The organism is Bacillus sp. CCNWLW194 (genome assembly GCF_037120585.1).
In the GTDB taxonomy this organism is placed as follows: Bacteria; Bacillota; Bacilli; order Bacillales; family Bacillaceae_G; genus Bacillus_A; species Bacillus_A basilensis.
In genome coordinates this window covers 201262-297145 of record NZ_JBBBBL010000008.1, presented here as the reverse complement: position 1 = coordinate 297145, position 95884 = coordinate 201262, and the positions used below count along the sequence as shown (strand labels likewise).

The 95884-nt window shown below is 34.4% G+C and carries 101 protein-coding genes and 9 pseudogenes (1 of these 110 cut by a window edge); 79 read left to right on the top strand and 31 right to left on the bottom strand.

Annotated elements, in window-relative coordinates:
* Window positions 1-1356 precede the first annotated feature (1356 nt).
* The 4 genes from V7S50_RS19985 to V7S50_RS19970 all read left to right on the top strand — a co-directional run bounded on the left by V7S50_RS19985 (window position 1357) and on the right by V7S50_RS19970 (window position 9335).
* Window positions 1357-3189: a GAF domain-containing sensor histidine kinase gene (locus V7S50_RS19985; protein WP_336376436.1), complete on the top strand. Its 1833-nt coding sequence runs from the start codon at window positions 1357-1359 to the stop codon at window positions 3187-3189.
* A 1-nt stretch (window position 3190) separates the two neighbouring features.
* Window positions 3191-3832 carry a response regulator gene (locus V7S50_RS19980; RefSeq protein ID WP_242251621.1) on the top strand — a complete coding sequence of 214 codons (642 nt, stop codon included), beginning with the start codon at window positions 3191-3193 and terminating at the stop codon, window positions 3830-3832.
* A 403-nt stretch (window positions 3833-4235) separates the two neighbouring features.
* Window positions 4236-8477 carry a S8 family serine peptidase gene (locus V7S50_RS19975; RefSeq protein WP_242251623.1) on the top strand — a complete coding sequence of 1414 codons (4242 nt, stop codon included), beginning with the start codon at window positions 4236-4238 and terminating at the stop codon, window positions 8475-8477.
* Between the two features lie 258 nt (window positions 8478-8735).
* Window positions 8736-9335, top strand: a complete 600-nt coding sequence (locus tag V7S50_RS19970; protein WP_242251626.1) for a TasA family protein — start codon at window positions 8736-8738, stop codon at window positions 9333-9335.
* A 146-nt stretch (window positions 9336-9481) separates the two neighbouring features.
* On the opposite strand, the gene V7S50_RS19965 is transcribed toward V7S50_RS19970, so the two are convergent.
* Window positions 9482-9928, bottom strand: coding sequence for a hypothetical protein (locus tag V7S50_RS19965; RefSeq protein WP_242251628.1), 447 nt, complete (start codon window positions 9926-9928; stop codon window positions 9482-9484).
* Between the two features lie 333 nt (window positions 9929-10261).
* Between V7S50_RS19965 and V7S50_RS19960 the strand changes: the two genes are divergently transcribed.
* Complete coding sequence (locus tag V7S50_RS19960) at window positions 10262-10441, top strand: DUF4083 family protein (RefSeq protein WP_242251630.1); 180 nt, start codon at window positions 10262-10264, stop codon at window positions 10439-10441.
* Between the two features lie 247 nt (window positions 10442-10688).
* On the opposite strand, the pseudogene V7S50_RS19955 reads toward V7S50_RS19960, so the two are convergent.
* Window positions 10689-10895 (bottom strand): annotated as a pseudogene (locus V7S50_RS19955) (IS4 family transposase); the annotation flags it as partial.
* Window positions 10896-11100: 205 nt separating this feature from the next.
* Here V7S50_RS19955 and V7S50_RS19950 point away from each other — a divergent pair.
* The 3 genes and pseudogenes from V7S50_RS19950 to V7S50_RS19940 form a co-directional block, all read left to right on the top strand.
* Window positions 11101-11318, top strand: a pseudogene (locus V7S50_RS19950) (helix-turn-helix transcriptional regulator).
* Between the two features lies 1 nt (window position 11319).
* Window positions 11320-11790: a DUF6773 family protein gene (locus tag V7S50_RS19945; protein WP_242251632.1), complete on the top strand. Its 471-nt coding sequence runs from the start codon at window positions 11320-11322 to the stop codon at window positions 11788-11790.
* Window positions 11791-12071, top strand: a pseudogene (locus V7S50_RS19940) (transposase); the annotation flags it as partial.
* A gap of 129 nt (window positions 12072-12200) precedes the next feature.
* Here the strand turns inward: V7S50_RS19940 and V7S50_RS19935 are convergent.
* On the bottom strand, window positions 12201-13151 hold the full coding sequence (locus V7S50_RS19935) for a metal ABC transporter substrate-binding protein (RefSeq protein WP_063222780.1): 951 nt from the start codon (window positions 13149-13151) through the stop codon (window positions 12201-12203).
* A gap of 266 nt (window positions 13152-13417) precedes the next feature.
* Between V7S50_RS19935 and V7S50_RS19930 the strand changes: the two genes are divergently transcribed.
* Window positions 13418-13567 (top strand): hypothetical protein, encoded by a 150-nt coding sequence (locus V7S50_RS19930; RefSeq protein ID WP_000540925.1) that lies wholly within the window; start codon window positions 13418-13420, stop codon window positions 13565-13567.
* A 115-nt stretch (window positions 13568-13682) separates the two neighbouring features.
* The gene (locus V7S50_RS19925) at window positions 13683-14342 is read left to right on the top strand and encodes an oxidoreductase (protein WP_242251634.1); all 660 of its coding nucleotides are present in this window, start codon (window positions 13683-13685) and stop codon (window positions 14340-14342) included.
* A gap of 29 nt (window positions 14343-14371) precedes the next feature.
* Here the strand turns inward: V7S50_RS19925 and namA are convergent, their stop codons facing one another.
* Window positions 14372-15409: an NADPH dehydrogenase NamA gene (gene namA, locus V7S50_RS19920; protein ID WP_242251636.1), complete on the bottom strand. Its 1038-nt coding sequence runs from the start codon at window positions 15407-15409 to the stop codon at window positions 14372-14374.
* Window positions 15410-15542: 133 nt separating this feature from the next.
* Between namA and V7S50_RS19915 the strand changes: the two genes are divergently transcribed.
* The 6 genes from V7S50_RS19915 to V7S50_RS19890 all read left to right on the top strand — a co-directional run bounded on the left by V7S50_RS19915 (window position 15543) and on the right by V7S50_RS19890 (window position 20412).
* Window positions 15543-15995, top strand: a complete 453-nt coding sequence (locus V7S50_RS19915) for a methylated-DNA--[protein]-cysteine S-methyltransferase (RefSeq protein WP_098556281.1) — start codon at window positions 15543-15545, stop codon at window positions 15993-15995.
* A gap of 25 nt (window positions 15996-16020) precedes the next feature.
* Window positions 16021-17004: a DUF2628 domain-containing protein gene (locus tag V7S50_RS19910; RefSeq protein WP_242251639.1), complete on the top strand. Its 984-nt coding sequence runs from the start codon at window positions 16021-16023 to the stop codon at window positions 17002-17004.
* Window positions 17005-17093: 89 nt separating this feature from the next.
* Window positions 17094-18755 (top strand): peptide ABC transporter substrate-binding protein, encoded by a 1662-nt coding sequence (locus V7S50_RS19905; protein WP_242251641.1) that lies wholly within the window; start codon window positions 17094-17096, stop codon window positions 18753-18755.
* A 58-nt stretch (window positions 18756-18813) separates the two neighbouring features.
* Window positions 18814-19230, top strand: coding sequence for a FosBx1 family fosfomycin resistance bacillithiol transferase (gene fosB, locus V7S50_RS19900; RefSeq protein WP_063222774.1), 417 nt, complete (start codon window positions 18814-18816; stop codon window positions 19228-19230).
* A 12-nt stretch (window positions 19231-19242) separates the two neighbouring features.
* A complete protein-coding gene (locus tag V7S50_RS19895; RefSeq protein ID WP_242251643.1) occupies window positions 19243-19788 on the top strand; it encodes a short-chain dehydrogenase in 546 nt (181 codons plus the stop codon).
* A gap of 12 nt (window positions 19789-19800) precedes the next feature.
* A complete protein-coding gene (locus V7S50_RS19890) occupies window positions 19801-20412 on the top strand; it encodes a phosphoserine phosphatase 1 (RefSeq protein WP_063222772.1) in 612 nt (203 codons plus the stop codon).
* A gap of 45 nt (window positions 20413-20457) precedes the next feature.
* On the opposite strand, the gene exsB is transcribed toward V7S50_RS19890, so the two are convergent.
* Window positions 20458-21036 carry an exosporium protein ExsB gene (exsB, locus tag V7S50_RS19885; RefSeq protein ID WP_063222771.1) on the bottom strand — a complete coding sequence of 193 codons (579 nt, stop codon included), beginning with the start codon at window positions 21034-21036 and terminating at the stop codon, window positions 20458-20460.
* A gap of 181 nt (window positions 21037-21217) precedes the next feature.
* Between exsB and cotH the strand changes: the two genes are divergently transcribed.
* From cotH to V7S50_RS19845, 8 genes are all read left to right on the top strand, one after another.
* Entirely contained in the window at window positions 21218-22294 is a 1077-nt protein-coding gene (cotH, locus tag V7S50_RS19880; protein ID WP_242251644.1) for a spore coat protein CotH, read from the top strand.
* Window positions 22295-22400: 106 nt separating this feature from the next.
* Window positions 22401-23018 (top strand): NUDIX hydrolase N-terminal domain-containing protein, encoded by a 618-nt coding sequence (locus tag V7S50_RS19875; RefSeq protein ID WP_242251645.1) that lies wholly within the window; start codon window positions 22401-22403, stop codon window positions 23016-23018.
* A 104-nt stretch (window positions 23019-23122) separates the two neighbouring features.
* Window positions 23123-23725 carry a DedA family protein gene (locus V7S50_RS19870; RefSeq protein ID WP_000881206.1) on the top strand — a complete coding sequence of 201 codons (603 nt, stop codon included), beginning with the start codon at window positions 23123-23125 and terminating at the stop codon, window positions 23723-23725.
* A gap of 96 nt (window positions 23726-23821) precedes the next feature.
* Window positions 23822-25201: a putative polysaccharide biosynthesis protein gene (locus V7S50_RS19865; RefSeq protein WP_242251646.1), complete on the top strand. Its 1380-nt coding sequence runs from the start codon at window positions 23822-23824 to the stop codon at window positions 25199-25201.
* 333 nt (window positions 25202-25534) lie between these two features.
* On the top strand, window positions 25535-26476 hold the full coding sequence (locus tag V7S50_RS19860; RefSeq protein WP_000932392.1) for a magnesium transporter CorA family protein: 942 nt from the start codon (window positions 25535-25537) through the stop codon (window positions 26474-26476).
* A 198-nt stretch (window positions 26477-26674) separates the two neighbouring features.
* Window positions 26675-27571 (top strand): permease, encoded by an 897-nt coding sequence (locus V7S50_RS19855; protein WP_000418728.1) that lies wholly within the window; start codon window positions 26675-26677, stop codon window positions 27569-27571.
* A gap of 3 nt (window positions 27572-27574) precedes the next feature.
* Window positions 27575-28444, top strand: a complete 870-nt coding sequence (locus tag V7S50_RS19850; protein ID WP_242251647.1) for a TIGR03943 family putative permease subunit — start codon at window positions 27575-27577, stop codon at window positions 28442-28444.
* Between the two features lie 195 nt (window positions 28445-28639).
* Window positions 28640-29146: an acyl-CoA thioesterase gene (locus V7S50_RS19845; RefSeq protein WP_000141167.1), complete on the top strand. Its 507-nt coding sequence runs from the start codon at window positions 28640-28642 to the stop codon at window positions 29144-29146.
* A 126-nt stretch (window positions 29147-29272) separates the two neighbouring features.
* On the opposite strand, the gene V7S50_RS19840 is transcribed toward V7S50_RS19845, so the two are convergent.
* Window positions 29273-29359, bottom strand: coding sequence for a YjcZ family sporulation protein (locus tag V7S50_RS19840; protein ID WP_000505094.1), 87 nt, complete (start codon window positions 29357-29359; stop codon window positions 29273-29275).
* A gap of 160 nt (window positions 29360-29519) precedes the next feature.
* Between V7S50_RS19840 and cls the strand changes: the two genes are divergently transcribed.
* The 4 genes from cls to V7S50_RS19820 all read left to right on the top strand — a co-directional run bounded on the left by cls (window position 29520) and on the right by V7S50_RS19820 (window position 32282).
* On the top strand, window positions 29520-30704 hold the full coding sequence (cls, locus tag V7S50_RS19835) for a cardiolipin synthase (RefSeq protein WP_242251648.1): 1185 nt from the start codon (window positions 29520-29522) through the stop codon (window positions 30702-30704).
* Between the two features lie 31 nt (window positions 30705-30735).
* The gene (locus V7S50_RS19830; protein ID WP_242251649.1) at window positions 30736-31194 is read left to right on the top strand and encodes a spore coat protein; all 459 of its coding nucleotides are present in this window, start codon (window positions 30736-30738) and stop codon (window positions 31192-31194) included.
* A gap of 186 nt (window positions 31195-31380) precedes the next feature.
* Window positions 31381-31560 (top strand): hypothetical protein, encoded by a 180-nt coding sequence (locus V7S50_RS19825; RefSeq protein WP_001045957.1) that lies wholly within the window; start codon window positions 31381-31383, stop codon window positions 31558-31560.
* Between the two features lie 101 nt (window positions 31561-31661).
* Window positions 31662-32282: an NAD(P)-dependent oxidoreductase gene (locus tag V7S50_RS19820; protein WP_242251651.1), complete on the top strand. Its 621-nt coding sequence runs from the start codon at window positions 31662-31664 to the stop codon at window positions 32280-32282.
* 24 nt (window positions 32283-32306) lie between these two features.
* On the opposite strand, the gene V7S50_RS19815 is transcribed toward V7S50_RS19820, so the two are convergent.
* The 3 genes from V7S50_RS19815 to V7S50_RS19805 all read right to left on the bottom strand — a co-directional run bounded on the left by V7S50_RS19815 (window position 32307) and on the right by V7S50_RS19805 (window position 35176).
* Window positions 32307-32789, bottom strand: a complete 483-nt coding sequence (locus tag V7S50_RS19815) for a DUF456 domain-containing protein (RefSeq protein ID WP_242251652.1) — start codon at window positions 32787-32789, stop codon at window positions 32307-32309.
* A gap of 1 nt (window position 32790) precedes the next feature.
* Window positions 32791-34098, bottom strand: a complete 1308-nt coding sequence (locus tag V7S50_RS19810) for a hemolysin family protein (RefSeq protein WP_063222762.1) — start codon at window positions 34096-34098, stop codon at window positions 32791-32793.
* Window positions 34099-34306: 208 nt separating this feature from the next.
* A complete protein-coding gene (locus tag V7S50_RS19805; protein ID WP_063222761.1) occupies window positions 34307-35176 on the bottom strand; it encodes a hypothetical protein in 870 nt (289 codons plus the stop codon).
* Window positions 35177-35431: 255 nt separating this feature from the next.
* Here V7S50_RS19805 and cbpA point away from each other — a divergent pair, with 255 nt between their 5' ends.
* From cbpA to V7S50_RS19785, 4 genes are all read left to right on the top strand, one after another.
* Window positions 35432-36079, top strand: a complete 648-nt coding sequence (gene cbpA, locus V7S50_RS19800; RefSeq protein ID WP_063222760.1) for a cyclic di-AMP binding protein CbpA — start codon at window positions 35432-35434, stop codon at window positions 36077-36079.
* Window positions 36080-36514: 435 nt separating this feature from the next.
* Window positions 36515-37852: a branched-chain amino acid transport system II carrier protein BrnQ4 gene (gene brnQ4, locus V7S50_RS19795; protein WP_396022990.1), complete on the top strand. Its 1338-nt coding sequence runs from the start codon at window positions 36515-36517 to the stop codon at window positions 37850-37852.
* Window positions 37853-37918: 66 nt separating this feature from the next.
* Window positions 37919-38248, top strand: a complete 330-nt coding sequence (gene csaA / locus V7S50_RS19790) for a chaperone CsaA (protein WP_242251654.1) — start codon at window positions 37919-37921, stop codon at window positions 38246-38248.
* 17 nt (window positions 38249-38265) lie between these two features.
* Window positions 38266-38793, top strand: a complete 528-nt coding sequence (locus tag V7S50_RS19785) for a DUF1572 domain-containing protein (RefSeq protein ID WP_098555904.1) — start codon at window positions 38266-38268, stop codon at window positions 38791-38793.
* On the opposite strand, the gene V7S50_RS19780 is transcribed toward V7S50_RS19785, so the two are convergent.
* A complete protein-coding gene (locus tag V7S50_RS19780; RefSeq protein WP_242251922.1) occupies window positions 38766-39071 on the bottom strand; it encodes a permease in 306 nt (101 codons plus the stop codon). The genes V7S50_RS19785 and V7S50_RS19780 overlap by 28 nt on opposite strands.
* Window positions 39072-39075: 4 nt before the next feature.
* Window positions 39076-39372: a hypothetical protein gene (locus tag V7S50_RS19775; RefSeq protein WP_063222757.1), complete on the bottom strand. Its 297-nt coding sequence runs from the start codon at window positions 39370-39372 to the stop codon at window positions 39076-39078.
* 88 nt (window positions 39373-39460) lie between these two features.
* Here V7S50_RS19775 and spoIIP point away from each other — a divergent pair, with 88 nt between their 5' ends.
* The 5 genes from spoIIP to V7S50_RS19750 all read left to right on the top strand — a co-directional run bounded on the left by spoIIP (window position 39461) and on the right by V7S50_RS19750 (window position 44266).
* The gene (gene spoIIP / locus V7S50_RS19770; protein ID WP_242251655.1) at window positions 39461-40615 is read left to right on the top strand and encodes a stage II sporulation protein SpoIIP; all 1155 of its coding nucleotides are present in this window, start codon (window positions 39461-39463) and stop codon (window positions 40613-40615) included.
* 269 nt (window positions 40616-40884) lie between these two features.
* Window positions 40885-41382 carry a GNAT family N-acetyltransferase gene (locus V7S50_RS19765; protein WP_242251656.1) on the top strand — a complete coding sequence of 166 codons (498 nt, stop codon included), beginning with the start codon at window positions 40885-40887 and terminating at the stop codon, window positions 41380-41382.
* 11 nt (window positions 41383-41393) lie between these two features.
* On the top strand, window positions 41394-42134 hold the full coding sequence (locus tag V7S50_RS19760) for a M15 family metallopeptidase (protein ID WP_242251657.1): 741 nt from the start codon (window positions 41394-41396) through the stop codon (window positions 42132-42134).
* A gap of 23 nt (window positions 42135-42157) precedes the next feature.
* Window positions 42158-42604, top strand: a complete 447-nt coding sequence (locus V7S50_RS19755; protein WP_098555908.1) for an NUDIX hydrolase — start codon at window positions 42158-42160, stop codon at window positions 42602-42604.
* Between the two features lie 186 nt (window positions 42605-42790).
* On the top strand, window positions 42791-44266 hold the full coding sequence (locus V7S50_RS19750) for an amidase family protein (protein ID WP_242251658.1): 1476 nt from the start codon (window positions 42791-42793) through the stop codon (window positions 44264-44266).
* 54 nt (window positions 44267-44320) lie between these two features.
* Here the strand turns inward: V7S50_RS19750 and V7S50_RS19745 are convergent, their stop codons facing one another.
* Window positions 44321-45532, bottom strand: coding sequence for an MFS transporter (locus V7S50_RS19745; RefSeq protein WP_242251659.1), 1212 nt, complete (start codon window positions 45530-45532; stop codon window positions 44321-44323).
* 273 nt (window positions 45533-45805) lie between these two features.
* On the opposite strand from V7S50_RS19745, the gene V7S50_RS19740 reads away from it, so the two are divergent.
* The 6 genes and pseudogenes from V7S50_RS19740 to V7S50_RS19715 all read left to right on the top strand — a co-directional run bounded on the left by V7S50_RS19740 (window position 45806) and on the right by V7S50_RS19715 (window position 50773).
* Entirely contained in the window at window positions 45806-46234 is a 429-nt protein-coding gene (locus tag V7S50_RS19740; RefSeq protein ID WP_242251661.1) for an NfeD family protein, read from the top strand.
* Window positions 46235-46236: 2 nt separating this feature from the next.
* Window positions 46237-47205: an SPFH domain-containing protein gene (locus tag V7S50_RS19735; RefSeq protein ID WP_242251662.1), complete on the top strand. Its 969-nt coding sequence runs from the start codon at window positions 46237-46239 to the stop codon at window positions 47203-47205.
* Between the two features lie 104 nt (window positions 47206-47309).
* Entirely contained in the window at window positions 47310-47900 is a 591-nt protein-coding gene (locus V7S50_RS19730) for a histidine phosphatase family protein (protein WP_063222748.1), read from the top strand.
* A 6-nt stretch (window positions 47901-47906) separates the two neighbouring features.
* A complete protein-coding gene (locus tag V7S50_RS19725; protein WP_242251663.1) occupies window positions 47907-48683 on the top strand; it encodes a Cof-type HAD-IIB family hydrolase in 777 nt (258 codons plus the stop codon).
* 145 nt (window positions 48684-48828) lie between these two features.
* A complete protein-coding gene (locus V7S50_RS19720; protein WP_242251665.1) occupies window positions 48829-49374 on the top strand; it encodes a MarR family winged helix-turn-helix transcriptional regulator in 546 nt (181 codons plus the stop codon).
* 200 nt (window positions 49375-49574) lie between these two features.
* A pseudogene (locus V7S50_RS19715) lies at window positions 49575-50773 on the top strand (MFS transporter).
* Between the two features lie 24 nt (window positions 50774-50797).
* Here V7S50_RS19715 and V7S50_RS19710 read toward each other — a convergent pair.
* Window positions 50798-51259: a DinB family protein gene (locus tag V7S50_RS19710; RefSeq protein ID WP_242251667.1), complete on the bottom strand. Its 462-nt coding sequence runs from the start codon at window positions 51257-51259 to the stop codon at window positions 50798-50800.
* Window positions 51260-51430: 171 nt separating this feature from the next.
* Between V7S50_RS19710 and alr the strand changes: the two genes are divergently transcribed.
* Window positions 51431-52606 carry an alanine racemase gene (gene alr, locus V7S50_RS19705; protein WP_097949752.1) on the top strand — a complete coding sequence of 392 codons (1176 nt, stop codon included), beginning with the start codon at window positions 51431-51433 and terminating at the stop codon, window positions 52604-52606.
* Between the two features lie 20 nt (window positions 52607-52626).
* Here the strand turns inward: alr and V7S50_RS19700 are convergent, their stop codons facing one another.
* The 3 genes and pseudogenes from V7S50_RS19700 to V7S50_RS19690 form a co-directional block, all read right to left on the bottom strand.
* Window positions 52627-53340 (bottom strand): class I SAM-dependent methyltransferase, encoded by a 714-nt coding sequence (locus V7S50_RS19700; protein WP_242251669.1) that lies wholly within the window; start codon window positions 53338-53340, stop codon window positions 52627-52629.
* Window positions 53333-54220, bottom strand: coding sequence for a GNAT family N-acetyltransferase (locus V7S50_RS19695; RefSeq protein WP_242251671.1), 888 nt, complete (start codon window positions 54218-54220; stop codon window positions 53333-53335). Before V7S50_RS19695 ends, V7S50_RS19700 begins: the two co-directional genes overlap by 8 nt.
* Before the next feature lie 23 nt (window positions 54221-54243).
* Window positions 54244-55096: pseudogene (locus tag V7S50_RS19690) on the bottom strand (nitrate reductase).
* 386 nt (window positions 55097-55482) lie between these two features.
* Between V7S50_RS19690 and V7S50_RS19685 the strand changes: the two are divergent.
* Together V7S50_RS19685 and V7S50_RS19680 are read left to right on the top strand one after the other, a co-directional pair.
* Window positions 55483-56691 (top strand): macrolide family glycosyltransferase, encoded by a 1209-nt coding sequence (locus V7S50_RS19685; RefSeq protein WP_242251674.1) that lies wholly within the window; start codon window positions 55483-55485, stop codon window positions 56689-56691.
* 169 nt (window positions 56692-56860) lie between these two features.
* Window positions 56861-57706, top strand: a complete 846-nt coding sequence (locus V7S50_RS19680; RefSeq protein WP_098555912.1) for a YitT family protein — start codon at window positions 56861-56863, stop codon at window positions 57704-57706.
* A 46-nt stretch (window positions 57707-57752) separates the two neighbouring features.
* On the opposite strand, the gene pdxR is transcribed toward V7S50_RS19680, so the two are convergent.
* Window positions 57753-59153 (bottom strand): MocR-like pyridoxine biosynthesis transcription factor PdxR, encoded by a 1401-nt coding sequence (pdxR, locus tag V7S50_RS19675; protein WP_242251675.1) that lies wholly within the window; start codon window positions 59151-59153, stop codon window positions 57753-57755.
* Between the two features lie 130 nt (window positions 59154-59283).
* Here pdxR and V7S50_RS19670 point away from each other — a divergent pair, with 130 nt between their 5' ends.
* The 14 genes and pseudogenes from V7S50_RS19670 to V7S50_RS19605 all read left to right on the top strand — a co-directional run bounded on the left by V7S50_RS19670 (window position 59284) and on the right by V7S50_RS19605 (window position 65978).
* Window positions 59284-59706, top strand: coding sequence for a GNAT family N-acetyltransferase (locus V7S50_RS19670; RefSeq protein ID WP_242251677.1), 423 nt, complete (start codon window positions 59284-59286; stop codon window positions 59704-59706).
* 147 nt (window positions 59707-59853) lie between these two features.
* Window positions 59854-60981: a metallophosphoesterase gene (locus tag V7S50_RS19665; RefSeq protein ID WP_242251679.1), complete on the top strand. Its 1128-nt coding sequence runs from the start codon at window positions 59854-59856 to the stop codon at window positions 60979-60981.
* A 168-nt stretch (window positions 60982-61149) separates the two neighbouring features.
* The gene (locus tag V7S50_RS19660) at window positions 61150-61707 is read left to right on the top strand and encodes a GNAT family N-acetyltransferase (RefSeq protein ID WP_242251681.1); all 558 of its coding nucleotides are present in this window, start codon (window positions 61150-61152) and stop codon (window positions 61705-61707) included.
* Window positions 61701-61799, top strand: a pseudogene (locus V7S50_RS19655) (2'-5' RNA ligase family protein); the annotation flags it as partial. The gene V7S50_RS19660 and the pseudogene V7S50_RS19655, both read left to right, overlap by 7 nt.
* Entirely contained in the window at window positions 61796-62281 is a 486-nt protein-coding gene (locus tag V7S50_RS19650; protein WP_242251683.1) for a GNAT family N-acetyltransferase, read from the top strand. The pseudogene V7S50_RS19655 and the gene V7S50_RS19650, both read left to right, overlap by 4 nt.
* Before the next feature lie 12 nt (window positions 62282-62293).
* A complete protein-coding gene (locus V7S50_RS19645; RefSeq protein WP_242251685.1) occupies window positions 62294-62665 on the top strand; it encodes a cupin in 372 nt (123 codons plus the stop codon).
* Window positions 62662-63090 carry a GNAT family N-acetyltransferase gene (locus tag V7S50_RS19640; protein ID WP_242251687.1) on the top strand — a complete coding sequence of 143 codons (429 nt, stop codon included), beginning with the start codon at window positions 62662-62664 and terminating at the stop codon, window positions 63088-63090. The genes V7S50_RS19645 and V7S50_RS19640 overlap by 4 nt, the downstream gene beginning before the upstream one ends.
* Window positions 63091-63121: 31 nt before the next feature.
* Window positions 63122-64003: a phosphotransferase family protein gene (locus tag V7S50_RS19635; RefSeq protein WP_242251689.1), complete on the top strand. Its 882-nt coding sequence runs from the start codon at window positions 63122-63124 to the stop codon at window positions 64001-64003.
* A gap of 306 nt (window positions 64004-64309) precedes the next feature.
* Window positions 64310-64501 carry a hypothetical protein gene (locus tag V7S50_RS19630; RefSeq protein ID WP_242251691.1) on the top strand — a complete coding sequence of 64 codons (192 nt, stop codon included), beginning with the start codon at window positions 64310-64312 and terminating at the stop codon, window positions 64499-64501.
* A 126-nt stretch (window positions 64502-64627) separates the two neighbouring features.
* Window positions 64628-64830, top strand: a pseudogene (locus tag V7S50_RS19625) (hypothetical protein).
* A 2-nt stretch (window positions 64831-64832) separates the two neighbouring features.
* Window positions 64833-65063, top strand: coding sequence for a DUF4176 domain-containing protein (locus V7S50_RS19620; RefSeq protein WP_242251926.1), 231 nt, complete (start codon window positions 64833-64835; stop codon window positions 65061-65063).
* A gap of 50 nt (window positions 65064-65113) precedes the next feature.
* Complete coding sequence (locus V7S50_RS19615) at window positions 65114-65302, top strand: hypothetical protein (RefSeq protein ID WP_252209208.1); 189 nt, start codon at window positions 65114-65116, stop codon at window positions 65300-65302.
* Between the two features lie 137 nt (window positions 65303-65439).
* The gene (locus tag V7S50_RS19610) at window positions 65440-65631 is read left to right on the top strand and encodes a hypothetical protein (protein WP_242251695.1); all 192 of its coding nucleotides are present in this window, start codon (window positions 65440-65442) and stop codon (window positions 65629-65631) included.
* Between the two features lie 101 nt (window positions 65632-65732).
* The gene (locus V7S50_RS19605; RefSeq protein WP_242251698.1) at window positions 65733-65978 is read left to right on the top strand and encodes a hypothetical protein; all 246 of its coding nucleotides are present in this window, start codon (window positions 65733-65735) and stop codon (window positions 65976-65978) included.
* 41 nt (window positions 65979-66019) lie between these two features.
* Here the strand turns inward: V7S50_RS19605 and V7S50_RS19600 are convergent.
* A pseudogene (locus V7S50_RS19600) lies at window positions 66020-66393 on the bottom strand (GNAT family N-acetyltransferase); the annotation flags it as partial.
* 207 nt (window positions 66394-66600) lie between these two features.
* On the opposite strand from V7S50_RS19600, the gene ytfJ reads away from it, so the two are divergent.
* From ytfJ to V7S50_RS19580, 4 genes are all read left to right on the top strand, one after another.
* Complete coding sequence (ytfJ, locus tag V7S50_RS19595) at window positions 66601-67026, top strand: GerW family sporulation protein (RefSeq protein ID WP_000349987.1); 426 nt, start codon at window positions 66601-66603, stop codon at window positions 67024-67026.
* A gap of 160 nt (window positions 67027-67186) precedes the next feature.
* Window positions 67187-67963, top strand: a complete 777-nt coding sequence (locus V7S50_RS19590) for an oxalate:formate antiporter (RefSeq protein WP_242251700.1) — start codon at window positions 67187-67189, stop codon at window positions 67961-67963.
* Window positions 67964-68014: 51 nt separating this feature from the next.
* Window positions 68015-68335 (top strand): hypothetical protein, encoded by a 321-nt coding sequence (locus V7S50_RS19585; protein WP_060630607.1) that lies wholly within the window; start codon window positions 68015-68017, stop codon window positions 68333-68335.
* A 69-nt stretch (window positions 68336-68404) separates the two neighbouring features.
* Window positions 68405-68617 carry a hypothetical protein gene (locus tag V7S50_RS19580; RefSeq protein WP_000711202.1) on the top strand — a complete coding sequence of 71 codons (213 nt, stop codon included), beginning with the start codon at window positions 68405-68407 and terminating at the stop codon, window positions 68615-68617.
* A 29-nt stretch (window positions 68618-68646) separates the two neighbouring features.
* Here V7S50_RS19580 and V7S50_RS19575 read toward each other — a convergent pair whose 3' ends face one another.
* Complete coding sequence (locus V7S50_RS19575) at window positions 68647-68985, bottom strand: hypothetical protein (protein ID WP_001253198.1); 339 nt, start codon at window positions 68983-68985, stop codon at window positions 68647-68649.
* A gap of 186 nt (window positions 68986-69171) precedes the next feature.
* On the opposite strand from V7S50_RS19575, the gene V7S50_RS19570 reads away from it, so the two are divergent.
* The 6 genes from V7S50_RS19570 (at window position 69172) to V7S50_RS19545 (ending at window position 74899) form a co-directional block, all read left to right on the top strand.
* Window positions 69172-69870: a class I SAM-dependent methyltransferase gene (locus V7S50_RS19570; protein ID WP_242251702.1), complete on the top strand. Its 699-nt coding sequence runs from the start codon at window positions 69172-69174 to the stop codon at window positions 69868-69870.
* A 94-nt stretch (window positions 69871-69964) separates the two neighbouring features.
* Entirely contained in the window at window positions 69965-71653 is a 1689-nt protein-coding gene (locus V7S50_RS19565) for a formate--tetrahydrofolate ligase (protein WP_277930067.1), read from the top strand.
* Window positions 71654-71743: 90 nt separating this feature from the next.
* On the top strand, window positions 71744-72271 hold the full coding sequence (locus tag V7S50_RS19560; protein WP_242251705.1) for a hypothetical protein: 528 nt from the start codon (window positions 71744-71746) through the stop codon (window positions 72269-72271).
* 19 nt (window positions 72272-72290) lie between these two features.
* Window positions 72291-73460: a DEAD/DEAH box helicase gene (locus tag V7S50_RS19555; protein ID WP_063222725.1), complete on the top strand. Its 1170-nt coding sequence runs from the start codon at window positions 72291-72293 to the stop codon at window positions 73458-73460.
* Between the two features lie 189 nt (window positions 73461-73649).
* Window positions 73650-74450: a sugar phosphate isomerase/epimerase family protein gene (locus V7S50_RS19550; protein ID WP_242251707.1), complete on the top strand. Its 801-nt coding sequence runs from the start codon at window positions 73650-73652 to the stop codon at window positions 74448-74450.
* A gap of 65 nt (window positions 74451-74515) precedes the next feature.
* Window positions 74516-74899 carry a VOC family protein gene (locus V7S50_RS19545; RefSeq protein WP_242251708.1) on the top strand — a complete coding sequence of 128 codons (384 nt, stop codon included), beginning with the start codon at window positions 74516-74518 and terminating at the stop codon, window positions 74897-74899.
* A gap of 44 nt (window positions 74900-74943) precedes the next feature.
* On the opposite strand, the gene V7S50_RS19540 is transcribed toward V7S50_RS19545, so the two are convergent.
* Together V7S50_RS19540 and V7S50_RS19535 are read right to left on the bottom strand one after the other, a co-directional pair.
* A complete protein-coding gene (locus V7S50_RS19540) occupies window positions 74944-75582 on the bottom strand; it encodes a hydrolase (protein WP_242251709.1) in 639 nt (212 codons plus the stop codon).
* Between the two features lie 29 nt (window positions 75583-75611).
* Window positions 75612-76598, bottom strand: coding sequence for a quinone oxidoreductase family protein (locus V7S50_RS19535; protein ID WP_242251710.1), 987 nt, complete (start codon window positions 76596-76598; stop codon window positions 75612-75614).
* 203 nt (window positions 76599-76801) lie between these two features.
* Between V7S50_RS19535 and V7S50_RS19530 the strand changes: the two genes are divergently transcribed.
* Together V7S50_RS19530 and V7S50_RS19525 are read left to right on the top strand one after the other, a co-directional pair.
* Window positions 76802-77380 (top strand): sigma-70 family RNA polymerase sigma factor, encoded by a 579-nt coding sequence (locus tag V7S50_RS19530; protein ID WP_063222720.1) that lies wholly within the window; start codon window positions 76802-76804, stop codon window positions 77378-77380.
* Window positions 77377-78057 (top strand): DUF3600 domain-containing protein, encoded by a 681-nt coding sequence (locus tag V7S50_RS19525; protein WP_242251711.1) that lies wholly within the window; start codon window positions 77377-77379, stop codon window positions 78055-78057. Before V7S50_RS19530 ends, V7S50_RS19525 begins: the two co-directional genes overlap by 4 nt.
* Before the next feature lie 54 nt (window positions 78058-78111).
* Here the strand turns inward: V7S50_RS19525 and V7S50_RS19520 are convergent.
* From V7S50_RS19520 to V7S50_RS19505, 4 genes and pseudogenes are all read right to left on the bottom strand, one after another.
* A pseudogene (locus V7S50_RS19520) lies at window positions 78112-78356 on the bottom strand (hypothetical protein).
* Window positions 78357-78509: 153 nt separating this feature from the next.
* The gene (locus tag V7S50_RS19515; RefSeq protein ID WP_242251712.1) at window positions 78510-78944 is read right to left on the bottom strand and encodes a hypothetical protein; all 435 of its coding nucleotides are present in this window, start codon (window positions 78942-78944) and stop codon (window positions 78510-78512) included.
* An 85-nt stretch (window positions 78945-79029) separates the two neighbouring features.
* Window positions 79030-80001 carry an MBL fold metallo-hydrolase gene (locus V7S50_RS19510; protein WP_242251713.1) on the bottom strand — a complete coding sequence of 324 codons (972 nt, stop codon included), beginning with the start codon at window positions 79999-80001 and terminating at the stop codon, window positions 79030-79032.
* A gap of 97 nt (window positions 80002-80098) precedes the next feature.
* On the bottom strand, window positions 80099-80308 hold the full coding sequence (locus V7S50_RS19505) for a DUF3925 family protein (protein ID WP_063222715.1): 210 nt from the start codon (window positions 80306-80308) through the stop codon (window positions 80099-80101).
* A 224-nt stretch (window positions 80309-80532) separates the two neighbouring features.
* Between V7S50_RS19505 and bsaA the strand changes: the two genes are divergently transcribed.
* Window positions 80533-81015, top strand: coding sequence for a glutathione peroxidase (gene bsaA, locus V7S50_RS19500; protein ID WP_242251714.1), 483 nt, complete (start codon window positions 80533-80535; stop codon window positions 81013-81015).
* A gap of 84 nt (window positions 81016-81099) precedes the next feature.
* Here bsaA and V7S50_RS19495 read toward each other — a convergent pair whose 3' ends face one another.
* From V7S50_RS19495 to V7S50_RS19475, 5 genes are all read right to left on the bottom strand, one after another.
* Complete coding sequence (locus V7S50_RS19495) at window positions 81100-83328, bottom strand: transglutaminase TgpA family protein (RefSeq protein WP_242251716.1); 2229 nt, start codon at window positions 83326-83328, stop codon at window positions 81100-81102.
* Window positions 83325-84539: a DUF58 domain-containing protein gene (locus V7S50_RS19490; protein ID WP_242251718.1), complete on the bottom strand. Its 1215-nt coding sequence runs from the start codon at window positions 84537-84539 to the stop codon at window positions 83325-83327. Before V7S50_RS19490 ends, V7S50_RS19495 begins: the two co-directional genes overlap by 4 nt.
* A complete protein-coding gene (locus V7S50_RS19485; protein WP_098555923.1) occupies window positions 84539-85501 on the bottom strand; it encodes an AAA family ATPase in 963 nt (320 codons plus the stop codon). The genes V7S50_RS19490 and V7S50_RS19485 overlap by 1 nt, the downstream gene beginning before the upstream one ends.
* A 413-nt stretch (window positions 85502-85914) precedes the next feature.
* Window positions 85915-86241, bottom strand: a complete 327-nt coding sequence (locus V7S50_RS19480) for a hypothetical protein (protein WP_242251720.1) — start codon at window positions 86239-86241, stop codon at window positions 85915-85917.
* A gap of 116 nt (window positions 86242-86357) precedes the next feature.
* Window positions 86358-86858: a hypothetical protein gene (locus V7S50_RS19475; RefSeq protein WP_063222710.1), complete on the bottom strand. Its 501-nt coding sequence runs from the start codon at window positions 86856-86858 to the stop codon at window positions 86358-86360.
* 466 nt (window positions 86859-87324) lie between these two features.
* Here V7S50_RS19475 and V7S50_RS19470 point away from each other — a divergent pair, with 466 nt between their 5' ends.
* The 4 genes from V7S50_RS19470 to narI are packed head-to-tail and all read left to right on the top strand — an operon-like array spanning window position 87325 to window position 93730.
* Window positions 87325-91008, top strand: a complete 3684-nt coding sequence (locus tag V7S50_RS19470) for a nitrate reductase subunit alpha (RefSeq protein WP_242251723.1) — start codon at window positions 87325-87327, stop codon at window positions 91006-91008.
* On the top strand, window positions 90998-92473 hold the full coding sequence (gene narH / locus V7S50_RS19465) for a nitrate reductase subunit beta (RefSeq protein ID WP_242251724.1): 1476 nt from the start codon (window positions 90998-91000) through the stop codon (window positions 92471-92473). Before V7S50_RS19470 ends, narH begins: the two co-directional genes overlap by 11 nt.
* 19 nt (window positions 92474-92492) lie before the next feature.
* A complete protein-coding gene (gene narJ, locus V7S50_RS19460) occupies window positions 92493-93023 on the top strand; it encodes a nitrate reductase molybdenum cofactor assembly chaperone (protein WP_242251725.1) in 531 nt (176 codons plus the stop codon).
* A 17-nt stretch (window positions 93024-93040) separates the two neighbouring features.
* A complete protein-coding gene (narI, locus tag V7S50_RS19455) occupies window positions 93041-93730 on the top strand; it encodes a respiratory nitrate reductase subunit gamma (RefSeq protein WP_097949674.1) in 690 nt (229 codons plus the stop codon).
* A gap of 93 nt (window positions 93731-93823) precedes the next feature.
* On the opposite strand, the gene V7S50_RS19450 is transcribed toward narI, so the two are convergent.
* Window positions 93824-94516, bottom strand: a complete 693-nt coding sequence (locus V7S50_RS19450; protein WP_097949673.1) for a Crp/Fnr family transcriptional regulator — start codon at window positions 94514-94516, stop codon at window positions 93824-93826.
* 279 nt (window positions 94517-94795) lie between these two features.
* On the opposite strand from V7S50_RS19450, the gene moaA reads away from it, so the two are divergent.
* Window positions 94796-95809, top strand: a complete 1014-nt coding sequence (gene moaA / locus V7S50_RS19445) for a GTP 3',8-cyclase MoaA (protein ID WP_242251726.1) — start codon at window positions 94796-94798, stop codon at window positions 95807-95809.
* Window positions 95810-95826: 17 nt separating this feature from the next.
* Window positions 95827-95884 carry the 5' end (the start) of a molybdopterin-synthase adenylyltransferase MoeB gene (locus V7S50_RS19440; RefSeq protein WP_242251727.1) on the top strand. 956 nt of this gene lie beyond the right edge of the window, so the window shows 58 of its 1014 coding nt (coding positions 1-58); the start codon lies at window positions 95827-95829; the stop codon falls past the right edge of the window.

Sequence of the window (95884 nt, the reverse complement as noted above, 5' to 3'; positions counted from 1 at the left end):
GTTGGGCTAAACAGGTATTAGCTGTAGGAGGAATATTAGGGTTCTGCTACTTGGTGTTATATGTTTTTAGTTTCTTAGTTGTTATGTAAATATTATATAACTAAACTAGTAGAGTCTTGCCAAGATAGGTAAGGCTCTTTTGTTTTTATCTGTGATGAGCAAACTACATACAAAACCTTTCAAGTTTGTCAGATACTATGTATGGTGCCTTATTTTTCTATGTTTTAGAACACTACCTCTTATTATTGAAAGTAAATAAACTTCTATTAAAAATTTTTCATTTATATTGAAAACACAATTGTATTGATAAAAAAATGTATTTTTATCAATACATCTTAAAAAGACAAGCATAAGTTATATTAAGTTTTGGTGAAATTTTTTTATCTTTGAAAAGGATTTAAATCTTACAAATAGATTTGATCCCTTTCTGTATACCATAATTCCTATATTATCATATGAATATAATATACTGAAATTAATTTAAAAGCAAGAATATTAGTAGGTGTCCACCATATGCCCATCAACTTAAGATTTTAAAGTAGCCCCTAAACGAAGAATTTTTTTAAAATTGATTGTTAGTAAACAAGATAGATTGGCAAATCACTAACTAAAGAAATCTCTTCAGGTAAGCTAATCAGTAATATATCAAAAGATTCTTTACAAAATTTAGAGATATATTTTGTAGGTGTTTATCCTTCTATTAGTAGATTGGAAATGCTGATATAATTCTACCAGTTGATTTATCAAGACAAATTTGGATTTGCCGTCTGTTCATTGATTTTCCGATATATGTATTTCTAGCTCCTTTTAAAAATTGAGCGTTTTGATAAGCTTCATTTTATAAGCGATACATGAAGAAAGCGATGAAGTTGCAATGTATTGGTATTTGCATTTCAAATGAAAGTACACCAAAATGCGGATATATAAATTCTTTGCTGTTATATTCGGGACACGCAAATAACTAAAAGAAAAAGGAGGTTTTTTTTCTGACAGTAGGGGGTATTTTTGATCTTGCTACCGATAATCAAACGATATGTTAATTAGATTTAGATAAAATAAATACGTAGGTATTTACGGTTGACTTCCTATTTTTTTAGAATTATTTTAGTGAATCAAAATTAAAACTTTGTATACATCTTTTGTACTAGTAGACCTAAGTCTAAAAGTATGTACAATTACAACATTTGGCTAGTGGGTAAATTTTACGAACTGATATATACTAGTATTGTGTCTTGCCTTTTTAGGTGCAGTACACAGCCGGTGATTGGCTAGTGGATGTTCTTCCATTTTGCCAGTGCCGGTTTTTTGTTGGATAATAGAGAAAATGAAGTTTTTATAAAGAAAGAAGGGGTTGTTTTGAAAGATGTAAATTCTATCTTTATGAGAGAAAAGATTGCTAGTACTTATCTTTATTTTATTTCTTTTCTTGGTTTGGTCACTATAACTATATCTTTACTTGAAATTAAAATCCCTTCTCATCCAACAATACTAATATTGTTGTTACTATTTATGGGGATTGCAGAGTATTTTCCTGTAAGATTTTGGAGAGGAACTAGTTCGCTTACCTTTCCAATCATTTACGCTATGAATTGGCAGTTTGGAATCCATATAACTATTATTGCTATTGTACTCGTAACGCTAATTATTCACCTGCATCGTCGTTCACCGATACAAAGAATGTTATTTAATAGTACTCAGCATGCACTTAGTTTGATTTTGGCCGAATGGTTTTCAAACAAATGTATGTCCTTATTAATTAATAAGATTGATATGTCAGTTCTATATGAAAATTTAATATCTTTGTTATTATTTTGCGTGTTTTTTTGTTTTTTCAACAATTGTTTTTACGATTTGTTAATGCTACTCCTTCCGCAGCCATATTCAATCCATCAGTGGTATAAAAAAACTGTAACGGTATTTCTTTGCGAAACTTTTGGTTTCTCTTATGCGGCACTGATGCACGTATTAATTAGTACATATAGTGTGGAAGTAAACGAGATTACAGTACTGTTTTTCTTTTTTCCACTTGTAGCAACTTCCGTTATTAGTTCTTTTTCTGTACGGATAAGGATGGAGAAGGAACGATTATATGAGTTATTTCTTATTACGACCGAAATTAGTCGAGGATTAACCGGAGGAAACTTGAAACATATTAAACAAGCACTTAAAGGGTTTTTTAGCATACAAGCATATGTAATATGGACAAAAGATGATGGGAACTGGAATATTCTATTGAAAAATGGGAAAGTCCGCTCTGATATATCTGATGATTTAGAAAAATCCGGGGGGTTTGAGGAACTTTCTAAAAATCTTGTATTTAATGATTGGAAAATTGGTACGGCTCCTGGAGATGAAATATTTGATAGTGTTATACGCTCACTTGTATATTTTCCTCTTATAGTAAATGATGAATTAGTCGGAATGTTTGTTGCAGGGAAAAGTAGAAATGCGGGTTTCTTTCCAGAAGATGTACAGTCGTTAGCTACATTTTCTAACCAATTAGCTAACGTTGTTAAAACAAGGATATTGATTTCTGAACAGGAAAAAAGAATGATCTTAGAAGAAAGAAATAGAATCGCCCGTGAAATTCACGATGGTATTGCGCAAACATTAGCCGGGGTGATATTCCAACTAGAATCCGCGCAGAAAAAATACCGTGATAAACCAAAAGATATGCAGCAAGTAGTAGAGAAAAGCATAAAAGATTTAAGAGGAAGCCTAGGAGAAGTTCGCTATTCAATTTATGCTTTAAAACCATATCCGACACAACAATTAGGCCTTAAGCAGGCAATAGCAAGTAAAATAAAATCTTTAAAACAAGAATATGAACTAGACATTACCTATCATGAAAGAGGTCATGCACGTGCGCTTAGTTTTTCAAAAGAAAGAGTTATATTTGATACATTACAAGAGAGTTTGCAAAACATTGTAAAACATGCACAAGCAAAAAAGGCTGATGTTTTACTCAGTTATCAAAGTGAGCACGTGCTTTTAAGGGTTAAGGATAATGGAGTTGGCTTTTCACTATTTGAGTCTATGGTTAAAACAAAGAATGAGCCACATTATGGTATATTACATATGAATGAACAAGCCGACCAATTAGGGGCTACTTTACAGATTGATAGTTCTGTAGGGAAAGGGACAGAAATTACACTGTTAATTCCAGATTCACAAACAAGGGGTGCGTAAAATGATTAAAATATTAGTAGTAGATGATCATGCTTTTTTACGAGATGCAATTCGGAGCATACTAGAGGATGAATCTGATATGAAAGTGCTTGGAGAAGCTAGCTCTGGGGATGGAGTATTGGGAAAAGTAGAAGAATGCCAACCAGATTGTATTTTGATGGATATTAATCTTCCAGGGAAAAATGGAATTGAAGCTACAGAATTAGTGAAAAAAAATTATCCGAGTTGCCGAGTACTTGTGTTTACAATGTATGAACATGATGAGTATTTAATGGATGCACTCCAGGCGGGTGCTGATGGTTATTTATTGAAGGATTCCTCATCAGAGCAGGTAGTAGCAGCAATTCGAATGTTATATCGAGGCGATTCAGTTATTCATCCGCGTATGACTAAAAAATTAATTACATATCATCAGCAAAAAATGAAAGTAGAATCAAATGAAAATGAACTAACGGAACGTGAAAAGGAAATTCTCTTTGAACTAGTAAAAGGACTTAGTAATAAAGAAATTGCTGAAGTTTTATATATTAGTGATAAAACAGTTAAAATACACATCAATAAAATTTTTAAAAAACTAAATGTGAAAAGTCGATCGCAAGCAGTGATTTATGCAGTTCGAAATCAATTGGTTCCGCTAGATTAAATAAGAAATCTATCAAAGAACTATCGTGTCGCTTTATTCTGTATCACAAAGAATAAAGGACAAGATAGTTCTTTTGTACTATGTAGGCATAGAATCCTTAGAGAAAAGATACTCCTTTTGATTAATTTTCAGAATAATCAAAACGTGAAATAATAATAATAGAATTACATTTTAATCCTATTAATAATTCATTTTGTGAAAATCTTTTGTTGAAAATAAATGATGGGGGGCTCCTATAGAAAGAGTAAAGTGAGTAATTAGCTATATGAGGTATGGGGATGGTAGTAGTGTTGGAAATCTTTCATGATACAACAGATTAAGATTGATAGAGTTTCCAACGCTAAGTAGGAATGGAAGAATCAATTGGTTTCAAAAAATAATATGAATAATGGGGAGATGCAATATGAAACGAGGGAAATTTGGAAAGATTCTTATTGGAACGTTAACAGTTGGAATGTTATTGTCTCAAGGAATTCCATATAACGTATTAGCAGAAGAGGTAAATACATCTACTTTAACTGGAATTGATGATGCAAATGCTATCTTGAAAGGTCTTACCAAGGAACAACGTAATGCCTTAAAAACGTTAGATACAAAACCAGGTTTTGTTATTTCGCCAGGTATCAATACAGCAAGTCCTAATAATGTGAATGTGATTATAGAATTTAAGCAAGCACCTAGCAAAATTGAGGTATTAAAACAAGCGGCTAAAGGGAAAAAGGTAGCTCTTTCAAATGCGGAACAAAAGGTAGAGGCATCACATAAAGGATTTAAAGCAGAGCTTGAACAGCTTCAAAAGAATAAAGAGAAAGGGACAAATGTAAAATCTGCAAAAATAACAAGAGAGTATAAGAATGCTTTTAATGGTGTAGCGATTTCTTTACCAGCGAATATGATTGAGGACTTAGTTCGTACCGGTATCGTTAAGCGCGTATGGGAAGATCATGAGGTTAAAATTGATTTACCAAAAGAAACAGCTAAGACTGCTGTTGAACCGAAAATGGCAGATAGTGTACCGCAAATTGGTGTGGACAAGCTACATGATGAAAAAATAACAGGTAAAGGAATTAAGGTAGGTGTACTGGACACAGGTATTGATTACAACCACCCGGATTTGAAAGATGCATATAAAGGATATCGTGCAAAACAAGGTGAGGATCCAAGCAAAATAGATCCGAACTCAATAAAAGGATGGGACTTTGTTAATAATGATGCTGATCCAATGGAGACAACGTATAAGGATTGGCAAAATTCTGGGGGATATCCTGAGATTTATGATGGAAGTGCATATTATACATCCCATGGTACGCATGTAGCTGGGACAATTGCTGCAGACAAACAGAATAGTGTAGATTATGCAGTGAAGGGCGTTGCTCCAGATGTAGATTTATATTCATATCGCGTATTAGGTCCATATGGAAGTGGACAAACAAGTGGTATTCTTGCTGCGATTGATAAAGCAGTGAAAGACGATATGGATGTTATCAATTTATCACTAGGAGCATCTATTAATGATCCTTTATATCCTACTTCTGTCGCAGTGAACAATGCAATGTTAGCAGGTGTTGTTACGGTAGTAGCAGCTGGTAATAGTGGTCCGGATGAAGGTACTATAGGATCACCTAGTGCAGCGGCACTTCCCATTACAGTTGGAGCCAGTGACGCTGCAATGAATATTCCAACGTTTTCCGCCGATGCAGGTGATGTACATGTAGATAAGATGATGCTACTTGGAAAAAGCTTTACTGATAAGATTGAAGATTTGAAAGGTCAATCCTTATCGGTTGTATATGCAGGGCTTGGGAAATCAGGTGATTTTACAGGGAAAGATGTGAAAGGGAAGTTAGCTCTGATCCAACGCGGTGAGATTACATTTGATGAAAAAATTAAAAATGCTAAGGAAGCAGGCGCGAAGGCGGTAATTGTATACAACAATGTAGATGGGGAAATTACAAGTTATCTTGGGGAAAGTACTTCATCTATTCCATCGTTCCGCTTAACAAAAGTAGATGGTGAGAAATTACAAGCAAAAGCTGTACAAGGAGATGTGTCGTTAGCGTTTGGAGAACTTAGTAATATAAAAACAGAGGGAGATCACTTAGCTGATTTCAGCTCCCGTGGTCCTGCAACTAAAACAGATGATATTAAGCCAGATATTGTAGCACCAGGTGTGTCTATTTTCTCAACTGTTCCTGAATATATTAATGATCCAAAAGATGGAGAAAATTATCCGGTAGCGTATGGACGTATGTCAGGTACATCTATGGCAACTCCTCATACTGCAGGGGTAGCGGCACTTATTTTACAAGAACATCCAAACTATAGTCCATTTGAAGTAAAAGAAGCACTTATGAATACCGCAGTTGACCTAAAAGAAGAGCGTTCTGTATTTGAGGTGGGCTCTGGACGAATTGATGCATATCGTGCAGTTCATGCAGATACATCTATCGAGGTTATCGATAAAACATCAAACGTTGTAGATGATGAAGAAGTAGAAATTGAAGAAAAAACAGGTTCTATTGCGTTTGGGTATAAAAATCAAATTGAAAATGGGCCTATTAAAGATAGTCGAAAAGTCTTAATTCAGAACAGCAGTAAAACAGATGGGAAAGAATTTAAATTAGAGGTAGAATTTTCACCTACAAGTGTAGGGGTGCAAGATGCAGCGAAGAATGGTGTGAAGCTAAATGTACCAGATTCTATTAAAGTAGCTCCTGGTACATCAGAAGAAATTAGCCCTGAAATTATCATTCCAGATAACGCTGAATTTGGTAGATATGAGGGATATATTCATATTTCAAATAAAAACAATGAAAAAGAAGTATATCAAGTACCATTTGCAGTTAAATTCACAGAAAAAGGGATTGCGTCTGTAGATTTACTGAGAGATGCAATGGCAACAGATGCATCTAAATTCCATCCATTTATGGAGAGACCAAGTTCGCCTTTGACATTTAAAGTAAATAGTCCTCTTGAAACTATTGATGCAGTTGTGAAGGACCGAAAGACAGGGAAGGCATTAGGAATCGTTGGTACACTTGATGCAAGTAGTCTAACACCGAATGTTGAATATATGATGTTTTCTGGTATGGGAGGGTATGTACTTCCATTTACAGGAGATCCAGCTCATCCAATTGGGGATAAACCTGTTATGTTGCCTGATGGAGATTACGAATTGAACTTCGTTGGATATGATAAGGAAAGAAAATCGTATACAAAAGGCGATAGCATTATCATTGATAATGTTATACCGGAAATGAAATTTAAGGATGTACAACCTGGTATACACGAAGTAAATGATTCTATGTTTAAAGAAGAAGACGGCCAACATGCATTATGGGTGCATGGTAATATTTATGATTCTACAGTAGATGCATTAAAAGCAAAAGGCTTGCAGTATGATCAAAAAGCGAATCAAATTGTATATTATCAAAACTCAGCCTTCCCATCAGGTTGGTTGAATACAGTTCAAGCAAATGGTGATTTTAAATTTGGAGTACTTCCAGAGGAAATAAATGAGCCGTTAAATTTAAGATTATTTGGATATGACCTTGCCACTGCAGGGAATATGGCAACTGGATATAAAGATTATGTCTTTGTAAAAGAAGGGACAGAATACGCTGTTCCAAGTTATGACAAAGATAAAATAAAATTAGGTGAAAAAATTACGTTAACTTTGAATCTCAATAATGTAAAACAGCTTATGTCAGGTACATTTGAAATTCCTTATTACAAGCAGCTCTTTAAATTTAAAGATGTGAAACCAAATCCAGCACTTACGGAATATGTAAAACAACATGGACTGAACCTTAAATTAGAAGATCCGAAGGTAAGTGAAGAAGGAGCTTGGGAAAACAAGGTGAAAGTTGGCGCGTCATTGGAAGGAAAAGAATTTAAAGGATTAGATGGAGATACACCATTTTTAGATGTTACATTCGAGATGACGAGCGATGAATACTTTAATGATTTAACTGCATTTGGAGTAGATAAGTTCTCTTATACAAAAGTTGGTGCAACAGAAGGTAATGAGATTCCTGTGTTTAAAGATAAATCTTTTGCTATTGTTTCGAAACATTCAACGGTTACAGGATATATTGGTCCGGAAGCTTTCTTGAATGAAGAGGGGTATTTAGGTAAGAAAGACTATACAAAACTAGGAGCAAAAGTGTATGCAGTTGGTAAGGATGGAAAGAAATATACAGGAACAATTGATGATAACGGGCAATTTGAAATTCGTAGTGTCCCTGTAAGCGATAAAGAATATGATATTTTCGTAGAAATGCCAGGTCATTTAAATAGTAAATTAACAACAAAAATAGGAAAAATGCAGGATGGAGAATTAGTGGGACAAAACTTTAGAGCTGACATGGATGATAACCTTGCAGGTGATGTAAACGGCGATAAAATGGTAGATATTCAAGATGCTAGAATAGCAGCTCTGTCATATGGAAAAGGAAAAGTATCTGTAAAGGATGGAGATATAAATCAAGATGGTGTTGTAGATGAAACAGATATTCGTTTTATTGAGAAAAACTTCTTGAAAAAGGGTCCAGATGCCAAAGAAAATCAGAAACCGAAAGAAAATGTAGGGCCAGTGACGCTAGATAAAATCTTACGCTCTATTGGTTTAGAACCAAAAAAATAAGTGGGCAAACTTCTAGAGTAAATAATGCAATTAGACAATGAATAGTAAATGAAATGAGATTGGCTAACAAATAACCGGTAATGATTCACGTTAATATTACCGGTTATTTTAAAAGTAATAGTTGTTGGGGTACATGAAGTAACTAGTTTAAAATATATTTACTTTTGTTATGGGAAAAGGTAGTTGCTTAATGATTATTGTTTGCGGGATGGAAATAAGGTTTATGGTTTGAACTTAAAAAATAGGGGGACTTGTGAAATGGGTATGAAGAAAAAACTTGGTATGGGTGTCATAACTGCAGCGCTGGGCTTATCTTTAATTGGCGGGGGAACATATGCGTATTTCAGTGATAAGGAAGTATCACAAAACACGTTTGCAGCGGGTACTTTAGATTTGAGTGTAAATCCTGAAGTTGTTATTAATGTCGACAATCTGAAACCAGGTGATGAAATGGAGCGCGGTTTTCAATTAGTTAACAAAGGAACCTTAGCAATAGGAGATGTGAAACTCCTGACAGATTACAGTGTAATCGATGCGAAAGGGGATAATGGAAATGCTGATTTTGGTGATCATATCCGTGTGGATTTCTTGTGGAATTTGGATAAAAATGAAGTTCCAGTATGGTCTACTACATTATCTGAATTAAAGGTAGCTACGCAAAATGGAAGTATTCCTGACCTTGTAAAGAAAGGTATTGTAGATCGAGAAGGAAATGGACTAGCTCCTGGTGATGATGATACATTTTATGTAATGTTCACATTTATAGATAGCGGTGAAGACCAAAATGTATTTCAAGGAGATGCATTGAAATTAAATTGGACATTTAATACCATGCAAACAAGTGGTGAAGAAAAGTAAGTGTAACAATTTGTTTACTGTATGTTTAAAACGTATAGTATACGATTAAAAGAACTTAGAAGTCTTAGAAGTTCAAATTATGTTTCTATTAAATAAAAAATACATCCTTATAGGGATGTATTTTTTATTAATAATAATGTTATAAATTATTCTACATGAACCGATATGCTTTTAGATAATACTTGCATTGAGAAAGGAACTCTAGATTCAAAAGCAATAGTGTTTGTTGAATTTGGTGTGTTTGAGAAGATGTAAGAATCCTTAATACGTAATCTAAATGTTTTTTCAGATCCGAATGGACCAGTATAAGAACTGACTTCGTCTAAAGAACTTCCCGCATATCTAACACCATTAACAGTCAAAGCCTCAGAATATGAATCCGGTGTACCTACTTCACTAACTTTCACATAAAGGTAATCGCCTTTAAGAACAGGAATAGTTAAGTAAGAACTTGCACTATACATTTTGTTATTATCCCCTACAGCGCTAATGCTAACACTTCGTAGTGGAGAAGAATCCGCCTTTGAAATAGTTGGTAAAAATGCTAGTGTAAGTGCAAAACACATAGCTAACATGCCCATAAATTTTTTCATATTAACAACCCCTTAGATATTTATTTAACATCCTGTATTTTACAGGTTAAAAATGTAAATTTTAATATCGTTATATAAGGAATGATTATGAAATTATGCATATCTAATATAAAGCACACCAAAAATCGGATACATAAATCCCTTGGGGTTACATTTGGGCTACGCAAATAACTAAAAAAAAGGAGATTTCTTTATGAGAGTAGGGGATCTCTTTGCGTTTTGTATCGATAATGAGATGTTATACGAACCTGACATGTATAGAGTATACAAACAAAATCAAACAACAAATCACTTCTTTTAAATAGTAAAATAGAGGAAAGGAGGTCCTGTATAATGCCTTTAGAAAACTCTATTTATTACGTAGGAGTTGCTATTATATTAATGATCATCGGTGCATTGCTTGGGGGGATTATACGTATAATTCGATATTCTAGCAATCGTAAAAAGCAAGATTCAGTTGAGCAAAAGTTAGATAAAGTTATTCAACTGTTAGAAAAACAAAACAAAGATTGACCTTACTCAAAATAGAAGTAGTTTGCAATAGCTCCCAATAACGAAAATTATGTAAATGAGCTGTCCATATGGATGGCTCATTTTACTTTTTCTTAGCGTGACTTTTCTTCGAAATACTGCAGGTACCCAATCACTATCAATCTAACAAAAGCAAATATCCTCAAAACAAAAAAATAAGTCGCACTTTGTCAAAAAGTAGGTGTTGTAACAGTGGTACGGTCCCATTATTAAACCGTTGATTCAGTCACTCCGGGCTGATGAGTACTTTTGTTGATGCTTCTAAACAGCTAGATAACTGAGCTAAAGAAGTTATAGCTATATTTTGGCCAACTCATACACATAAATTTACTAAACCTTTTGCTTGGTACTTACTGTTTTGTTGCACAAAACCAACATCTCTAGCAAGATACTGTAAGGTATATGGAGATAAAAAAATTCGAATTTCGTGAGCAATTAGTTCTAATTCATCTTACAGAGAAACAGACGTGAAAAAGCCATCCTTTCCTATGATTCTACAGAAAAAATTTCTATTTTTATATTTGTAGGATAGTTTTAGATACAAAAATAAAGAGATTGGTAATATATATATGCCGTAAAATAAAATATATACTGCATTTATGCAGTTAATAATTTAATATATAGAATATGAGATTTGTGGTATGAAGTTATCATTTACTAATGAGACGTATTTAAAGTCTATAAGTAAAGAGAAAATTGCAAGAGTTAAAAAAGTCTAATTCAACTGGAGTTTACCGATATTGTAAACGCTACGCGAAAAACCAGTAGTTATATTGAAAGTAATAAGTTTAACCCTTCTTTAAAACTTTGTATGCATATAGCTAAAACATTAGATAAATTATTTTGGGAGGAACTCTAAAATGGAAAAACTAAAAAAATGTTTTTCACTCAGTACACACTCAGATGAAAGAATTCAACAAATCGAAATGAAAATTTGGGCTCAATCTGGAATTGTTGTCCTACTTTTAGCTTTTATTGATGTTATTATAAGGGGAGCATATCTACACCGACCATTCCTAGAATGGATTGCTTCATTAGCCATTATAATTTGTTATATGATTTTCTTCTTTATTAAATCTATTCTAACTGGTGTTTATGAAACAGATATTAATAATAAAGAGCAATTAAAAGAAAAATTAAAAGAAAAAATGAGTGATACCTTTATTTTGTGTTTTGTAGCAATAGGTGCTACCACATACAAATATAATTTCCCTGAAGATTTCGTTGGATGGTTAGCAGTAATAGCAAGATTTATTATACTTTTCGCTTTCCTATTTGATATACAATATCTTATTACAGTAATAGCATGGAAGAGATCCAATAAAATATAAGGAAACGAAACAAAATCTATCAGCGTCTCTGTCAAAAATCAAAAACAGCGAAAAGAAGTACGAGAACGTTTACGTACAAAAGAAGGTAAAGAATTATATGTAAAACGACAAATAGAGGTAGAACCGTATTCGGTCATATTAAATACAATCGCTTCTTCCGACGTTTTTCCTTACGATACCTTTCCAAAAATCGACTGGAATGGGGTTTTATTTGTGTTGTCCATAATTTACGGAAATGGACAACAAGAGCTCAATCCAAAGCGAAAAACGCCCAGTTATAGTAGGAAATCTGTTGATTTTCTACTATAATCGGGCATTTTCTCATCCATATTAAAGTTAAAATAAAAAACTGTCTCCAAAAGGCTTTATTTAAAGACCTTTTGAGACAGCCTCTTCTTATCAAAAGTTGATTAGTTAGTAGCTTCTTTCAATGTATTCACGTTTTCTTCCATTAAAGTGAAGTAATCTTTATTATTTTTCGCATCGTCTTCAGAAATAGTAGCTAAGTGATTTAAACGTAAAATCTTTGTACCTGTTTCTTTTTGAATAACGGATGCTACTTTTGGAGTAGAGAATGTTTCAAATAAAATATATTTTAAGTTATGTTCTTTTGCTGTTTTTGTAATATCAGCAAGTTGCTTTTGAGATGGTTCATCAGAAGCTGAGATTCCAGCGATAGGAATTTGTTTCAGGCCATAACGTTGTTCCCAGTACCCATATGCAGCATGAGAAACTAAAATTTCTTTCGTTTTTGCATTTGCTACAGCAGCTTTAAATTGATCATCTAAATCAGTAAATTTTGTTTGAAGTGCTGCAAAGTTTTTTTCGAACTCTTGTTTATGGTCAGGTTGTAATTCTACAAGTGCATTTTTAATTTTTTCTGCCTGTTTCATTGCTAGAGTAGGGTCTAACCAAATGTGTGGGTCTTTATCGTGATGATGTTCATCCTCTTTGTGGCCGTCTCCATGATCATGATGCTCTTCTTCAGTAGAAGTACGCAGTTCAATACCTTTGGATGCATTTACAATTTTAACATTTTCTTTTTGTAATGCTTTTTCCATTTTTTCAGCAAATGGCTCTAATTCAGCGCCGTTATAAACGAATAAATCGGCTTTTGCAACCTGTACTGTTTGTTTTTGACTTGGCTCAAATGTATGAGAATCTGCACCAGGTGGGTAAATCGCTTCAACAGTTACATAGTCGCCACCAATTTTTTTTGCGAAATCTGCAAGAGGAAAAATAGTTGTATAAACAGTTAGCTTTCCGTCTTTCTTGGCATTACCTTCTTTTTTATTTGAGCAGCCAGTAAAAATTAAAGTGAAAATAAGTAAGAATGAAAATATAGTCAGTCTTTTAGGCATGAAGTTCTCCTCTTTTCTTTTTTACGGATATATTTTCCCCAATTATAGAAGAAAAATATCATTTTAATACAAAACGGAATAATTACGTTTTAGTTTGCGAACTTAGTATAATACATCTTTTATAAAGTTGCAATAAATAATAATCATTCCGATTTGATTTTGTTATAAAGTTGTCAAATATAGATGTGTTATTTTTGCGAATACATGCATATGTGACAACGCTGTGTTCATATATATGAAAGGAGGGTGTAGAGGGGGATGAGTGTTTGGGCTACTTAATGGAAGCTATTTTATTGATATTAGCGGTAGTATTACCATTAGCCTTAGTCTTAATTTTTTTAAGAAGATTAATAAGTAATTTAGGAGATGCATCAACAGTAACAAAATTACGAGAGAAAGATGAGAAAAAAGAGTGAGTAAAGCACTATGCGTACGCATAGTGCTTTACTTGTGGTAAAATGAGAGAAGGAAACTCCTAAAAGTTGTATTTTACTGAAGGAGAGAAAAGTAAAATAAGAGGTATATGCATATATGAATAAGCGAACAGCGTTAGTACTTGGTGCAAGTGGTTTAGTTGGACAAGAAATAACGCGTCTATTACTTGAATCAGATTACTACGATTCGGTTACTATTTTTGTAAGAGAACCAATACAATGGCAACATGAGAAGTTACAGCAAAAACAAGTAGATTATTCGGTATTAGAGGAATATAAAGAGTTTTTTGCTGTGGATGACGTATTTAGTTGTCTAGGAACAACAATCAAGAAAGCAAAAACAAAGGCAAATTTCAAAAAGGTAGATTATGAATATACGTTAAGAGCTGCTTGTTTAGCTGAGAAACAAGGGGTGCAAAATTTCCTTGTTGTGTCCTCAATGGGAGCGAATCCTAAATCGTTTTTCTTTTACTCACAAGTGAAAGGAAGAATGGAAGAGGAATTGCAAAAGTTAGTAATCGGTGGTATTCACATTTTTAGGCCATCTTTATTAGTAGGAAATCGACAAGAATTTCGCTTTGGTGAACGAATGGCGGAAAAATTATCTCGTATGATTCCTTTTATATTTAAGGGGGCATTCAAAAAGTATAAACCAATTTCAGCTAGAGATGTGGCGAAAGGGATGTATATAACTGCATTGCGAGAAGAATCGGGTATCCACATTTATAATTCCAATGAAATTACAACGATAGAATAAATAAAACCGAGAAGGATAGCTTCTCGGTTTTATTTATTTGTACTGATTTTCCCAGGTGCTCGCTCGTATTGATACGGTTCTTTTAACTCAAAGCCAAGTTCATTAGCCGCTATTCTTGGGAAGTAAGGATTGCGAAGTAACTCACGTCCGATAAAAATTAAATCTGCTTCGTTATTATTTAAAATTTGTTCCGCTTGAGACCCAGTCGTAATCAACCCAACTGCACCAGTTGCAATGTTAGCATGTTCTTTAATATGTTTAGCGTATTGTACTTGATACCCAGGATAAACATCGATGCGTGCAGGTACAACAGCCCCAGAGCTACAATCGATTAAATCTACTCCTTGTTCTTTCATCCATTTCGTATACTGAACATAATCTTGAACCGTTAACCCGTCAGGGTGATAATCATTTGCTGAAATACGAACAAATAACGGTCCGTTCCAAACTTCATTTATCGAGTCAATGATTTCGCGTAAGAAACGATATCGTTTTTCAGGCGAACCACCATAATCATCAGTCCGCTTATTGGAAAGCGGAGAAAGAAATTCATTAATAAGATAACCGTGAGCACCGTGTATTTCAATAACGTCAAATCCAGCTTGTTTTGATCGTATTGCAGCCTGCTGAAAAGCTAATACAGTATCTTTAATTTGGTGTTTACTCATTTCTATTGGCATTTTCATCGTTTCATTAAATGGAATGGCTGAAGGAGCTAACGCATCTGTTTCTAATTCTGCTTTTCTTCCAGCGTGAGCGAGTTGAATGGCAGCTTTTGCACCGTTATCATGTATAAAAGTTGTCGTTTTATGTAAGCCTTCAATTTGGCTATCATCCCAAATACCTAAGTCTTTATTAGAAATTCGCCCTTCAGGTAATACGGCTGTTGCTTCAATCATAACTAAACCAACTTGACCAGCAGCTCTTGTTCCGTAATGGACGAGATGGAAATTAGTTACTTGGCCATCCTCGTTTTCTGACGAATACATGCACATAGGTGACATAACGATACGATTTTTTAATGTAATGTCCTTAATTGTATAAGGTGAAAAAAGTTCGGAATTCATCCAATAGCCTCCTAGATTGAATTTTCTTACATTGTATCATTCTCGTTTTTGTTTCCCTAATAAAACGCTTATACGAAAAATTTTGTCTATTCGTGTTACAATAATTAATATGAATTGAATTGGAGGATGACATATGTACCAGGCTTATTATGAAAGTGAATTAGGTCTGCTGGAAATTACAGCGAACGATAAAGGAATTACGTCTGTTATATTTGTTGATGAGAGACAAGAAGAAATTACAAACGAAATGATAGATCAATGTATAAATGAGCTAGATGAATATTTTAAGGGGAATAGAAAAGAGTTCACGGTCCCGTTGTCTGCCGAGGGAACAGCATTTCAAAAAAATGTATGGGATGCGCTCTATACTATTCCTTATGGCGTAAGTGCTTCATATTTAGATATTGCAGAGAAGGTCGGAAATACGAAAGCTGTACGAGCGATAGGAGGAGCAAATAGTCGTAATCCAATTTCAATTATCGTTCCGTGTCATCGTGTAATAGGGAAGAGCGGGAAGCTTGTCGGGTATGCGGGTGGTTTATGGAGGAAAGAGTGGTTATTAAAACACGAAGGTATTTTGAAATGACGTATGGATGGGAAGAGGGATTGTTTTGAACTGTATAAATTGTGGGCAACCTTGCTCGAATGACCAATTAAATTGTACAAGTTGTCAGCGTAACTTGCACAATGAACAAGATGAAGGAAGCTTACTAATAGATAAAGAATTAGAAGTATATGTAGGGAGACAGTATCCGTATTACAAAAGGAAGTGGGAGCTTGAGGAAAAGCGGATTGCTAGGTGGAGCTGGAATGGTTGGGCAGCTATTTTCAATGTAGGTTGGCTTGGATATCGTAAGTATTATTTACCTGCAGCTTTATTTTTATTGTTATTAGTAGCATGTGATGCGTTTTCTTATTATATGGGCTTCAACGTAGCATTGCCAATCATAAATATGGTGCCTCTTACGTTTCTATTACTTGTTTTTATTTTATTTGGAATGGCGATTTTTGCAAATGGATTATATTATCAATTTGCAGAAAGACGTATATATCGAATAAAAGCACGGGAAATTCAAGATGCATCGGTGGAGAATTACCTCATTCGTGATAGCGGTGGAACGAGTAAAATGGGAGCGACAATTGTTACGATTTTAGCAGTTGCTAGTATTTTTTTCAGCCATTTCTTTTTCCCGACTGATCGAGATATTATTCAAAAAGTTCGTACAAGCTCGCTATATGAATATCCGTTCTTTTCCATTGGTGAATCATTTGAAAATTACTTTAAAAACCCAGATTGGGTATATTATCGCGGAACGGAAGGATTAGAATTAGTAGAATTCCAAGGAAATAGTCCTGATATGGCAAGGAAAAAGGTGAGAATCCAATTTATTGTTGATTATAAATTGGGTGAGATTGAGCCGTACTCACTTACGATTAATGGAGAATCTAAAAATGAGGAAGAATTTTTGAAGATATTGGACGAAATATTTAAAGTCCAAAATCCATTTGACATAGAAGATGGATTACAAGTAAAAGAAAAAGAAAAAGAAGTGGATGGAAGAGCGCTCTATCCATTTCTTTTTTTGTGTATATGAAAATAATATTTGAAATAATCTGAATCTTTTGTATAATAATATATATTATACTGGCTTTCATGTATACATATAGATTGGGGGAAGGAAGAATGAAGAGAAAGGTAACAACGATTGCTGCAATTGCATTATCGACTAGTGTATTAGTTGCAGGTTGCGGAAATGGGGAGAAGGCATCTACAACGAAGAAAGAAGCAGGTAAGGGAGCAGCAGATAAGCAAGTATTAAACTTACTAGAAACAGCAGAAATTCCTTCAATGGATACGTCAAAATCAACAGACTCTGTGTCATTCCGTGCCTTTGTAAATGCAATGGAAGGATTATATCGTTTAGATAAGGATAATAAACCAACTCCAGGTATGGCAAAAGACGTGAAAATTAGTGAAGATAAAAAAACATATACATTTGAATTACGAGACGCAAAGTGGTCTAATGGCGATCCAGTTCGAGCACAAGATTTTGTATATGCATGGCAACGCGCATTAGATAAAGCAACGGCAGCTGAGTATGCATTTATTTTATTTGATGTGAAAAATGCACAGAAAGTCAATAAAGGAGAATTACCGTTAGATCAATTAGGAGTGAAAGCAAAGGATGATAAAACATTAGTAGTAGAATTAGAACAACCAGCACCATATTTCCTTGAGCTTACTTCATTCCCAACATTTTTCCCTTTAAATGAAAAATATGTGAAAGAACAAGGAGATAAATATGCATTAGAAGCAGATAAACTATTATACAATGGACCATTTACGATGAGTGAATGGAAACATGAACGAAGTTATCAGTTAAAGAAAAACCCTAATTATTGGGATAAAGATACTGTGAAGTTAGAAGAAATTAATGTAAATATTGTGAAGGAAACGAGCACGGGAGTGAATTTATATGATAGTGATCAAGCAGACCGTGTTATTTTAAGTTCTGAATTTGTTGATAAATATAAAAAGAATAAGCCAGATGAATTTAAAACGAAGTTAGATCCACGTATATATTTCTTGCGCTTTAACCAAAAAAATGTAACGTTTAAAAACCAAAAAGTTCGTGAAGCAATTGATCTGGCATATGATAAAAAAGGAATTGCAAATGTTATTTTAAATGACGGATCATTGCCAGCATATTTCTTAGTACCTGAAAAATTTACGACAGGACCAGATGGGAAAGATTTCCGTACTGTAAATAAAAATTTCCGTGACAGTAAAGATAATGCAGCAAAAGCAAAAAAATTATGGGAAGAAGCGAAGAAAGAACTTGGCCAAGATACAATTACAGTAGAATTTCTAAATGATGATAACGGTAGTCGTAAAAAAGTGGGCGACTTTATTAAAGAAGAGTTAGAGAAAAATTTACCGGGTATTAAAGTGAATTTGAAACAACAGCCATATAAGCAGAAGCTAGAGTTAGAAAAGAAATTTGAATATGAATTCTCATTATCCGCATGGAGTCCGGACTATCCAGATCCAATGACTTATATTGATATGTTTGTTACTGGAAGCTCATTTAATGAAATGGATTATTCTAATCCGAAGTATGATGATTTAGTAGCGAAATCAAAAGGAGAGCTATTAAAAGATGATAAAGCCCGCTGGAATGCACTTGCAGAAGCTGAAAAAATCTTAATTGGTCAAGATGCTGCCATTTCTCCTGCGTACCAACAAAGTACCGCATATTTAGAGAAACCATACGTAAAAGGTATTGCAAATCATACGTTTGGTGGAGATTTCAGTTATAAATGGGCATATATTACAAAGAAATAGTATAATAAAAGATGAGTGAATTTTCGCTCATCTTTTATTTGTATAGGAGGAATTAGAGTTGTTAAAAGGAATCAATCATCTTTGTTTTTCAGTATCTAATTTAGAAGATTCTATTACATTTTACGAAAAAGTACTAGAAGGAGAATTATTAGTTAAAGGGAGAAAGCTTGCATATTTTAATATATGTGGAGTATGGATAGCACTTAATGAAGAAACACATATTCCTAGAAATGAGATTCATCAATCTTATACGCATATTGCGTTTTCAGTTGAACAGAAAGACTTTGAACGCCTACAGCAGCGATTAGAAGAAAACAAAGTTCATATTTTACAAGGAAGAGAACGTGATGTGAAAGATTGTGACTCTATATATTTTGTAGATCCTGATGGTCACAAATTTGAGTTTCATTCAGGGTCATTGCAAGACCGACTTAATTATTATAGGGAAGATAAACCTCATATGACATTTTATTAAGGGGGGAAAAAGTTGCATGCGCTAGTAATTGGTGGAACAGGAATGTTAAAGAAAGTTTCTATGTGGCTTTGTGAGCAAGGGTTTCATGTTTCTATTATTGGAAGAGATGAAGTGAAATTAGAAAATGTTAAGCGGGAGAGTGCTATACCAGAAAGTATCACATGCCTTCCGTTAGATTATCATAATGATGACGATGTAAAGCTAGCTATTACAAGTACAATTGAGAGGAATGGCCCAATAACATTAGTTGTTGCGTGGACACATTCAAGTGCGAAGGATGCGTTATCACTCATTTGTAGAGAATTAGACATGTCGTCTGAAACATACAACGTTTTTCATATTTTAGGCAGTAAAGCGTCGAGAATAGCCTCACAAAAAATAGGCGGTACGCAATGTAGCTATCATAGAATAATATTAGGTTTTATATTAGAAGATACATACGGAAGATGGCTTACTCATGAAGAAATATCGGATGGGGTAATCGATGGAATTGAAAGTAATTGTGATGAATGGATTGTAGGACGAGTAGAACCGTGGGAATTACGGCCAACATGGTAAGGGGGAATTGAAGTGAAGACAACTGTATATGTGACAAGGCACGGTGAAACGGAATGGAATGTAGCGAAGCGAATGCAAGGGCGGAAAAATTCTGCTTTAACTGAAAACGGTATGCTACAAGCTAAGCAATTAGGAGATAGAATGAAAGATTTATCTATCAATGCAATCTATAGTAGTCCGAGTGAAAGAACCCTTCATACTGCAGAGTTAATAAAGGGCGATCGTGATATGCCGATAATCGCGGATGAGCATTTTTATGAAATTAACATGGGGATTTGGGAAGGACAGACAATTGATGATATAGAAAGGCAATACCCAGACGACATACAGTTATTTTGGTATGAGCCACATCTTTTTCAGTCCACATCAGGAGAAAATTTTGAGGCTGTTCATAAAAGGGTAATGGAGGGGATACAGCTTCTTTTAGAAAAGCATAAAGGAGAAAGTATATTAATTGTCTCCCATGCGGCAGCTGCAAAACTACTTGTAGGACATTTTGCGGGTATTGAAATTGAAAATGTGTGGGATGAGCCATTTATGCATAGTGCTAGTCTAAGTATAATAGAATTTGAAGACGGTAAAGGTGAAGTGAAGCAATTTGCAGATATAAGTCATTTTCAATAAACGTAAAAAAGGCCGCAAAACGGCCTTTTTTTGTAGGCATAAAAACTAGCAATTACGTTTTTTATACCAGAAGTGATCAAATTTCTTGTTTTTGCAAGATGGGAATTTATGTCCGCCTTTGCAATCATTCCATTTGTGTCCATCATCGTGACAGTCTTTACCATGATCGCATGAATCATCACAAGAGCCACCATGTCTATGAGGGAAGAATTCGCATTTTTTACAGAAACTTCGTTTTGTCCAGAAAAATTTCTTTTCAAAGCGGATGCATTTTGTAACGAATGTACAATGCTTCCTACGCGTCACTTTCGTAACTAAAACGCATTCTTTTCTACGTGTCACTTTCGTAACGAACGTCCATTTTTGAACGCGTACACGAGTACATTTTGTAACAAATGTCCATTTTTTTACATGCGTACATTTTGTAACGAACGTACAATGTTTCACGCGAGTACATCTTGTTCTTGGACATTTACCCCCAGTTGTACATTTACATCCTGTTGTACATCGATGATGAGAGAATTTATCATCATCGCACTCAAAAGTACTTGGATCTTGGTGTAAGAAATCCTCCATCCCAGCACTTTTGATTTCTTCAACCGCTTTTCTAATATCACGTTTCATAGAAATCCTCCTTATCATGTATTAAGTTGAAAAGGTATTCTTTTTCCTTAACATGATATGAGATATGAAGTCTTTCTGAACAGGACAAGAGTGTAATTTTATATAAATAGATGATAGCGGATGTATGGACAAGACAAGGCGCATACATTGAATGAAGAGAACCGAGAAGGGATGAGAAAACATGCTACCTTCATATGATTTTTTTATTCATCCAATGTACTTAGTGGAATTGAAAAAAGACATTTGGTCAGAAAGTCCAGTACCAGCAAAATTAACTTATGGAAAAAAGAAGTATGATATTGATATCGTATACCGGGGTGCTCATATTCGTGAATTTGAGAAAAAGTCTTATCATGTTATGTTTTATAAACCGAAAAAATTTCAAGGCGCTAAAGAGATTCATTTAAATTCTGAGTTTATGGATCCGTCTCTCATACGAAATAAATTATCTTTAGACTTTTTTCATGATATTGGTGTACTTTCACCGAAATCACAACATGTATTTATAAAAATTAATGGTCAAATTCAAGGTGTATATTTACAGTTAGAATCAGTTGATGAAAACTTTTTGAAAAATAGAGGATTACCGAGTGGTTCTATTTATTATGCGATAGATGATGATGCGAATTTTTCTTTAATGAGTGAGAGGGACAACGATGTTAAGACCGAGCTCTTTGCGGGTTATGAATTTAAATATTCGAATGAAAATAGTGAAGAACAGCTGAGTGAATTTGTATTTCAAGCGAACGCTTTGTCGAGGGAATCTTATGAAAAAGAAATTGGGAAGTTTTTGCATGTTGATAAATATTTACGATGGTTAGCTGGTGTTATTTTTACACAAAACTTTGATGGTTTCGTTCATAACTATGCACTATATCATAATGATGAAACAAATTTATTTGAAGTGATACCGTGGGATTATGATGCGACTTGGGGGCGAGATGTACAAGGGAGACCACTTAATCATGAATATATTCGTATTCAAGGTTATAACACGTTAAGTGCAAGATTGTTAGATATACCTGTATTTAGAAAGCAATACCGAGGTATTTTGGAAGAAATATTAGCAGAACAATTTACCGTTTCATTTATGATGCCGAAAGTAGAAAGTTTGTGTGAGTCGCTTCGTCCTTATTTACTACAAGATCCATATATGAAAGAAAAATTAGAAACATTTGATCAAGAAGCTGATATGATTGAGGAATATATAAATAAAAGAAGAAAGTATATACAAGATCATTTACATGAATTGGATTAATTTTGAAAGAGATTGGAACATTATCAATCTCTTTTTTTGTATAATAAAGATGTATTGGTGGGATTGACTTAATATTCACTTGAAAGAGAATGGGGGATGTAAAAGCATGACGGTAAAATGGATGGAATGGGTAAAACAAATACAATCTATAGCCCAAGCAGGTTTAACGTATTCTAAGGATGTGTATGATATAGAGCGTTTCCAACAATTACGGGATATTTCCATTTCGATGATGTCACATTACACAAAGACAGATTGGGAAGTTGTAGAGAAGTTATTTGCAAGTGAGACAGGCTATCAAACACCAAAAGTTGATATAAGAGCAGTTGTTTTTCAAAATGATAAACTATTATTTGTGAAAGAAAAAAGTGATGGGAAATGGGCATTGCCAGGTGGATGGGCTGATATCGGTTATACGCCGACAGAAGTAGCAGCAAAAGAAGTTTTAGAGGAGACGGGTTATGAAGTAGATGATTTTAAGCTACTCGCTATATTTGATAAAGAAAAACATCAACCATCACCTTCAGCAACACATGTATATAAAATTTTTATTGCCTGTAAGATTATTGGTGGTGAAAAGAAAGCTAGTATTGAAACAGAAGATGTGGAGTTTTTTGGTGAGAATGAATTACCTAATTTATCGATTGCTAGAAATACAGAAGAGCAAATTAAAGAAATGTTTGCTTACATGAAAGAACCTCAGAAAGAAACATTAATAGATTAATAATGCTTATACCGATGATATTGTTGGAATGAAGATATTGGCAGAATGCAACCTTTATGTAATAATGGGATGGTATGTGAAGAAAAAAGGAGATAGAAAATAAAATGTTAGCAAGCATAATAGATCAGTTATTGCAATTTTTTGCAAGCTTAGGTTACTTTGGAGTAGCACTAGCTTTAATGATTGAAATTATCCCGAGTGAAATTGTACTTTCGTATGCTGGTTTTTTAGTCGCAGATGGTAAAATTAGTTTTGTCGGTGCAGTTATTGCGGGAACAATCGGTGGTACTTTAGCTCAAATATTTTTATATTGGCTTGGGTACTATGGAGGACGTCCAGTTGTAGAGAAATATGGAAAATATCTACTTATTAATAAACACCATTTAGACATAGCAGAAAATTGGTTTAAGCGTTATGGAGCAGGAGTAATCTTTTCTGCGCGCTTTATTCCAGTAGTACGTCATGCTATTTCTATTCCAGCAGGATTAGCTAAAATGCCGTTAAAACTATTCACACTGTATACAGTAGTTGCGATTATTCCATGGTCAATACTATTTATATATTTAGGTGAAAAGCTTGGTGGAAATTGGCGACATATTAAAGAGTATGCATCTGATTACACACATTACATAATTATAGGAGCGATTCTTTTTGTTGCTCTATACTTCGGCTTAAAGTATTTCAAAAAGAAAAAAGCAGCGCGTTAAAGTCAATGATTTTTCATTGGCTTTTTTTACTTGTTTCGGTTCTAAAAAAAAAAGTTGTCCATAATGTATAATAATAAAGCGTAGCGGAGGAATGTGATGAAAGGGTCACCGTTTATACGTGGAACGATATTTTTAACAATGGCAACGATGATATCTAAAATGTTAGGGTTTATATATGTGATACCATTTACAGCTATGGTCGGTACAAGTGGGTACGTTTTATACACGTATGCATATCGTCCATATACCATTATGCTCAGCATTGCGACGATGGGACTACCACTTGCAGTTTCAAAAATGGTATCAAAATATGATCAACTGAATGATTATCATACGGTTAAGAGAGTGTTGAAAAGTGGAATCGTATTTATGTTTATAATGGGAATTATTTCGTGTTTTGCTTTATATATGCTAGCTCCACATTTGGCTAAACTTGTAATTGATGGAAACGATCAAACGGGGAATAGTGTAGGGGCGGTCACTACTAATATTCGAATTGTGAGTTTTGCGTTAATACTTGTGCCAGTAATGAGTTTATTAAGGGGCTTCTTTCAAGGATTTCAATCGATGGGGCCTTCTGCTCTAAGTGTAGTTGTAGAGCAATTTTTTCGGGTTCTAACCATTTTGATAGGAAGTTTTGTCGTTTTATATATTTTAAAAGCTTCTGTCTCGCTAGCAGTGGGTATTTCAACGTTCGGTGCCTTTATGGGAGCGGTAGGTGGATTAACTGTTTTAAGTGCGTATTATATAAGAAGGAGAAGGCATTTAAAGAAAAAGGAAATGGCAAGTATACCACAAACAACGAAATCTTTTTTCTCACTATATAAGGAGCTCTTTACATATTCAATACCATTTGTTGTGGTTGGTTTAGCAATTCCGTTATATCAGACGATTGACACATTTACAATTAATAAATTACTTATACAAATAGGATATATGCAAGGAGAAGCGGAGAAGATAAATGCAATAATTGGACTTGTTCAAATGGTTGTACTTATCCCAGTTTCCGTTGCCACTGCTTTTAGTATGTCACTCGTACCTGAGATGACAAAAGCTTATACAGCAGGAAATGTGAAGTTACTGTACAAACATTTTACAAGGACGAATGTATTAGTTGTAGGGATTACGGTACCAGCGGCAATTGGAATGATGGTGTTAGCAAAAACGGTCTATACTCTTTTATTTGGCGCGGGGAATGATCCAGAGCTGGGCAGCCTTATATTACAGTATTATGCTCCTGCTTGTATACTATTTTCTCTTTTTACAGTAACGGCTGCTATGTTACAAGGAATTAATCAACAACAGAAAACAGTGCTAGGATTAGTGCTAGGAATTATTATGAAGATAGTTTTAAATATTGTATTGCTTCCGTATTTCGATTATGTAAGTTTTATTATTTCAACATACGCTGGCTATACGATTTCGGTTGGCTTTAACTTGTGGATGCTTTCTAAATATGTTATAAAGGCAACATAAGCTTTTTAAGGCAGAGAGCACTCTGTCTTTTTCTTTGTTTATCCCGCTTTAACGGGCAGTAAGATCCTCACCTCAAAATTCAGCGAAAGAAAAGAAGTTTGGTTGGGATCAACTGCCCGTAAAAGCCCGATTGGTTCAACTAATAATCAGTGGGGGGGTGAAGCCCCCCACTGATTAAAGTTTCACTTTATAATATTTTTCTTATAAAAACGTTTTCAAAATAATTTTTCTATTGAAATTTAAACGTATGTTTCATATGCTGAGAATGGCGGTTCAAAAACTGTTATGTAAGAGAGGTAGATTCCTACATGTAAAAAGAATCGGGGTGATAGTATGTTAAATATTTATTTAACAGACCGAAACGGAAAACTACAAGAGGTTGAGGAAATGCAAAAGGGTTGCTGGATTAATGTACTTCATCCAACGGAAGAAGAAATTCAATATCTAGTACAAACTTTAAATGTAGACTTAGATTTCATTAAAGACCCTTTAGATGATGAAGAACGCTCTCGTATTGAAAAGGAAGACAATAATACTTTAATAATCGTGGATATTCCAACAGTTAGACATGATGAAGAAGGAAATTCGATTTATGACACGATTCCAATAGGGATGATTGTCATGCCAGATTGCTTTGTGACAATTTGTTTAGAAGAAAATCCAATTTTTGAACGTTTTATTAATCAACGTATTAAAGAATTTTATACGTTTAAAAAGACACGCTTTGCACTTCAGCTCTTATATACGATTTCTACTTATTATTTAAGATACTTAAAGCAAATTAACAGAAAAACAATCGATTTAGAGCATCAATTAAATAAGTCGATGAAAAATAAAGAGATTTTCACATTGCTAGGCCTTGAAAAAAGTTTAGTTTATTTTACAACATCATTAAAGGCAAATAAAATTGTAATTCAAAAACTAATGCGTAACAGTACATTTTTAAAAATGTATGAAGACGATCAAGATTTATTAGAAGATGTATTAATTGAAAATAAACAGGCTATTGAAATGGCGGAAATATATAGTCACATTTTAAGTGGAATGATGAATACTTTTAGTTCCGTTATATCAAATAATTTAAATAGTGTTATGAAACTGTTAACGTCTATTACAATCATTTTATCGTTACCAACGATGGTTTCTAGTTTCTTTGGAATGAACGTAAAGGTTCCGTTTGAAGGAGAAGCACATGGCTTTGTAATTGTACTTATAATATGTGTAACACTATCTTTCACATTAGCATTTGTTTTTTGGAAGAAACGTTACTTTTAATGAAAAGAAAGCTGCTCTAGCATAGTTGTATAACTGCGCTAGAGCAGCTTTTTTGCTATGAAATCCAAAGTTTTGAATAGAATATAACTTATAAAATGTAATGTATATGAAAGGTATGAATTCCGTATAAGTCTTGTCCAATTAATAAAATGGGGTTAAAATTACATATTGTTAATGAAAAGTTGGAGGAAATACATCATGGAATTGTTTCAATTACCGAAAGCATTCCTGCAAATGAATACAATCTTTATTTCCATATTGATCGAAGCACTTCCTTTTGTGCTCATTGGTGTATTTATTTCAGGATTCATTCAAATGTTTGTGACAGAAGATATGGTAGCAAAATGGATGCCGAAAAACCGATTTCTGTCTGTTTTAGTAGCTACTTTTTTAGGTATGATGTTTCCGGGCTGTGAATGTGGAATCGTTCCGATTGTAAGACGATTAATCGGAAAAGGTGTTCCACCATATGCGGGGATTGCATTTATGTTAACTGGACCGATCATTAATCCAGTTGTATTATTTGCAACATACGTTGCCTTTGGAAGTAGTATGCACATGGTATGGTATCGTTCTATTGTAGCGATTATCGTAGCAATTATCGTTGGAATTATATTATCATTTATGTTTAAAGAACATCAATTACGAGATGATCACTTCCCAGAAGTGAATCATAAGCGTCCATTACGTAAAAAAATGTGGGATGTATGTACGCATGCTGTTGAGGAGTTTTTCTCGATGGGAAAATATTTAGTATTAGGTGCGTTAATTGCAGCTGCAGTTCAAACGTTCGTACAAACTTCAACACTTCTTGCTATAGGACAAGGGCCGTTCTCTTCACCAGCAGTTATGATGGGACTTGCATATATATTATCACTTTGTTCAGAAGCGGATGCGTTTATTGCTTCATCATTCCAAAGTACATTTTCAACAGCATCACTTGTCGCGTTTCTCGTATATGGACCGATGGTGGATATTAAAAATATGTTTATGATGCTTGCGACATTTAAAACAAAATTTGTAATTGTCGTTACAGTTACAGTTACACTTGTTGTTTATGCAAGCTCACTACTCATTTATGCGATGGGGTGGTAGGTTATGTTTCGAGCATATATATTATTAGGTTTTACAATCTTAATCGCGCAGCTTCATATTTCAGGTAATATTACGAAGTATATCAATATGAAGTATGCCTATTTATCAACAACAGCAGCTATTATTTTAGGGTTTTTAACGGTCGTTCAAATTATTATTGTTTTCCAACAAGAACACCAGAAAGAACAAGGGAAACAGGATTGTAGTTGTGACCATAACCATTGCGGGCATGATCATTCAAAAGATGAGAACACATGGTGGAAAAAAGCATTCTCATATACATTGTTCTGCTTTCCGATTGTCTCAGGATTGTTTTTCCCGATTGCAACGTTAGATTCAGATATCGTTAAGGCGAAAGGATTTCATTTTCCTGTTGCGCAAGCAGAAAGTAAAGATCCGTTTATGACAAGGCAATTCTTAAGGCCTGACACGAGTATTTATTACGGGAAAGAAGGATACCGTGGTGTAATGGAAAAAGGGAAGAAAGAGTTTGTAACGAAAGATAGTGTTACTTTAAATGATGAAAATTTCCTAAAGGGAATGGAAACAATTTATAATTATCCTGGCGAGTTTACTGGGAAAAAGTTATCATTTAAAGGGTTTGTTTTCAAAGATGATTCTTCTAAAAAAGAACAATATTTCTTATTCCGTTTTGGTATTATACATTGTGTAGCAGATTCTGGTGTATATGGTATGTTAGTGAAAAAGCCAGAAGGTGTAGAATGGAAAAACGATGATTGGATTCAAATAGAGGGAGAAATTTCTACTGAATTTTATCAACCGTTCCATGCGAATATTCCTGTTTTAGAAGTAACGAAATGGAATAAAGTTGAACAGCCGAAAGAACAATATGTATTTAGAGGAGCCGATTGATAACATCGGTTCTTTTTTGTGGACTAAAAGTTCTGAATGTTGTTAATATTAAACGTGTAATGATAATAAGCTCATACTGTTCTAGGGTGAATGGGAAATGGAACTCTTACCGAACTTCTTTACTCCAACCGAACTTTGTGGTGGGAGTCTTAATGTCTGCAAATAGCGGGTTAAATAATCAAAGAGGTGATAACAATGACTGAAGTAAAAGGAAAAACAGCTAATGAGTCTAGAGTGTTTAAAACGAGCCGAGTATTTCCAACAGATTTAAATGATCATAATACGCTATTTGGTGGAAAGATATTAGCCGAGATGGATATGGTTGCTTCTATTTCAGCAACGAGGCATGCAAGAAAAGAATGTGTCACAGCGTCTATGGATTGGGTAGATTTCTTACATCCTGTTCGCTCTTCAGATTGTGTTAGTTATGAATCCTTCGTAATTTGGACAGGTAGAACTTCTATGGAAGTGTTTGTGAAGGTAGTAGCGGAAGATTTAATTTCAGGTGAGAAGCGTATCGCAGCAACGTCATTTGTTACTTTTGTTGCACTTAGTAAGGAGAACAATCCAGTTCCTGTGCCGCGAGTAATCCCTGAAACAGAAGAAGAGAAAGAATTACATCGTATTGCAGTGTTACGTGCAGAACAACGTCATATACGTAAGGCAGAGAGCAAGAAAGTAGCTACATTACTTACTTTTTGAGTTGAGTATTTAGTCATTACTGGTATCATAACAGACCGAAATGTTTGTCATATGAAAAGCGGACACCTAAAAGTAGGTGTCCGCTTTTATAGTTTTTTCATCCACATATCATATGACAGTAACTACTTAGCAGAAGCAAGCAGCACCGACGATGATTAAGAGGATAAATAATACGACTAATAGCGCGAATCCATTACCATGTGCGAAGCCCATTGTTATTTCCTCCTTTTATTTTAAGATACAACATACAATATGCAAATGAGCTATCGTTTGATATGGACATATATCATGCAATGACATATTTTCTTGAATGATATTGTATTAAAAAAGGGAAGATATAGAAATAACAGTAAGTGGAGAAAGGAAAATATCCATGAAACACTTTTTCGTTGTAATCCTTTGTTTAATAGGTGTATTCATTTGGATTAACATCGATGTGGAAATGGGGAAAAAAATGGCTAGTGAATATGAATTAGGACAAGTTCGATTGGGTGAATTTCAACTGTATACGAACGGTGAAGAATTATATACGAAATTATTTGAGGATATACGCAATGCAGAAAAGTACATATATATCCATTTTTATATTGTAGGTAAAGATGAAATAAGCAAAGAGTTTTTGCAGTTGCTCGAGAAAAAGGCATCGGGTGGAGTAGAAGTGAAATTGTCAGTCGATCGAATAGGTGGATATAAGCTGAAGAAAAAGATAATTCGTCAACTAAAAAGCAATGGTGTCCAGTTTACATTTAGTAAAAAGCCTAAACTGAAACATATATTCTACTCGTTGCATCAACGGAACCATAGACGCATTGTTACGATAGATGGAAAAGTATCATACGTCGGCGGCTTTAACATTGGAAAGGAGTACCTTGGACAAAATCCGAAATTTGGTCCGTGGCGTGATTATCATGTACGAGTCAAGGGGAATGGTGCCACGGATATGGAAAGAAAATTCTCTGCTGACTGGAAAGAAGATACGGGAGAAAAAATGCCTGTACATGAAAGTTTACCTGCAATAGGGAATGTAAAGTATCAATATTTATTTTCAGACGGAAAAGGTTTATGGGAAAAATATGGAGCGCTTATAAAGCAGGCTAAAACGTCTTTAATTATTGCTACACCATATTTTGTACCAAGTAAAGAAATGATAAAAGCGTTAAAAGATGCATTAAACCGCGGTGTCAATGTGAAAATTCTCGTACCATTTAAAAGTGATGCAGTATTGTTAAAACAAGCTGCCTATCCGTATTTGAAAGACATGTTACATGCTGGAGCAGAGATTTATCAATATCAGAATGGTTTTTTTCATGGGAAAGTAACAATCATTGATGGGGAAATTGTTGATATTGGTACCGCAAACTTTGATAATAGAAGTTTTTATTTAAATACGGAGTCTAATTGTATTATCTATGATAAGGAAGTAACAGCGGACGTATGGAACCGATTAAAAGAAGACTTTCATAAGTCAAAAAGATTTTCGCAAGAAGATTTTGAGAAAATTAGTAAATGGGATTGGTTTTTAGCAAGAATAGCAAATGTTATAGCAGCATATTTATAACATATAGACAAAAGAGAAGGGAGGTACTCTCATGGATTGTATGAAAGAATTAATGAGGTATAGTTATATGCTTATATACAAGGTTGGGGAGTATACAGGAGAGGTAAGAGATGAAGAATTAAAGGAGCTATTACAGCATCATTTACCATATATGTTGCAAGCGTATAATGAACAAGTGAATTTTCAAGAAGGAGAGAATGTACAGCATATAACCTGTGAACCAATTTCATTTCATTTGCATGGAATGGAGAAGGAAACTGATAGTAAATATTCAGGAGATATCCAAATAGCAACTTGTTATATTGCGCATTTAAAACGGTTAGCGTTAAAGTTTGCTCAAGTGGCAGTTGAAGTTGCAAATCCAGAATTTCGTTCATTTTTAGAAAATTGCTTCCTAAAAATGAACCGTTATGCCTATAGTGTATGGCAATATGTTGTGAAGAAAGAGTATAAGATTAAACATGTATATGAAAATGAGAAGTTTGCATAAAAAACTGAGGCGGAAAGATAGGCGCCTTAGTTTTTTATTTTTCGTAGAGAAAAATGATTAGGTGTACATATTTATTATCAGAAAATTTACAAATATTTACCGTTTATTTACTATTTGTCAATCTTTCCTTTAAAAATAGAGAGTAATATGGGATTGTACATATTCTATCAAAAGGAGGAAACGCAAATGAACAAATGGGTTAAATCATTAACTGCTATGGCACTTGCAAGTTCTTTATTAATGGTAGGTTGTAGTAAAGATGAGGACAAGAAGAAAGAAGACGATACAACAACACAACAAGAGGACAAAAAGGATAAAGAAACAAGTGGAACTGAGAAGTCTACGGATTCTAAAGAAAAGAAATAATGTAATAATAGAGCTTCCTCTTATATGTGAGGAAGCTTTTTTGTTGTAAATTGATTGAGATTATTGAAAAATAGAGAAAGAATGAAAGAGGAGGAAAACAAATGAAAGTATGTATATTAGGAGCAACAGGGAGAGTAGGTTCAAATATAATAAAATTAGCATTAAAGGATTCAGCTGAAGTGACTGCATTAGCGCGTGATTTAAATAGAATAGAAATACATCATGAAAGATTACAAGTTATAGAAGGTAATGTATTGAACGCAAATGATATAAAGAAAGCGATAGAAGGAAGCGATATAGTAATTAGTGCACTTGGAACGGATCAAAATGGGACGTTAACGAAAAGTATGCCACAAATTATAAAGCAAATGGAAAAAGAAGGGGTTCATAAAATCATTACAATAGGAACAGCTGGTATTTTACAAGCAAGAACAAATCTAAATTTATATCGTTTTCAATCAACGGAATCAAAAAGGAAAACGACAACAGCAGCAGAAGATCATTTAGCTGCATATAAGATACTTAGTAGTAGTAATTTATGTTGGACGGTCGTTTGTCCAACGCATTTAATAGACGGTGATGTGACAGGTGTATATCGGACTGAAAAAGATGTATTACCAGAAGGTGGTGCGAAAATAACAGTTGGTGATACAGCACAATTTACGTGGAATCTGTGTAGTAAAAACAAATATGAGAATAGTCGAGTAGGTATTTCATATTAAAAAACCATCCCGAAATTGGGATGGTTAAAAGACGATATAACATACAAATATGATAATCATAATGGTTTGGAGAATGGCTTTCGCTACTGTACTGCTTAAAAAACCAACTACAGTAGCAACTCCTACAAGAAAAGCGTCTTTTGGCGCTTTTTTATGCATTAATTCGGTTATAAATACCGCTAAAAATGGTATGATAATAAGTCCGAATGGTGGGAAGAAGAAAGATCCGGCAATGATCGAAATCATTCCGACACGTTCGCCCCATTTAGAACTACCGTATTTCTTTAAGAAATATCCATTTGCAATAAAATCAGCAACGAAAATGAATAGTGTGAAAATAGCTTGAATAATCCAAAAAGAAATCGTTAGTTCTCCGCCATTTATACCAAAATGGTAAATGAAATATCCAGCCCAGACAGCTAGGATGCCGGGTATAATAGGATAAATAAAAGCTAGAAATGAAATAATGAAACAGGCAATGATACAGATTGTTAAGAAAACAGTCACTTTATAACTCCTTTTTTATATCTAATTTATGTACAGCAATTTTTTTGACTTGATGTCCATCAAGTTCTAATGCTTTAAATTGAAAACCGGCATATTCGATGGAGTAGCCAGCTTCAATATTTACGTCAACTGCCTGAGATAGTAGCCAGCCTCCGATTGTATCTAAGTCGCTCTCATCAATATGTAAGCCAAACATATCATTTACTTCAGAAATAAGTACTTTTCCATCTAAAACAGTAAGCTTCGGCGTACGTTTTTCAATCATAGGCGATTCATCTGCATCAAACTCATCTTGAATTTCTCCAATGATTTCTTCAAGAATATCTTCCATTGTTAAAAGTCCAGCAGTACCACCATATTCATCCATAACGATTGCCATCTGAACGCGATTCTTTTGTAGATGTACCAGTGTTTTACGAATTGGAACAGTTTCAAATACAGTTAGTACTGGATGTATGTAAGATTCAAGTGGCTTATGAATGCCTTTCGTTTGATCATGAAATACTTCTTTCGTATTGATCATACCGATAATATCATCTTTATCTTTTTCGATGATAGGGTAGCGTGTATACTTTTCAGTTGCGACGATATCCATATTTTCTTCTAACGTATTTTCAGTAGATAAGCAAATCATTTCTGTACGAGGGACCATAATTTCTTTCGCAACTCGGTCGTCAAATTCAAAAATGTTATTTACATATTTATATTCGGTTTGGTTTATTTCGCCGCTTTTGAAACTTTCACCTAAAATGAGTCGTAATTCTTCTTCAGAATGGGCAAGTTCATTTTCTTTCGCAGGCTCTAAACCGAGTAATTTTGTGAAAAAGATAGCTGTACTATTAAGTAGCCAAATGAACGGATACATAATTTTATCAAATAAAATAAGTGGTCGTGCAAACTTAAGTGTGATTGCTTCTGCTCTTTGGATTGCGAAAGATTTCGGAACTAATTCACCTAATACAACATGGAAAAATGTAATAACACTAAAGGCAATTATAAAGGATAAAGTATTTGCCATTGTTCCAGTAATATTAATCTTTTCAAAGAGCGGTCGTAGTAAATGTTCCACAGTCGGTTCACCAAGCCAACCCAGTCCTAAAGAAGTAATGGTAATCCCGAGCTGACAAGCTGATAAATAAACATCTAAATTAGAAATGACACTTCTTGCAGCTAAAGCTTGTTTATTGCCTTCATTTGCAAGCTGGTCAATTCGACTTTTTCGTACTTTTACAACAGCAAATTCTGATGCAACGAAAAAGCCGGAAATAAGGATAAGTACAAAGATGAGAAAAATATTTAATATGTCCAAGTGTGTTCTCTATTCCATAGTTTGGAATAAAGATGTCACCTCCTGCAATTATGTTATACTTTTATAATAAATCCAAACGAAAAGAATAGTCAAAGGAAAAGGGTAAATATTGGTATGTTTCTGTAATAGTTTTTGAATTTGCTGTTATTTTGTCCGCTATACAAAAGGAATAACCCCCTACTTTCAGATTATAGAGGGTTATTTCAAATTAAGGTTTTGAAATACTTCTTGTTAAAGCGTATGACTGTTGTTTAAAGTGGTTTGTCGTCCATAGTGTTTGAAGGAATGAGAGTATGCAATACGGGATATACAAAAGTAATAAGCTAATTGTAACAATAACAGGTGCATTTCCGCCGAATTGAACGATAAATTGCAATAGTCCGCTTGCGTGAAAAACGCATTCCATAAAAAGGAATGAAATAATAATGGAGCCTAAAATTGATTTATGATTCGAAGTAAGAGCTAAAAACAATGTATCTACAAGAAAAGAAGATTGTTTTATTTCATATTCATTTGTGTTACTTAAGAAAGGAACCCATTTTTTTATTGCTTGCATAACGATAATCATGGAAGTACTACAAACGATGATTAAAGATGAGTAGTAAGGAAGCTTTATAAATTTTGCGATGTATAGGAGTAGTAATAAGACTGAACATTGTAATAATACAGTGCAAAAAGAGTATGGTATCCATCTTAATAAAGAAGGGAACTTTTTAACCGAATGAGGTGCTTTAAAAAATAAATGGCCGATCCCTAAACTGATGAAGAATCCGATCGCAAGAGTAAAGGTAAAACGAACAATCGATAAAAAATATATTTCCCATATGTAAGGGAATAATGGAGTTGAATGATTAGAAGTATGTACCATCTCATTTGCTGAGAAAAAGATAGATTCGTGCATCCAATCAATCTTTGGAATTGTCATAGAAGAAAGCTGTGCGAAGTTATGAAAAATGCTTATAAAGCCAGTGAAGTATGAGTATTTATGTGTAATAAATAATGACGGAATAGGACTAATGATAAATATAATAAGAACACCAACTGTAAATTTACAAATATGTGAGCGTAATAAAGACATGTAATCACCTACTCTTGGAATATTCAGAAAATTCTTATTCTTATTTTAGCTGTTTTCGGCGTAAGTTACAATATATTTTCTTAAAGAAGTTTCGAGAGAACGTTTGGTATTGTAGAGATATAAGTGAATGAAACGTGAATAAATTATGACAAGAAAATGAAAAATTTTCAGAAAAGTAAAATAAATTATTTATTTTTTTGTGAAAATATAATATAGTTATGGCACAGAAAGTATTTTAACATAAGGAGGCTGTTTATGAGGATTAAAGGGAATTATGTGTCGAAAAGGGAAGTTTTATTTTGTTCAAGTTCAATTACAATAGGGGAAGCACTGGAGCATTTAAATAAAACTGGCTATCGTTGTGTACCAGTTTTAGATGAAAAAAAAGAGAAATATTTAGGGAATATATATAAAGTAGATATTTTAGAATATAAAGGTTCACTGGAAGAGAGTGTATTACAATTATTAAACGATAAAGAAGGATATGTGAGAGAAGATTCTTCGTTCTTTAAAGTATTTTTTACAATAAAAAAATTACCTTATTTATCAGTAGTTGATGAAAAAGGAGTCTTTCTTGGGATTTTAACGCATAAAAAAGTTTTTGAGTTATTAGAAGATGCTTGGGGTGTGCATTCTAGTAAATATTCTGTCATGATTGGGACACAGGATTATAATGGAGCAATTCAAAAATTATCCACAGTATTAAAAAAATATACAGGTATCCAAAGTTTAATGACTTTTGATAATGATGCCTTATTAGTTCGTAGAATTATGTTTACATTAGGAGAAGAGTTTAACGACGGTGAATTAGAGACGTTATTGAAAGATTTAGAAGATCACGGATTTAGAGTTGTGTATGTGGAAGAAATGAAAAATCCACGTGAAGTTGAAACGATAGATTAACATGCAAAAGCCGTCTAATTATGTTGGATGGCTTTTGTTATGTTGCGCGTATGAGGTTATTTGAAAATAACGATAGAATAATAGATGAGATTGTTATAATATTTGTGCAAAAGAATAAAAAATGTAGATAATTTTGATTTTCGAAAAAATCAATTTGAAAATATGTTTTTATTTTTCAACTAAATATGTTACTATATGTGTGATAAAAACAAAGAGGTCTGACAACTTTACTCCACGTAATACCACTCTAATGAGTTAAATATTCAAAAAAATCAAAATTAATAATTAGAGTAAGAATAAGGGGAATGGAGAAATTATGGAGAAAGACACTGCTTTGTAAGGGGCATATTTTATCATCTTGAGCAGAGAGGAGGATGCATAGCATATTGTGAAAATAGAGATAAACAATGAAAAAGTGCTATGCAAATGAAAAGCATGAAGGGACGTTTAAGGCCAGGTGATACGGTAGCAATTGGTTTAATGTTATTTGCACTATTTTTAGGAGCAGGAAATTTAATTTTCCCACCAGTTTTAGGGCAACAAGCTGGAGAGAATGTTTGGGTTGCTACAATTGGATTCCTTGTAACGGGAGTCGGATTACCCCTATTAGCTGTAACAGCTGTCGCGTTTGTAGAGGGGGACTTGAAAGCGCTATCTTCTAGAGTTCACCCTATATTTGCGTTTGTTTTTCCATTAATTAGTTATTTAGCGATTGGACCATTTTTCGCGATTCCGCGTACTGGAGCCGTTTCATTTGAAATGGGTATGAAGCCATTTTTATCAGAGGCACTGGTTTCAGAGTGGTACATGCTATTTCTTTTCACGATAATTTTCTTCGGAATAACGTGGTATTTATCTTTAAATCCATCTAAATTAGTGGATTGGTTTGGGAAATTTCTTACACCAGTATTAGTATTGATTGTTGCTGTTATTGTCGGAAAGGCAATTATTGATCCGATTGGAGAACCAGCTGCGCCGCTAGCGGCATATAAAGAAAATACTTTCTTTGGTGGTTTTATTCAAGGATATTTAACGATGGATGCAATTAGTGCGCTTGTATTTGGAATTGTCGTTGTACAAGTTATCCGCTCTAAAGGAATAAAAGAGAGTAATCAAATTGCAAAAATAACAGTAGTATCAGGTATTATTGCTGTACTTGGTTTAACGTTAATCTATTTATCACTTGCTTATCTTGGTTCAACAAGTACATCACTTGGTGTATCGGAGAATGGTGGACTTATTTTAACGAATGTTGTAAATGAGTTATATGGAACAAGTGGTAAAATTTTATTAGGACTTGTTATTATACTTGCTTGTTTAACAACTTCTGTTGGATTAACATCAGCTTGTGCTGGTTTCTTTACAAACTTATTCCCAAAACTTTCGCATAAAACGATTGTAACAATGGTATGTGTGTTTAGTTTAATTGTATCTAACCTAGGTTTAACACAATTAATCGCAGTTACTTTACCAGTGTTAATGATCATTTATCCAGTTGCAATCGTATTAATCGTACTTTCTTACTTCCATAAATGGATTGGGAAGCGTAATACTATTTATATTGGAGCTATTTTAGGTGCGTTGTTGATTAGTTTCTTTAACGGTTTAGAAAGTGCGAAGATTAAAATTGACGCGATTTCTAATGTACTACAAATGTTACCGTTATATAACGAAGGAATCGGATGGTTAATTCCATCATGTATTGGCGGGATTCTCGGTTTCTTCTTCTATAAGTCAAATGAATCAAGTGAATTACAAAAGAAAGGTGCTTAGGCGCCTTTCTTTTTTTAAAGGGGATTTTTGTATTTTGTCTAAGTAATAATGGGGAGGAATGATATAATGGCTAATTTTGAAGATTTTTTAACTTTGGATTTGCGGATTGGAACGGTGATACATGCAGAGGAATTTAAAGAAGCGAGGGTGCCAGCGATTAAACTAGAAATTGATTTTGGGGAAATTGGGATAAAACAGTCGAGTGCTCAAATTACGAAAAGGTATAATCCAGAAGATTTAGTGGGTCAACAAATCGTTGCGATTGTAAACTTTCCGCCAAAGCGTGTAGCTGGGTTCAAATCGGAAGTACTAGTATTAGGAGGAGTACCTGAAGCGGGTGATGTTGTAGTACTTCAGCCTAATATGGAATTACCAAATGGAACAAAAATTAGTTAGTGAAAAGGCGGGGGAGCATGGATATTGGACGCGAATATTTACAATGTGCCATTTCGAATTTTGAAGCAACAAAGAAACAAGGGGAACGGGTGCTTTCACAATTATCATATGAACAGATTGAATGGTCTTCTCATGAAGCAACAAATAGCATAGCGATCATAATTAAGCATCTGCACGGTAATATGCGTTCTAGATGGACGGATTTTTTAACATCTGACGGTGAAAAAATAGATCGTAACCGAGATGCTGAATTTGAAGGTGGTTATTCTTCTAAGGAAGAGGTACTCGCAGCATGGAATGAAGGTTGGGAATATGTTTTTAAAACGATGAATGTGCTAACGCCGGAACATTTAATACAGACGGTATATATTCGCGGTGAAGCACATACTGTCATGCAAGCAATTGAAAGACAAAATTCTCATTATGCTTTGCATATTGGACAAATGATTTACATCGGTAAAATGTTAAAAGAAAACGAGTGGGAATGTTTAAGTATTCCTAAAGGAAAGTCTAACTTTCATTTAGAGAAAAAACGTTCAACATAATAATAGGAAAGAAACCGATATAAAATGGGAAATAAGAAAATAAGCCAAATGATAGATGGCTCTGCAATCATAAGAATACTACCAACAATCAGCCCATATATAATAAGAAAGAAATTAATAAGTGTATTCACAGGGATAAATCGTGAGATGAAAACTTGCTGTCGTTTAAAACAATCACTGTGAAATACATAAAAGCGGAAGTACCATGTGGTAGTAATAAGATCTTTCTTTCGCGTAATTCTTTTTTTGCATGTATGACAGATGAACGGTGGTTGCATTTCATTACGCTCCATTTTTCATATTTGTAATCATGTAGGACAAAAGTAGGTACAAAGTGTATATCCCTATATACGCTCCTGATATAAGAAAAAATGGATTTAGTAAAATCCCATGAATGCTTGTCATAAAAACTAAATCTTGTATTAAAACCTCATATATATTAATAGAAATAATTGTTCCGAGTACATACAGAGTCAAGTACGCTGAAATATGTAACGCAACACGGATTGTAGGTTGCTTAGCAAGCCAATAAAAAACAAATGATAATACAATGGGTAATGTTCCTATTAGTAGCTTCAATTCATTTCACCTCATTAACAATATAGCCGGAATTTAGACGGTCTATTCTCTAGAGCTTGTACATAACTTGAAATAGAGAGGTGATAGTATGAATCGAGGCTTTTTTTATGTGAAGTTCACGAGTGTACGTAAGTTAGTATTATTTATTATTGCTACAGTACTAGCGACTTTTTTTCTTATTAGTATGATGGTAACCTCTATGAAAGAGACAAAGTCAACGTATTTATATAATTGGTTAAATGAGTTATCGATGAATGGTTACATGTATGTTCTTGGGAAAGAGAATCATTATTTTACACAGGAATATAGGAATTTAAATCAAGATTTTTCAATATCGTCGTTTCTCTTTTCCATGGCTACGAATATTCGTTTTAACGATGTACGAAGTTTTGTCGGTAAAGAGCTACCTGGTTTTGGTAAGTACGATACAGAAATTGTTATTGCGGGTGAAGGGACAAATTATTCTAACTTACCGATAGAGTCGAGCGTTCCACTTGAAGAAGTAGTAAAAGAACGGACTGGAGAAGGTGGACAGGCTCCAAAACCGGATAAGAACAAAGAGAAAAAGCAACCTGCTCAAACGACAGGAAAAAGACAAGTTGCTTTTATTTATCATTCGCATAGCTGGGAATCTTATTTGCCGTTATTGAATTTAACAAACGATCCAAATCCGAATAAAGCAACAAGTTCCGTCACGAATATTTCAATAGTCGGTGACCGATTTCGTGAACAATTAGAAGGTGAAGGAATCGGAGCAACAAACGATAAGACTGATGTTGGTCAAAAGTTGATTAGTAAAGGATTAAATAGTAATAGTTCTTATAAAATGTCACGAGAAATTGTACAAGAAGCAATGACTGACAATAAGGAACTACAGTACTTTTTTGACTTACATCGTGATAGTGCTCGGAAAAATGTAACGACAAAAGCAATTGGAGATAAATCATATGCAAAGCTTGCTTTCGTAATAGGAAAAGGAAATAAAAACTATGAAAGGAACCTACAATTAGCAACGGCTTTACATGAGACAATTAATAAGAAATATCCAGGGGTTAGCCGTGGTGTCATTCAAAAAGGATTCCAAACAGGCAATGGAGTCTATAATCAAGATTTGTCAGGGCAAGCAATATTAATTGAAGTTGGTGGTGTAGATAATACAGAAGAAGAATTAAATCGATCAATTGACGCACTTGCTAAAGCATTTGGTGAATACTTTTGGCAAGCTGAAAAAGTGAATGGATAAAGTGAAACTAAAATAGTGGGAGGCCCCCGCTAATAATTATTAGCTCATACCAATTTTGGAAAAACGTAAGTGTAATGCTTACGTTTTTTTTCTTTGGTTTGAAATGTGGATGATACGATGTCACATAATGGACATAATTTTTAATTGTTATAGTAATATCGAAATTTGTCTATTTATACTGGGTAAATTAGAAAGGGATTTTCGGAAGAGTAGAGAAAATCTTTTTACAAGGAAAATTTTTATATTATGAAATTGGTAGGGTGATTCAGGTGATCAGGGAAATTAAAGTAGAAGATGCAGCATCATTTTTGCAATTAAGTAAGCAATTAGATGAAGAAACAAAATTTATGTTATATGAACCAGGAGAAAGAAAATTTACAGTTAAGCAACAAGAACAAATGATTCATCGCTTTATAGAAAATGAATATGCAACAATATTGGTAGCAGTTGAAGAAGAGAGAATAGTAGGATTTATTTTAGTGAATGGAAATAATATTCAAAGAAAGCGACATGTAGCAGGTATTGTAATTGGTATTTTGCAAGAGTATAGCGGGCGAGGTATTGGGACGAGTTTGTTTAAAGAGGCTGAGAAGTGGGCAAGATTACATGATGTATGGCGTTTAGAATTAACGGTAATGGCCCACAATACAAGAGCTCAGGCACTATATAAAAAAGCTGGATTTGAGAAAGAAGGTGTCAAAAAAGCTGCTCTTATTATCGATGGTGAGAACATCGATGAGTATGAAATGGCCAAATTATTAAAATAAGAGGTCGTTATATGAAAAAAAGATGGATACTACTTGGTATCGTAGCGGCGATACTCATTGTTGGAGTAGCAGGAATCAATTATAAAATGTATAAGGATAAGCAGGCGCGCGAGGTAAATGTAAATAACATATTTCCGAAAGCGAAAGAAACGATTGCGAATATGGATGGTGATATTGCGGTAATTAGTAATCCGAATTCGATGCTTGTGCTTGTGAATAAAAGTAGGCGTTTGCCAGATGGGTATAGACCGCCAGATTTAGTTATTCCGAAAGTGCGCTACTCAAGTGAAGGTGATCAAGAAAAGAAAAAAATGAGGAAAGAGGCAGCGAGAGCGCTTGAGGAAATGTTTCAGCAAGCTGATAAGGAGCGTATTTTCCTTTTTGCAGTCTCTGGATTTAGATCTTTTGATCGACAAAAAGCATTGAATACGATGTATAAAAAACAAGATGGAGAAGCAAAAACAGCAATGTCGAGTGCAGTTCCTGGAACGAGTGAACATCAAACTGGACTAGCTATGGATATTACATCGCAATCTGCTAAGTTTCAGTTAGAGACAATTTTTGGTGAAACGAAAGAAGGGCAGTGGCTTTCTGAAAATGCTCATAAATTTGGTTTTGTCATTCGATATACAAAAGAGAAAGAATCGCTTACGGGCTATCGATTTGAACCATGGCATGTGAGGTATGTGGGGAATCCACAAGCTACATATTTATATGAAAATCAACTGACACTTGAAGAAGTAACAGAGTGAACAATTGAGGGGAGAGAAGGATTATGACGGTGTTATATAAGAAAAAAGTACACGCATATGTGACAAGAGAAAAAGAGGGAGTTATGCAACTGCTTGTTTTTAAACATCGTGATGTACCTGAAGCTGGTATACAAGTACCAGGGGGAACAGTTGACGTAGGAGAAACGTTAGAAGCAGCACTTTTACGTGAAGTACAAGAAGAGACTGGATTACGTCATTTATGCATAGAGAGTTTTTTAGCAGATTACATCATACATGTGAAAGAGAAAAAGGAATATCAAAAACGACATTTTTTCCACGTAACGTTACTAACAGATGTAAAAGATACTTGGGAACATATAGTAAGTGCGGGTGAGGAAGATCAAGGTTTAGTATTTTGCTACGAATGGGTTAATATTGCAAAATGCCCTGAATTAGCCGGGAAACAAGGTGAGTTTTTACATTTGTTAGATGAGGTATATGTAAAGTAAGAAAAGAGTCTGAAGCGGTAGTTTATTCGTTTCAGACTCTTTTTATTTTTCAGGAAATAAAAGGTTTTTACATTGGAAAGTTGAATTCTCTTAAAGGGATTGTAGTTGTATATGCGAGGAGCGGAGAAAATGAAAAAGTAATAGAGACATATTATCAATAAAAGGTTTTATAGAAGGAGAATGAAAATGGAGATGCAGTTCAATGCACTATTACAAAAAGAATTAAATATTCCTGATATACAAGCAGCGATGGAAGCGGGAAAATTAACTTCAAAAGAACTAGTTATGTATTATCTTCATAGAATCGCAAAGTATGATCAAGACGGACCTAAAATCAATTCTATTTTAGAAATCAACCCGGACGCTATCTTTATGGCAGAAGCGCTAGATCATGAAAGAAAAACAAAAGGTGTAAGAGGTCCGCTACACGGCATACCTGTTTTACTTAAAGACAATATCGAAACGAATGATTCTATGCATACAAGTGCAGGTACGATTGCACTAGAACAACATATAAGTAGTGAAGATGCATTTCTCGTTACGAAACTGCGAGAAGCAGGAGCAGTGATAATAGGAAAAACAAATATGACAGAATTAGCAAATGGAATGTCTTTTGACATGTGGGCTGGATATAGTGCAAGAGGTGGGCAAACAATAAACCCTTACGGTACAGGTGAGGATGATATGTTTGTTGGCGGCTCAAGTACAGGGTCTGCGATAGCAGTCGCCGCTAATTTTACAGTAGTATCTGTTGGAACAGAAACAGATGGTTCTATATTGAGTCCAGCTGTTCAAAACTCTGTAGTAGGTATTAAACCGACTGTTGGTCTAATTAGTCGTAGGGGAATTATTCCGTTTACTTATTCACAGGATACAGCGGGACCATTTGCTAGAACGGTAACAGATGCTACTATTTTGTTAGGGAGTTTAACTGGGTTAGACGACAAGGATGTAGCTACTCATAAAAGTGAAGGTATAGCAGAAGATGACTATACAAAGTATCTTGATGATAATGGTTTAAATGGAGCAAAGATTGGTGTATATAGCAATGCGCCAAAAGATTATTATGAATCTGGTGAGTATGATGAAAAATTGTTTAAGGAAACGATTGAGGTATTGCGTAGTAAGGGCGCGACAGTAGTAGAGGATATTGATATTCCATCTTTTCATAGGGAATGGAGTTGGGGAGTATCGCTTTATGAACTAAAGCATAGTCTAGATAATTATCTTTCTAAATTACCTTCAACTATTCCAGTACATTCTATTTCGGAATTAATGGAGTTTAATAAAAACATAGCAGAAAGAGCTTTGAAATATGGACAAACTAAATTAGAAATAAGAAAAGATTTCCCTAATACATTAAGAAATTCAGAATATTTAAATGCAAGGTTAGAAGATATATATTTTTCTCAAGAACAAGGCATTGATTTTGCACTGGAAAAATATAATCTTGATGCGATTCTGTTCCCTTCTTATATAGGCTCCACTATATGTGCGAAAGCAGGTTATCCGTCTATTGCAATACCTGCAGGATATATGGAGAGTGGGAGACCTTTTGGGATTACTCTTGCAAGTACAGCTTTTAGTGAAGGAATATTAATTAAACTAGCATATGCTTATGAACAAGCGACTAAACATAGGGAAATCCCTAATTTGTCATAAATAGAATATACAAAAAGGACAGGAATTTCTGTCCTTTTTGCTTTATTGATTACATTAAGATATTTTTTGATCGGTCTTATCATATTTTAATAAACTAAAAGATAAACAAGCAGAACATAAAATAAGAAAAGAAGCGATGATATAAATTGTACGAACACCGAACATATCAGTAATAATACCAACACTAAGCATAGAAAGACCAGAAGCTGTTGAAAGAAGTGCGCCATGTGCTGTATACATTCTTGATAATAAAGAAGGAGCGACACTTGATTGTAGAACTGTCGTTTGAGAAATATCTCTAATTTGATAACATGGACCCATTAGAACACATAGAAAAAGCGCAATAAATCCGCTACTTGTCATACCATATAAAAATGTAAGAATACTAAACATAAGAGAGCCTATCGCCATGGATCGTATTAAATTGTTTTGAATGTATATACTCATTTTCCACGCTAATAGCCCGCCAATTAACGTCCCAACATAATAACTTGTATTAATATATCCCCACCATTCTTCTCCTTTATGAAGGGCAGTCGTTACATAAGCCATCGTAATAGCGCCGATCCATATTGTCCCTGCGAATGTTTCAATTAAGTCCATACATGTAACGGTACGGAGAGCAGGATTTTGAAATAAGAGTTTCCAACCTTCTAATAAAGCGGCGCCTTTTGAAGAAGAAGGCTCTATTACTCGTTCATTATGTATGGAACGTAATGAAAAGTGTAGTGCAACACATCCGAAAATCATCAAAATGTTATTTATCATAAGTGTAGAAGTAGCGCCGATAAGAAGAACAATAACACTTGTAAATGAATAAGCAGCGGCTTGCGCAATTTGTATGGAAAAGGAAAAAATACTATTTACTTTTACTAAATTTTCTTGTGGTGTAAGGCGGGGTAGAATACCGTATAGTAATGGAGCGCTCCAGCCACTACATAATGAAATGAAAAAAATGAAAATTAATAGTGCTACAATGTTTGTGGAAAGGACCGGGAATAATATCATTAATAAAAATAATAGAGCAGTTTTTGACCATTGTAGTGTAAACAGTAATGAATAAGATGGAAATCGATTCATTATAAGTGGTGCAGATGTATTTGCTATAAGATTAGTTAGGACTTGTAATAATGGAAAGAGAGCAGTTAATGTAGCGGATTTAGTTGTGATATACATATGAGTTGTAATTATCATTACGTATACGATGTCAGCAAGAGTAATGCATATTTTAGAGCTTAAATAGTATGTTAGGGAACGCTTGTGCAATAAGCACACAACCTTTCTGAAAAAATATTACAATAGTTAGAATAATTATAGTTTGAAAATTTAATTTTCGAAAGAATTTAATTTTTTGTCACTTTTTGAAAGGGAATTTCATGTATAATGAAGAATATATTAATATAGTATTTTAATAATGCTCATTATAACAGTGAATATGTACAATAGCTTGTAGTAAGCGCCCACGTATTAGAAAGGGCGGATAAACCATACTTTTCTTCATATACATATAGAAAATGAGAAAGAAAGTGAGGGTTGTATATGGCTGCTTGGGTAATTTGGTTTATAATAGCTGGTATTTTATTTATTGCAGAAATGTTGTCGATTACGTTTTACATGCTTTGGCTTGGAATTGGAGCTGTTGTCGGAGGTCTTATTGCTTTGTTTGTCCCTGAAGCACTATTATTACAAGTTGTTGTTGGTGCGATTGTAAGTTTAACACTGACTTTCTTCACCAAAAGAATTTCAAAAAATTTTCGGGAAGCAAAAGGCTTTACTGATACAGTAGATATGCTTGCAGGTAAAAAAGGGATTGTTATGCAAGCGATTACAAATGAAGTGAATGGTATTGTGAAGGTTGATGGAGATACTTGGACAGCTGTTGCAGATGATCCAATTGATGTTGGAGAAAAAATCGTTGTTATAAAGAGGCATAGTACTATTTTACAAGTGAAAAGGGAGAGTGAATAAATATGGTAGCATTAACGTTAACGATTATATTTGCACTAATTGTTGTTACATTTATTGCATTAACAATTAAAATTATTCCTCAGCAAAAAGTTGGGGTCGTTGAAAGATTTGGTAAGTTTCAACGTATTATGCAACCAGGATTAAATTTATTAATACCAATTGTGGATCGCGTTCGCGTATATCACGACTTACGTATTCAACAAACGAATGTACCACCGCAAAAGGTGATTACAAAAGATAATGTTCAAGTAGAAATTGATACAATTATTTTCTATCAAATTGTGGAACCAGAACTTGCGACATATGGTATTTCAAACTATGAATATGGTGTTCGTAACATTACTTCTGCAACGATGCGTCAAATTATTGGTAAAATGGAACTGGATGAAACGTTATCTGGTCGTGAAAAAATTTCAACAGAAATTCGCTTAGCGCTTGATGAAGCAACAGAAAAATGGGGCGTTCGTATTGAACGTGTTGAAGTAGTAGATATTAACCCACCAAAAGATGTGCAAGCATCAATGGAAAAACAAATGAAAGCAGAACGTAATAAACGTGCGATTATTTTAGAGGCTGAAGCTGCCAAACAAGATAAAGTCCTTCGTGCTGAAGGGGAAAAGCAAAGTAAAATCTTAATGGCTGAAGGGGATAAAGAAGCACGTATCAGAGAAGCTGAAGGGTTAAAAGAAGCAAAAGAATTAGAAGCGCAAGGGGAAGCAAGAGCGATTGAGGAAATTGCAAAAGCAGAACAAAATCGAATTGAATTACTTCGTGAAGCGAATCTAGATGAGCGTATACTTGCTTACAAATCATTTGAATCATTAGCTGAAGTTGCAAAAGGGCCAGCAAATAAAGTCTTTATTCCATCTAATGCAATTGAAACACTTGGTACTCTCGGGGCAATTGGAGAAATCTTTAAAGAAAAACAGGCGAAGAGATTACCTTCAAATGATACAGAAAAAGAACAATAAGAGTGCAAAAGAGAAATGGGATGCCATTTCTCTTTTTTGTTATAGAAAATTCAGAGTATGATATAATGGAATTTTTCGGATATTAAAAAGGGGAGTGAAGAAACATGCAAATACTACTAATACGCCACGGAGAATCAGAAGCTGATATCTTAAACGTACATGAAGGACGAGCTGACTTTGAATTAACAGAAAAGGGAAGACAGCAAGTGCAAAGGCTTGTACAGAAAGTGAAAACAGATTTTCCACCAGATTTCATTTGGGCAAGTACATTAAAACGTGCTCGTGAAACTGCTGAAACGTTAGCTGAAGGAATTGGGTGTCCAATTCAATTAGAAGAGGAATTAATGGAGTTTAATAATGGAGTGCAAGCAGGCTTATCATTTGAAGAAGCAAAGAAATATCCAGAGCCAAAGTTTCTTCATGATCGTTTTGAAAACGGGGAATCGTTTATTGAGTTTCGAATGAGAATAGAAGGAATCTTTTCTAAAATCGTGACAGAGAATACATATGACCGAATTGCAATTGTTGCACATGGTGGTGTAATAAATAGTCTATTACGTGCATTTTTCAAAATGCCAATTTCAATGGACTATTATTTTAAAATGGGAGATACAGGAATAAGCTTAATTGAAATTGATGGAGAACAAAAAACGGTACATTTCATTAATGATACGAGTCATTTGGACGGGATGTAAAGACCTATGTACAAAGTAGTGTTTTTTGATGTTGATGGCACTCTTTTAAGCGAGATTGATAGAAGTATGCATGAGAGCACAAAAGAGGCAATACAAAGATTAATAGATAAAGAAATTCATGTAGTTGTTACTACAGGGAGACCATATAGCTTATGTTCGCAATTTAAAGAGCTGGGCATACATACAATTATTTCTGCAAATGGTGCACATATTAAGTGTGGAGAAACAGTTATACATAAATCAGTACTTTCAAGTGACATCGTTCATGATATCTCGGGGTTTGCTGAATTACATGGTCACGGTGTTTCTTATTTTACAGAGGATTTTGCAATGAACGGGATAGCCTCGGATAATGAACGTGTAATTCAAGCGCTTAACGAGACGTTAAATTTAGCAAAGTATCCTGAAAAAAGCAGGGATTTGTCAGAAGAGATCTATTGTTTATGTCTGTATGCGGATGAAATAGAAGCTCAAAAATTTATTGAAAGATATCCAGTGCTTACGTTTGAGCGTTTTCATGGTTATGTCATAAATGTATTGGAAGATAATAAAGTATCAAAATTAACGGCTATTCAAAAAGTATTGGATCACTTAAATGTTTGTAAATCAGAAGCCATGGCTTTTGGTGACGGTAGAAATGATATTGAGATGTTACAGTATGTAGGATTAGGGATTGCAATGGGTAATGGCGGAGAAGAGTTAAAAACAAGAGCTGATTTCGTTACAAAGAAGGCAAGTGAAGGTGGTATTGCTTTCGCCTTAAAGGAGTTTCGGATAATTTAAAAATAATAGCTAGTCAGTTTGAAAAATCCTGTTTGAATTACAGGATTTTTTTGTCTAACAATATTCTTGCAATAAAAGGAAAAATATGAGTATAATGAAAAAGTAGTTAGGTAAGCTAATTAAGAAGAAAGGAGAGTGAAGATGAATGGGTTCAAGAAAAGATTCTCTTCCTTTAGGGATTGAGCCATATGCTGAGCTAATAAAAAAAACAGCATCAGCGGATACGGATCCAATTGCAGCAAAACTTGGTTTGTTAATGTTATGGACGTCTGATAATGTTCTGGATGCTGTTGACGTAGATTTAGCTCCGCTTGGTATTTCAGAAAGTAAATTAGATTTTTTACTGTTGTTTATTTTGCGTGAAATGGAATCAAATGGGGAGGAAGTGAACATGAGTCCTTCGGATATTGCGAGTCGATTAGGGATAACACGTGCTTCTGTCACTGGCTTATTAGATTGGATGGAGAAACGAGAGTTAATCGTAAGATTCCATCATTCTGAAGATCGAAGAAGATTAAAAGTGAAAATTACTCCGAAAGGAAAAGAACTAGTTACGCAATCTTTACCAACTTTTTGGTTATCTTGCGCTTCGTTAGTTGACGACTTTAATCAAGAAGAGCGTCAAGTTTTAGAGAAGTTATTAAATAAAATGCAAGTAACTATGCAGGTGAAATTAGGAGAAGGTAGATAAATAAGTTGATTATGAGGGTCAACTTATTTATTTGGGAATATAATTAGTCTGCCTCATTATAAGTTTAACTAACTTTAATTGTAAGTCATAATTTTTCAATGTAATAAAATAAATAACAGTTAAAGAAATACTATTTTAAGTGCTTTAGATTAGAGGTTTTAAATTAACAAAACAAATCGTATTAAGGGAGAGAGATTATGATGGAAATAGGAAAGGAAATAAATAGTGAAAAGAATTACACAATAATGACGGTTGTATTATGTTGGTCGGGTATGGTAGCTATGTCTAGTTTATATGTAACAATCCCTTTAATTGCTCTATTTTCAGACCTTTTTACTGTTTCACTAGCGCAATCTGCAGCTACAGGCAGTATATTTTCTATTGGCTTTGCTATAGGGTGTTTGTTATTTGGGGCAATCTCTGATAAATATGGGCGAAAAAAGGTGATCTTCATTGGATTACTTGCTCTGTCGAGTATTTCTTTTTCCTTAGGGCTTGTAGATAGTATATTTTGGCTTGTTATTCTTAGAGGATTACAAGGGATAGCAGCAGCTACATTTTCTCCGGTAGCGTTAGCCTACGTTGTAGAAATGTTTCCAGTAGAAAAAAGGTTACAACAATAGGATTTGTTAGTACCGGTTTTTTAGTAGCTGGAATTGTAGGTCAGGTAATAAGTACGGTTGTGAGTCAACATTTTGGATGGCATATGGTGTTCTTTCTTCTTAGCATTGTCTATATGATTACTGCTGTATGGGTTCAGTATTCTCTTCCAAAAGGGGCGACATCTCAATCTTATACTGATATTTTAGGACCGATTAAACAGATGGGTAAAGTATTTACACATAAAAGCTTAGTATTGAGCTATATGATAGCTTTTGTTTTATTAATGGCTTTTGTTAATATGTATACTGTTTTAGGGAATTATTTGAGCTCTTCTATTTACAATTTAACTGCAGAACAAATCCTTTATTTTCGTTTAGCGGGGCTATTTGGTATGGTGATGTCACCGATTGCGGGTCGTTTAACAAAGAGGTTCGAAGTAAGGAAAGTTCTTCAGGGTGGACTGTTGGTCGCTCTTTTTAGTCTAAGTGCAATGGGCTTTGTTTCATACCTCCCTTTACTTGTTATAATGAGTGTCTGTTTTGTAATAGGTATTGCTATATCAGTTCCGTCTTTAGTTGCTCTTGTAGGTCAATTAGGAGGGAAAGCAAGAGGAATAGCAGTTTCTATTTATACTTTTATTTTATTTTTAGGTACTAGTATAGGACCCATCATTTCTATATATCTTTTGAAAATAGGAAGCTATGCTCAAACATTTATTTTATTAGGAATGATACTTTTTATTGGTTTTATAGCTTCTCTATTTATAAATAAAGAACATATATTTGATGATATGTAGATTGGATACTGAATGAGTGGGAATTTACTCAAATAAAGAAATGCAAGGATCTTTCATATGCTCGCATAATAAAATATGAACTTGCCCGCGATGATGATAAAAATGCGAGAGAATTTCAAGCAACCATTCAAAACGCGAATAAGAAATACCCCAATAGGCAGTCATAACTTCTGCTAATTCTTCTTTGGAATAGGAAAGAAATGTTTTAGGGAGAAGATTGTATCCTTCAATCATTATTTGTTGCATGTAGGCTATTGTTTCCGGTGTATGTTCTAAATAAAAGGTATGTAACTCTTTTTCCGTAATACCATTTAAAATGAGTAAATCTGCATGGCAAATAAGAGAAAGATGTGCACATATTTCAAATACTGATCGCTTCGAGTGAATAGGTTGTATTTTTAAATCGTCTTCATTGTATTGGTTAAGCATTTGAATAGAAGTATCAACAGCAATTTTAAACTGATGCAATGCAGATTCAACAAACATTGTAATTCTCCTCATCTCCGTATATAATAATTTCTTAAGGGTATTATATCGTACTCAAAATTCCGAAAATTCTAGTAGTTTGACTAGCATATTGAAAAGTATTATATTGTAAAAGGTCATATGAAACGTGAAATAGAATGGAATGCAATTATTGAGTTAGGAGTTAGACCAATGAGTTTGAAATATGGAAGAGATACAATTGTTGAAGTGGACTTAAATGCAGTAAAACATAATGTAAAAGAATTTAAAAAACGTGTGAATGATGAAAATATTGCAATGATGGCTGCTGTAAAAGCAAATGGGTATGGCCACGGGGCAGTTGAAGTTGCGAAAGCTGCTATTGAAGCAGGAATAAACCAGCTTGCAGTTGCATTTGTAGATGAAGCGATAGAGTTAAGAGAAGCAGGAATTAACGTGCCGATTTTAATTTTAGGCTATACATCAGTAGCGGCTGCTGAAGAGGCAATTCAATATGACGTTATGATGACTGTTTATAGAAGTGAAGATTTACAAGGTATAAATGAAATCGCAAACCGTCTTCAAAAGAAAGCGCAAATTCAGGTGAAAATTGATACAGGAATGAGTCGTATCGGTTTACAAGAAGAAGAGGTTATACCATTTTTAGAAGAATTAAACCGTATGGAGTATATAGAGATAGTGGGAATGTTTACACATTACTCTACGGCAGATGAAATCGATAAATCATATACGAATATGCAAACAAGTTTATTTGAAAAAGCTGTTAATGCAGCAAAAGAATTAGGAATTCATATCCCATATATTCATAGTTCAAATAGTGCAGGCTCAATGGAACTTAGCAATACATTTCAAAATATGGTTCGTGTAGGTATTGGAATTTATGGAATGTATCCTTCAAAAGAGGTAGATCATTCAGTTGTTTCTTTACAGCCTGCGTTGTCGTTAAAATCAAAAGTAGCTCATATTAAACATGCGAAGAAGAATCGCGGTGTAAGTTATGGGAATACGTATGTAACGACTGGTGAAGAATGGATTGCAACTGTACCGATTGGTTATGCTGATGGTTATAATCGTCAGTTATCTAATAAAGGGCATGCATTAATAAATGGAGTTCGAGTACCTGTTATTGGCCGTGTTTGTATGGATCAGCTCATGTTAGACGTTTCAAAAGCAATGCCAGTGCAAGTGGGAGACGAAGTAGTATTCTACGGTAAACAAGGCGAAGAAAACATCGCAGTAGAAGAAATAGCGGATATGTTAGGTACAATTAACTATGAAGTTACATGTATGTTAGACAGAAGAATTCCACGTGTGTATAAAGAAAATAATGAAACGACTGCTATTGTAAATATACTAAGAAAAAACTGAATCGTTATGATTCAGTTTTTTTATTTTTGACAAATGAAAAATGCTCTATTTGTACCATGTGATTGAATGTTCTTAAAACCTACGGATTCTAATGAAGAAATTATTTCTTCATTGGAATAACAAGCTTCCTCAAAAGAAAAGTCACTTCTTGCCCAATTATTCTCTATGTCATGCTGAAATAGTATAAAGTTCATGTCTGCTTTTTTATTTTCATTATCATATGTAGAATCGATTGTACAAACATATTCGTCTGCTGAAATGTGAAACGAAGCAATCCAATTTTCAAGAAAACCTTTCTCCATATTCATATCAAATACGAATGTACCTTCGCTATGTAATACGGAGTAAACATTACGAAAAACATTTTTTAATTCATCTAATTTTAAAATATGGTTTAAGCTATCGCCAGTAGAGATAACATAGTGAAATTGCTCATTTATATTGAAATAACGGGCATCATCGATGATAAAGTTTGCGTCTGGCGCGTTTTGACGTGCGTATTCAATCATTTGAGCAGAACCATCTATACCAGTTACTACAAAATTATTATCCATTAATTTCTTAGTAAGGTGACCAGTCCCGCAGCAAAGGTCTAAAATATGAGAATGTGGTGGTGCATATTGTAAAACGAGTTTTTCTAAAAGTAGATAGGCGTGTTCAGCATAATGCCCCCAATGCTTATTATAGATGTCTGCAAAAATGTCATAATCAGAATAAATTACTTTTTTAGCCATATGTATTCACCTCGAAATTCATTACATTATAATAGTCATGCTTCGTTTTAATTTCAAAACCACATTGTGTATATAATTTTAAAGCATGGTTGTTTTTCGTTTCGACGTCTAATTCAATTGTTGAAATGTCTTCTGTAATAAGGGTATGTACCATATAACTAAGAATATCTTTGCCGTATCCCTTGCCTTGATAAGAAGGATGAACGGCGAATCCTGATAGTGTAGTAGATTGCTCTTGCTCAGAAACTGTAATCGTTCCTATCACTTTTTCATTGATAAGAGCACTGTAAACTTGATGGGAAGATGAATTCATCATCTTTTGTAACCATGTAGTGGTATTTTCTACTGAATCTCCAAACGCTTTACTGGAAATTTCGATAAGATCAAGAAGTGATTCTGAAGATGCAAGAGTAAGCTGTATAGTATTCTTCGTTGTTTCTTGAACTTCTTTTGCTCTGAACGCCATACTATATTCACTATATAAAAAAGGTAACTTCATATGTTTTGCAAAGTCTTTTCCAGAAACAGAATCCCCATTCATAATAAGAAGAGCTTCATCTGCCTCTCTTAATCGTATTTCTTTCATTGCGGTTTGTAAAAGAGTAGTGCCTATATGTTGTTTTCTATAATTCGGATGAACAAACCCTATTAACTCGAGTTTTGTCGGTCTTTCAAAGTCATACATACTTAATGCACTGACTAATTTGGTATCGTCATAAAATAGAAAATCATTTATCTCTTCTTTATTACGAGCAGTTAAAAAGTTTACATGTAAATCTGACGAGTAATCAATTTGATCATGTTGCCCGCAAATATGGGCTAAGTCTTTCATTTGCTGAATTTCGTTTGCTGTTAAAAATTTCTTTCGTTCAATATTCATTTCATAATCCCTCACATTCGTATTTAAAAATAGGATGGATGACTTAACCATTTTTCTAATTCCACACTTCCTTGAACAGATAACAGTCGGTACAAATAACGGTAAGGCTGTCTACACTTTTCAAGTTGAGGAATAGGCATAATTGTTTCGTAACCACTTTTAAAGGCATGAGCTTCTTTTTCAGTAAGTACATATTCTAGTCCGATAAAATCAAACTCTCGAGGAGCAACTGCGTAAGCTTCTGTATCTACTAAACCTGTAATAGTTGAACCATCTGATAAAAACGAGCGTAGATTTCTTCGGTGCTGGTAAGGAAGAGAGTTGTAACTCAAAAATAGGGAATGCGTTACGGATGCTCACGTTATCTGAATAAAACCTATTTACAAGGTCTTTACTGACATTTAATATGTGAGTCTTAAATTCTTCTAGTGGAATGTGGAAAGTACTTGATGGATTTCCTATAAATTCTGCTTGAAACGAATGAATTTCTGCTAGTCCTTTTCCAAGACTGAATAAAATTGAATCAGGTTGTCCGAGAAAGGATTGCAGCGTACTTCCTGTTAATTTTTCGACAATAACATACTTTCGTCCATTTAAAACGTGTTTTTGCAAAATAGTCGGGATGGGCAAGTTAGTATGCTTTTTCAATAATGTGTGTATTGTTTCTAATTGATGTACGTTCCTTGGATCAATTCCAAAAAGGTTTTTGCATCTCCACCAAAAATCATTATTTGGCTCTTCATTTATTTTAGAAGAACGAACGATGACTTCTGCATCTTCTGTTCGGACGAGAAACACATCGCTTGCATGGTCTTCATAACCTGGGTGTAAAGTTTGAACAGATAAAATAGGTGAAGTGAAAAGTTGTTGTAGCATGAAGTTACTCCTTTTTCTGTAAATTCTATAAATTTATTATATAACAGAATATGTGCCACGTGGATAGTGATAGGGGAAAATGTAGAACCTGCATAAATGTATAGTAAAAATCAGCATGAAAATTATATTTTTCTAGTTTTGTATGAATTATCAAAATAATATTTCTGATGATAAACCTGTAAAAATGCCTGGATGTAAATCTCGTATTTTTCAGTAAATGAAGAGTTAAGCGTACTTTTATGAGAGTTATAATGTAGGTTTTGAAAAATATTTCTCAATAATAAAATGAAGAGAAAAATATGAAAAAGTAGAATAGATTCTTTTATAATAGTTTTAAATTAATTAACATAATTAATTATTAATTATGTTAGATAGGAGAGAATGTTATGGCAAATGTACTCGTAATAAATTTCCCTGGAGAAGGTCATATTAATCCGACTATAGCTATTGTTAGTGAGTTAATTCAGCGAGGGGAAACAGTTGTTTCGTATTGTATTGAAGATTATAGAAAGAAGATTGAAGCAACAGGTGCAGAATTCCGAGTGTTTGAGAATTTTCTCTCTCAAATTAATATTATGGAACGAGTAAATGAAGGTGGGAGTCCTTTGGTGATGTTATCTCATATGATTGAAGCATCAGAGCGTATTGTGACTCAAATTGTAGAAGAAACAAAAGGGGAAAAATACGATTACTTGATATACGATAATCATTTTCCGGTAGGACGTATTATAGCGAATGTTTTACAATTACCTAGTGTTTCTTCTTGTACAACGTTTGCTTTTAATCAGTACATTACTTTTAACGATGAACAAGAATCGAGGCAAGTAGATGAAACGAATCCGTTATATCAATCTTGTTTAGCTGGAATGGAAAAATGGAATAGGAAGTATGGAATGAAATGTAATAGTATGTACGATATTATGAATCATCCTGGTGATATTACCATTGTATACACTTCAAAGGAATATCAACCAAGTTCAGATGTATTCGATAAATCGTATAAGTTTGTCGGTCCATCAATTGCTACTCGAAAAGAAGTAGGTAGCTTTCCTATGGAAGATTTAAAAGATGAAAAAGTGATTTTCATTTCTATGGGTACAGTTTTTAATGAACAACCTGAGCTATATGAAAAATGTTTTGAAGCGTTTAAAGATGTAGAAGCGACAGTCGTATTAGTTGTTGGTAAGAAGATAAATATAAGTCAATTTGAAAACATTCCGGATAACTTTAAGTTGTATAATTATGTGCCACAATTAGAAGTATTACAGCATGCTGATGTATTCGTGACACATGGTGGTATGAATAGTTCGAGTGAAGCACTATATTACGGTGTCCCGTTAGTTGTAATTCCGGTAACAGGAGATCAGCCTTTAGTTGCGAAACGAGTGAATGAAGTAGGGGCTGGAATAAGGCTTAATCGCAAAGAATTAACTTCTGAATTGTTACGTGAATCTGTAAAGAAAGTGATAGATGATGTAACGTTTAAGGAAAATAGTCGTAAAGTTGGAGAGTCACTTCGAAATGCTGGTGGGTATAATAGGGCAGTTGATGAAATATTTAAAATGAAAATGAATTCCTACTTAAAACTTAAATAAATGTTTGGAGCACACTTACTGTAATATGTAAGTGTGTTTCTATAAAAAAATTACATAAAAAATCACTGTAAAGGTGAAACTTTTGTGTATATAAACTGATATCTTTGAATTAGTAGTAAAATTACGTTAAAATAATACTAAGAAAATATATAAGTTTTGGGGGTAATGAATGAAGAGAGTATTTGAATACATATTATTAACAATTGGCTCAATTATTGTAGCGGGTTCATTAGAACTTATTTTAGCGCCTAATGGATTAGTAGATGGCGGGGTAACGGCCATTGCTATTATGGCGAATAAAGTTGCCGGATTGCCGCTTTATGGAGTGTTCTTAGGAATTAATATCCCGATTTTATTATTTACTGCAAAAGTAATGGGAAAGAAGTTCTTTATCCGTACATCCTATGCAAATGTTGTTACAACACTCGGATTAATCTATTTAAAACCATTTCCAGCAATTACAACTTCTGAATTGTTAATTGTTCTTTATGGAGGAGTCCTATTTGGTGTTGGTGTAGGGATTGTAGTAAAAATGGGCGGAGCAATTGATGGCTCAGAAATGTTAGCTGTTTGGATGAATAAACATTTTAAAGTGCCGATTAGTACATTTTTACTTGCAGTAAATGCGGTTATTTTCATCTTTGTTGCCATTTTGTTTTCAATTGAACAAGCGATGTTCTCATTAGCAATTTTCTATATTGTTACGAAGATGATTGATTTCATATTAGATGGTATTAATCAAGGAAAGAGCGTTATGATTATTTCTGGTAAAAATAAAGAAATAGGCGATCTACTTATGAAAGAATTGCAATTATCCGTTACGTATCTACATGGAGAAGGTGGTTTTTTAGGAGAGCACAAGAGAATCATTTATTGTATTACAAACCGATTCATTTATCCGAAAATGAAAGATCTCGTTCTCTCTGTAGATCCAACTGCTATAATTGAAGCATCCTATTCAACAGAAACAACTGGTGTCAAACGTCCGGGAAGGGCAATGAGATCAGAAAAATAGTGAATGAAAATAGCTCCACGTAAGTATAACTTGCGTGGAGCTATTCTTATTTAGAAAACCAGACTTTTTTCAGTAATTTGACAACAGTTTCGATACAATCCTCTGGAATACTACCAAAACCGAGTAATACATACGACTCCTCCTGTACATTATGAACAGAATCATATGTGGAGAGAGGGTATAACTTAATACGTTGTTTTGCAGCTGTATGAATAAGTTCTTGTTCGTTCATCCCATTATGAACGTGAAGTACAATATGAAGTCCGGATTGTTCACCGAGTATATGAACGTTATTCCCCATTTCGTTTGTAATAGATTTAATTAAAGACATGTGTTTTCTTTTATATAACGTACGACTTCGGTTAATATGACGTTCCCAATCACCATTTTGAATAAAGGTTGCGAAGGTAAGTTGTTGCAGCGTAGAAACGGTTTGTTTAAACATACCACCAAGTTCTTTATAGGCTCTTAAAAGATGAGGTGGTAAAACGATATATCCCATTCGTAAAGAAGGTAAAAAAGATTTCGAGAAAGTTCCCATATAAATAACACGTTCATTTGAATCTAGTCCTTGTAAAGAAGGAATAGGTTTTCCTATATAGCGGAATTCCCCATCGTAATCATCTTCAATAATATACGCCTTACAATCATTCGCCCATTTTAATAACTCGAGTCTTCTAGATAACGGCATAATGATTCCAAGTGGAAATTGGTGAGATGGAGTGACATATGCCACATTGGAACCCGATTCACGTAAAGCAGAAATATGAATCCCTTTATCATCTAAAGGGATCGGGTGAACAGGAAAGCCAGAACTTTGAATCATAGCAGGTATACGGTGAAATCCAGGATTTTCGATCCCGTATTCTTTTTTTGGGCCAAGTAGTTGAAGTAGTAGCCAAAGAAGAGGCTGCGTACCTGCTCCGATAATAATTTGATCAGGTGAAGAATGTACCCCGCGAGCATGATATAAATACTTTGAAATATGTTCTCGTAGAACGAGCTCACCTTGGGGATCTTCTTTAGCGAATAATTCGTTTTCATACTGAAATAAAGTTTCGTGTAATGCTCTTTTCCAGTTTGTTATCGGAAAAGCTTTTTGATCAATAAGTCCTTGACTACAATCATAATCATATTGTTCGTTTTCTTTATTGTTAGCACTGTTTGATGCAATTTGCTGTTTCTTTTGAATGACCTCAATATCAACTTCTGCAACGAAAATCCCACGTTTCGGTTTGCTTTCTACATAACCTTCAGCTTGTAATTGTTGATAGGCAGATTCAACTGTAATACGGCTCACATTAAGTTGCATAGCTAAATTTCTGTGAGAAGGAAGGCGTGTACCAGCACGTAGTGATCCTTGAGAGATTTCTCGTTTTATATATTCGTAAATTTGTAAGTAAATAGGTGTTTTACTTTGTAATTGTAATGGAATAGTAAGATCCATTTGTAGTCGCTCCTTTTTATACTGGCCTTATAAAAAAGAATAAAACTGTCACTTAAGTTAAGGGCAGTTGCTATTTATAATGATGATATAACATTTAGAAAATTTTATAAATAGTAAGGAGAGAATCATAATGAATATTAAAGCAGTAGTAACAGAAGCGGATTTACATGATGTATTTCCTGTATTACAGCAATTACGAACGAAACTTTCAAGAGAAGAAGCAAGTTCTTTATTTCAAAAAATGAAAGAAGAAAATTATAAACTATTTTCGCTACGTAATGAAGATGAAGAAGTTGTTAGTCTAGCTGGTGTAGCGATTTGTACGAATTTTTATAATGAGAAACATGTTTTTGTGTATGACCTTGTAACCGCGGAAGCTCACAGATCAAAAGGGTATGGTAATGTTCTGCTGTCATATGTAGAAAAGTGGGGGGAAGAAAAAGGTTGTAGTTCTATCGTACTTACATCTGCGTTTTCAAGAATTGATGCACATCGTTTTTATGAAAGAGAGGGCTTTGATAAGGTAAGCTATTCTTTTTATAAAGAGTTATGATACTAAGTAGGTTCCGTGTATAAAAATATGTGGAACCTATTTTCTTTTCCAGATTTGAGCTAGGGACAGTTCTAGTAATATAATTTGTCGAATATTAGAAATTAACAAGGGAATATTGAATTTAGAGAATGTTAGGAGCGTTTATACTTGGAAAAAATAAAGAAATTATCCATACCAAATGATGTAAGAGTCATCATTATTTCTGATATTCATGGAGAATTAGATCTTTTTAAGGAATTACTACATAAAGTTAATTTTAAAGATGAAGATTATTTAATTATTAATGGTGATCTTTGTGAGAAGGGGAGAAATAGTATTGGTGTCGTAAACTATGTGATGGATCTAGTAGTTAGCAAGCCGAATGTTTATGTAATTGAAGGGAATTGTGAGGTTGTAGTTGAAGCGCTTGTAAATGAAAATCCTGCATTAATAAATTATTTGTGTACGAGAACGAATACAATTTGTAATGAATGGCTAGCGAAATTGAATGTTACCGTTAATGAAGAAAGTGATATTCTTGAAGTGAAAACAAAATTAATGAGCTATTTTTCAAAAGAAATAAAGTGGCTAACAGAATTACCGACAGCGATTGAAACGGAAGGTTATATTTTTGTGCATGCTGGTCTTGAAGATAGAGCGGATTGGAAAGAAACAGGACGAAAAAATGCGATAGCAATGCCGGAGTTTTTCAATCAATCACATAGAGCAAATAAGTATGTAGTTGTCGGGCATTGGCCTGTTGTAAACTACTCTGTTGAAGCTCCATCTAACAATCCAGTTATTGATAAGAAGAAAAAGATTATAGCAATTGACGGCGGAAATGCGATTAAAGAGGCGGGGCAATTAAACGCGTTTATTATTCAGAGGAAACCAACAGGTGATACGTTTTCTTATACATATGTAGACTTTTTTCCAGAGTATGAAGTGATAGCAGATTTTCATGCGAATTCAGAAATGCAGGGCGGGGTTACCTATCCGTATTATTACATAGAGCCGGTGGAGAAGGTGCAAGATTATACAATATGTAAGCAAAAGGAAACGAATACATTACTCTCTGTGAAAGATGAATACATTAGGCAACTTGATTCAGGTGAATATACAGTGAAAACCGATATTTCTTGTGCGCAAATAAGCGTAAGAAAAGGTGACATTATTTCTCTCATTGATGGAAGCTGTTCAGGATATGATTTAATTAAAAGAGATGGAGTAGAGGGTTGGATAGAGAAAGGGATTTTAGTTGAGATAGGAAAGACGAAAAAGAAAATATTTAGCTGAAATAGGAGGGATGTAACCTTCTATTTTTTATTAACTCAGTAATGGTGACGTACCTTAATTGATACCTTATAACAAAATTATACAATTATAATAAATGATATTGGTTTTGATTTTTCTGAAAAAATATTATAATTATATATGAAATAAAGAGGATTGTAGGAGGGAATTATGCAAAACGTAATATTAAAAGGGGATAAAGTTACAATTCGTACAATTGAAGAATCGGATATAAAACCATTATGGAATCTCGTATTTAAAGAAGAAAATCCAGAATGGAAAAAATGGGACGCACCTTATTTTCCATTTTCGATGCAAGAATATCTGTCTTATAAAGAGAAGATGCAAACCCGTTTAAAAGAAGAACCTCTATCCAATTTAATTATAGAAAATAACGGTCAAGTTATAGGGACGGTCGGATTTTATTGGGAGTATAAACCGACGCGTTGGTTGGAGATGGGAATTGTCATTTATAATCCGGCTTACTGGAATGGTGGTTATGGTACAGAAGCGTTAACGTTATATCGGGATTTACTATTTGAAAAGATGGAAATTGGCAGGGTAGGACTCACGACTTGGTCTGGCAATGAACGAATGATGAAAGTAGCTGAGAAAATAGGAATGACTTTAGAAGGTAGAATGCGCAAATGCCGTTATTATAACGGAACGTACTATGACTCTATTCGAATGGGAATGATTCGTGAAGAATGGGAAGCGCTTAGAAATTAAAATTAATTAAGGTGAATTATGAAAATGATTCTGTCATTTTTTCTAGTATATTAGCAGAATATAATTTAAAGAGAATGGAGACAACGAGATGACATATGTAATTAGAGAAATGAAGCAAGAAGATATTCATGCTGTACAATTAGTAGCGAAAATAGCTTGGCATGATACATACGAAGGCATTATTCCGAGAGAGATTCAAGACAGTTTTTTAGACGAGGCATATTCTGACGAAAAAATGAAATATCGTCTTGAAAATACACATTTATTCGTTGCGGAAGAAGAGGGCGAAGTAATTGGCTTTGCGAATTTCTCACCCGTTAGACTACAAAACGAAGCGGAATTAGGAGCAATTTATTTGTTGCCAGATCAGCAAGGGAAAGGGATAGGAAGTGCTTTATTACAAAAAGGGCTAACGGTATTAAAAGGAATTCGGAAACTATACATTCATGTAGAAGCAGCGAATGAAAAAGGAAAACGGTTTTATGAAGCGAAAGGTTTTGCACAATTAGAGGAATTTGAAGAAGATTTTGAAGGACATATGATGCAGACAGTAAGGATGGTTTTATACGTATAAGGAGGACTGGTAATGAAAATTTTTGATTGTAGTGAAGAAGTGGGAAAGCAAATCACAGCATTTCAATCTAATTTCATAATGTCGAAAATATTAGACCATAAAGGAAATATACATATCGGTGCTATGCATTTACGAGAGAATGGAATAATTGGATATCATGAAGCAGTTGTATCGCAACTGCTTCTTATTGTGGACGGAACAGGATATGTATGCGGGGCAAATAAAGAAAAAGTGAAGGTGGATGCGGGACAAGCTGTGTATTGGGAGAAGGGGGAGCCTCATGAGACAAGTACAGAGCATGGATTAATGGCAATTGTTATGGAAGCGGAGGATCTTGAACGAGCGATATTAATGCCTATTAAAGAGGAGAGTTGTGAAAAATGATAGAAAAGGCAAATCGAGAAGAAACGGACGAAATAATACAATATGCAGCTCAATCGCTTTTTGAAGGTACGAGGGGAAATTGTCGGTTAAATACAGAGAAAGCGATTGAAATTACAAGGCCGATTGTAGAAAAAGGAGCGTATTATTTAGTCGTTAAAGAAGTAAACAGTGTAATGGGGTGGATATTAATAGGGGAAAATACGGACTATTTTTCTCATGAAAAACTAGGGTTTATTTACGAATTATATGTTTTTCCAGAGTACCGTGGGAAAGGGTTATCAAGAAAATTAATGGAGGCTGGTATTAAGGAATTACAAAAGAATTATTCAGAAATTCGTTTGAATGTATTTGCTGGGAATTTTGCAAAAGAGATGTACGAACATTTTGGTTTTGTTGAAAGACAGGTAATTATGACTTTGAAGTGAGAATAATAGTTTAAACGGGAGAAGCGAAAGCATGAGAAAAGAAAATGAGTATGTTGCGTATTTACAAAGGTTGTATCCTGAATTACAAATAAATTCTGTCTATATAAATGAAATAGGTCAAAATAATGATGTGTTAATTGTAAATGATAATATAGTATTTCGGTTTCCGAAATATGAAAAAGGTATTCAGAAACTTCGAATAGAAACACAGTTACTAGAGAAAATAAGACCCTTCATTACGCTTCAAATTCCCAATCAAAGTTATCAAGGGTTTCAAAATGAAGTACCAGGGAAAGTATTTGCAGGTTATGAGATGATTGAAGGAGACCCGTTTTGGAAAAATGTTTTTACGGAAATAAATGATGAAAAGCAATTACAGAAACTTGCGTGCACATTGGCGATATTTTTAAAAGAGTTGCATGAAATTCCGTTATCTACATTCGAAGGTATTATGCAATGTGATAGTACTAATATGTATTCAGAAATAAATAGTTTATATAGCCAATTAAAAGAACATGTTTATCCATTCATGAGAAAGGTAGCGAGAAAAGAGGTCTCAACATCGTTTGAGTTATATTTAAATGAAAGTAGTCATTTTAACTTTACTCCTAGTCTTGTTCATGGGGACTTTGGCATGACAAACATTTTATATAGTGCAACAAAAAAGAATATTTCAGGGGTCATAGATTTTGGAGGAGCGAGCATTGGAGATCCAGCTTATGATTTTGCTGGCATATTAGCTAGTTATGGAGAAGAATTTTTACAACTATTTGAAGCCTATTATCCTAATTTAGAAGCAGTAAAGGAGCGAATGTATTTTTATAAGAGTACATTTGCGCTTCAAGAAGCATTATTTGGCGTACTAAATAATGATAAGAAAGCTTTTGAAGCTGGAATAGCACAATATGTATAAAAGCCGATTTTAAATCGGCTTTTAATTATCGATACATCGTCTATTTTTATATTTTCTATGTTATTGCCATATAGCCTACCTAAAAATATTGCTCTTATTATTTTTGTTTTAATTTTAGGGGCCATTTCCTTGGAAGCGAATAAAGTAGTAGGACGAATATATAACAAATTTAAACAATAATAAAGTTTGAAAAAGGATAGAGATAATCCAATATTAATTAGGGAAAGAAACGGGATTATACGTTAGAGATGGTTATGGGATAGGTGGTACCATCAAGTTTGAGGATTAAGAGAGGAGCATATTAATATGCAATCATTTAAGGCTGGAAAATATATTACATATGTCGCAATTGCTATATTACTTGTAGTTGCTATTATGTCTCCTTATGAATTACCTAAAAAGATTGGCTTTATTATAGGTGTTCTTATTTTAGGAGCATGTGCACTTGGGACTAATAAATTTTATGAACGAACGCATAGTAAATTTAAACATAAATAAGGCAAATACAATAGGGGGAAATCATCATGATAATAATATCTATTAAGAGCAATTTCGAAAGGGATAACCCATAAAGGTTTCGGAGGAGGTTTTTTCTTGAAACCTGAAAAAAAGGAGTAAGCACACATGTTTAAACAAGGACGTATTTTGATGTATATTTTTACCGTGGTGTTATTTTTTCTTCATTCTTTTTTCCACAGCCAATGGGAAAAAGGTTTTTAACAGCTATTGCAGCATTAATTATTGGTGGAATAGGTATTGGAATTTCCTATCTATTAGAAATTTTGAGTAACAAGTCGAAGAATATATCTAAAAAGAATAGAGAATGACGATGAAGCTTTTCCCGATTGGTTCAGTTGTAAAGCTAAAAGAATTAAACCAACCTGTTATGGTTATTGGAAGAATGATCATTTCAGCAGATAAACGTGATTTTGATTATGTAGGTGTTCCTTATCCAGTGGGCTATTTAGGTGATGAAAAAGTATTATGTTTTAATCATGATAAGATTGTAGAGGAAATGCATAGAGGATATATGACTGAGAGTGAATTAGTGGAATTGTAAAGTGGTTGGAAAATACATATAGATTTTAAAAATACGAAAGGGGAAACAAAATGGGAAAGATAATGAGAACCCTTGTAATCATAGGTATACTTATCCCTCCGGTACTACTGTGGAGTGCACCTGATGTTCCTTTAAATGATAAACTGCTGTTTACAGGGTTACAACTAACTGTAGGATTCACCACAGTGGTAGTGTTAGAGATTATGTTTAAAAATCGAAAAAAGAATAGGGAAAAATAGAGATAGATTGTATGGAATCACAGCTGAAAATATGTAACATGTATGACTAATAGTTTTAATTGGGAGGTGGCATACTGGTTGCCTCTTTTAACGTTATAGTTTTAGTTTTATCTGAAAAAGAAAAAAGGAGCAACGATATGCTTAAACAAGGCAGATTTATGATTATTATTGGCACAATGGTACTTGTTATTGCAGGGTGGTTTTTCCCATTTAATTTATGGCAGAAACTATTTTTCAGTATTGGTATGATTGGTATTGGGATGTTGGCATATGGAAGTTCAGTATTATTTAATCGTTTAGCTAAAAAAATTACAAATAGAGGTGAATAAACACCTAGGAATTTTTTATTGATTGGGAAATGTTAATAATAAATTTTCCATAAGAGTTGGAGAGAGTCTTACTATAATTAGTAAGTAGGGAATAGTCTCTTATGGTTATGGTGGAGGTTTTTCTTTTAAATTTGAGAAAGAAGAGTGATTATAAAATGCGAAAGTTTTCGAAAATAATAATATGTATTGGTGCGTTAATAATGATTATGCTAGGTATGATTGTATATGATACATGGAAGGATAGAATTTATTTTTCTTTAGCAGTACTGTTTGTCACTGCACTTTCTTTATTGTGGAATATAGTTGTTCAAAATCTCATGGAAAAAATCAATGAAAAAAGAGAATAAATAACTATGAAACCGTTCCAATTGGAACAGTTATTAAAAATGATGTTACTCCGCAATTGCATAATTCGCTCTACAACATCTAGTGTGGCAAGTTTAATTGTTTCTTGGCCAGGCGTACTAGGTAAGTTGTCGGCATCTAGACATTTATAAAATACATTTCATTTTTAGCACCGAGCTGTATATTTGAAACAGTTTTAAATCGTTCAACAATAGTTGACTTTCCAGAGAGTTTTATCAGCTTATATGCGGAAAGAAGTGCCTCATAATGAGAGGTAACAAATTCTTCTTTACTATATGGTATAAATGAATCATGGAAGCCGAGTAAAATTGATTTTAATGTTCCATTCTCTTTAAATACTCCCCACAGATCTTGAAAGTCTGTTTCATAACCGAAAGACTCTATATCTCCAATAATAAATCAGTTATGGGCTGCTTCTTCTTTTAGGTAAGTAAATACTTGTTCATGATCTTTCTTAATTTTCGTATCATCATAAATTGGACTATTTTTTATTTTTTTCTGAATTTTACAACTTAAGTTTTTTGAAAGCAATATAAAATTTTATGTTTAGTTCACAAACTTTCGGAAAAACTAGGAAAGATATGACAAAGGAGGTTATGAACGGTGGATCATCCAATTCAAGGGTTAATGAAAGCAGCAATGGAAAATTTAAAAGAAATGGTCGATGTAAATACGATTGTTGGAGAGCCTGTTCAAACGGCTGACGGTGGTGTAGTGTTAACGGTTTCTAAAGTAGCGTTCGGTTTTGGAGCAGGAGGTTCTGATTTCCAAACGAATGATGGGCAAAGAGCAAACGGTAACCCTGCATTTGGTGGCGGTAGTGCGGGTGGTGTTTCTATTACACCAGTAGCATTTCTTGTGGTGAATAAAGATGGAGTAAATATTCTTCATTTACAAAATGCGACACATTTAGCAGAAAAAATGATTGAATTAGCTCCACAAACAATTGATAAAATTCAATCGATGTTCCAAAAAGATGAAAAGAAAGAGGGAAATCATCATCCTCAAAACCCAGATGAAATCCTTTAAAAACGCCTGCTCACGAGCAGGTGTTTTTTCTTGTAATCACTATGTAATAAAACACATGAAATTGTAAATAGTTTTTGAAGTTTTTTCTATGTTTCTAAAATTTTTCATGTTAAAATATGCTATAGAATTGAAACATATAAAACGAAGGTGGCTAGGTGCTTTGTCTGGAGGATCTGACCAAGTAAAGAATATGATATATATTAATGGTAATCGTCGAGGTCATTGTTTTATTACATCAGGAATTACGTTTAAAGAGTTTGCAAGTAACATCCCTTCACCGCTCCATCAAGTGTTGCTTTTGAAGCATAACTTTGAATGGACAGATTTTCATTATCATACTTTATTTGAATATGTTGAGGAAGAAAATATACATAAGTTAATTCAAGCAGAGATTGATGAATTTGATGAATTTTGTTGGGTAGATTTTGATGATGCAAGCGATTTAGATGAATTAGAGCCAAAAGAAATTGCAGAGCTTTTATATTTGGCTCACAAAAAAGAACCACTTGCAAGAACATTCTTTCCGTTATTGAAAAATAGATTTGTTTATTTTTCACATGATGATGGATGGTACAACAAAGTGTATTATCGTAGAATCGCTGACTTTGTAGGGATGTTAAGTAAAGTCATTCCTTATAAACTCGGTGCTTTCGGTAAGAAACGTTTTACTTTCTTCCAAAAATCAAAAATTTTCCCAGCGATTTCAAAAGAAGTGATTATGGGACTTATTCCACTAATGGAAGAGGGTCTTTATATTGATCTAGCAGGGAAAATTGAGTCAAGAAGGGGTCTTGAAATTCCGGTATATGTAGTGGGTTCGTATGAAAGTACGGATGAAGTGCTAGATAATATCGATGAATTAAAAGAAGAAGCAACAGAGACAGGGTGGCTCATTTTTGATAAGAAAGAGCAAGAGTGGCAATGGGTTGTGGACTAAGAAAACTTGGTGCATGTAGTCAAGTTTTCTTGTCTTTTGAAAGGAGTATAAATGAAGAAGTATTATACAATTGTGGGGATTATAAGTATTATTCTTGTGGCGATTTTACTTATAACTTGTCCGAAAGAATCAGATTTTAAATTGTATCTAGAAGATAAGTATGCATTGAAATGTGACGAGAGTAGTTTTGAATGCACACAAAATGTAGATGGTAAAAAAGAAAAACTAAAATTTGAAAGTACAGATGCACGAAATGGTGTATTCTTTATGACTGTAAAGCAAACATTTAAGACAGAAGCTGGTGTTACGAAAGAATATAGCGGAGTAGGAATGTTTGGTACATTTCTTTTTGTTTCAGAGAAGACTTTCTAGTAATAGAAGGTCTTTTTCTTATGCTTATGTTCATATAGATGAAGTAAGACAAGCATAGGAGGGGTAATGATGAAGAAGGAATGTATTGTTTGCGGTGGTGAGGAGTTTTTCTCTTCTACATTATATGCACGTACAAAACAAGATTGGGCGTATGCACCAAATATGTATCGATTTGAAAAGGTGTTTATTGAGCATAGGGATGAAGAAAATTATCCAGTGTTTCAAGAAATTACAGCGAAACATTGTTGTGGATGCGGTCATATTATGTTGTATCACGAATGAACACACCAAGTATAACTTGGTGTGTTTTTTTAAAACGCTGACAAAGCAAGCGGATAAAATAAAGTGAATAAAACAGAAAAACTACCAAAACCAATTGCTGTATATCCAAGTGTTCTTGCTCCGAAATTGACAGCTAATAAGCCGACTAAAATCGCAAGAGAGCCGAGTGTAACTGGATAAAATGCAATTGAGAAAAGCGAAAGAAATAAAGCGACATAGCCTATCATTGCACCGGTATTTGTACCTTCTATTTCATTTGCAATTTCTTTACGCTTATGTCTAATTGGAATGCCAGCTGGTGATATTTCAGCTGCATACTCTTCGTTTTTTTCACCACTTTTAAAATGATGATTTCTCTTTCTTCGCATGTACATCCCTCTCTTTCAATTGGGTGTACCTATAGTATCTTTCATAAAGAGAAGAACATGAGTATGAGTTAAACCCAAGTAAAGCAAAAATTGGAGAATAAAGATTCCATTGTTCGCATGTACATCTCCTAATGAAGATAAACAGGAATTTTGGAAAATGATGTAGAATGAAATGAGTGATAAAACGTGAAGGTAGGGGAATGTATGACGAAATTTAATTGGCATGAATCAGCAGAGAAAAAATGGGATAGTAGTGCAGAATTTTGGAATCAAAATAGTCAGGAGATGTGGGACAACGGGAGTAGGAGTACAATTATTCCATTTTTTGAACAGTACGTGAAGAAAGAAGCTCAAGTACTCGATGTTGGTTGTGGTGATGGATACGGTACATATAAATTAAGTCGCGCGGACTATAAAGCAGTTGGAGTAGATTTATCAGAAGTGATGATTCAAAAAGGGAAGGAGCGCGGAGAAGGAACGGATTTATCTTTTATAAAAGGAGATCTCTCTTCCTTACCATTTGAAAATGAACAATTTGAAGCAATTATGGCAATTAATTCTTTAGAATGGACAGAGGAGCCATTACGAGCATTAAATGAGATAAAGCGTGTTTTAAAAAGAGATGGATATGCATGTATTGCAATTTTAGGACCGACCGCGAAACCACGAGAGAACAGTTATCCTCGTTTATACGGCAAAGACATTGTTTGTAATACGATGATGCCTTGGGAATTTGAACAGTTAGCGAAAGAACAAGGTTTTGAAGTTGTAGATGGCATCGGTGTATATAAGCGCGGAGTAAATGAGAAGATGTTAGGTCAACTACCTACAGAGTTACAACAATCGTTAACATTCTTATGGGTATTTATGTTAAAAAGCGTATAAAGAAATGAAAGAATTTTTAGGAGGTAAATAAGTGCAGAAAATACAAAAAACTGATACAATATCATCAGAACCAATTAAAGGGGGACTAGGGTATATGACAACTACTACAACAGTTAAATCCGATATTGAAATCGCACAAGAAGCGAGTATGAAGAAGATTCAAGAAATTGCAGCTGATTTAAATATTTTAGAAGATGAATTAGAGCCATACGGGCATTATAAAGGTAAGTTATCTCTTGATATTTTTAAGCGCTTACAAGATGAAAAAGACGGTAAAGTTGTTTTAGTAACAGCGATTAACCCAACTCCAGCTGGAGAAGGTAAATCAACAGTAACAGTTGGTTTAGGTCAAGCTTTTAACAAAATTGGTAAGAAAACAGTAATTGCACTTCGCGAACCATCTCTTGGACCAACGATGGGATTAAAAGGCGGAGCAGCAGGTGGTGGTTTTTCACAGGTTGTACCAATGGAAGACATTAACCTTCACTTTACTGGAGATATCCATGCGATCACAACTGCCAATAACGCGTTAGCGGCGTTTATTGATAATCATATCCAACAAGGAAACACACTGGGGATTGATACACGTAAAATCGTTTGGAAACGCTGTGTTGACTTAAATGATCGTGCCCTTCGTAATGTAGTAATTGGTCTTGGTGGACCGGTTCAAGGTGTACCACGTGAAGATGGTTTTGATATTACAGTAGCATCTGAAATTATGGCCGTATTCTGTCTTGCAACAGATATTCAAGATTTAAAAGCGCGTCTATCTCGCATCGTAGTTGCTTATAACTTTGCAAATCAACCTGTAACGGTAAAAGATTTAGGTGTAGAAGGTGCGTTAACATTATTATTAAAAGATGCATTAAAACCAAACTTAGTACAAACGTTAGAAAATACACCAGCTATTATTCACGGCGGACCATTTGCGAATATCGCTCACGGTTGTAACAGTGTTATCGCTACAACAATGGCATCAAAATTAGGTGATTATGTTATTACAGAAGCTGGATTCGGTGCTGATTTAGGCGCTGAGAAGTTTTTAGATATTAAAGCTCGTGCAGCTGGTATTAAACCAGAAGCAGTTGTTATTGTTGCTACTATTCGTGCGCTTAAAATGCATGGCGGCGTAGCAAAAGATCAATTAAAAGAAGAAAATGTAGACGCATTAGCAAAAGGTATGGAAAACTTACAGAAGCATGTTGAAACAATTCAAAGCTTCGGTGTGCCTTTCGTAATTGCAATTAATAAATTCATTACAGATACAGATGCAGAAGTTGCATACTTACAAGAGTGGTGTAATGAGCGTGGCTATGCGGTATCCTTAACAGAGGTTTGGGAGAAAGGTGGCCAAGGCGGAGTTGACCTTGCTGAAAAAGTGTTAAAAGAAATCGAAAAAGGTGAGAACAACTACGCACCACTTTATGAATTAGAATTACCATTAGAAGAAAAAATTCGTACGATTGCTCAAAAAGTTTACGGTGCAAAAGATATTGAATTTGCTCCGAAAGCACGTAAGCAATTAGCTCAATATGAAGGAGAAGGCTGGAGTAACCTACCAATTTGTATGGCGAAAACACAATATTCTCTTTCTGATGATGCAACGAAATTAGGACGTCCATCTGACTTTATTGTTACAATTCGTGAGCTGAAACCATCTATTGGTGCAGGATTTATCGTTGCGTTAACAGGAACAATGTTAACAATGCCAGGCCTTCCAAAACAGCCAGCAGCACTACAAATGGATGTAAATGAAGATGGAAAAGCAGTAGGTTTATTCTAAAAGGTTGTAATTCATCTCGTTTATCTGTAAACTATATATACATCAAGTGGCGCCTTTCCATCGAAAGGCGCCTGTTTTTTGGAGGAAATTATGTTTGATCCAACTGCTTTTGATAATTTAAAAGTAATCGTAGAAGGTGCTGTTTATGATTTTGATTTACATGGAGATATTCTTGTAACAAATCGAAAAGATATGATGGATCTTGCTTCATTAAGTCGTATATATCATATTTCATTTCAGTTAACCGAACCATTCGAACCGTTAGTAGAAGCAACATTTTCACTATCTGTAGATGCAAAGAACTTGTCTGGTGAAATATTAGAAGTACCACAATTTACACCAGGATGTGAAATGAAGTTAGCATTTTCATTCCCGATTGAAAAACCAGAAGTAGTGTGTAGTGAAATTGAAACTTTCATGCATTCTATATGGGGAAAAGAAAGAATGATTACGCAAAAACTTTCATACGAATATAATAAGCAAGCGATTTCATATCATAATAAGGTAGAGGTTCTATTTCAAAAAGCGATTACAGAAGACCATGTTGATGATTTAATAGCTGTTATTTCACACATGATAGAAACGGTGCGAACAATACAACATTTTCTTCAAAAATAGAGATAAAGGAGAAAAACAAATGATAAAAGATATGCAACCATTTTTACAACAAGCTTGGGAGAAGGCTGGTTTTAAAGAATTAACTGAAATTCAAAAACAAGCGATTCCAACTATTTTAGAAGGACAAGACGTTATAGCTGAATCTCCAACTGGAACAGGAAAAACATTAGCGTACTTATTACCCCTTTTACATAAAATTAATCCTGAAATAAAACAACCACAAGTTGTTGTTTTAGCGCCAACACGTGAGCTTGTAATGCAAATTCACGAAGAGGTTCAAAAGTTTACAGCAGGAACTGAAATTTCAGGTGCATCTTTAATTGGTGGTGCAGATATTAAGCGCCAAGTTGAAAAATTAAAGAAACACCCGAGAGTAATTGTCGGTTCACCAGGCCGTATTTTAGAATTAATTCGTATGAAAAAGCTAAAAATGCATGAAGTGAAAACAATTGTATTTGATGAGTTTGATCAAATTGTAAAACAAAAAATGATGGGTGCTGTGCAAGATGTAATTAAATCAACGATGCGCGATCGTCAATTAGTATTCTTCTCGGCGACAATGACAAAAGCTGCAGAAGACGCAGCACGTGATTTAGCAGTTGAACCACAATTAACACGTGTAACACGTGCAGAGTCAAAAAGCTTAGTTGAGCACACATATATCATTTGTGAGCGACGCGAAAAGAATGATTATGTAAGAAGAATTATGCATATGGGTGATGTAAAAGCAGTTGCTTTCTTAAACGACCCATTCCGTTTAGATGAAATTACGCAGAAATTGAAATTCCGTAAAATGAAAGCAGCAGCTCTTCATGCAGAGGCAAGTAAGCAAGAACGTGAAGCAACGATGCGTGCATTCCGCGGCGGGAAATTAGAAATTCTACTTGCTACTGATATTGCAGCACGCGGTATCGATATCGATGATTTAACACATGTAATTCATTTAGAGTTACCAGACACTGTAGACCAATATATTCACCGCTCAGGACGTACTGGACGTATGGGGAAAGAAGGAACAGTCGTTTCTCTTGTAACACAACAAGAAGAGCGTAAATTACTTCAATTTGCAAAAAAACTAGGTATCGTGTTTACGAAGCAAGAAATGTTTAACGGATCATTTGTAGAAACGAAACCGAAAGCACCAAAGAAAAAGAAACCAGCATTTACTGGGAAGAAAAAGCCTAGATAAAGAATTGGGGAAGGCGTAACTATTTGTAGTTACGTCTTTTTTATTTGCAATTGAATAATACAAGGAGGTTTATTAATGGTTATTAAAATGTATCTATCATCATTTTTTAAATCAACATATGTACAAGGAAGTAATATAAAAAAAGTCGAATATTAAATTGATGCGAAATAATAAAAAGAAGGTACATATATGGATAGGAAATTAGGAATGTTTTTGAATACGAAATATATTGAAGTAAACGAAGGAATACAAAAAGCAAGGGAATGGGATTTAGAATATATTCAATTATATGCTATGAATAAAAACTTCAACTTAGCTAATATTTCAATGGTAGAATGGACTGCTTTAAAGAAAAGCTTATCTTTTAATGGAATAAAGATTCCATCATTAGCAATTCGTTTTGGAGAAAATGGAATTATAGGAACAGAAGCTGGCAGTGCAATAGATCAGATTAAATATATTACTGACAGAGGCTTGGAGCTGGGAGCAAAGATAATAACAGCTCATATTGGGAAAGTTCCAGATGATGAAAAAAGTGAGTACTATGATAAAATGGTACGGGTTTGTTATGAGATAGGGGAATTAGCATTCAAATTTGGGGGAGTCTTTGCTATTGAGACGGGATCTGAAAAAACAATAGTATTAAAACAATTTTTAGAAACTGCAAACTCGAAAGGACTAGCTGTTAACTTTGACCCAGCAAATTTAATAAGTGATGTAAATGAAAATCCGGAAGAAAGTTTAATACTATTAAAAGATTATATAGTACAAACTCATATTAAAGATTGTAAAGAAGTGAAAAGCGATCGTTCAAGTAAGTATATAGAAGTAGCAGTAGGAAATGGTGAAGTGGATTTCGATATATTCTTCAAAGTATTAGATGAAATTGGATTCGACGGATATAACATGATTGAAAGAAATGATTATTTTGACGAACTGGATGGGATGAGTCAGTCGATAAATTTTGCAAAGAAGTACATACCAACTTAAAAGGAATAACGAAAGCAGCTGTAGAAAGCTACATAGAATGTAAAATAACAATAGGAGGAATACAAATGATCCATAAAGTTGGACAAATTATGCTGTATGTAAATAATCAAGATGAGGCAGTAAATTTTTGGACTGAAAAGGTAGGGTTTCATGTAGTTGCAGAGGAAGATAACAAACAAGGAATGAGATGGATTGAAATTGCTCCAACTAAAGATGCAGAAACGAGTATCATACTACATAATAAAGAAGTGATTTCGAAAATGAGCCCAGAATTGAATCTTGGTACACCGTCTTTAATGTTTTTCACAGAAAGTCTTGATCAATTATATATAGATTTAACAAATAAAAATGTTACTGTTGGCGAAATGGTAACTATGCCCTCTGGTAAAGTATTTAATTTTGCTGATAGTGAAGGGAATTATTTCGCGGTTATGGAAAAGAATCAATAATAATATTGCTTTGTGAAAATCCCCCTCAAACATATTGAGGGGGATTACATGTTTGAGGGGGATTTTTCATTAGAGAGTTGATTAATAAAAAATACGCCTTTTTCAATAGCTGTCTCAATATAACCAGCAATTTGATTAAACGTAAACACCTGTAATTCTTCATGCAGATGTTGCTCGGGATACAACATATCTTCAAAAAGATACTTTCGAAAAGCTAAAACGTTTTCTTTAGAAACCTCTTCAATATCTACAATGTGAGCTTCTTGATTAAAAAGAGAGAAAAGATGTTGTTCTTTATCGTAATGATGAAGTAACTTTGCATTTAACAATTTAAAATCGTTATAGTACATAGGTGCGATTGTTTCGTCGGTCTCTATCCTATTTTTTAGCCAAGGTAGAAAAAAGCCGCTTAGCCAATTATCATCGGCAATGAGATGGGTGTAATAACCTAAGAGAAAAGGGGAATCCATATGAATTTTATATTTTTGAAAAAAAGAATTGAAATCTATCCTTCTCGTATAGTTTTTCGTCGTACCAGTGTAAAAGTGTGAAGTTCCTTTTTCTTCTGCTGAATGAACCGCATCAGGGGCTACCCCTCCAAGTATGAAAGATGTTTTATCTTGAATACATAGTTTTTCGGCAATACCATTAGCGATAATAACATGCATAATTCGTGATCCCATGAATGACACCTCGGTTTCAAGTATTCATTTCAGGAAGAGGACTGAACAGTTAGTATTACTTTCCCTGTACTTTTTCTACTTTCGACCCATTCATGTGCTTTCCCTGCATCTTGGAGTGGAAAAGATTTTGTAGCCTTGATTTGCAAACGTCCGTCACGCAAATAACGGAATACTTCATTTGCAGTTTCTTGGAGTAGTTCAGGACGTTTTTTTCGTGTAGTTCCAAAGCTAAAACCGAGTATAGAGCGGCAACTTGCGTGTAAATCTTTCGTTTGGAAATTGCCAATTTCACCACTAGCATTACCGAAATGAACGAGGCGACCGTAATAAGCAAGACATTTTAAACTTCTTTCCGAAACAGTTCCAGAAATAGAGTCTAAAATGATATTTACGCCTTCTCCATTTGTCAGCTCATTGACTTTCTCTACAAAATCTTCATCTTGATGATAAATAACATAATCAGCTCCAGCATCTAAAGCAATTTCTTTTTTTGCTTCACTTCCGACAGTACCTATAACTGTTCCAGCCCCTAATAGTTTTGCAAGTTGAATAGCTGTAGTACCAATTCCGCCAGCAACCGCATGAATGAGTACAGATTCACCTTGTTGAAGCCTTGCTACATTTGCGAGTAAATTATAGCTTGTGAAAGATACGATAGGGCATGATGCTGCAGTTTGAAAATCGACTTCATCAGGTAAAGCAAAAGTAAGGTTTTCGTTTGCGACAACGTATTCTGCGTAAGAGCCATTTTGAGGAAATGCAATGACACGCTGTCCAGGATAAATCTTTTTCACATGAGAACCGACACGTTCTACAATACCAGCGGCATCTATCCCTGGAATAAAGGGAAATGCTTTATTTCCTTTTTTGCCATATCGTGATTTAACATCGGCGAAATTAACACTCGTAGCAACAACACGAATTAAAACTTGATTTTCTGAAATAACCGGCATATCCACATCTGTATATTGCATCACTTCAGGACTACCGAACGACGTTACAACGATAGCTTTCATCATGTATCCTCCTAAATTTAACTATATAAATCATTTTAAAGCGTCATTAGAAATTGGAAAATTATATAATAGTTATGCAAGGTTATAAGTGAAGCTTATGAACTTATTGAATCATTATATTAATTTATATAAAAAATTTTAAAAATCGAACGAATTATGAATTACTTGCCAATATAAAGTGTAAGACAAAGGAGGGATGGTATATGAAGGGTGAAACAACGTATACAGATTTAATCCAATTAACTTTATCAGGAAATAAAGAAGCGTATAGTGAGTTGTATGATGTGACGATTCAAGAAGTTTATAAAACAGCACATTTTTTGATTGAAGATAAAACGGATGTAGATGATGTCGTTCAAGAAATATACATACAGCTATATGAATCGCTTCGTAAGTATGATAGCGAGAAGCCATTTCGTCCTTGGCTAATTGGACTTGCGATTAAACAAATTCACTCTTATAGAAGAAAGAGGTGGATGCGACTACGAATTGTAAAAAAAGCAGAAGAGCAAAGAAAACCAGTACAAATTGATTTTTCTAATGATCTTATAAGTAAAATATCAAACCAAAAACTAATCGAACTTATTCATAAATTACCGTATAAATTGAAACAAGTTATTATTTTAAGATACTTACACGATTACTCTCAAGAAGAAGTAGCACAAATATTACATATTCCAATAGGTACTGTGAAATCTAGAATTCACGCAGCATTAAAAAAACTACGTCAAAAAGAGCAAATAGAGGAAATCTTTTTAGGAGAGGTAGGGAATGTGAAATGAGTTTAGATTGTAGAGTTCGAGAATCTATACAAGAAGAAGCCAAGAGGATTGTTGCCCCGCCGGAGTTGAAAGAAAAAGTAATCGTTCAAATAAAAATGAATCGTGGTGGAAGTAAGAGGAAGAAACCCCTTATCGCAGGAGTACTTGCAGCAGCTCTTTTAATCCCGACGACTGGTTTTGCGTATCAATCTATTATGGCGGATGGTATATACGGATCTTTTGAGAATTTAAAAAAACATGCCGGAGCGATGACATTAGAAGCGTATATGCGTTTTAGTGCAAAATTATCAGAAGCGAAAGATGAAATGGGAGCGAAAGAATATGAAGAGTTTACAAAAGAATTAAAAAAATTAACAAATGCAAAGCTGGAGTACGGAGATTCGAACGGTAATATTGATTATGATCAATTATCATCAGAAAAAAGAGAAGAAATGAAAAAGGTAAGTATGGGCCTTCAACCATACTTTGATAAATTAAATGGTCATAAATCTAGTAAAGAAATATTAACACAAGAAGAGTTTGATTGCTATATGGAAGCTTTAATGACACATGAAATAGTACGAGTGAAGACAAAATCAACTGGTGGAATGAAAATAGAAGAAGTACCTGAGGCGTATAAAGAAAGATTTATTAAAGCGGAGCAGTTTATGGAGTATGTAGATGAAAAAGTGAGATAAGTAAAAAAGCTCATAGCTATAGCTGTGAGCTTTCTGTATTGAAACGGAAACATATTAACCACCTATTCCTTTTGCTAGCAACAGGAAATATGCAACTACTAGTATTATTCCATTTAATAATGTACCAACTATTCCGAATAACCATTTTTTGATGCTATCGCAAAAATAATGCCGAGTAATGAGAGGATACCTAGTATCGAAATAACTAAAGTTAAATTTGCATTAGGCCCTCTTAGAATAAAGAAAGAACATATGCTTGCGAGAAACATTAGACACGAGAATCCAAAAAATCTATACATAATAATTCTCCCTTGATTGAAATGTCTTTTGACTTAGTGCAAGATTTACTTTAGTTTAACATAAATTTCCTTTTATCGTGTATAGTGACTTTTACAAGTAATATTGCATTTATAAATAAACCGCTGAAACCAATGAGATTTAAGTATTGGTCATCAATTATATTTTTTAATAGTTGCATTGTCCGTTTGTATAAAACAATCTAATAGTGAGTAACCAGCTATTAAACTAATAATCGTAACAAAGGTTGTATTTATAAGAATAATATTAGCTAAGTAAGGTAGGTATTGGCCAACTGGTGAAAAGAGTAGAGCTGGAGAAAAGGAAATGAATAGCGTAGGCAACGTAATAGCGATAAACTTATCCGGTTGAAAGTTCCAGATTTTTTTACTCGTTTCGCGATTAATGGATTGAAGGAATCTTAATAAAATGCCAACGATAAGAGGGAAGAGTGTAAAGTAGAATAATCTTGGATATACGTTAAAGTTCACCTGCGCATCTGTATCTAAATAAAATTGAATTTTCACTCCGACAAATAATAATAAGACGATAAATAATGTGAAGCAGAGGTATAGCATCACTTTTTGCATTATATTCCACCATCCTTTACTAAAAATATATTCAAAGAAAAAAGAGATATACAATAACGACTGTTGTATATCTCTTTTTTTACTGCTAATTAATAGTAGAATTTGTTTTTTCTAGCTTAGTGAAATAATCAATAATGCCCATCGCGCTAATTTCTATATCTAGATGTAAAATGTTATAAACGGAATGATCTGATGGGACGTTTAATTTTGTAAGATGAGAAGAGATTTTATCCATCAATAATGTTTGTAATGCTTTAGTAGCCTCATCGAAATCATTATATTTTTCAAAGACCTCTTTACCAGTATGAACGAAAATAGGTAACCAATGTTCTAGTTGGTTATATACTTCTGTAACATTGGACGATGCGCCGTAATGGCCGAAATAAATAGTATCTACATTCATACTTTGAATATGATTTTTAGAAGCAATCATCGCATCTGGTTGGAATTGTGAAGGGGACGTTGATGGTAGATACAGTTCTACACCAAGGTCTGCAAGTTCTCTATAATAAATTCCAATTGTATCGCCAGTAAAAATGCCGTTTGTTAATGAATCGTGAATGCTAATATGGTGCTTCGCATGTCCCGGTGTATCATAAAATGTAAGGATGCGGTCTTCTGCAATTTTTAACGTATCACCATGTTGTACAATATGAACACGTTCTTCTTCAATTGGAAGAATTGGGTCAAAAAGTTTATCGAAATCTTCTTTGTACACAGCTTTTGCACCTAAAATAAGTTTTGTTGGATCAATCATATGACGAGCCCCGCGCGAATGTACATATAAAGTAGCGTTTGGACACTTTTCCATCATTAGCCCAGCTGCGCCGGCGTGATCTAAATGAACATGTGTAACGATAATGTTTTTAACATCATTTAAATCAATATGTAATTGTTGTAAGCCGTCTAAAATATAGGGAAGAGAAGGGGCTGCACAAGTTTCAATTAAAGTAATATCGTCACCTAATAAAACGTACGTACCTGTTCGTTCATTATGTTGTAAATCAAAATCATCAATAAGATATAGGCGAGAAGATAATTGCTCTACTTTTTTCATCTTTACCACTCCTTCTATACGATATATAACTATTATACGCTAAAAATACAAAAAGGCAGAAAACGAAAGCTTCGTCTTCTGCCTTTTTGTAATGTTGTTAATTCGTTTGTTCTTTATTGATAGACATAACGAACAGTCCAACAATGCCGCCAACTAATGGAAGCATAATCTCTCCTGCTAAATTAAAGTAGGAGCTTAAGAATAAACCATTTACATCGATTACCCAGCCAATAACATACAATAACATCATATATAGTACGAAATAAAACTCGCGATTTGAAATCGTTTCATGTTGTGCAGTTTTCATAATGAACACCATCCTTTTCTATAATAATAGAATATAAACTGTCACATTTTGTTTACATTTCAATTGTAAAACTTTCCATTATAAAAGTCTAGTAGTTTGTGTCGAATTTTTGAACGGAAATAAAGCGCTTTCATTTTAGCGTGTAAGTACGTAATAAGAGCTGTATATTTACGAATGTAGTATAGTATAAACATAGAATGATGGTGTAGAGAGGGGTAGGAGCAATGACAGTTTATGATTTTTCTGCTAATACGATAACAGGAGAAGATAAATCGTTAAAAGATTACGAGGGAAAAGCGCTTCTTATTGTAAATGTGGCTAGTAAATGCGGGTTTACACCGCAATATAAAGGATTACAAGAAGTATATGATAAATATAAAGACCGAGGATTAGAAATACTCGGTTTCCCTTGTAACCAATTCGGAGGACAAGAACCAGGAACAGAAGCAGACATTACAAGCTTTTGTGAATTAAACTACGGTGTAAACTTCCCTATGTTTGCAAAGATTGATGTAAAAGGTGATAAGGCTCATCCTCTGTATACATACATGACAGAACAAGCACCAGGTTTACTCGGTATGAAATCAGTAAAATGGAACTTTACAAAATTTCTAATTGGAAAAGACGGAAAAGTAGTAGGACGTTTTGCACCGCAAACGAAGCCTGTGGATTTAGAGGTTGAGATTGAGAAGGTACTTGGAGAATAACTAGGATTTTCACTTTATTTAAAAAACGCCTCAAAGAACAATGTAGTTCTTTGAGGCGTTTTCTTTAAACTCACATTATAAAGATTAAATCACTGTATTGAATTCAGTTGATTTAGGCGGAGAAGCTGCTTTTGTCATAAGCACTTCCCATAAGTGTACGGATTTCTTCCATTCGGATGCGGCCTGTCCTTTTTGATACATAGCATTCTCATAACTGAAAGTAAGTTGTTGCATATCAGTCGAGTTGTAAAGTGTATCGATATGGAGAGCATATTCTCGGAATGTTTGACTTTTTCCTCGTCGTATACCAATTCTTGCAAATTGTTTTAAAAGTGCATCGTAAGCTTTTGTATAAACAGCATCGTCTTTTCGATATTTATAGAAAAGAATAATAAAAAATGTAATCCACTTCATTCTAGTGGTGAAGAGAATGTATCCTATAATACTAATCGGTACCGTAGAGATGAATACGTACCACCAAGAAAATCCATTTTTAGAATTTGGAATCTTTTTAGTAGAAGATTCTTCTGTATCTTCTATTAAACTTTTGAGCTTTGCTTCATTGTTTCGTTGTTGTATTGGTTCGTTATTAGAATTATATGCTTCGTTATTTTGTAAAGTAGGAGCAGGAGTATTATTTGTAAAATTATAGGGATTGGTAAATCCTTTTGTTGGTTCGAATGGAATCCATCCGTATCCTGGGAAATATACTTCGACCCAAGAGTGTGCGTTATCGTTCGCGATTTTATAAACATCTTCACCTTCTGCACCAACAAGTGTATTATCCAGAGTTCCTTCTGTATAACCTTTTACCCAGCGAGCAGGAATCCCGGCAGAACGAAGTAACACAATCATAGATGTCGAAAAATTATTACAGTAGCCGCTTTTTGTATCGAAAAGGAATTGATCAACATAATCTTGGTTTTTGGCAGGGAATGAGACATTCGTTGTTTCATATACAAAAGAATGGTCGGTGAAATAGTTTTCAATAGCTAATACTTTATCATATCGATTGACTTTATCATTTGTTAGATTAACAGCTAAGTCCCTTACTCGCTCTGGTAATGATTCGGGAAGTTGGGTGTACTTTGTCATAAAATAAGGACTTGTTTCATGACCTTCATTTGTTTTTACAGCTTTCAAGTTTTCTATGGAAAACTCCGGGATTTCATATGTTACTTTATATGAATTCAAAGTAGTAGAAGAGTCTCCGTCCATCGTATAGATTTTTTCTGAAAATGGGTCAACATTGTATGATACATCAGAAGAAGCTTCAACTGATACTAATCCTGCTGGATAGGTAAGGTGAGGGTAACTTTTTTGCATGGTGATTGTTGCCTTAGTTGTCTCCTTTTTTGTATTTTGTTCGTACCAGCTCACGACGTCGTTTTTATTTTTAAAAGAAACCTTCTTTTGATTTTCAGAAACTTCCCAGCCTTTTCCGGTATAAAAATCTTTCGTTTCTACTCTCCAATATTGTTTGTTTTGCGCTTGTGCTGTGAAAACAATTGTAGGATCCGCCTTAAAAGGACCACCTAATTTTGAGTCATCTAAACCATATCCAATTTTAGAAAATTCTTGCTTTTTACTTGCTTCAGATGTGTTGAATTTTAAAAAATCTATTGGGTTTGGCCATTGAGGGCCAAATTTTGGAGCAAAGTATGCGATGGTTGCTGACAATACAATAAATATTGTAAGAGGTCTAAGTAATTTTGAGATTTCTCTAGCATAATTTTGTAAGTGTTCACTCTCTTTTATTCGTTCTATGTGAAGAAGACTAAGCATAAAAAAGCCGCTGACAAGAGTACGAATAATGGCGTAGTTTGCATTGTATAAATGTAAGTTATGAAAAATTATGATATAAATAATAGTCAATATAAGAAATAACAATCCACGCTTTTTATGAATTATCCAAAAAGAGATGAAAGCACTCAAAAACCAAAATGATAGAAAAAATAAAACTGTTGGAAAAACAGGAGAAATATCTAGCAAATTCCCTTGGAAAAACAGGGAGGAATTTCGAGAAATATCAGTGAAAAAATTCGTTAGCCAAGATGGATTTATAAAAGAATTTTTATAATACAGGAAATGAGTGATGAATAACATCGTAACGATTTTTATTGGAATCTGCCCTCTTGCTTGAAAAAAAGAGAGAGTGAAGCAAATTCCTATAAATATTACAAAAATATCTAATCTACCTACGTTTGTAATACCTATAAGGGGTCTTAGCCATTCTAGTAAAAGTAGAAATGCACATACATGCATGAAGAATCTACTCATATCCCATTTGTATTTTGTTTGTAATGTTGTCATTTGCTCACCTCAAAAACCACATTTGTATATCGGTTTTCATAAACCACATTTACAAATATTTTTCGTTTTTGTAGAGTTTCTAAAATACTTAGTTCTCGATGTGAGAGTTGATTCGGTTTTTCTTTCACGACAAAAACTAGTAATTTTCTATTTTGTATAGCGGCATAGTCAGCCGTTTTTTGAATATCAGGAGAAAGATCGCTTGTCACAAGTAGTATCGTTACGGGCTCATAAACTTTTTTTAATTCCATCTCTACACTCTGAGAGAGCGGGAATACACTGTCTGCTTGTACTTTCGCTAAATGACAAAAGATTTGTTGCAACTGGCTATCTCCATTGTCTAAAGGAAAAAAAGTACGTTCTTTTCCGACAGAAAAGAATGACGCTGGTGAATTTTGCTTCAAGACAGCCCTCACAATAGAGGCAGTAAACGTTACGACTGATTCGAATAGAGGAGACTCGGTTCTGTCCATAAATATCATAATATTATGGCTGCGCTGTTGCTCAAATTCTTTCGTCATAATGTTGTTCGTTCGTGCAGTTGCTTTCCAATCAATCCACGAAAAGCGGTCACCAGGTTTATATTCTCTGACACCGACAGAGACTGTAGAGTTTTTTGCTAAATTGAGATTTGCAGAAAACGCTCCTTGTTCGAAATGATTTTCCAATTGTCGATATGTTATATCTACATACTGCGGATAGACTAAATATGTATCTGGAACTGACAAAGTTACTTCTTTCTCCATCATGCCGAATAAATCACCAGTTTTGATACGTACGCTTGAAAAAGTGTGTTCTCCTCTAGGGATTTTGTCAATAACATATTGAAAAGAAATATTTCGTTTTAATCCCGGAAAAAGTATTGCCTTATTCAACTTTGTTTGTCTACAACTTGTAAAGTGTGGTGGCAGTTCATCTTCTATAACTAAATAAAGTAAAGGGAAAGGAAATTTTCTTTTTATTGTAATGGTGCTTACAAATGGTTCTCCAGCTACATAATCGTTTTGATTTGTTATTCTTTTTACTTCAGCGCCCCGTAAAGCGTAGAAGGGAAGTAATAGTAAATAAAGGCCGATAGGAATCATACTGTAAAACAGAAACCAACTTACAAATCCACCTTGAAGCATAGCGTATATAAATGTTAAGACTAGGCATAAAGGGATTAGTAATAACTTCGTAACGTGATATAGTGCTCGTAGCATGCGTTTCATCAAAGGTTCATCGTCCTTTGAGTCGGCACGGCAGTTCGTGCAACGATTTTTGAAATAACTTGTTCTCCTGTAATTCCTTCAAATTTTGCTTCCATTTTTAGAATAAGTCTGTGAGCTAACACGTAAGGAGCTAAAAATTTAACATCGTCTGGAATAACATAATTTCTGCCATGGATGAATGCATAAGCCTGTGAAGCTTTCATTAAAGCAATTGAGCCACGTGGACTTGCGCCTAGTTGTATAGAACTATAAGAACGAGTCTGACTAACAAGCTTTACAATGTAATGCTTGATTGCTTTGTCCATACTTACTTCCCGTACGCTTTGTTGTAAATAAAGTAATTCTTCTATTGTAGTAATGGCCTGTAATTGAGAGAGTGGATTTGTTTTTTCCATCCGGTTTAAAATTTCAAATTCTTCTTCTGGTGTAGGATATCCCATTTTTAGTTTCAATAAGAATCGATCGAGCTGAGCTTCTGGTAGAGAGTATGTTCCTTCATATTCGACCGGATTTTGTGTAGCCATTACAAAGAACGGCTTTGGTAACGCTCTAGTAATACCATCGATTGTGATATTGCCTTCTTCCATACATTCAAGTAAAGCAGATTGTGTCTTAGGAGATGTACGATTAATTTCATCAGCAAGTACAAAGTTCCCCATAATTGGTCCAGGCTTAAATTCAAATTGGAGCTCTTTTGGATTATAAATAGAAACACCTGTGACATCTGACGGCAGTAAATCAGGTGTGAATTGAATTCGCTTGTAATCAGCATCAATGGATTTAGAAAGAGTACGTGCTAGCATTGTTTTCCCGACACCGGGAACATCTTCTAATAGTACATGACCTTCAGCTAAGAGAGCTGTCAAAGCTAAGATCGTTTCTTTTCGTTTTCCGACCATTAACTTTTCAATATTGTTAATTATTTTTTCTATAATGGGATGTAATGAATCAAGCTGTGGCATAGAAATCCTCCTAATTGTATTATCGTTTTTTAATTTATTTAGTGGAAAATAGAACGTGTCCCTCTATTTGCGAGTAGTAAACTTTTACCTTTAATTCTGAGAATATTCAGATTATTTATTTCGATTACATCTAGTATAATTGTTTCCGTAACTAAGGGCAATATGGTAAATAATGATTTGTATTTTTATGTAAAATATGTATTGATATAAACTAGTATTGTCAGTAAAACATAGAAGAGGGGAAGGAAAGATTGACCTTAATGGGGAAAATAAATTGCGTAGGAAACCCTACGCGTAAAGTTTGGAACATATATTAATACGCCTTGTGATTAAAATGTATATGAATAAAAAATACAGTCGACTTCATGTGGAGGCTAGCCACTTAAATTATTAGAATACTTTATTTTTCTCTTTTATAATACTTTTCGTTTATCTAACCAAATATGAATTAATTCTACTAATTCCATTGTTTCAATCTCACAATATTCTCCTTTACCGTCTTCGGCTAAATTGTCTAACACAGTAGTTGTATCGTTCCGAATTTCTAAACCGCAAATGTTGCCATTTACTACTACATAATTTTTTTCTCCGTTCAAAACACTATGTATTTCTTCTAAAATCCAATCTCCAAAAGCTGAAACTTCAATTCCTAAAAAAGTTTCAACAAGTTTAATTTCTTGAGGAAGTCTCATAACGAAATCTCTACTGTTAAGTACTTCAAAACTATATGGATATTTCATGACTATTTTACTCCTTTATTTCTGGCTTGAGTGACTCTATTTACTTCGCCATTAATCTCATAAGCTCTATTAAGGTAATAAGTTCTTATACTATCATCACTCTTTTCCTACTTAAATTATAGTAAAAGTAGATTGTTATTAAACTTATCTATCCAATATTTCTCTGCTGTAGGAATGAATTTAGTGAAATCTTCATATGTACCAATCCAATCTTTTGGTACATAGTTTTCGTATGATGCCGGTTCTGGAAACATTGAATATAGTATTTTATTATCAAAGTTAATTAATAAGACGGGACTAAAATCTAATAGATCTTCTCCTGCATGTTTACTTTTAATATTTTCAAGTAATAAATAAGTTAATTCCTCTTTAGTTACATTATATTTATTGATTCTTAGTAAAAATACTTCTACATTTTCATTATTTAATACTTGTATTCCATTTCTTTCTCCCGGTTCCTCATTATCTTCAATACTTACACCTAAATTTTTATATGCATTACCTAATTTAATATAATCTAAAAACCATAGTTCTTTATCTGTTACATACCATTTAAACTCATTTTTATATATAACGGCTACTATAATGTTTTCTGCATAAAGCGGTTCTAATAGCATAATATCCTCCTTTTATTATTATCTTAAAATCCCGTTATTTTTGGTGTATTCTTCTATTCATTCAATCCAAGTTGCTAACAATTCATATAGATTTCCTGGCGTTTTTTGTTCAACTATTTTCAGGATAGTTGCCCTTGGTATGGTGAATTTAAAGTATTGTATTTTCATTTGTTAATTCATCTAACGATTTAGGCATATCAAATTTAACAACTCCCAAATTACTTCCTCTATTATATGAAAAAATTTTGCATATCTGTACTTCATCTTAAACTTTGCTAGAAGCAAGGAAGTAATTTAACAGTCAGTGAAGGATGTGAACCCTCCACAATGATTAGATTTTCACTTTTATATATTTTTTCCGGAATTTTTGACAATCTCTTGAACTGTGCGAAATGTCACATCTGTATTTTACAACCTCTCTTATAGTAAGGGTATGTAAGAGAGACGTATTAAAGGAGTGGACAGTATGAAGAAGAAACCTTCAGCACTAATGAGACGTTTAAAATATTTTTCGCCAATAGATCGTTATAACGATAATCATACACAAGAAACATATGAAGATCGCGAATGGGAAAATGTGTACAGAAAGCGTTGGCAACATGATAAAGTAATCCGTTCTACACATGGCGTGAACTGTACTGGTTCATGTAGTTGGAACATTTATGTGAAAGATGGAATTGTAACTTGGGAAGGGCAGGAGCTTAACTATCCAACAACAGGTCCAGATATGCCTGATTTTGAACCACGAGGATGTCCACGTGGAGCAAGTTTTTCTTGGTACATCTATAGTCCACTTCGTGTGAAATATCCGTATGTACGTGGTGTTCTTTGGAGTATGTGGCAAGAAGAACTACAAAATAACGAATCACCACTAGACGCTTGGAAAAGTATTGTAGAAAACCCTGAAAAAGCACGCAAATATAAGCAGGCACGTGGTAAAGGGGGATTCGTTCGTGCGAATTGGGATGAAGTATTACAACTCGTTTCAGCTTCTTTACTTTACACAGTAATGAAATACGGTCCAGACCGAAATGTTGGTTTTTCACCAATTCCAGCTATGTCGATGTTAAGTCATGCTGCTGGTAGCCGCTTTATGCAACTTATGGGCGGACCGATGCTTAGCTTCTATGATTGGTACGCTGATTTACCACCAGCTTCTCCGCAAATTTGGGGTGATCAAACAGATGTACCAGAAAGTAGTGACTGGTATAACTCTGGTTACATTATGACATGGGGTTCAAATGTACCGATGACAAGAACACCAGATGCACACTTTTTAGCGGAGGTTCGATATAAAGGAACGAAAGTCGTTTCAGTAAGTCCTGATTTCGCTGAGTCAACAAAGTTTGCGGATGATTGGATTAGTGTGAAACAAGGTACAGACGGTGCACTTGCGATGGCAATGGGGCACGTGATCTTACAAGAATTCTACGTAGATAATCAAGTGGAATACTTCACAAAGTATGCGAAGCAATATACTGATTTTCCTTTCTTCGTTACATTGAAACAAAAAGGAGACCAATTCGTTGCGGATCGATTCTTAAATGCTTCTGATATTGGACGTGAAACAAAGTTAGGAGAATGGAAACCTGTACTATGGAACGAAAACACGAATGATTTTGCAACACCTCACGGCACAATGGGGTCACGTTGGGATAACGAAAAGAAATGGAACTTACGTTTAGAGGATGAAGAAACAGGCGAAAAGATTGATCCACGTCTTTCTTTACTTGGAATGGAAGATAATGTTGGAACTGTGCAAATTCCGTACTTCTCCGATGATGGAAACAAAGTATTAGAACGTACGATTCCAGTGAAAAAAGTTATGACAGAAGAAGGCGAAGTGTTTGTTACAACTGTATACGACTTAACGTTAGCAAATTACGGCGTGAACCGAGGACTTGGCGGACAAGAGCCAAAAGACTTCAATGATGATATGCCGTTTACACCTGCATGGCAAGAGAAAATGACAGGAGTGAAACGAGAGCTTATTATTCAAATCGCTCGTGAGTTCGCACAAAATGCTGTTGATACAAATGGTCGCTCGATGATTATTGTGGGAGCTGGCATTAACCACTGGTTTAACTCTGATACGATTTATCGTGCCGTTTTAAATCTTGTTCTTCTCGTGGGGGCACAAGGTGTAAACGGCGGAGGTTGGGCACATTATGTTGGCCAAGAAAAGTTACGACCAGCAGAAGGATGGCAAACGATTGCGATGGCAAAAGATTGGCAAGGGCCACCAAAATTACAAAATGGTACATCTTTCTTCTATTTCGTAACAGACCAATGGCGTTATGAAGATACACCTGTTGGCCATTTAGCATCACCAATTGAAGGTAATTCACGTTATCAACATCACGGTGATTATAACGTATTAGCAGCACGACTCGGCTGGTTACCTTCTTATCCGACATTCGAGAAAAATGGGATTGAATTATATAAAGAAGCTGTTGCCGCTGGTGCAAAAACGCAAGAAGAAATCGGGAAATATGTTGCACAAAAATTAAAAGAAAAAGAACTGAAATTTGCGATTGAAGATCCAGATAATAAAAATAACTTCCCTCGCAACTTATTCGTATGGCGTGCAAACTTAATTTCAAGTTCCGGTAAAGGACACGAATATTTCTTAAAACATTTATTAGGTACAACAAACGGATTAATGAATGATGATAGTGATTCAATACGACCAGAAGAAATTAAGTGGCATGAGGACGCACCAGAAGGGAAGCTTGATCTACTTATTAATTTAGATTTCCGCATGGCTGGAACAGCACTTTATTCTGATATCGTTTTACCAGCTTCAACTTGGTATGAAAAACACGATTTAAGCAGTACAGATATGCATCCATTTGTACATCCGTTTAATCCGGCAATCGGTTCACCATGGGAAGCACGTTCTGACTGGGATATTTTCACTTCTCTTTCTAAAGCTGTGTCAGATTTAGCGGAGAAAATCAATCTTGAACCAATGAAAGAAGTTGTTGCAACACCACTTCTTCACGATACACCGCAAGAATTAGCGCAACCACTTGGGAAGATTAAAGATTGGAGCAAAGGTGAGTGTGAACCAATACCAGGTAAAACAATGCCACAAATTCATGTTGTCGAAAGGGATTATAAAACGATTTATGACAAAATGACAGCACTTGGACCGAATGCCGGGAAACAACCGATTGGTACAAAAGGGATCTCTTGGTCAGCAGAAAAAGAGTATGAGCAATTAAAGAGCAAATTAGGAGTTGTTCGAACAGATTCTATTGCGAAAGGTTGCCCAGACATAAAAGAAGCAATCAATGCTGCTGAGGCGGTTTTAACACTTTCTTCTACAACAAACGGTCATATGGCTGTAAAAGCATGGGAAGCCCTTGAAAAACAAACGGATTTAAAACTACGTGATTTAGCAGAAGAACGTGAAGAAGAATGCTTCACTTTTGAACAAATTACAGCACAACCGAAAACAGTAATCACTTCTCCAGCCTTCACAGGTTCTGAAAAAGGTGGACGACGTTATTCGCCATTTACAACAAATGTGGAACGCCTTATCCCTTGGAGAACGATAACGGGTCGACAATCTTTCTACTTAGATCATGACATGATGAAAGAATTCGGTGAAACGATGGCAACATTTAAACCAATTCTGCAACATAAACCGTTCCGTAAATCACGTCCCGAAGTAGAAGGAAAAGAAATTACACTAAACTATTTAACACCGCATAATAAGTGGTCGATTCATAGTATGTATTTCGATTCATTACCGATGTTAACGCTGTTTAGAGGTGGTCCAACTGTTTGGATGAATAAAGATGATGCGAATGAAGCTGGCGTTGCAGATAATGATTGGATCGAGTGCTTTAACCGTAACGGTGTTGTTGTAGCACGTGCTGTCGTAACGCACCGTATACCGAGAGGAATGGCATTTATGCACCACGCACAAGATCGCCACATTAACGTGCCTGGTACGAAATTAACAAGCACCCGCGGGGGAACGCATAATAGTCCAACCCGTATTCATGTTAAACCAACACATATGATTGGTGGATATGGCCAATTAAGCTATGGATTTAACTACTATGGTCCGACTGGGAACCAGCGTGACTTAAATGTCGTAATCCGTAAACTGAAGGAGGTAGATTGGCTTGAAGATTAAAGCACAAGTCGGAATGGTAATGAACCTAGATAAATGCATCGGCTGCCATACTTGTAGCGTAACATGCAAAAACACCTGGACAAATCGTCCAGGTGCTGAATATATGTACTTCAATAACGTAGAAACGAAACCTGGTATTGGTTATCCGAAGCAATGGGAAGATCAAGAGAAATATAAAGGCGGCTGGGAATTAAAAAATGGTGAAATTCAGCTAAAATCCGGTTCGAAAATGAAACGCCTTATGAATATTTTCCATAATCCAGATCAACCAACAATCGATGATTACTTTGAACCTTGGAACTATGATTATGAAACGTTAACAAATAGTCCGCAGCGTAAGCATCAGCCAGTTGCTCGTCCGAAATCAGCAATTACAGGAGAATTTATCGACAAAATTGAATGGGGTCCAAACTGGGAAGATGATTTAGCTGGTGGACATATAACAGGATTGCAAGATCCGAACGTAAAGAAAATGGAAGAAGAAATTAAAACAGATTTTGAGAATGTCTTTATGATGTATTTACCACGCATATGCGAACATTGTATGAATCCATCTTGCGTATCATCTTGTCCATCTGGTGCGATGTATAAACGTGAAGAAGATGGGATTGTTCTTGTGGATCAAAACGCATGTCGGGCATGGAGATTCTGCGTATCATCTTGTCCATATAAAAAAGTGTATTTTAACTGGCAAACGAATAAAGCTGAGAAATGTACAATGTGTTTCCCGCGTATTGAAGCTGGTATGCCAACAATTTGTTCGGAAACATGTGTAGGACGTATTCGATATATTGGGGTAATGCTATATGATGCTGATAAAGTAAAAGAAGCAGCTTCTGTTGAAGATGAAAAAGATTTATATGAATCTCAGCTTACTGTTTTCCTAGATCCAAATGATCCTGAAGTAGCAGCTGAAGCGAAAAAACAAGGCATTCCTGAAGAATGGATTAAAGCGGCACAACAGTCGCCAATCTATAAAATGATTATCGATTGGAAAATTGCCCTACCTCTTCATCCAGAGTATCGTACAATGCCAATGGTTTGGTATATACCGCCACTTAGTCCAATTATGAACATGGTGGAAGGGAAAGGAAGCAACTGGCAAGCAGAAGAGATTTTCCCTGCTATTGATAATATGCGTATTCCAATTCAATATTTAGCGAATTTACTCACTGCAGGAGATGAATCACATATTCGACTTACATTGAAAAAAATGGCTGTTATGCGAACACATATGAGAGCATTGCAAATTAATAAAGAACCAAATGAAGCTGTATTAAAAGAACTTGGCTTAACAAAACAGGATGTAGAAGATATGTATCGTCTTCTTGCCATCGCAAAATATAAAGATCGCTTTGTCATCCCAACGTCTCACCGTGAACAAGTTGCAGATTTATATAGTGAACAAGGAAGCTGTGGTTTATCATTCGCAGGTGGTCCAGGTTCTTGTATGACAATTTCTTAAATAAAGGGGGCAGAAAAATATGAAACAAAGTTTACAAACTGCTTTTTCATGTTCTTCATTCCTTCTCTCCTACCCGGAACTCGGGTGGAGAGAAGCTGTAACTGAATTGCAAGAAGAGGTTGCAGTAATTGAACAGGCAGATGTTAAATCTTCACTTACAGCATTTGTAAAACAAGCACTGGATAAAACGAATGATCAACTCATTGATAGTTACGTATATACATTCGATTTTGGTAAAAAGACAAATATGTATCTTACTTATATGAACACTGGTGAACAAAGAGAAAGAGGTATTGAATTACTAGAGCTAAAACAGCATTATAAAAAATCTGGTTTTGAAGTAACAGATAAAGAACTACCTGATTATTTACCACTTTTGCTTGAGTTTTTTGCAAATGCAAATGAGCAAGACAGTGAACCGATTATGAGTAAATACAAAGAGAATATACAAGCATTACACGTTCAGTTAAAAGAAGCAGGAAGTATGTATGAGCCAATTCTTGCGGCTGTACTACTCGCTATCGATACATGGGGTGTACAGACAAATTAGAAAGGAGAGTTGTCGAAATGATGGATCAATTTCTATGGGTATTGTTTCCCTATATCATTTTTGCAATCTTTATCGGTGGACATATTTTTAGATACAACTATGATCAATTTGGATGGACATCAAAATCTAGTGAACTATTAGAAAAGAAAATGCTCCGAATCGGAAGTCTATTATTCCACTTTGGGATCATGTTCGTAATTGGCGGCCATGTTATGGGGATTTTAATTCCAGAGGCTGTATACCGCTCAATAGGTATTTCAGAGCATATGTACCATGTAGTAGCAATTAGTTTCGGGCTTCCAGCAGGTGTTGCTTCTATCATCGGTTTAATTATACTAACGTACCGCCGTGTAACAGTAAAACGTATCATTGCAACGAGTACAAAAGGAGATTATATTGCGCTTATTTTATTACTTATCGTAATGTTAGCAGGACTTTCTTCAACGTTTTTAAATATCGACTCAAAAGGATTTGATTATCGTACAACGATCGGTCCTTGGTTCCGAAGTCTCTTTCTTTTTCAACCGAAAGTTGAATATATGATGGAAGTACCGGTGTGGTTTAAAATTCATATTCTTGCAGGAATGGGGCTTTTCGCAGTATGGCCATTTACAAGATTGGTACATGTATTTAGTGCCCCAATTAAATACTTAAGCCGTAGTTATGTAATTTACAGAAGACGTATTCCAAATGAATTGAAAAAATAATTTAGTTTTATATGTTTAGTAATTTATAAGGAAAGCCGAGACCTAATTGGAGACCTCGGCTTTCCTTATAGGTATAAGTATCTAAATAAGATGCTAATCAATACTACAAACAGAGGCAGAGCAATCTTCACATGCAATTGCACATTTTAAAAATTGTAAATCGTGGATTGTTATCTTTCCTTTATGAATAGAAATTGTACCTTGCTTTTTTAATTCATTTAACATCCGATTTACACTTTCACGTGAAGTTGCACAGAAATTAGCAAGTTCTTGATTTGTTAATGGTAAATCGATGAGAATACCATTTTCCTTTAACACACCATAACTATTTGTCATTCGTATGAGAGTAGAATACAGGGCACCTTTTTTGCCGTGTAATACTAAATCTCGGAACTTCGTTTGCATTCTTCTTAGATGTTCACTAATCCATTTCATAAATTCAAATACAAGTGCGGGTTTTTGGAGTAATGCTTTTTCTAAGGTTTCACGCTTTATTACTCCTACTTCAACATCTTCAAGGCATTTTGAATTTAATAAATACTTCGCATTGTCCGTGAATAATGTTAATTCTCCAATAATGTCGTATGCCGAACAAATACGGAGTGTTAATTCTTGCCCGTCAGCACTTAGTTTACTAATTTGTACTTTTCCTGAGTGGATGATATAGAGTTCTGTTGCTTCCATACCTTCTTGAAAAATAAAACTCCCCTTTTTAATCTGCATTTTATATTCAACAGATGCAAGTAATTCCTTTAAATCTTGAGATAATGTCATACTGTTTGCCACAGCAATCACCTTTCTTCTTATAAGCAATACATTTCCTATTTTGAGTGTAAATATGCTGAAAATGCAAGAGCTATTTTAAAAATAAAGTAAAATTTCAATGACCGTAAGGAGGAGAGACTGAAGATGTGAACAAAATTCGAACGGATTTGTGAAGATTTTTTGAATGGGGAAAGTGATGTGAGAAATGTCACATTGAATATGTAGCTTCTTTTTTATAATAAAGGCAAATAAAAAAATTGAAAGCTTACTAAGGATCGCGGTAGAAAAGAAGGGATATAGATGCACGAGAAAATGAAAGATTCATTAAAGCGGCCACTTCAAGATTTACGCATTTCAGTTATTGATCGTTGTAATTTTAGGTGCACATATTGTATGCCTGCTGAAGTGTTCGGACCTGATTACGCTTTTTTACAGGAAGAGTTTTTATTAACGTTCGATGAAATAGAAAGACTAGCACGATTATTTATAAGTATGGGAGTCGATAAAATTAGGCTTACTGGCGGCGAACCGTTATTGCGTAAAGATTTACCGCAGTTAATTGCAAGACTTGCAAAGATAGGAGGCTTAAAAGATATTGGGCTCACAACAAACGGAATTCATTTAGCAAAACAAGCTAAGGCGCTAAAAGTTGCGGGATTAAAACGCGTAAATATTAGTTTAGATGCAATAGAGGATCATGTTTTCAAAAAAATAAATGGCCGAAATGTAAGCACAAAACCTGTATTAAAAGGAATTGAAGCAGCGAAGGCAGCTGGATTAGAAGTGAAAGTAAATATGGTCGTAAAAAAAGGAATGAATGATAGTCAAATTCTTCCTATGGCTCAGTATTTTAAAGAACAAGAAATACAGTTACGTTTCATTGAGTTTATGGATGTTGGCAGTACGAACGGATGGAACTTTGAACAAGTCATTACGAAGGAACAATTAATAGAGAAAATTAATCATGTATATCCGATTGAGCCCGCCCAGCCTCGTTACTTTGGAGAAGTAGCGAAAGTGTATCGATATGTAGGAAGCGATGCCGAAGTTGGATTTATTACTTCAGTATCTGAGTCATTTTGTTCTTCTTGTACGAGAGCTCGTATTTCGGCAGACGGTAAGTTTTATACGTGCTTATTTGGAGAAAAAGGAACGGATTTGCGAACTCTTCTTCGAAAAAATATTTCGGATGCCTCACTACTAAAAATTCTCCAACATACATGGGAGTTTAGAACAGATCGATATTCAGATGAAAGAACTGCTGAAAGTACAAATAAACGTCCAAAAGTTGAAATGTCCTACATTGGTGGATAATGAAAGGAGGATTCCTTATGAAGGAGCGTTATTCAAGGCAAGTTTTATTTTCTGGAATTGGTGAAATAGGACAAA

Excerpts from the sequence above, each read along its gene's own strand:
- V7S50_RS19740 (WP_242251661.1), top strand. The coding sequence starts at position 45,806 with ATGGCTGCTTGGGTAATTTGGTTTATAATAGCTGGTATTTTATTTATT.
- V7S50_RS19960 (WP_242251630.1), top strand. The coding sequence starts at position 10,262 with ATGCCTTTAGAAAACTCTATTTATTACGTAGGAGTTGCTATTATATTA.
- V7S50_RS19970 (WP_242251626.1), top strand. The coding sequence starts at position 8,736 with ATGGGTATGAAGAAAAAACTTGGTATGGGTGTCATAACTGCAGCGCTG.
- V7S50_RS19830 (WP_242251649.1), top strand. The coding sequence starts at position 30,736 with ATGGATTGTATGAAAGAATTAATGAGGTATAGTTATATGCTTATATAC.
- V7S50_RS19755 (WP_098555908.1), top strand. The coding sequence starts at position 42,158 with ATGACGGTGTTATATAAGAAAAAAGTACACGCATATGTGACAAGAGAA.
- V7S50_RS19565 (WP_277930067.1), top strand. The coding sequence starts at position 69,965 with ATGACAACTACTACAACAGTTAAATCCGATATTGAAATCGCACAAGAA.
- V7S50_RS19540 (WP_242251709.1), bottom strand. The coding sequence starts at position 75,582 with ATGGGATCACGAATTATGCATGTTATTATCGCTAATGGTATTGCCGAA.
- V7S50_RS19580 (WP_000711202.1), top strand. The coding sequence starts at position 68,405 with ATGAAGAAGGAATGTATTGTTTGCGGTGGTGAGGAGTTTTTCTCTTCT.
- pdxR (WP_242251675.1), bottom strand. The coding sequence starts at position 59,153 with ATGGATCTTACTATTCCATTACAATTACAAAGTAAAACACCTATTTAC.
- V7S50_RS19850 (WP_242251647.1), top strand. The coding sequence starts at position 27,575 with ATGTTTCGAGCATATATATTATTAGGTTTTACAATCTTAATCGCGCAG.
- V7S50_RS19475 (WP_063222710.1), bottom strand. The coding sequence starts at position 86,858 with ATGCTATTAGAACCGCTTTATGCAGAAAACATTATAGTAGCCGTTATA.
- V7S50_RS19805 (WP_063222761.1), bottom strand. The coding sequence starts at position 35,176 with ATGTCTTTATTACGCTCACATATTTGTAAATTTACAGTTGGTGTTCTT.
- V7S50_RS19700 (WP_242251669.1), bottom strand. The coding sequence starts at position 53,340 with ATGGCTAAAAAAGTAATTTATTCTGATTATGACATTTTTGCAGACATC.
- brnQ4 (WP_396022990.1), top strand. The coding sequence starts at position 36,515 with ATGAAGGGACGTTTAAGGCCAGGTGATACGGTAGCAATTGGTTTAATG.
- V7S50_RS19865 (WP_242251646.1), top strand. The coding sequence starts at position 23,822 with ATGAAAGGGTCACCGTTTATACGTGGAACGATATTTTTAACAATGGCA.
- moaA (WP_242251726.1), top strand. The coding sequence starts at position 94,796 with ATGCACGAGAAAATGAAAGATTCATTAAAGCGGCCACTTCAAGATTTA.
- V7S50_RS19610 (WP_242251695.1), top strand. The coding sequence starts at position 65,440 with ATGCTTAAACAAGGCAGATTTATGATTATTATTGGCACAATGGTACTT.
- bsaA (WP_242251714.1), top strand. The coding sequence starts at position 80,533 with ATGACAGTTTATGATTTTTCTGCTAATACGATAACAGGAGAAGATAAA.
- exsB (WP_063222771.1), bottom strand. The coding sequence starts at position 21,036 with ATGAAACGTGATATTAGAAAAGCGGTTGAAGAAATCAAAAGTGCTGGG.
- V7S50_RS19730 (WP_063222748.1), top strand. The coding sequence starts at position 47,310 with ATGCAAATACTACTAATACGCCACGGAGAATCAGAAGCTGATATCTTA.
- V7S50_RS19670 (WP_242251677.1), top strand. The coding sequence starts at position 59,284 with ATGAATATTAAAGCAGTAGTAACAGAAGCGGATTTACATGATGTATTT.
- V7S50_RS19945 (WP_242251632.1), top strand. The coding sequence starts at position 11,320 with ATGGAAAAACTAAAAAAATGTTTTTCACTCAGTACACACTCAGATGAA.
- cls (WP_242251648.1), top strand. The coding sequence starts at position 29,520 with ATGAAACACTTTTTCGTTGTAATCCTTTGTTTAATAGGTGTATTCATT.
- V7S50_RS19725 (WP_242251663.1), top strand. The coding sequence starts at position 47,907 with ATGTACAAAGTAGTGTTTTTTGATGTTGATGGCACTCTTTTAAGCGAG.
- V7S50_RS19875 (WP_242251645.1), top strand. The coding sequence starts at position 22,401 with ATGACGGTAAAATGGATGGAATGGGTAAAACAAATACAATCTATAGCC.
- V7S50_RS19525 (WP_242251711.1), top strand. The coding sequence starts at position 77,377 with ATGAGTTTAGATTGTAGAGTTCGAGAATCTATACAAGAAGAAGCCAAG.
- V7S50_RS19855 (WP_000418728.1), top strand. The coding sequence starts at position 26,675 with ATGGAATTGTTTCAATTACCGAAAGCATTCCTGCAAATGAATACAATC.
- V7S50_RS19485 (WP_098555923.1), bottom strand. The coding sequence starts at position 85,501 with ATGCCACAGCTTGATTCATTACATCCCATTATAGAAAAAATAATTAAC.
- V7S50_RS19555 (WP_063222725.1), top strand. The coding sequence starts at position 72,291 with ATGATAAAAGATATGCAACCATTTTTACAACAAGCTTGGGAGAAGGCT.
- V7S50_RS19615 (WP_252209208.1), top strand. The coding sequence starts at position 65,114 with ATGGGAAAGATAATGAGAACCCTTGTAATCATAGGTATACTTATCCCT.
- V7S50_RS19605 (WP_242251698.1), top strand. The coding sequence starts at position 65,733 with ATGGTTATGGTGGAGGTTTTTCTTTTAAATTTGAGAAAGAAGAGTGAT.
- narI (WP_097949674.1), top strand. The coding sequence starts at position 93,041 with ATGATGGATCAATTTCTATGGGTATTGTTTCCCTATATCATTTTTGCA.
- narJ (WP_242251725.1), top strand. The coding sequence starts at position 92,493 with ATGAAACAAAGTTTACAAACTGCTTTTTCATGTTCTTCATTCCTTCTC.
- V7S50_RS19860 (WP_000932392.1), top strand. The coding sequence starts at position 25,535 with ATGTTAAATATTTATTTAACAGACCGAAACGGAAAACTACAAGAGGTT.
- V7S50_RS19760 (WP_242251657.1), top strand. The coding sequence starts at position 41,394 with ATGAAAAAAAGATGGATACTACTTGGTATCGTAGCGGCGATACTCATT.
- V7S50_RS19925 (WP_242251634.1), top strand. The coding sequence starts at position 13,683 with ATGAATAAGCGAACAGCGTTAGTACTTGGTGCAAGTGGTTTAGTTGGA.
- V7S50_RS19585 (WP_060630607.1), top strand. The coding sequence starts at position 68,015 with ATGAAGAAGTATTATACAATTGTGGGGATTATAAGTATTATTCTTGTG.
- V7S50_RS19915 (WP_098556281.1), top strand. The coding sequence starts at position 15,543 with ATGTACCAGGCTTATTATGAAAGTGAATTAGGTCTGCTGGAAATTACA.
- V7S50_RS19630 (WP_242251691.1), top strand. The coding sequence starts at position 64,310 with ATGCAATCATTTAAGGCTGGAAAATATATTACATATGTCGCAATTGCT.
- cbpA (WP_063222760.1), top strand. The coding sequence starts at position 35,432 with ATGAGGATTAAAGGGAATTATGTGTCGAAAAGGGAAGTTTTATTTTGT.
- V7S50_RS19495 (WP_242251716.1), bottom strand. The coding sequence starts at position 83,328 with ATGACAACATTACAAACAAAATACAAATGGGATATGAGTAGATTCTTC.
- V7S50_RS19980 (WP_242251621.1), top strand. The coding sequence starts at position 3,191 with ATGATTAAAATATTAGTAGTAGATGATCATGCTTTTTTACGAGATGCA.
- V7S50_RS19720 (WP_242251665.1), top strand. The coding sequence starts at position 48,829 with ATGGGTTCAAGAAAAGATTCTCTTCCTTTAGGGATTGAGCCATATGCT.
- V7S50_RS19645 (WP_242251685.1), top strand. The coding sequence starts at position 62,294 with ATGAAAATTTTTGATTGTAGTGAAGAAGTGGGAAAGCAAATCACAGCA.
- V7S50_RS19825 (WP_001045957.1), top strand. The coding sequence starts at position 31,381 with ATGAACAAATGGGTTAAATCATTAACTGCTATGGCACTTGCAAGTTCT.
- V7S50_RS19490 (WP_242251718.1), bottom strand. The coding sequence starts at position 84,539 with ATGAAACGCATGCTACGAGCACTATATCACGTTACGAAGTTATTACTA.
- V7S50_RS19750 (WP_242251658.1), top strand. The coding sequence starts at position 42,791 with ATGGAGATGCAGTTCAATGCACTATTACAAAAAGAATTAAATATTCCT.
- V7S50_RS19530 (WP_063222720.1), top strand. The coding sequence starts at position 76,802 with ATGAAGGGTGAAACAACGTATACAGATTTAATCCAATTAACTTTATCA.
- V7S50_RS19650 (WP_242251683.1), top strand. The coding sequence starts at position 61,796 with ATGACATATGTAATTAGAGAAATGAAGCAAGAAGATATTCATGCTGTA.
- V7S50_RS19640 (WP_242251687.1), top strand. The coding sequence starts at position 62,662 with ATGATAGAAAAGGCAAATCGAGAAGAAACGGACGAAATAATACAATAT.
- V7S50_RS19560 (WP_242251705.1), top strand. The coding sequence starts at position 71,744 with ATGTTTGATCCAACTGCTTTTGATAATTTAAAAGTAATCGTAGAAGGT.
- V7S50_RS19965 (WP_242251628.1), bottom strand. The coding sequence starts at position 9,928 with ATGAAAAAATTTATGGGCATGTTAGCTATGTGTTTTGCACTTACACTA.
- cotH (WP_242251644.1), top strand. The coding sequence starts at position 21,218 with ATGCTACCTTCATATGATTTTTTTATTCATCCAATGTACTTAGTGGAA.
- csaA (WP_242251654.1), top strand. The coding sequence starts at position 37,919 with ATGGCTAATTTTGAAGATTTTTTAACTTTGGATTTGCGGATTGGAACG.
- V7S50_RS19550 (WP_242251707.1), top strand. The coding sequence starts at position 73,650 with ATGGATAGGAAATTAGGAATGTTTTTGAATACGAAATATATTGAAGTA.
- alr (WP_097949752.1), top strand. The coding sequence starts at position 51,431 with ATGAGTTTGAAATATGGAAGAGATACAATTGTTGAAGTGGACTTAAAT.
- namA (WP_242251636.1), bottom strand. The coding sequence starts at position 15,409 with ATGAATTCCGAACTTTTTTCACCTTATACAATTAAGGACATTACATTA.
- V7S50_RS19780 (WP_242251922.1), bottom strand. The coding sequence starts at position 39,071 with ATGCAACCACCGTTCATCTGTCATACATGCAAAAAAAGAATTACGCGA.
- V7S50_RS19535 (WP_242251710.1), bottom strand. The coding sequence starts at position 76,598 with ATGAAAGCTATCGTTGTAACGTCGTTCGGTAGTCCTGAAGTGATGCAA.
- V7S50_RS19840 (WP_000505094.1), bottom strand. The coding sequence starts at position 29,359 with ATGGGCTTCGCACATGGTAATGGATTCGCGCTATTAGTCGTATTATTT.
- V7S50_RS19545 (WP_242251708.1), top strand. The coding sequence starts at position 74,516 with ATGATCCATAAAGTTGGACAAATTATGCTGTATGTAAATAATCAAGAT.
- V7S50_RS19695 (WP_242251671.1), bottom strand. The coding sequence starts at position 54,220 with ATGAATATTGAACGAAAGAAATTTTTAACAGCAAACGAAATTCAGCAA.
- V7S50_RS19785 (WP_098555904.1), top strand. The coding sequence starts at position 38,266 with ATGGATATTGGACGCGAATATTTACAATGTGCCATTTCGAATTTTGAA.
- V7S50_RS19845 (WP_000141167.1), top strand. The coding sequence starts at position 28,640 with ATGACTGAAGTAAAAGGAAAAACAGCTAATGAGTCTAGAGTGTTTAAA.
- V7S50_RS19480 (WP_242251720.1), bottom strand. The coding sequence starts at position 86,241 with ATGAAATATCCATATAGTTTTGAAGTACTTAACAGTAGAGATTTCGTT.
- V7S50_RS19905 (WP_242251641.1), top strand. The coding sequence starts at position 17,094 with ATGAAGAGAAAGGTAACAACGATTGCTGCAATTGCATTATCGACTAGT.
- V7S50_RS19505 (WP_063222715.1), bottom strand. The coding sequence starts at position 80,308 with ATGAAAACTGCACAACATGAAACGATTTCAAATCGCGAGTTTTATTTC.
- V7S50_RS19470 (WP_242251723.1), top strand. The coding sequence starts at position 87,325 with ATGAAGAAGAAACCTTCAGCACTAATGAGACGTTTAAAATATTTTTCG.
- V7S50_RS19635 (WP_242251689.1), top strand. The coding sequence starts at position 63,122 with ATGAGAAAAGAAAATGAGTATGTTGCGTATTTACAAAGGTTGTATCCT.
- V7S50_RS19975 (WP_242251623.1), top strand. The coding sequence starts at position 4,236 with ATGAAACGAGGGAAATTTGGAAAGATTCTTATTGGAACGTTAACAGTT.
- spoIIP (WP_242251655.1), top strand. The coding sequence starts at position 39,461 with ATGAATCGAGGCTTTTTTTATGTGAAGTTCACGAGTGTACGTAAGTTA.
- V7S50_RS19820 (WP_242251651.1), top strand. The coding sequence starts at position 31,662 with ATGAAAGTATGTATATTAGGAGCAACAGGGAGAGTAGGTTCAAATATA.
- V7S50_RS19575 (WP_001253198.1), bottom strand. The coding sequence starts at position 68,985 with ATGCGAAGAAAGAGAAATCATCATTTTAAAAGTGGTGAAAAAAACGAA.
- V7S50_RS19685 (WP_242251674.1), top strand. The coding sequence starts at position 55,483 with ATGGCAAATGTACTCGTAATAAATTTCCCTGGAGAAGGTCATATTAAT.
- V7S50_RS19515 (WP_242251712.1), bottom strand. The coding sequence starts at position 78,944 with ATGCAAAAAGTGATGCTATACCTCTGCTTCACATTATTTATCGTCTTA.
- V7S50_RS19935 (WP_063222780.1), bottom strand. The coding sequence starts at position 13,151 with ATGCCTAAAAGACTGACTATATTTTCATTCTTACTTATTTTCACTTTA.
- V7S50_RS19870 (WP_000881206.1), top strand. The coding sequence starts at position 23,123 with ATGTTAGCAAGCATAATAGATCAGTTATTGCAATTTTTTGCAAGCTTA.
- V7S50_RS19710 (WP_242251667.1), bottom strand. The coding sequence starts at position 51,259 with ATGTTTGTTGAATCTGCATTGCATCAGTTTAAAATTGCTGTTGATACT.
- V7S50_RS19620 (WP_242251926.1), top strand. The coding sequence starts at position 64,833 with ATGAAGCTTTTCCCGATTGGTTCAGTTGTAAAGCTAAAAGAATTAAAC.
- V7S50_RS19735 (WP_242251662.1), top strand. The coding sequence starts at position 46,237 with ATGGTAGCATTAACGTTAACGATTATATTTGCACTAATTGTTGTTACA.
- V7S50_RS19510 (WP_242251713.1), bottom strand. The coding sequence starts at position 80,001 with ATGAAAAAAGTAGAGCAATTATCTTCTCGCCTATATCTTATTGATGAT.
- V7S50_RS19680 (WP_098555912.1), top strand. The coding sequence starts at position 56,861 with ATGAAGAGAGTATTTGAATACATATTATTAACAATTGGCTCAATTATT.
- V7S50_RS19660 (WP_242251681.1), top strand. The coding sequence starts at position 61,150 with ATGCAAAACGTAATATTAAAAGGGGATAAAGTTACAATTCGTACAATT.